The sequence below is a fragment of the Roseateles aquae genome (assembly GCF_032337115.1).
Classification (GTDB): domain Bacteria; phylum Pseudomonadota; class Gammaproteobacteria; order Burkholderiales; family Burkholderiaceae_C; genus Roseateles_C; species Roseateles_C aquae.
Genome location: NZ_JAVXZY010000008.1, coordinates 112,187 through 226,934, shown reverse-complemented (window position 1 = coordinate 226,934; position 114,748 = coordinate 112,187). Strand labels below are relative to the sequence as shown.

General features: G+C 64.1%; 106 protein-coding genes (2 of these 106 cut by a window edge). 34 read left to right on the top strand and 72 right to left on the bottom strand.

Going from position 1 to position 114,748, the window contains the following annotated elements:
* From ubiE to RQP53_RS18695, 3 genes are all read right to left on the bottom strand, one after another.
* Positions 1–178, bottom strand: the 5' portion of a protein-coding gene (gene ubiE, locus RQP53_RS18705; RefSeq protein ID WP_315652195.1) for a bifunctional demethylmenaquinone methyltransferase/2-methoxy-6-polyprenyl-1,4-benzoquinol methylase UbiE. Its footprint begins 554 nt before the window's first position; 178 of the gene's 732 nt are visible here — the first part of the coding sequence; the start codon lies at positions 176–178; its stop codon lies off the left edge, out of view.
* A 12-nt stretch (positions 179–190) separates the two neighbouring features.
* On the bottom strand, positions 191–607 hold the full coding sequence (locus RQP53_RS18700; RefSeq protein WP_315652194.1) for a gamma-butyrobetaine hydroxylase family protein: 417 nt from the start codon (positions 605–607) through the stop codon (positions 191–193).
* A 351-nt stretch (positions 608–958) separates the two neighbouring features.
* Positions 959–1,411, bottom strand: a complete 453-nt coding sequence (locus RQP53_RS18695) for an HIT family protein (RefSeq protein WP_315652193.1) — start codon at positions 1,409–1,411, stop codon at positions 959–961.
* A gap of 69 nt (positions 1,412–1,480) precedes the next feature.
* Between RQP53_RS18695 and RQP53_RS18690 the strand changes: the two genes are divergently transcribed.
* Positions 1,481–2,461, top strand: a complete 981-nt coding sequence (locus RQP53_RS18690) for a Bug family tripartite tricarboxylate transporter substrate binding protein (RefSeq protein WP_315652192.1) — start codon at positions 1,481–1,483, stop codon at positions 2,459–2,461.
* 61 nt (positions 2,462–2,522) lie between these two features.
* Here the strand turns inward: RQP53_RS18690 and RQP53_RS18685 are convergent, their stop codons facing one another.
* Entirely contained in the window at positions 2,523–6,539 is a 4,017-nt protein-coding gene (locus tag RQP53_RS18685) for a DUF3683 domain-containing protein (protein ID WP_434064123.1), read from the bottom strand.
* Between the two features lie 418 nt (positions 6,540–6,957).
* Between RQP53_RS18685 and ugpB the strand changes: the two genes are divergently transcribed.
* From ugpB to ugpQ, 5 genes are read left to right on the top strand one after another with little or no spacing between them, the layout of a single operon-like run.
* Positions 6,958–8,280, top strand: a complete 1,323-nt coding sequence (gene ugpB, locus RQP53_RS18680) for a sn-glycerol-3-phosphate ABC transporter substrate-binding protein UgpB (RefSeq protein ID WP_315652191.1) — start codon at positions 6,958–6,960, stop codon at positions 8,278–8,280.
* Between the two features lie 33 nt (positions 8,281–8,313).
* Positions 8,314–9,201, top strand: coding sequence for a sn-glycerol-3-phosphate ABC transporter permease UgpA (gene ugpA / locus RQP53_RS18675; RefSeq protein WP_315652190.1), 888 nt, complete (start codon positions 8,314–8,316; stop codon positions 9,199–9,201).
* 1 nt (position 9,202) lies between these two features.
* Positions 9,203–10,057: a sn-glycerol-3-phosphate ABC transporter permease UgpE gene (ugpE, locus tag RQP53_RS18670; protein WP_315652189.1), complete on the top strand. Its 855-nt coding sequence runs from the start codon at positions 9,203–9,205 to the stop codon at positions 10,055–10,057.
* An 8-nt stretch (positions 10,058–10,065) separates the two neighbouring features.
* Positions 10,066–11,133 carry a sn-glycerol-3-phosphate import ATP-binding protein UgpC gene (locus RQP53_RS18665; RefSeq protein WP_315652188.1) on the top strand — a complete coding sequence of 356 codons (1,068 nt, stop codon included), beginning with the start codon at positions 10,066–10,068 and terminating at the stop codon, positions 11,131–11,133.
* A 5-nt stretch (positions 11,134–11,138) separates the two neighbouring features.
* The gene (gene ugpQ / locus RQP53_RS18660) at positions 11,139–11,927 is read left to right on the top strand and encodes a glycerophosphodiester phosphodiesterase (protein ID WP_315652187.1); all 789 of its coding nucleotides are present in this window, start codon (positions 11,139–11,141) and stop codon (positions 11,925–11,927) included.
* An 8-nt stretch (positions 11,928–11,935) separates the two neighbouring features.
* Here ugpQ and RQP53_RS18655 read toward each other — a convergent pair whose 3' ends face one another.
* The 4 genes from RQP53_RS18655 to RQP53_RS18640 form a co-directional block, all read right to left on the bottom strand.
* A complete protein-coding gene (locus RQP53_RS18655) occupies positions 11,936–13,840 on the bottom strand; it encodes a serine hydrolase domain-containing protein (protein WP_315652186.1) in 1,905 nt (634 codons plus the stop codon).
* A gap of 128 nt (positions 13,841–13,968) precedes the next feature.
* Positions 13,969–14,556: a GNAT family N-acetyltransferase gene (locus RQP53_RS18650; RefSeq protein ID WP_315652185.1), complete on the bottom strand. Its 588-nt coding sequence runs from the start codon at positions 14,554–14,556 to the stop codon at positions 13,969–13,971.
* A 13-nt stretch (positions 14,557–14,569) separates the two neighbouring features.
* Positions 14,570–15,922, bottom strand: a complete 1,353-nt coding sequence (locus RQP53_RS18645) for an MFS transporter (protein ID WP_315652184.1) — start codon at positions 15,920–15,922, stop codon at positions 14,570–14,572.
* Between the two features lie 407 nt (positions 15,923–16,329).
* Positions 16,330–17,955 (bottom strand): gamma-glutamyltransferase family protein, encoded by a 1,626-nt coding sequence (locus RQP53_RS18640; protein ID WP_315652183.1) that lies wholly within the window; start codon positions 17,953–17,955, stop codon positions 16,330–16,332.
* Between the two features lie 224 nt (positions 17,956–18,179).
* On the opposite strand from RQP53_RS18640, the gene RQP53_RS18635 reads away from it, so the two are divergent.
* Positions 18,180–18,569: a hypothetical protein gene (locus RQP53_RS18635; protein ID WP_315652182.1), complete on the top strand. Its 390-nt coding sequence runs from the start codon at positions 18,180–18,182 to the stop codon at positions 18,567–18,569.
* 61 nt (positions 18,570–18,630) lie between these two features.
* Positions 18,631–19,047 carry a hypothetical protein gene (locus tag RQP53_RS18630; protein ID WP_315652181.1) on the top strand — a complete coding sequence of 139 codons (417 nt, stop codon included), beginning with the start codon at positions 18,631–18,633 and terminating at the stop codon, positions 19,045–19,047.
* Positions 19,048–19,210: 163 nt separating this feature from the next.
* On the opposite strand, the gene RQP53_RS18625 is transcribed toward RQP53_RS18630, so the two are convergent.
* Positions 19,211–19,435 (bottom strand): (2Fe-2S)-binding protein, encoded by a 225-nt coding sequence (locus tag RQP53_RS18625; protein WP_315652180.1) that lies wholly within the window; start codon positions 19,433–19,435, stop codon positions 19,211–19,213.
* A gap of 108 nt (positions 19,436–19,543) precedes the next feature.
* A complete protein-coding gene (gene bfr / locus RQP53_RS18620; RefSeq protein ID WP_315652179.1) occupies positions 19,544–20,023 on the bottom strand; it encodes a bacterioferritin in 480 nt (159 codons plus the stop codon).
* Between the two features lie 191 nt (positions 20,024–20,214).
* On the opposite strand from bfr, the gene RQP53_RS18615 reads away from it, so the two are divergent.
* Positions 20,215–21,657, top strand: coding sequence for an aldehyde dehydrogenase family protein (locus RQP53_RS18615; protein WP_315652178.1), 1,443 nt, complete (start codon positions 20,215–20,217; stop codon positions 21,655–21,657).
* 269 nt (positions 21,658–21,926) lie between these two features.
* Positions 21,927–22,994, top strand: a complete 1,068-nt coding sequence (locus tag RQP53_RS18610; RefSeq protein ID WP_315652177.1) for a choice-of-anchor A family protein — start codon at positions 21,927–21,929, stop codon at positions 22,992–22,994.
* A gap of 81 nt (positions 22,995–23,075) precedes the next feature.
* Here the strand turns inward: RQP53_RS18610 and RQP53_RS18605 are convergent, their stop codons facing one another.
* From RQP53_RS18605 to RQP53_RS18590, 4 genes are all read right to left on the bottom strand, one after another.
* Positions 23,076–24,140 (bottom strand): S49 family peptidase, encoded by a 1,065-nt coding sequence (locus RQP53_RS18605; protein WP_434064122.1) that lies wholly within the window; start codon positions 24,138–24,140, stop codon positions 23,076–23,078.
* 65 nt (positions 24,141–24,205) lie between these two features.
* On the bottom strand, positions 24,206–24,601 hold the full coding sequence (locus tag RQP53_RS18600; RefSeq protein WP_315652176.1) for a Rieske (2Fe-2S) protein: 396 nt from the start codon (positions 24,599–24,601) through the stop codon (positions 24,206–24,208).
* 25 nt (positions 24,602–24,626) lie between these two features.
* Positions 24,627–25,286, bottom strand: a complete 660-nt coding sequence (locus RQP53_RS18595) for an HAD family hydrolase (RefSeq protein WP_315652175.1) — start codon at positions 25,284–25,286, stop codon at positions 24,627–24,629.
* Positions 25,283–26,299, bottom strand: a complete 1,017-nt coding sequence (locus RQP53_RS18590) for an RluA family pseudouridine synthase (protein ID WP_315652257.1) — start codon at positions 26,297–26,299, stop codon at positions 25,283–25,285. Before RQP53_RS18590 ends, RQP53_RS18595 begins: the two co-directional genes overlap by 4 nt.
* 784 nt (positions 26,300–27,083) lie before the next feature.
* On the opposite strand from RQP53_RS18590, the gene RQP53_RS18585 reads away from it, so the two are divergent.
* Positions 27,084–30,029 (top strand): Rne/Rng family ribonuclease, encoded by a 2,946-nt coding sequence (locus tag RQP53_RS18585; RefSeq protein ID WP_315652174.1) that lies wholly within the window; start codon positions 27,084–27,086, stop codon positions 30,027–30,029.
* Between the two features lie 432 nt (positions 30,030–30,461).
* Positions 30,462–31,970 (top strand): POT-type proton-dependent oligopeptide transporter, encoded by a 1,509-nt coding sequence (locus RQP53_RS18580; protein ID WP_315652256.1) that lies wholly within the window; start codon positions 30,462–30,464, stop codon positions 31,968–31,970.
* A 28-nt stretch (positions 31,971–31,998) separates the two neighbouring features.
* On the opposite strand, the gene nagZ is transcribed toward RQP53_RS18580, so the two are convergent.
* The 20 genes from nagZ to RQP53_RS18480 form a co-directional block, all read right to left on the bottom strand.
* Positions 31,999–33,078: a beta-N-acetylhexosaminidase gene (gene nagZ / locus RQP53_RS18575; RefSeq protein WP_315652173.1), complete on the bottom strand. Its 1,080-nt coding sequence runs from the start codon at positions 33,076–33,078 to the stop codon at positions 31,999–32,001.
* Positions 33,078–33,494, bottom strand: coding sequence for a holo-ACP synthase (gene acpS / locus RQP53_RS18570; RefSeq protein ID WP_315652172.1), 417 nt, complete (start codon positions 33,492–33,494; stop codon positions 33,078–33,080). The genes nagZ and acpS overlap by 1 nt, the downstream gene beginning before the upstream one ends.
* On the bottom strand, positions 33,491–34,033 hold the full coding sequence (locus RQP53_RS18565; protein ID WP_315652171.1) for a GNAT family N-acetyltransferase: 543 nt from the start codon (positions 34,031–34,033) through the stop codon (positions 33,491–33,493). Before RQP53_RS18565 ends, acpS begins: the two co-directional genes overlap by 4 nt.
* Complete coding sequence (locus RQP53_RS18560) at positions 34,023–34,802, bottom strand: pyridoxine 5'-phosphate synthase (RefSeq protein WP_315652170.1); 780 nt, start codon at positions 34,800–34,802, stop codon at positions 34,023–34,025. Before RQP53_RS18560 ends, RQP53_RS18565 begins: the two co-directional genes overlap by 11 nt.
* 23 nt (positions 34,803–34,825) lie before the next feature.
* Positions 34,826–35,644, bottom strand: coding sequence for a DNA repair protein RecO (gene recO / locus RQP53_RS18555; RefSeq protein WP_315652169.1), 819 nt, complete (start codon positions 35,642–35,644; stop codon positions 34,826–34,828).
* On the bottom strand, positions 35,641–36,561 hold the full coding sequence (gene era / locus RQP53_RS18550) for a GTPase Era (RefSeq protein WP_434064121.1): 921 nt from the start codon (positions 36,559–36,561) through the stop codon (positions 35,641–35,643). Before era ends, recO begins: the two co-directional genes overlap by 4 nt.
* A gap of 120 nt (positions 36,562–36,681) precedes the next feature.
* A complete protein-coding gene (gene rnc / locus RQP53_RS18545) occupies positions 36,682–37,386 on the bottom strand; it encodes a ribonuclease III (RefSeq protein ID WP_315652167.1) in 705 nt (234 codons plus the stop codon).
* A gap of 8 nt (positions 37,387–37,394) precedes the next feature.
* On the bottom strand, positions 37,395–37,754 hold the full coding sequence (locus RQP53_RS18540; RefSeq protein WP_315652166.1) for a DUF4845 domain-containing protein: 360 nt from the start codon (positions 37,752–37,754) through the stop codon (positions 37,395–37,397).
* Between the two features lie 56 nt (positions 37,755–37,810).
* Positions 37,811–38,785 carry a signal peptidase I gene (gene lepB / locus RQP53_RS18535; RefSeq protein WP_315652165.1) on the bottom strand — a complete coding sequence of 325 codons (975 nt, stop codon included), beginning with the start codon at positions 38,783–38,785 and terminating at the stop codon, positions 37,811–37,813.
* Positions 38,786–38,789: 4 nt separating this feature from the next.
* Positions 38,790–40,598 (bottom strand): translation elongation factor 4, encoded by a 1,809-nt coding sequence (gene lepA, locus RQP53_RS18530; protein ID WP_315652164.1) that lies wholly within the window; start codon positions 40,596–40,598, stop codon positions 38,790–38,792.
* A gap of 526 nt (positions 40,599–41,124) precedes the next feature.
* Complete coding sequence (locus RQP53_RS18525) at positions 41,125–42,582, bottom strand: Do family serine endopeptidase (protein WP_315652163.1); 1,458 nt, start codon at positions 42,580–42,582, stop codon at positions 41,125–41,127.
* A gap of 123 nt (positions 42,583–42,705) precedes the next feature.
* On the bottom strand, positions 42,706–43,206 hold the full coding sequence (locus tag RQP53_RS18520) for a hypothetical protein (protein WP_315652162.1): 501 nt from the start codon (positions 43,204–43,206) through the stop codon (positions 42,706–42,708).
* A gap of 16 nt (positions 43,207–43,222) precedes the next feature.
* A complete protein-coding gene (gene fabF / locus RQP53_RS18515) occupies positions 43,223–44,467 on the bottom strand; it encodes a beta-ketoacyl-ACP synthase II (protein ID WP_315652161.1) in 1,245 nt (414 codons plus the stop codon).
* 47 nt (positions 44,468–44,514) lie between these two features.
* Complete coding sequence (acpP, locus tag RQP53_RS18510) at positions 44,515–44,754, bottom strand: acyl carrier protein (protein ID WP_315652160.1); 240 nt, start codon at positions 44,752–44,754, stop codon at positions 44,515–44,517.
* Between the two features lie 183 nt (positions 44,755–44,937).
* Positions 44,938–45,681: a 3-oxoacyl-ACP reductase FabG gene (gene fabG / locus RQP53_RS18505; RefSeq protein ID WP_315652159.1), complete on the bottom strand. Its 744-nt coding sequence runs from the start codon at positions 45,679–45,681 to the stop codon at positions 44,938–44,940.
* A 25-nt stretch (positions 45,682–45,706) separates the two neighbouring features.
* Complete coding sequence (fabD, locus tag RQP53_RS18500) at positions 45,707–46,648, bottom strand: ACP S-malonyltransferase (RefSeq protein WP_315652158.1); 942 nt, start codon at positions 46,646–46,648, stop codon at positions 45,707–45,709.
* 34 nt (positions 46,649–46,682) lie between these two features.
* Positions 46,683–47,690 carry a beta-ketoacyl-ACP synthase III gene (locus RQP53_RS18495; RefSeq protein WP_315652157.1) on the bottom strand — a complete coding sequence of 336 codons (1,008 nt, stop codon included), beginning with the start codon at positions 47,688–47,690 and terminating at the stop codon, positions 46,683–46,685.
* Positions 47,687–48,799: a phosphate acyltransferase PlsX gene (gene plsX, locus RQP53_RS18490; RefSeq protein WP_315652156.1), complete on the bottom strand. Its 1,113-nt coding sequence runs from the start codon at positions 48,797–48,799 to the stop codon at positions 47,687–47,689. The genes RQP53_RS18495 and plsX overlap by 4 nt, the downstream gene beginning before the upstream one ends.
* Before the next feature lie 231 nt (positions 48,800–49,030).
* Complete coding sequence (rpmF, locus tag RQP53_RS18485) at positions 49,031–49,213, bottom strand: 50S ribosomal protein L32 (protein ID WP_009552540.1); 183 nt, start codon at positions 49,211–49,213, stop codon at positions 49,031–49,033.
* Between the two features lie 363 nt (positions 49,214–49,576).
* Positions 49,577–50,146, bottom strand: coding sequence for a YceD family protein (locus RQP53_RS18480; protein ID WP_315652155.1), 570 nt, complete (start codon positions 50,144–50,146; stop codon positions 49,577–49,579).
* Between the two features lie 42 nt (positions 50,147–50,188).
* On the opposite strand from RQP53_RS18480, the gene RQP53_RS18475 reads away from it, so the two are divergent.
* Both RQP53_RS18475 and RQP53_RS18470 read left to right on the top strand, forming a co-directional pair.
* Positions 50,189–50,839 (top strand): Maf family nucleotide pyrophosphatase, encoded by a 651-nt coding sequence (locus tag RQP53_RS18475; RefSeq protein WP_315652154.1) that lies wholly within the window; start codon positions 50,189–50,191, stop codon positions 50,837–50,839.
* Entirely contained in the window at positions 50,836–51,633 is a 798-nt protein-coding gene (locus RQP53_RS18470; RefSeq protein WP_315652153.1) for an SAM-dependent methyltransferase, read from the top strand. The genes RQP53_RS18475 and RQP53_RS18470 overlap by 4 nt, the downstream gene beginning before the upstream one ends.
* Positions 51,634–51,729: 96 nt before the next feature.
* On the opposite strand, the gene RQP53_RS18465 is transcribed toward RQP53_RS18470, so the two are convergent.
* Together RQP53_RS18465 and RQP53_RS18460 are read right to left on the bottom strand one after the other, a co-directional pair.
* A complete protein-coding gene (locus RQP53_RS18465) occupies positions 51,730–53,184 on the bottom strand; it encodes a DEAD/DEAH box helicase (RefSeq protein WP_315652152.1) in 1,455 nt (484 codons plus the stop codon).
* A gap of 20 nt (positions 53,185–53,204) precedes the next feature.
* On the bottom strand, positions 53,205–54,362 hold the full coding sequence (locus tag RQP53_RS18460) for an MraY family glycosyltransferase (RefSeq protein ID WP_315652151.1): 1,158 nt from the start codon (positions 54,360–54,362) through the stop codon (positions 53,205–53,207).
* Between the two features lie 131 nt (positions 54,363–54,493).
* Here RQP53_RS18460 and RQP53_RS18455 point away from each other — a divergent pair, with 131 nt between their 5' ends.
* The 14 genes from RQP53_RS18455 to RQP53_RS18390 all read left to right on the top strand — a co-directional run bounded on the left by RQP53_RS18455 (position 54,494) and on the right by RQP53_RS18390 (position 70,084).
* Complete coding sequence (locus RQP53_RS18455; protein ID WP_315652150.1) at positions 54,494–56,497, top strand: SLBB domain-containing protein; 2,004 nt, start codon at positions 54,494–54,496, stop codon at positions 56,495–56,497.
* Positions 56,434–57,630 carry a Wzz/FepE/Etk N-terminal domain-containing protein gene (locus tag RQP53_RS18450; RefSeq protein ID WP_315652149.1) on the top strand — a complete coding sequence of 399 codons (1,197 nt, stop codon included), beginning with the start codon at positions 56,434–56,436 and terminating at the stop codon, positions 57,628–57,630. The genes RQP53_RS18455 and RQP53_RS18450 overlap by 64 nt, the downstream gene beginning before the upstream one ends.
* A gap of 77 nt (positions 57,631–57,707) precedes the next feature.
* The gene (locus RQP53_RS18445) at positions 57,708–58,106 is read left to right on the top strand and encodes a MarR family EPS-associated transcriptional regulator (RefSeq protein WP_315652148.1); all 399 of its coding nucleotides are present in this window, start codon (positions 57,708–57,710) and stop codon (positions 58,104–58,106) included.
* Positions 58,107–58,112: 6 nt separating this feature from the next.
* Positions 58,113–59,039, top strand: a complete 927-nt coding sequence (locus tag RQP53_RS18440) for a GDP-L-fucose synthase family protein (protein ID WP_315652147.1) — start codon at positions 58,113–58,115, stop codon at positions 59,037–59,039.
* A gap of 21 nt (positions 59,040–59,060) precedes the next feature.
* Positions 59,061–60,182, top strand: coding sequence for a GDP-mannose 4,6-dehydratase (gmd, locus tag RQP53_RS18435; protein WP_315652146.1), 1,122 nt, complete (start codon positions 59,061–59,063; stop codon positions 60,180–60,182).
* Positions 60,179–61,540: a lipopolysaccharide biosynthesis protein gene (locus tag RQP53_RS18430; protein ID WP_315652145.1), complete on the top strand. Its 1,362-nt coding sequence runs from the start codon at positions 60,179–60,181 to the stop codon at positions 61,538–61,540. The genes gmd and RQP53_RS18430 overlap by 4 nt, the downstream gene beginning before the upstream one ends.
* A gap of 45 nt (positions 61,541–61,585) precedes the next feature.
* The gene (locus RQP53_RS18425; protein WP_315652144.1) at positions 61,586–62,692 is read left to right on the top strand and encodes a DegT/DnrJ/EryC1/StrS family aminotransferase; all 1,107 of its coding nucleotides are present in this window, start codon (positions 61,586–61,588) and stop codon (positions 62,690–62,692) included.
* Positions 62,682–63,329: an acetyltransferase gene (locus tag RQP53_RS18420; RefSeq protein WP_315652143.1), complete on the top strand. Its 648-nt coding sequence runs from the start codon at positions 62,682–62,684 to the stop codon at positions 63,327–63,329. The genes RQP53_RS18425 and RQP53_RS18420 overlap by 11 nt, the downstream gene beginning before the upstream one ends.
* Positions 63,326–64,555: a glycosyltransferase gene (locus RQP53_RS18415; protein WP_315652142.1), complete on the top strand. Its 1,230-nt coding sequence runs from the start codon at positions 63,326–63,328 to the stop codon at positions 64,553–64,555. The genes RQP53_RS18420 and RQP53_RS18415 overlap by 4 nt, the downstream gene beginning before the upstream one ends.
* Positions 64,552–65,802, top strand: a complete 1,251-nt coding sequence (locus RQP53_RS18410; protein WP_315652141.1) for a hypothetical protein — start codon at positions 64,552–64,554, stop codon at positions 65,800–65,802. Before RQP53_RS18415 ends, RQP53_RS18410 begins: the two co-directional genes overlap by 4 nt.
* Complete coding sequence (locus tag RQP53_RS18405; protein WP_315652140.1) at positions 65,799–66,929, top strand: glycosyltransferase family 4 protein; 1,131 nt, start codon at positions 65,799–65,801, stop codon at positions 66,927–66,929. The genes RQP53_RS18410 and RQP53_RS18405 overlap by 4 nt, the downstream gene beginning before the upstream one ends.
* A 9-nt stretch (positions 66,930–66,938) precedes the next feature.
* Entirely contained in the window at positions 66,939–68,219 is a 1,281-nt protein-coding gene (locus RQP53_RS18400; RefSeq protein WP_315652139.1) for a hypothetical protein, read from the top strand.
* Entirely contained in the window at positions 68,216–69,286 is a 1,071-nt protein-coding gene (locus RQP53_RS18395) for a glycosyltransferase family 4 protein (RefSeq protein WP_315652138.1), read from the top strand. The genes RQP53_RS18400 and RQP53_RS18395 overlap by 4 nt, the downstream gene beginning before the upstream one ends.
* Positions 69,287–69,343: 57 nt before the next feature.
* On the top strand, positions 69,344–70,084 hold the full coding sequence (locus RQP53_RS18390; RefSeq protein WP_315652137.1) for a glycosyltransferase family 2 protein: 741 nt from the start codon (positions 69,344–69,346) through the stop codon (positions 70,082–70,084).
* Positions 70,085–70,497: 413 nt separating this feature from the next.
* Here the strand turns inward: RQP53_RS18390 and RQP53_RS18385 are convergent, their stop codons facing one another.
* From RQP53_RS18385 to RQP53_RS18270, 24 genes are all read right to left on the bottom strand, one after another.
* Complete coding sequence (locus RQP53_RS18385) at positions 70,498–72,105, bottom strand: hypothetical protein (protein WP_315652136.1); 1,608 nt, start codon at positions 72,103–72,105, stop codon at positions 70,498–70,500.
* Between the two features lie 373 nt (positions 72,106–72,478).
* Positions 72,479–75,019 carry a secretin GspD/PilQ domain-containing protein gene (locus tag RQP53_RS18380; protein ID WP_315652135.1) on the bottom strand — a complete coding sequence of 847 codons (2,541 nt, stop codon included), beginning with the start codon at positions 75,017–75,019 and terminating at the stop codon, positions 72,479–72,481.
* On the bottom strand, positions 75,016–75,501 hold the full coding sequence (locus RQP53_RS18375) for a type II secretion system protein N (protein ID WP_315652134.1): 486 nt from the start codon (positions 75,499–75,501) through the stop codon (positions 75,016–75,018). Before RQP53_RS18375 ends, RQP53_RS18380 begins: the two co-directional genes overlap by 4 nt.
* On the bottom strand, positions 75,498–76,037 hold the full coding sequence (locus RQP53_RS18370; RefSeq protein ID WP_315652133.1) for a GspMb/PilO family protein: 540 nt from the start codon (positions 76,035–76,037) through the stop codon (positions 75,498–75,500). Before RQP53_RS18370 ends, RQP53_RS18375 begins: the two co-directional genes overlap by 4 nt.
* A gap of 25 nt (positions 76,038–76,062) precedes the next feature.
* Positions 76,063–76,845, bottom strand: coding sequence for a hypothetical protein (locus RQP53_RS18365; protein WP_315652132.1), 783 nt, complete (start codon positions 76,843–76,845; stop codon positions 76,063–76,065).
* A 283-nt stretch (positions 76,846–77,128) separates the two neighbouring features.
* Complete coding sequence (locus RQP53_RS18360; RefSeq protein WP_315652131.1) at positions 77,129–78,139, bottom strand: type II secretion system minor pseudopilin; 1,011 nt, start codon at positions 78,137–78,139, stop codon at positions 77,129–77,131.
* Complete coding sequence (locus RQP53_RS18355; protein WP_315652130.1) at positions 78,136–78,720, bottom strand: prepilin-type N-terminal cleavage/methylation domain-containing protein; 585 nt, start codon at positions 78,718–78,720, stop codon at positions 78,136–78,138. Before RQP53_RS18355 ends, RQP53_RS18360 begins: the two co-directional genes overlap by 4 nt.
* Before the next feature lie 26 nt (positions 78,721–78,746).
* A complete protein-coding gene (locus RQP53_RS18350) occupies positions 78,747–79,172 on the bottom strand; it encodes a type II secretion system protein (protein ID WP_315652129.1) in 426 nt (141 codons plus the stop codon).
* Complete coding sequence (locus RQP53_RS18345; RefSeq protein WP_315652128.1) at positions 79,153–79,578, bottom strand: pilus assembly FimT family protein; 426 nt, start codon at positions 79,576–79,578, stop codon at positions 79,153–79,155. The genes RQP53_RS18350 and RQP53_RS18345 overlap by 20 nt, the downstream gene beginning before the upstream one ends.
* Positions 79,579–79,609: 31 nt before the next feature.
* The gene (gene gspG / locus RQP53_RS18340; protein ID WP_315652127.1) at positions 79,610–80,062 is read right to left on the bottom strand and encodes a type II secretion system major pseudopilin GspG; all 453 of its coding nucleotides are present in this window, start codon (positions 80,060–80,062) and stop codon (positions 79,610–79,612) included.
* Positions 80,059–81,267, bottom strand: a complete 1,209-nt coding sequence (locus tag RQP53_RS18335) for a type II secretion system F family protein (protein ID WP_315652126.1) — start codon at positions 81,265–81,267, stop codon at positions 80,059–80,061. The genes gspG and RQP53_RS18335 overlap by 4 nt, the downstream gene beginning before the upstream one ends.
* 2 nt (positions 81,268–81,269) lie before the next feature.
* The gene (locus RQP53_RS18330; RefSeq protein ID WP_315652125.1) at positions 81,270–82,979 is read right to left on the bottom strand and encodes a GspE/PulE family protein; all 1,710 of its coding nucleotides are present in this window, start codon (positions 82,977–82,979) and stop codon (positions 81,270–81,272) included.
* A 69-nt stretch (positions 82,980–83,048) separates the two neighbouring features.
* On the bottom strand, positions 83,049–83,504 hold the full coding sequence (locus RQP53_RS18325; RefSeq protein WP_315652124.1) for a thiosulfate oxidation carrier protein SoxY: 456 nt from the start codon (positions 83,502–83,504) through the stop codon (positions 83,049–83,051).
* An 80-nt stretch (positions 83,505–83,584) separates the two neighbouring features.
* Positions 83,585–85,504: a polysaccharide biosynthesis protein gene (locus tag RQP53_RS18320; protein ID WP_315652123.1), complete on the bottom strand. Its 1,920-nt coding sequence runs from the start codon at positions 85,502–85,504 to the stop codon at positions 83,585–83,587.
* Positions 85,501–86,100 (bottom strand): sugar transferase, encoded by a 600-nt coding sequence (locus RQP53_RS18315; RefSeq protein WP_315652122.1) that lies wholly within the window; start codon positions 86,098–86,100, stop codon positions 85,501–85,503. The genes RQP53_RS18320 and RQP53_RS18315 overlap by 4 nt, the downstream gene beginning before the upstream one ends.
* Before the next feature lie 19 nt (positions 86,101–86,119).
* Complete coding sequence (locus RQP53_RS18310; RefSeq protein ID WP_315652121.1) at positions 86,120–87,286, bottom strand: DegT/DnrJ/EryC1/StrS family aminotransferase; 1,167 nt, start codon at positions 87,284–87,286, stop codon at positions 86,120–86,122.
* A 63-nt stretch (positions 87,287–87,349) separates the two neighbouring features.
* Positions 87,350–88,588: a glycosyltransferase family 4 protein gene (locus RQP53_RS18305; RefSeq protein WP_315652120.1), complete on the bottom strand. Its 1,239-nt coding sequence runs from the start codon at positions 88,586–88,588 to the stop codon at positions 87,350–87,352.
* The gene (locus RQP53_RS18300; RefSeq protein ID WP_315652119.1) at positions 88,585–89,676 is read right to left on the bottom strand and encodes a glycosyltransferase; all 1,092 of its coding nucleotides are present in this window, start codon (positions 89,674–89,676) and stop codon (positions 88,585–88,587) included. The genes RQP53_RS18305 and RQP53_RS18300 overlap by 4 nt, the downstream gene beginning before the upstream one ends.
* Positions 89,673–90,959 carry a lipopolysaccharide biosynthesis protein gene (locus RQP53_RS18295; protein ID WP_315652118.1) on the bottom strand — a complete coding sequence of 429 codons (1,287 nt, stop codon included), beginning with the start codon at positions 90,957–90,959 and terminating at the stop codon, positions 89,673–89,675. Before RQP53_RS18295 ends, RQP53_RS18300 begins: the two co-directional genes overlap by 4 nt.
* Before the next feature lie 3 nt (positions 90,960–90,962).
* Positions 90,963–92,189 (bottom strand): DegT/DnrJ/EryC1/StrS family aminotransferase, encoded by a 1,227-nt coding sequence (locus tag RQP53_RS18290; protein WP_315652117.1) that lies wholly within the window; start codon positions 92,187–92,189, stop codon positions 90,963–90,965.
* Positions 92,186–92,734, bottom strand: coding sequence for an acyltransferase (locus RQP53_RS18285; RefSeq protein WP_315652116.1), 549 nt, complete (start codon positions 92,732–92,734; stop codon positions 92,186–92,188). Before RQP53_RS18285 ends, RQP53_RS18290 begins: the two co-directional genes overlap by 4 nt.
* Before the next feature lie 2 nt (positions 92,735–92,736).
* Entirely contained in the window at positions 92,737–93,906 is a 1,170-nt protein-coding gene (locus RQP53_RS18280; protein WP_315652255.1) for a DegT/DnrJ/EryC1/StrS family aminotransferase, read from the bottom strand.
* Between the two features lie 5 nt (positions 93,907–93,911).
* The gene (locus RQP53_RS18275; protein WP_315652115.1) at positions 93,912–94,502 is read right to left on the bottom strand and encodes an acyltransferase; all 591 of its coding nucleotides are present in this window, start codon (positions 94,500–94,502) and stop codon (positions 93,912–93,914) included.
* Positions 94,503–94,593: 91 nt separating this feature from the next.
* Positions 94,594–95,664, bottom strand: coding sequence for a Gfo/Idh/MocA family protein (locus RQP53_RS18270; RefSeq protein WP_315652114.1), 1,071 nt, complete (start codon positions 95,662–95,664; stop codon positions 94,594–94,596).
* A gap of 85 nt (positions 95,665–95,749) precedes the next feature.
* Between RQP53_RS18270 and lysS the strand changes: the two genes are divergently transcribed.
* Positions 95,750–97,276 carry a lysine--tRNA ligase gene (gene lysS / locus RQP53_RS18265; RefSeq protein WP_315652113.1) on the top strand — a complete coding sequence of 509 codons (1,527 nt, stop codon included), beginning with the start codon at positions 95,750–95,752 and terminating at the stop codon, positions 97,274–97,276.
* Positions 97,277–97,392: 116 nt separating this feature from the next.
* On the opposite strand, the gene RQP53_RS18260 is transcribed toward lysS, so the two are convergent.
* From RQP53_RS18260 to RQP53_RS18230, 7 genes are all read right to left on the bottom strand, one after another.
* Entirely contained in the window at positions 97,393–97,812 is a 420-nt protein-coding gene (locus RQP53_RS18260) for a DUF4148 domain-containing protein (RefSeq protein WP_315652112.1), read from the bottom strand.
* Between the two features lie 184 nt (positions 97,813–97,996).
* Positions 97,997–98,785: an enoyl-CoA hydratase gene (locus tag RQP53_RS18255; RefSeq protein WP_315652111.1), complete on the bottom strand. Its 789-nt coding sequence runs from the start codon at positions 98,783–98,785 to the stop codon at positions 97,997–97,999.
* A 68-nt stretch (positions 98,786–98,853) separates the two neighbouring features.
* On the bottom strand, positions 98,854–99,972 hold the full coding sequence (locus RQP53_RS18250; RefSeq protein ID WP_315652110.1) for a DUF3108 domain-containing protein: 1,119 nt from the start codon (positions 99,970–99,972) through the stop codon (positions 98,854–98,856).
* Positions 99,973–99,982: 10 nt separating this feature from the next.
* Complete coding sequence (locus tag RQP53_RS18245) at positions 99,983–101,725, bottom strand: M61 family metallopeptidase (RefSeq protein ID WP_315652109.1); 1,743 nt, start codon at positions 101,723–101,725, stop codon at positions 99,983–99,985.
* A gap of 11 nt (positions 101,726–101,736) precedes the next feature.
* Positions 101,737–102,183 carry a DUF3429 domain-containing protein gene (locus RQP53_RS18240; protein WP_315652108.1) on the bottom strand — a complete coding sequence of 149 codons (447 nt, stop codon included), beginning with the start codon at positions 102,181–102,183 and terminating at the stop codon, positions 101,737–101,739.
* 44 nt (positions 102,184–102,227) lie between these two features.
* Positions 102,228–102,989: a DsbC family protein gene (locus tag RQP53_RS18235; protein WP_315652107.1), complete on the bottom strand. Its 762-nt coding sequence runs from the start codon at positions 102,987–102,989 to the stop codon at positions 102,228–102,230.
* Positions 102,990–103,006: 17 nt separating this feature from the next.
* Entirely contained in the window at positions 103,007–104,119 is a 1,113-nt protein-coding gene (locus RQP53_RS18230; protein ID WP_315652106.1) for an FAD-dependent monooxygenase, read from the bottom strand.
* Between the two features lie 139 nt (positions 104,120–104,258).
* On the opposite strand from RQP53_RS18230, the gene ychF reads away from it, so the two are divergent.
* The 4 genes from ychF (at position 104,259) to rpoH (ending at position 110,472) form a co-directional block, all read left to right on the top strand.
* The gene (ychF, locus tag RQP53_RS18225; protein WP_315652105.1) at positions 104,259–105,350 is read left to right on the top strand and encodes a redox-regulated ATPase YchF; all 1,092 of its coding nucleotides are present in this window, start codon (positions 104,259–104,261) and stop codon (positions 105,348–105,350) included.
* Between the two features lie 209 nt (positions 105,351–105,559).
* Positions 105,560–108,745, top strand: a complete 3,186-nt coding sequence (locus RQP53_RS18220) for a CHASE domain-containing protein (RefSeq protein WP_315652104.1) — start codon at positions 105,560–105,562, stop codon at positions 108,743–108,745.
* Positions 108,746–108,840: 95 nt separating this feature from the next.
* Positions 108,841–109,347 (top strand): chemotaxis protein CheW, encoded by a 507-nt coding sequence (locus RQP53_RS18215; protein WP_315652103.1) that lies wholly within the window; start codon positions 108,841–108,843, stop codon positions 109,345–109,347.
* Positions 109,348–109,554: 207 nt separating this feature from the next.
* The gene (gene rpoH / locus RQP53_RS18210; RefSeq protein ID WP_315652102.1) at positions 109,555–110,472 is read left to right on the top strand and encodes an RNA polymerase sigma factor RpoH; all 918 of its coding nucleotides are present in this window, start codon (positions 109,555–109,557) and stop codon (positions 110,470–110,472) included.
* Positions 110,473–110,553: 81 nt separating this feature from the next.
* On the opposite strand, the gene RQP53_RS18205 is transcribed toward rpoH, so the two are convergent.
* From RQP53_RS18205 to RQP53_RS18185, 5 genes are read right to left on the bottom strand one after another with little or no spacing between them, the layout of a single operon-like run.
* Entirely contained in the window at positions 110,554–111,165 is a 612-nt protein-coding gene (locus RQP53_RS18205) for an SCO family protein (protein ID WP_315652101.1), read from the bottom strand.
* A gap of 1 nt (position 111,166) precedes the next feature.
* Positions 111,167–112,081, bottom strand: a complete 915-nt coding sequence (gene cyoE, locus RQP53_RS18200) for a heme o synthase (protein WP_315652100.1) — start codon at positions 112,079–112,081, stop codon at positions 111,167–111,169.
* 8 nt (positions 112,082–112,089) lie between these two features.
* On the bottom strand, positions 112,090–113,265 hold the full coding sequence (locus tag RQP53_RS18195; protein WP_315652099.1) for a COX15/CtaA family protein: 1,176 nt from the start codon (positions 113,263–113,265) through the stop codon (positions 112,090–112,092).
* 15 nt (positions 113,266–113,280) lie between these two features.
* A complete protein-coding gene (locus RQP53_RS18190; protein ID WP_315652098.1) occupies positions 113,281–113,988 on the bottom strand; it encodes an SCO family protein in 708 nt (235 codons plus the stop codon).
* Entirely contained in the window at positions 113,948–114,664 is a 717-nt protein-coding gene (locus tag RQP53_RS18185; protein WP_315652097.1) for an SURF1 family protein, read from the bottom strand. Before RQP53_RS18185 ends, RQP53_RS18190 begins: the two co-directional genes overlap by 41 nt.
* A gap of 33 nt (positions 114,665–114,697) precedes the next feature.
* Between RQP53_RS18185 and RQP53_RS18180 the strand changes: the two genes are divergently transcribed.
* A protein-coding gene (locus RQP53_RS18180) for a twin transmembrane helix small protein (RefSeq protein ID WP_315652096.1) crosses the window boundary here: on the top strand, positions 114,698–114,748 show its start. Its footprint extends 171 nt past the window's final position; the window shows 51 of its 222 coding nt (coding positions 1–51); the start codon lies at positions 114,698–114,700; its stop codon lies beyond the right edge, outside the window.

The window sequence follows — 114,748 nt, the reverse complement described above, 5'->3', positions numbered from 1 at the left end:
CGCCCGGCTGCAGATTGGCCACGGCCACGGTGTAGGCCTTCCAGGCCCGGTGCATGCCCATGGACATCAGGTCGTTCATGATGTCGTAGCGCGAGGCGACCGAGTCAAACACGCCGCGCACGCGCTGTGCCTTCTCGCGCTCGTCGACGGTCTGGAATCCGAAATGGGTGCTGCTCATGGGCGTCTTGCCTTAATGATGATGGCCGCAGGCGCCGCCGCCCTTGACGGGCATGGGGTCGTCGCGCTGCACGCCGGCCGCGGCCAGCCGCGCTTCATAGTCGCGCCATAGCTGATCCTGGCGGCTGCCGAGTTCGTGGAGGTAGTCCCAGCTGAAGATGCCGCTGTCGTGGCCGTCGGAGAACACCGGCTGCACGGCGTAATGCCCGACCGGCTGAAGATCGACGATCTGTACCTCGCGCTTGCCGGTCTGCAGCGTCTCCTGGCCCGGCCCATGGCCTTTCACTTCGGCCGAGGGGCTGTAGACACGCAGCAGCTCAAAGGGCAGACGAAAGCGCTGGCCATCGGCGAAGGCGATCTCGAGCACGCGCGATTGCTGGTGCACGGTGATTTCGGTCGGAACAGGGGTGTCGGGGCGCAGGCCGGCCATGGCTTCAGGAGCGCAGCCGTGGCTGCGCAGCGTGGGAAGGCGGTCAGTGTAGCGCCCTGCCCCGTGGCCATGCCCGCCAACAGGGCAATTCGGCCCGTCCAGCATTCCACTTGGCACAAAAAAAGAACCCCGCACGAGGCGGGGTCAAGAGGAGGGGTCGGTGTTCAGCCAACTCGGCTTTCGCTTGGTGCGACTGCCGCACTGAACATGTCGCTAGATTGCCTGTGCCCTGCCACTCCAACAAGCTGTAAGAGCTTGCAGGTGAAACATCTGACACCCTGATTTCAGAGGAAAGGACGGCTCGTTCGCGATACAAGCGCTCACAACTTCGCGGTTAGGAAAGTGCAGCTTTCAGCGCGCCGAGGCCTCGTGCTGGCGCAGCGCCTCGCGCAAGCGCTGATCCAGCTCGCTCAGCGGCAGCGCCAGCCATTGCTCGGCAGGTCCATCGAGCTGGCGCAGCGGCGCACCCCAGACCGGATTGGGGAAGTGGCTGTCCCAGTCAAAGCGCGCGATGACATGCCAGTGCAGATGCGGCACGACGTTGCCAAGGCTGGCGAGATTGATCTTGGTCGGGGCCAGCGCGGCCCTGAGCGTTTGCTCGACCACCGTCACCGCGGCCATGCAGGCGGCGCGTTCGGCCACACCAAGATCGCTGAACTCGGCCACATGGGCCTGCCAGACGAGCCGGTAGAAGGCCGGAAAGTTGGCGTCCTCCGCACGGATCAGCCGCCATTTCGGGGTTTGCACGATCAGCAGACCGCCGGTTTCGTGGCACAAGGGGCATTGCACAGGGGGCTGGCTCATCGTTAGCTCTCGCACTTTCACCGCATCAAAACAATTCGCCACTGTAGCGAAGCCCGAAGGACCGACGATATGAGCCTCACCCTGCCCTCGCGCCGCCGCGCGCTTCAAGCCCTTTCGCTGACGCTGGGCGCACCGCTGTTGGCGCGCGCCGACAGCTGGCCCAGCAAGCCGCTGCGCTGGGTGGTGGCCTATCCGGCCGGCGGCGGCTCGGATTTCCTCGCCCGCCAGCTGGCGCCGCAGCTGGGCAAGCAACTGGGCCAGACCATCGTGATCGACAACCGGCCCGGCGCCGGCGGCGCCATCGGCACCGATGCGGCAGCCAAGTCGCCGGCCGATGGCTACACCCTGCTCAGCGGCGACAACGGCGCCATGGTGTTCAACAGCGCGATGTACAAGAAGCTGGCCTACAGCCCGAGCGACTTCGCGCCGGTCGGCTTCATGGCGCGCTTCCCGCTGATCCTCTGCGTCAATCCGGGGTCAGGTTTTGCCTCGGCCAAGCAGTGGCTCGATGAGGTGCGCAAGCAGCCCGGCAAGTTCAGCTATGCCTCGCCCGGCATCGGCAGCCCGCACCACCTGGCGATGGAGCTGATCAAACAGCGCAGCCAGAGCTTCATCGTCCACGTGCCCTACCGCGGCACCGCCTATGCGATTCAGGACGTGATCGGCGGCATCGTGCCCATGGCCATCCTCGACACGGCCGCCGGCCTGCCGCAGATCCGCGCCGGCAAGATTCGCGCGCTGGCCGTGCTGTCGAAGAAACGCCTGGCCACCCTGCCCGATGTACCCACCTTCGAGGAACTCGGGCTCAAGGATGTTGAAGTGGCGGCCTGGCAGGGCCTGTTCGTGCCCAAGGGCACGCCCGAGGCCATCGTCAACCGCCTGTCCAGCGAGATGCAGAAGGCCCTGGCCGTGCCCGAGCTGCGCGCCCGGCTGGAAGACTTCGGCCTGGAAGTCGCGCCCGGCGATGCCGCCAGCCTCGGCCGCTTCCTGCAGGCCGAGACCGCCCAATGGCATGCGCTGATCAAGGAGCGCAAGCTGTCGGCCGAGTGAGCACCGAGTGAGCACCGAGTGAGCACCGAGTGAGCCTATTGCCCGGCGGCCGAGCGCGTGATCAGACCAGCACGCGCTCGATGCCGCCGTTGTTGGCGCGGGCCACGTAGTCCGGCATCCAGTTCTCGCCGAGGATCTTGTTGGCCATCTCGACGACGATGTAGTCGGCCTCAAGCAGGCCGTTCTGCAGATCGTTGCCATAGCGCGAGAGGCCTTGCAGGCAGCTCGGGCAGCTGGTCAGGATCTTCAGATTGTCGGCCGCAGCGACCTTGCCGCTGTCGCGCAGCTGGGCCTCGGTCTTGCGCAGCTCTTCCTCCTTGCGGAAGCGGATCTGCGTCGAGATGTCGGGCCGGGTCACGCCCAGCGTGCCGCTCTCGCCGCAGCAGCGCTCGCTCTTCACCACCTCGGGGCCAACGAGGGCCTGCACCGTCTTCATCGGCTCCTGCAGCTTCATCGGGCTGTGGCAGGGGTCGTGATAGAGATAGGCCTGGTTCGAATCGAGCTTGATGCCCTTCTCCAGCAGGAACTCGTGGATGTCGATGATGCGGCAGCCGGGGAAGATGTCTTCGAACTTGTAGCCCTGCAGTTGGTCGTAGCAGGTGCCGCAGCTGACCACCACGGTCTTGATGTCCAGGTAATTCAGCGTGTTGGCGACGCGGTGGAACAGCACCCGGTTGTCGGTGATGATCTTTTCCGCCTTGTCGAACTGGCCCGAGCCGCGCTGCGGATAGCCGCAGCACAGATAGCCAGGCGGCAGCACCGTCTGCACACCGGCATGCCAGAGCATGGCCTGCGTGGCCAGGCCGACCTGCGAGAACAGCCGCTCCGAGCCGCAGCCGGGGAAATAGAACACCGCCTCGGTATCGACGGTGGTCGCCGCCGGGTCGCGGATGATGGGAACGTAGTTCTTGTCCTCGATGTCCAGCAGCGCCCGGGCCGTCTTCTTGGGCAGGCCGCCGGGCAGCTTCTTGTTGATGAAGTGGATCACCTGCTCCTTGATCGGCGCGGCGCCCAGCGTCGCACGCGGTGCGGCGGTTTGCTTCTTGGCAAAGGTCTTCAGCAGATCATGGGCCAGGCGCTGGGCCTTGAAGCCAACGCCGACCATCGCGCTGCGCGCCAGCTTGATGGTCTCCGGATTGGTGGCGTTCAGCATGAACATGGCCGCGGCATTGCCGGGGCGGAAGCTCTTCTGGCCCATCTTGCGCAGCAGATTGCGCATATTCATGGTGACGTCGCCGAAGTCGATCTTCACCGGGCAGGGGTTGGCGCATTTGTGGCAGACGGTGCAGTGGTCGGCCACGTCCTCGAACTCTTCCCAGTGCTTGATCGACACACCGCGGCGGGTCTGCTCTTCGTAGAGGAAGGCCTCGACCAGCAGCGAGGTGGCGAGGATCTTGTTGCGCGGGCTGTAGAGCAGATTGGCGCGCGGCACATGGGTGGCGCACACCGGCTTGCACTTGCCGCAGCGCAGGCAGTCCTTGACGCTCTCGCTGATCGCGCCGATATCGCTCTGCTGCATGATCAGCGACTCATGCCCCATCAGCCCAAAGCTGGGCGTGTAGGCATTGGTCAGGTCCGCGAACATGACGCCCCCAAGGTCGCCGCCATACGGCGCCCGCCCCCCCGAGGGGGAGCCGGGAAGCTCGGGGCGGCCCAGCGCTTCCCGCGGCGCCCTCATCAACTTACCTTTGTTGAAGTGGCCCTCGGGATCGACCTTGGCCTTGTAGCCGGCAAAGCCAGCCAGCTCCTCGTCAGTGAGGAACTCCAGCTTGGTGATGCCGATGCCGTGCTCGCCCGAGATCACGCCGTTCAGGCTGCGCGCCAGCTTCATGATGCGGGCCACGGCTTCGTGCGCCGTCTGCAGCATCTGGTAGTTGTCGGAGTTCACCGGGATGTTGGTGTGCACATTGCCGTCGCCGGCATGCATGTGCAGCGCCACCCAGACGCGGCCCTTCAGCACCTCCTGGTGGATGCGCTTGCACTCGTCCAGGATCTGCGTGAAGGCGGCGCCGCTGAACACGGTCTGCAGCGGCTTGAAGATCTGCGTCTTCCAGGAGGCGCGCAGGCTTTTGTCCTGCAGCTGATCGAAGAAGCTGCGGCCGGGCTGAGCGCCCTCGCCGGGCTGGACCTGATCAAGCCCGTCCTTCCAGCGCTGCCACAGCGCGCCGACCTCGGCCAGCAGCGCCTGGGCCTGCTGGACGCGGTCTTCCAGCAGCTCGGCGCTGGGGATCTCGCTGGCGTCGTCGGTCTTGCCCAAGGGCAGGCGACCTTGTGCGAAAAATCCCTGCAAGGCCTCGACCAGCGCCAGCTTGTTGCGCAGCGACAGCTCGATATTGATGCGCTCGATGCCCAGCGTGTACTCGCCCATGCGCTCCAGCGGGATCACCACGTCTTCATTCACCTTGAAGGCATTGGTGTGCTTGGAGATGGCCGCGGTGCGCTTGCGATCGAGCCAGAACTTCTTGCGCGCATCGGCGCTGACGGCCACAAAGCCTTCGCCATTGCGGCCATTGGCCAGGCGCACGACCTCGCTGGTGGCGCGGGCCACGGCGTCTTCATCATCGCCGACGATATCGCCGATCAGCACCATCTTGGGCAGGCCACCCGAGCTGCCGTTCGGGTGAGCGCGCTTGCTCTTGGTCGCGTAACCGACGGCCTTCAGATAACGGTCATCCAGGTGCTCCAGGCCGGCCAGGATGGCGCCACCGGGCTTCTTCGCCTCGGCGAACATGAAGTCCTTGATGTCGACGATGGACGGCACGCAATCCTTGGGATTGCCGAAGAACTCCAGGCAGACGGTGCGCACATGCTTGGGCATGCGGTGCACGACCCAGCGGGCGCTGGTGATCAGGCCGTCGCAGCCCTCTTTCTGGATGCCAGGCAGGCCGGCAAGGAATTTGTCGGTCACGTCCTTGCCCAGGCCCTCTTTGCGGAAGGTGCGGCCGGGAATGTCCAACCGCTCGGTGCGCTCCAGCTTCTTGCCTGTGGCGTCGAAGTAGCGCAGCTCGAAGCTGGCCGTCTCGACATCATGGATCTTGCCCAGGTTGTGATTGAGCCGCACGACTTCCAGCCACTTGGCCTCGGGCGTCACCATCTTCCAGCTGGCCAGATTGTCCAGCGCCGTGCCCCACAGCACCGCCTTCTTGCCGCCGGCATTCATGGCGATATTGCCGCCGATGCAGGAGGCCTCGGCGCTGGTCGGGTCGACCGCAAACACAAAGCCGTGCTGTTCGGCCAGGTCGGAGACGCGCTGCGTCACCACCCCGGCCTCGCTGAACACCGTGGCCACCGGTTTGTCCAGGCCCGGCAGCTGCACCATCTCGACGCCGCGCAAGGCTTCCAGCTTCTCGGTGTTGATGACCGCGCTCTTCCACACCAGCGGCACCGCGCCGCCGGTATAGCCGGTGCCGCCGCCGCGCGGGATGATGGTCAGGCCCAGCTCGACGCAATCGCGCACCAGACGGGCCATCTCGGCCTCACTGTCCGGCGTCAGTACGACGAAGGGGTATTCGACGCGCCAGTCGGTCGCGTCGGTCACATGGGCCACGCGCGACAGGCCATCGAACTTGATGTTGTCGCGCGCCGTGTGCTTGGCCAGCAGCCGGGTCGCGCGACGGCGCAGTTCGGCCACCTCGTCGAACTGCGCGGCGAAGGCCTCGACCGCCGCACCGGCCAGCTTCAGCAGCTCACCGACCGAGGCGTCGCGAGTCGGATCGGCCTCAGGCTTGCGGCGGCGCTCGACCTCGTGCAGCCGGTGGTGCAAGGCCTCGATCAGCTGCGCGCGGCGCTTGGGGTTATCCAGCAGGTCGTCTTGCAGATAGGGGTTGCGCTGCACCACCCAGACGTCGCCCAGCACCTCGTACAGCATCCGTGCCGAGCGGCCGGTCTGGCGTTCCTCGCGCAGCTGGTTCAGCAGATCCCAGGCGCGCTGGCCGAGGATGCGGATGACGATTTCGCGGTCGGAGAAGGAGGTGTAGTTGTAGGGAATCTCGCGCAGGCGCGGCGCGCCATGGCTGGCCTCGGCATGGGCATCAAGGGGGGAAGCGTCAACGGGCATCAGCGGATGCGGTGCATTCATGGCGGCGAGGCGGGCGTGCGCCCAGGGTTGAGACGAGCCCGCACAAGGCAGACCCGGCTGACAGCAGAACTCCTGCAAGCCACGACGCCGACGGGCTGGTACCCCATCTCCCCCTTTGAGTCTTGCCCCGGCGCAGCGTGCGATCGGCTTCGCTGCAGGGCCTGGCCGCTACGCCCCTTGACAGGCGGCACGGCAGGAATGGCGTCGGGGCGACGATCCTACCGCAGTGCAGCATGGGACAGCCCTTCCTGGGGCCATTGGCCTCTGACGCGGTACGCGAATCCTGCCTTCGCGCCAGTCTGCGGCTGTCCCTTCAACACGACAGGCGCGGTCGCAAGCGGTGTCACACTCACAGCCTAGATTGAGCCCTCTACTTTGAGCCCCCTACATCTCTGCCCGCTCTGGAGCCGTTCCGATCATGAAACACCTGTTCCCGCTCGCCACCGCCCTCGCTACCAGCCTCGCCCTGGCAGCCTTCAGCCCGGCCGTCCAGGCCCAGACCGAGATCCAGTGGTGGCATTCGATGCCCGGCGCGCTCGGCGACTGGGTCAACGACCTGGCCCGTGATTTCAATGCCAGCCAGAAGGACGTCAAGATCGTGCCCACCTACAAGGGCACCTACGACGAATCGATGACCGCGGCGATCGCCGCCTTCCGCGCCGGCAATGCGCCGCACATCCTGCAGGTGTTTGAGGTGGGCACGGCCACGATGATGGCCAGCAAGGGGGCCATCGTGCCGGTCGGCGAGGTGATGAAGGCCGGCGGCGCCAGCTTCGATGCCGGCGCCTATGTGCCGGCGGTGGCGGGCTACTACACCGCCCCCAGTGGGCAGATGCTGTCCATGCCCTTCAACAGCTCGACCACCGTCTTCCACTACAACAAGGACGCCTTCAAGGCCGCCGGCCTGGACCCGAACAAGGCCCCGTCGACCTGGCCCGAGGTGGCCCTGGCCGCCGCCAAGCTAAAGGCCAGCGGCCACAAATGCCCGTTCACCACCAGCTGGGTCAGCTGGACCCAGTTCGAGAGCTTCTCGGCCTGGCACAACGTTGAGTACGCAAGCAAAAACAACGGCTTCGGCGGCCTGGACACCCGGCTGGCCTTCAACACGCCGCTGCATGTGCGCCATATTGAGAACCTCGCCAACATGGCCAAGCAGGGTCTGTTCGTCTACAAGGGCCGCGGCAATGCGCCGGACTCCACGTTTTACAGCGGCGAGTGCGCGATGATGACCGGCTCCTCCGGCCTCTACGCCAATATCAAGAAGAACGCCAAGTTCGCCAGCGGCATCGCCCCGCTACCCTACTACCCCGACGTGCCCGGCGCGCCGCAGAACACCGTGATCGGCGGCGCCAGCCTGTGGGTGATGGCCGGCAAGAAGCCGATCGAGCACAAGGGCATCGCCGCCTTCTTCAACTACCTGGCGCGGCCCGAGGTGGCCTCGGAAAGCCACAAGCGCACCGGCTATCTGCCGGTCACCAAGGCGGCCTTTGAGCTGACCGAGAAGAGCGGCTTCTACAAGGCCAACCCCGGCACCGATGTGGCGGTGACGCAGATGATCCGCAAGACCACCGACAAATCGCGCGGCGTGCGCCTGGGCAATTTCGTGCAGATCCGCACCATCATCGACGAGGAGATGGAACAGGTCTGGGGCGGCAAGAAGAGCGCCAAGGAAGGCATCGACGCGGCGATCTCCCGCGGCAACGAGCAGCTGGAGCGTTTCCAGAAGGCCAACAAGGGTTGATCCCTGCGGCGCGGCTGCTAGCATCGCAAATCCATGGCCACCGACAAGCGCGTCCAGTTCAAGTCCCGGCTGCTGCCCTGGCTGCTGCTGGCGCCGCAGCTGCTGATCGTGGTCGTGTTCTTCTTCTGGCCCGCCGGCCAGGCGGTGCTGCAGTCGCTGCAGCAGCAGGATGCCTTCGGCCTGTCGACCGAATACGTGGGCCTGGAGAACTTCCGCACGCTGTTTGCCGATGCCGGCTATCTGGCCTCGTTCAAAACCACAGCGCTGTTCTCGCTGCTGGTGGCGACGCTGGGCCTGGCGCTGGCCCTGCTACTGGCCGTGATGGCCAACCGGGTGATCCGCGGCGCCATGCTCTACAAGACGCTGCTGATCTGGCCCTATGCGGTGGCGCCGGCGATTGCCGGCGTGCTCTGGCTCTTCATGTTCGCGCCCTCGGTGGGCATCGTCTCGCTGGGCCTGCGCGCGCTGGGCCTGGAGTGGAACCATCTGCTCAACAGCAGCCATGCGATGACGCTGGTGGTACTGGCCGCCGTCTGGAAGCAGATCTCCTACAACTTCCTGTTCTTCCTGGCCGGCCTGCAGTCGATCCCAAGATCACTGCTGGAAGCGGCAGCCATCGATGGCGCCGGCCCGACGCGCCGTTTCTGGACCATCACCTTCCCGCTGCTGTCGCCAACGACGTTTTTTTTGCTGGTCATCAACATCGTCTACGCCTTCTTCGACACCTTCGGCATCATCGACGCCGCCACCCACGGCGGCCCCGGCAAGGACACCGCCATCCTGGTCTACAAGGTCTATTACGACGGCTTCAAGGCCATGGACCTGGGCGGCTCGGCCGCGCAGTCGGTGGTGCTGATGGGCGTCGTGATCGTGCTGACAGTGCTGCAGTTCCGTTTCGTCGAACGGCGGGTGAACTACTGAGATGGTTGAACGCCGCCCTGCCCTCACGCTGCTGTCTCACCTGGTGCTGGTGCTGGGTGTGCTGATCGTTGCCTTTCCGCTCTACATCACCTTCGTCGCGTCCACCCACACCTCGCAGGAGATCGTGCAGGCGCCGATGCCGCTGCTGCCGGGCACGCATCTGCTGGAGAACTACCAGGGTGCGCTGATGGGAGGCGCGGCCAACAACACCGGCTCCAATGCGCCGGTGGGACGGATGATGGGGGTCAGCCTGGCCTGCGCGCTGATCATTGCGGTGGCCAAGATCGCCATCTCGCTGCTCTCGGCCTTTGCCATCGTCTACTTCCGTTTCCCGCTCAAGCAGACGGTGTTCTGGGCCATCTTCATCACGCTGATGCTGCCGGTCGAGGTGCGCATCGGCCCAACCTACAAGGTGGTCGCCGATCTCGGCCTGCTCAACAGCTATGCCGGCCTGACCGTGCCCTTGATCGCCTCCGCCACTGCCACCTTCCTGTTCCGCCAGTTCTTCATGACGGTGCCGGACGAGTTGCTGGAAGCGGCACGCATGGACGGCGCCGGGCCGCTGCGTTTTTTCCGCGACGTGCTGCTGCCGCTGTCGGCCACCAGCATGGCGGCCCTCTTCGTCATCCAGTTCATCTATGGCTGGAACCAGTATCTGTGGCCCTTGCTGGTCACCACCGAGGAGCGGATGTACCCGGTCGTCATCGGCATCAAACGGATGGTCGCCGGCGGCGACGCGGCCAACGACTGGAACATCGTCATGGCCACGGCGATGCTGGCCATGCTGCCGCCTGCGCTGGTTGTCGTGCTGATGCAGAAGTGGTTCGTCAAGGGCCTGGTAGATACGGAAAAGTAACACCCAAGATGGCAAGCATTTCACTGCGCAAGGTCGTCAAGCGCTATGGCGCAGGGCCCAAGGCGAACCCGGTCATTCACGGCGTCGATGCCGAGATCAGCGACGGCGAGTTCATCGTCATCGTCGGGCCGTCCGGCTGCGGCAAATCGACGCTGCTGCGCATGGTCGCCGGCCTGGAGGAGATCTCCGGCGGCGAGATCGCGATTGGCGCCCGGGTCGTCAACGACATCGAACCGGCCGATCGCGATATCGCCATGGTGTTCCAGAACTATGCGCTCTATCCGCATATGAGCGTGTTCGACAACATGGCTTATGGCCTGAAGATACGCCAGCTGCCGGCGGCCGAGATCCAGGCCCGGGTTGAGCGCGCGGCGGCCATCCTGGAGCTGGGTGCACTCTTGCAGCGCAAGCCACGCGAGCTCTCCGGCGGCCAGCGCCAGCGCGTGGCCATGGGCCGTGCCATCGTGCGCAAGCCGCAGGTGTTTCTGTTTGACGAGCCGCTGTCCAATCTCGACGCCAAGCTGCGCGCCCAGACGCGGCTGGAGATCCAGAAGCTGCACCGTGAGCTGGGCGTGACCTCGCTGTTCGTCACCCACGATCAGGTCGAGGCGATGACGCTGGCCCAGCGGATGATTGTGATGAACGCCGGCCGGGTCGAGCAGATCGGCACGCCGGATGAGGTCTATGGCCGGCCCGCCAGCACTTTTGTGGCCGGCTTCATCGGCTCGCCGCCGATGAATCTGTTCCAGGGTGAGGCCCAGGGCAGCCTGTTCAAGCTCGGCGACCTGCAACTGCCCCTGCCCCGGCCCGCGCCGCGCGAGGGCGCGCTGACACTCGGGCTGCGGCCCGAGCATGTGCAGGACTGGCGGGCCAGCGAAGGCTGGCCGCTGCGGGTCGAGATGATCGAGATGCTGGGCGCCGAGCGGCTGGTGCACGGCCGCATCGGCAGCGCGCCGTTCACGCTGCGCATCGACGCCGGGCTGCCGCCACCCTGCGTCGGCGAGCAGCTGCAGCTGCGCATCAAGGCCGACAGCCTGCATTTCTTTGACGCTGCCAGCGGCCGCCGGGTGGAGTGATCAGCATGAGCAACAACAGCAGCGATAGCGACAACAGCAACGACAGCCCGGCAGGCAAGACCTGGCCCCTGCCCTTGTGGATTGCCCATCGCGGCGCCGGCAAGCTGGCGCCAGAGAACACGCTGGCCGCTTTCCGCCTCGGTGCCCGTCACGGCTACCGCGCCTTTGAATGCGATGTGAAGCTGTCGCGCGACGGCATACCCTTCCTGCTGCATGACGCCACGCTGGAGCGCACCAGCACTGGCCGCGGCGCGGCCGGCGAACAGGACTGGGCCGCGCTGGCCCGGCTCGACGCCGGCAGCTGGCACAGCCCCGCCCATGCCGGCGAGCCGCTGCCCAGCCTGGAGGCGGTGGCCGCCTTCATCATCGGCCAGGGCATGGCCATCAATATCGAGATCAAGCCCACGCCGGGCCAGGAGCGCCAGACCGGCGAGGTGGTCGGCCGCGAGGTGCTGCGCCTGTGGGCCGGCAGCGGCCAGGTGCTGCCGCTGTTCAGCTCCTTCCAGCCCGAGGCGCTGCGCGGCGCACGCGACAGCGCCCCCGAGGTGCTGCGTGGCCTGCTGCTGGACAAGCTGCGCCCCGAATGGCTGGACGAAGCCGCAGAACTCGGCTGCAGCGCCGTCATCACCAACTTCCGGCTGATGGACGAAGCCACCTTGGCTGCCATCCAGGCCGCGGGCATGAAGGCGCTGGTCTATACCGTCAACGACGCCAAGGCAGCCAGCCGGCTGATCGCCGCCGGCATTGACGGCATCATCACCGACGCCGTTGACCGATTCCCGCCGAGCCGCTGAGCACGGCCTCAGCTGCCCAGCATCAACTGGCCGCGCCAGGCCAGCAGCAGATTCAGCAGCGCTGCCAGCAGCAGTAGAAGGCCGTGCAGCCGCGCCCACCACCAGGCGTCCTGGCAGCGCCAGTGCAGCCACAGCCCCCGGCCGGCGAGAAACAGCGCCGGCACACTGAGCCAGCCCAGCAGCTGACTCAGCCGAACAGCGGCACCGAACAGCGAGCCGCCCAAATAGGCCAGATCGCCTTGGCTGGCCAGGCCGAAAGCGCCCAGCGTCAGCCACGGCACCAGCATCAGCAGGGCGGCCCAGCGCGCGCTCTTGCGGGCGTGCTGCTGCAGCGGCATCGGTTCGGGCCGGCGATAGTGGCGGCGCGCCAGCACGGCCATCGGCCAGGCCAGCAGCGTCAGCAACGCCAGGCCCAGCGAGGCGCCCAGAGCCGACGCCAGCCAACGGCCGTCCTCAGCGCCACCGACTTGCTGCTCGATTTGCACGCCCGAACGCCCGCTCATCTCCCAGCGACCACTGACGGGGTCTTTACGGAAGAACAGGCGCCGGCTGACCGACGGCGTCAGGCCCTCATCCTCGGCCTGCCAAACGCCCTCGCCAACCAGACGGTAGAACACCGGCTGCTCGGCAATGCCTCGTTGCGCGCTGCTGCTGAGGCGCCCTTGCTCATCAATGCTCACCCGGGTCTGGCCAAACCAGTAGCCCATGCGCAGCGGGCCGCTGTCGATGCGCCGGCTGCTTTGATAGATGCCAGCGATGCTGGGGTCAGGTTTTGCCTGCTCGGCCTGGGCCGACGCGGGAGGAAAGTAGCGCTCGACCAAACGTTTCATCAGCTCGCCGCGCAAGTTCCGTTTGCCCCGACTGTTCTGGCTGATGAAGACGCCCACGCCTTTCTCGGGCAGCAGATACAGGCCGCTGTGGAACCACTGGGTGTCGCCGCCGTGGCCGATGACCTGCGGGCCAAAGCCGTCTTCCTCGTAAAAGCCCAGGCCCAGCGCCGGGCCGGCCGGATGGTGGCGCAGCTGTGGCGACAGCATCGCCCGCATCGTCTCTGCCTTCAGCACGCGCTGGCCGTCCAATTGGCCGCCGCCCAACTGCGCCAGCATGAAACGCGCCATGTCATTGACCGTCGCCGAGGCCGCGCCTGCAGGCGCGACACGAATCAGCTCGAAGGCCTGCGCCTTGCCAGAGCCCAGCTCATAGCCGGCCGACATGCCTGCCTTCAACGCTGCCGGCAGCGGTTGAGCGAAGCTGGTGTGGGCCAGGCCCAGCGGCTGCAGCAGATGGGCCTTGACATAGCGCTCGAAGGGCTCGCCGCTGACCCGCTCGACGATATAGGCCGCCAGCGTGGCGCCGTAGTTCGAATAGGCGGGCACCGCGCCTGGTTTGAACAGCCGTGCCGGCTGGTGGTCACGTAGATAGTTGCGCAGGCTCATGTCCTCGCCGGGCGTCGCCCACAAGGCCGCAATCGTCTCCTCGAAGCCGGCGCGGTGCGTCATCAGCTGGCGCAGGCTGATCGCCCCGAGTTCGGGCGAGCGCAGCGAGAAGTCGAGATAACGCTGCACATCGGCGTCCAGGTCCAGCCGGCCCTGCTCCTGAAGCTGCATCACGGCCATCCAGACATAGAGCTTGGAGACCGAACCAATTCTGAACAGTGTTTCGTCGGGCAGGACCGGTCGGCGCGCTTCGCGGTCGGCCAGACCATAGCCGCGCGCCAGCAGCAGCTTGCCATCCTTGACGACGGCAATGCCGACACCGGCCACATTGGCCCGCGCCATTTCCACAGGCAGGTGGCCATCAAGAAAAGCGCTGAGGTCCGCGCTATTGAGTTGCGGCGCGGCCGCACGTGCCAACACCGAAACCGACAGTCCCGCCACGGTCAACGCCCGCCGGGCGGCCTGCAACACTCCCATCGTCCCCTCCCATCGACCCACCGAGGCGGCGAGCAGCGGCGCAGTCTAGGGCGCCGGCCTCGAGATAGGGAGCGACATTGCGACGAAATGCAGCAGGCCCGGGACAGGCTGAATGCCGGACAGCGCGATCAGGCCAGGCGTGCGAACACGCAGGTGTTGCGCGGCTCGCCGTGGACGTCCAGCGCATTGCTGCGCAGCACGCCTTCGAGCTCATAGCCGCAGCGCTCGGCCACCGCCCGACTCTTCAGATTGCGCTCGTCGGTCAGCAGTTGCACCCGACGTGCGCGCAGGCTCTCGAAGGCCATCCGCGTCAGCGCGCGCACCGCTTCGCTGACATAGCCTTGCCCGGCCGCACTGCTGCGCACCCAGTAGCCCATCTCAAAGGCACGCAGCTGCCAGTCAAGATTCTGCAGGCCGATATTGCCGAGCAGGCGGCCGGCGCGGCCGTCCTCGGTCTTGCGATAGAAGTAGTAGCGCAGCTCCTTGCGCAGGATGAAGTCGGCATGGACCTGCCGCACCACGGCTTCTGACTCTTCAATCGTTGGCGGCTTCTGCGCCCAGACGGCCCAGGGCCGCAAGGCGTCCAGCGATTCGATCACCGCCGCGTTGAGCGCCTGCCCCAGCCCTGCACGCGGCATGGCCAGCATCAGCCGCTCGGTTTCGATTTCCTCGGCCACCTTGATCAGGACGGGGTCAGGTCTTGCTATTTCACTCATTCTCGGCAATCACTCATTTGCTCGGCGCCAGCTCGGGCAGCAAGCCCGGCTGGGCCTCGGCACCCAGCGTCGATTCGGGGTTGTCCAGCCGCGGCAGCTCGCGCACCTGGCGTATCGTCGCCACCCGCCAGGCCACCACGCTGAGCACCAGGGCACCGACGCCGGCGAACAGCAGCGAGGCGCGCAAGTCGACATGCTCACCCAGCCAGCCACCAATCAGGGCGCCCGGGCCGGCCGGGATCAGGATCAGCCAGCGCATGGTGCTGGTCATGCGACCGAGCAGCGGCGCCGGCGTGACCGCCTGACGCAGCGACAGGAAGTTGATGAAGATCAGCACCGCACCGACGCCAAAGGCGAACAGCATGAAGGCGAAGGCCGCCACGCCCCAGTCATTGGCCGGCGCGAGCGCCAGCAAGAGCCAGCCGAGGCCGCACATCGCAAAGCCCATGATCAGACTGGGCCCGGGGCCCAGGGCCTTGCTGATGCGGTGACCGAACACGCTGGTCAGCACCGTACCGGCGCCCAGGGCCACATAGGACAGGCCCACGGTCTGCGCCGACAGCCCCAGCACCCGGGTCGCGAACAGGATCTGCACCACCTGCGCGGCGTTGTAGAACAGCTGCCAGGTGCCGACGGCGCAGCCCAGGCTGATCAACAGGCGGTTGGTGCGCACAAAACGCACGCCCGCCTTGAGATCACGCCAGAAATCGGCATCCTCACGCTGCTGGACTTCTTCATGCACCTTGATGCCGCGCAGGATCAGTGCCGACACCAGCACCAGCACGGCATCGGCGGCCAGCGCCATCGGTGCGCCCAGCAGCTTGATCAAGAGGCCGGCCACGCCGGGGCCCGCGACCTCGGCGCCCGAAGACGCCAGCGCGTTCTTGGCATGGGCCTCGACCAGCCGGTCGCGCGACACCACCTGGGTCAGCACGATTTGCGCCGCGCTGCCGGCCACCGTGTAGACGGTGCCCAGCACAAAGCCGACGATGTAGAGCCAGCTCATCGTCAGCCAGCCCATCAGCGCCGCCACCGGCACGCTGCCAACGGCCAGCGCCAGCGAAGCCTCGCCGACCACATAGACCGGCAGCTTGCGCACCCGGTCGAGCCAGACGCCGCCAGGCAGGGAGAACAGCACAAAGGGCACGATCTCCATCGAGGTCAGCAGGCCCATCTGTGTGGGCGTGGCATGCAGCAACACCGCTGCGGTCAGCGGCAGCGCCAGCATGGTGATCTGCCCGCCCAGCGAGCTGATCAGTATCGAAGTCCAGAGGCGGCGGTAGACCAGATCGCGCAGCAGATCGCCGGGCGGCAGGGTCAGCAGTTGTTTGATCCGCTCAAACCAGGGCACAGGCCGGTTCGGCATGATGTTCTCCAAAACAGTCCCAGGTCGTCAGTGCCTGGGCAAGCCCAGCGGCTGTGGGCATCACAGAAGGCTCGCCGCTGAGCATCGCGTCACGGCACTTGCGCAGAGCCGGCATATTCAGCGGGAGAGTCAAGCCGGTTTGGCTTGCGGGGCAAACCGAAGGGCTCAGAGGCGAACGGCGCAGCGCTTCAACCCGACCAGCGCGCGCGCAGGCAGGCGGCACGGCGTGTGCTCGGTCTGGTGCGGTCAAGAAGCTTGGTCATGGGGCTTGATTCAGGTCAGTCGGGCCATCCTAGCAGCGTGCTGCGGCGCCGGACAAGCACTGCTTGCGGGGGGATTGCAGAAATCTTTTTCCCCGGTCATGACGATCAGCACTGGCAGTGCCAATGCACCTTTCAGCGCCCACTTCAGAAGCCGACGGCCGCCCCATCACGCCTGGGATCGCTGGCGGCCACATAGCCGTCCACCGCAGGGTCACCCAGGCGCCAGATGAACTGGCCGGCACCGAAGTCCTGGTAGCTGTCGTGGATGTCGCCAATCTGATGACCCAGACCGCGCAGGCCCTCGATCACGTCTGGCCTCATATGCGCCTCGACATTGATCGACAGCCCCTCGTTGAAGCGCCAGCGTGGCGCATCGCAGGCGGCCTGCGGCTGCTGGCCGTAGTCCAGCATGCGCACCAGCGTCTGCATATGGCCCTGCGGCTGCATATTGCCGCCCATCACGCCGTAGCTCATCACCGGCTGGCCGTCCTTGGTCAGGAAGGCGGGAATGATGGTGTGGAAGGGCCGCTTGCCCGGCGCCACCAAATTGGGATGGCCGGCCTCCAGCGTGAAACAGTGGCCGCGGTTCTGCAAGGAGACACCGTAGCCCGGCACGACCAGACCCGAGCCAAAACCCATGTAGTTGCTCTGGATGAAGCTGACCATCATGCCGCTCTCGTCGGCCGCCGTCAGGTAGATGGTGCCGCCCTTGACCGGGTTGCCGGCCTTGAAGTCCTGCGCCCGCCGCGGATCGATCAGCCGGGCCCGCTCGGCCAGATAGGCCGGGTCCAACAACTGCTCGGTGCTGACTGTCATCGCCGTTGCATCGGAGACATAACGGTAGACGTCGGCAAAGGCCAGCTTAATCGCCTCGATCTGCAGATGCTGGGCGGCCACGCTGTCGATCGCGTGCGAGCGCAAATCTACATGCTTGAGCAGGCCCAGGGCGATCAGCGCGGCAATGCCCTGCCCGTTGGGCGGTATCTCGTGCAGCGTGTGGCCGGCGTAGTCCTGCGAAATCGGCTTGACCCACTCGGGACTGTAGGCGGCAAAGTCGCTGGCGCGGATCGCGCCGCCGGTGTCGCGCGCGAAAGCCTCAACGGCCGCGGCCACTTCGCCGCGGTAGAAGGCCTCCCCCTTGCTGGCCGCAATCAGCCTGAGCGTGCGCGCAGCGGCCTTGAACTCAAAGCGCTCGCCAACTTCCGGGGCACGGCCACGCGGCATGAACGCCTCGGCAAAGCCGGGCTGCGTGCTCAGCTCGGGCAGCGCCGCGGCCATCGCCCACTTGCTCTGCACAATCACCGGCACCGCATAGCCACGCTCGGCAATCTCGATCGCCGGCGCCATCAGGTCAGCAAACGGCAGCCGGCCAAAGCGTTCGCTCAAGGCCGCCCAGCCCGCCACCGCGCCGGGCACCGTCACCCCGCCCCAGCCGCGCTTGGGCGGCGCCTTGGCATCGGCGCCATAGGTCTTGAAGAAGTAGTCCGGTGTCCAGGCCGCTGGCGCGGTCCCGGACGCGTTCAGCCCATGCAGTTGCTGGCCATCCCACAAGATACAGAAGGCGTCAGAGCCCAGGCCATTGCTGCAGGGCTCGACCAACGTCATGCAGGCCGCTGTCGCAATCGCGGCGTCAACCGCATTGCCGCCCTGGGCCAGCACACGCAGTCCGGCCTGAGCGGCCAGCGGATGCGAGGTCGACACCACATTGCGTGCGAACAGCGGGCTGCGTTGGCTGGGGTAGCCGTTCTGCCAATGGAAAGCGTGCGACATGCAAATGACTCCTGCAAGGACTTGCTGCGCATTCTGCCCCGAGCCGCAGGCAAGGCCTCTTTGATTTCACCTAACTATTTAGTGACGCGCCTTTGTGGATTTGGCGCCGCCGGATTCACACACCATCGGTGTGTAACGCATTGCAACAGCAGCACCCGATGTCAACGCGATCCCAATAGCCATCGTTGTTTGCTCACATGTTCACCAACCCTGGAGCGATCCAAATGAATGCACTGAAGACTGCCCTGATTCCCACGCTGCTGGCTCTGAGCGCTGGTCTGGCGATGGCGCAGAACCCTGGGACGTCGAACAGCCAAACCGCCGTGCCGGCCACAGCCACCGCCACAGCCACCACCGCGACCACCGCGAAGACCGAGCCCGCCGGCACCGCCGCCAAGGTCGCTGCGCCAGCCGCCAAGCTCACCACGGCGCCTGCCGTCGCACCTGCCGCAGCCACCGCGACCGATACCGCCAAACCGGCAAGCAAGGCCGAAACCAAGACTGAGGCCAAGCTCGATGGCAAGAGCGCCGCACTGAATACCAAGGCCACGCACAAGCATGGCAGCAAGAAGCCCGCCGCTAAGCCGCAGGCCGATGCCCCGAAGTCCGCCTGATTTTTCAATCAACAAGACGCGCCACTAACTCTTTACTGACACACCCACGAGGACCAGGACCATGAACACCATCAAGACCACGCTGATCACCACCCTGCTGAGCCTGAGCGCCGGCGCCGTCTTTGCGCAGGCCGCGACCGCCACGGTCGCCCCCACTGCCGCGGCGCCGGCTGCCAAGGTGACTGCGCCGGCAGCAACGGCCGCAACCGCCACCCCGGCCGCGCCGGTTGCACAGGCGGCTACGCCCGCCGCTCCTGTGACCACGGCTCCGGCCGCCACCGCAGCCGCCAAGCCGGCCGAAGCGGCATCAGCAGCCGGCCACCACGCCAGCAAGCATGCCGCCCATGCCGCGAAGCACGAGGCCAAGCATGAGCCCAAGCGTGACGCCAAGCCCGCAGCGGCCGCGGCAAGCACGGCGATGACGACGGCCGCGCCGGCTGCTGGCCTTGAAGCCAAGATCGAAGCACCGAAGAAGTAATCGGCCGGTCAAGACTTGATCGACCCGAGTGGCCTCGTGCCACTCCTTACCGCAAGCGCTGCGCCGCGCTTGCGGTCTTTTTGTTGATGGGCGCTACGGCGCCGAGATGGTGAGTGTCAGGAAACGAAAAGGGCAGCTTGTGGCGAGCTGCCCTTTTTGCTTTTCAAGCCGCCACGGCTTGGGCAATCGCGATGACTCGCTGCCCACTGCGCTTGAAGACCCGCTCGCTCAGCGCTGCCTCGAAGATCTCATGCGCACAGTCGTGGCAGGCGCCGCAGGCCGAAGCCAGCTGGGTGTCGTCCTGCAATTGCTCGAAATTGGCCGTGCCCGCCTCGACATGCCGGCGGATGTCGCGATCGGAAACACGATGGCAGAGGCAGACGATCATGGTGAGACGGGCTCGACTTGCGATGCACGGATGCTAACGCAAATACGAACACTTCTCAATTAGATTGTCTTTATCCCTTCCACGATCCGGGTGTGGCCGCGCTGCCGCTCAGCTACCGACCGGGCCCACCTGGCTTTGCAGCCAGTTCTGCTCGCCGATCTGGGCGACCAGGCCGATCTGGGTCTCCAGGTGGTCGATGTGCTCCTCGGTATCGCTGAGGATGGCCTCCAGCACCTCGCGGGACACGTAGTCACGCACGCTCTCGCAATAGGCAATCGCCTCTTTCAGCAGCGGGTGCGAGCCCGTCTCGATCTTCAGATCGCAGTGCAGCACCTCGACAGCGGTTTCGCCGATGAAGAGCTTGCCCAGATCCTGCAGATTGGGCAGGCCTTCGAGCATCAGGATGCGCTCGATCAGCTTGTCCGCATGCTTCATTTCCTCGATCGATTCCTGGTATTCATGCTTGGCCAGGCCCTCATAGCCCCAGCTCTTCAGGATGCGGGCGTGGAGGAAGTACTGGTTGATCGCCGTCAGCTCGTTCTTCAGCTGGGCATTCAGGTATTCGATGACCTTGGCATCGCCTTTCATATCGTTCTCCTTGATCTGAGCGAGGGCCCATTGTGCGGTCCCCAGGGGTCGCTGGCAAAGCGCTTGGCGGCCCGGCAAGCCGATACTCCCGAAGCTGTTGCCGCCCCTGTCCTCTCCAGCGTTCTTTGCGCTGGCATTGGCAACCCGTTATTAAATATATTTACAATATTCGTCCAACACAGGAGACCCCGATGAGCCAGACCTCGCACGCAAATTTCATCGCTGGCCAATGGCTGCAAGGCAGCGGCGAACGCGCCAATATCAACCCGTCAGACACCAACGATCTCGTCGGCCACTACGCGCAGGCAGACGCCCCTCAGACCGAGCGTGCCATCGCCGCCGCCCATGCCGCCGCGCCGGGCTGGGCGATGTCGACGCCCCAGCAACGTGCCGATGCCCTGGACCGCATCGGCAGCGAGATCCTGGCCCGCAAGGACGAACTGGGCGAGTTGCTCAGCCGCGAGGAAGGCAAGACCCGGCCCGAAGGCGTGGGCGAGGTGGCACGCGCTGGCGCCATCTTCAAGTTCTTCGCCCAGGAAGCGCTGCGCCAGTGCGGCGACAAGCTGGCCTCGGTGCGCCCCGGCGTCGAGATCGAGGTGACGCGTGAGCCGGTAGGCGTGGTGGGCCTGATCACGCCCTGGAACTTCCCCATCGCCATCCCGGCCTGGAAGATCGCCCCGGCGCTGGCCTTCGGCAATACCGTCGTTTTCAAGCCAGCCGAACTGGTGCCTGGCTCGGCCTGGGCGCTGGCCGAGATCATCAGCCGCTCGGGCCTGCCCGATGGCGTCTTCAATCTGGTCATGGGCCCAGGCAGCGTGGTCGGCCAGGCCCTGCTCAATGACGCGCGTGTCCAGGCCCTGAGCTTCACCGGCTCAGTCGGCACCGGCCAGCGCGTGGCGCAGGCGGCCGTGATGCGCGGTGCCAAGTTCCAGCTCGAGATGGGCGGCAAGAACCCGCAGGTGGTGCTGGACGACGCCGATCTCGCCACCGCAGTGAACTGCATCATTCAAGGCGCCTTCTACTCCACCGGCCAGCGTTGCACGGCGGCCTCGCGCATCATCGTCACCAAGGGCATCTACCCCAAGCTGCTGGAGGCGTTGACGCAGGCCACCCGCGAGCTGCGCGTCGGCCATGCGCTGGAGGCCGGCACACAGATCGGCCCGGTCGTCGATGAAAGCCAGCTCGCGCAGGATCTGCGCTATATCGCGCTGGCCAAAGCGGAAGGCGCTCGGCTGGTCGCCGGCGGCGACACGCTGACGCTGGCCCAGCCCGGCCACTATCTGCAGCCGGCGCTGTTCGCCGACTGCGACAACGCGATGCAGCATTGCCGCGACGAGATCTTCGGCCCCGTGGCCAGCCTGATCCCGGCCGACAACTATGAGCACGCCCTGGCGCTGGCCAACGACACGCCCTTTGGCCTGGCCAGCGGCATCTGCACCAGCTCGCTCAAGCATGCCAGCCACTTCAAGCGCCACGCCCAGGCCGGCATGGTGATGGTCAATCTGCCGACCGCCGGCGTCGACTATCACGTGCCCTTCGGCGGCCGCAAGGGCTCCAGCATGGGCCCGCGCGAGCAAGGCAGCTACGCCGCCGAGTTCTACACCACGGTCAAGACCAGCTACCTCTGCCCCTGAATCAGGCGCTGAACCCGAGAGCCGCCGCGGCCTGCCCGGACGCGGCGGTGCCTGAGACGTTCAAAACCGTGCAAAGCGCACAAACCAATTAGATACCACCTCAATCAGGGTCTCCCCTGATCACAGCCGATTCCTAGAATCGCGGCCATGCGTTCCAAGAGGAACGTCTACCGCGAAAGCAGCGTCTACGACGGCGCTAAAAAACAAAGGGAAACACTGTGATTCGTTCGAACGGACTGAAACTGGTATCTGCAGCAATCACTGTTCTGATGGCCGGCATCGCGCAAGAGGCGGCAGCCATCACCACCATCGACCTGGGCAGCGCCAAGGGCTACAGCGTGCTGGTGTTCGGCAATGTCGCGTCCTTCGCCGATGTCGAGGGCCGCGCAGCCATCGGTGGCAATGTGCTCAACGGCTTTGACGCCGGCTACCGCAGCCCCTTCGCCGCCTACAAGGACGCCAACGGCAAGGTCCAGCCTGAGCTGGTCGTCGGTGGTAACTGGAACACCAATGGCTCGACGGTCTACGGCGGCCCCTCGGTCAATGTGAATACCAACGCCTCGGCCGAGCACAGCAAGGTCGGCCCGGCAGCCGCGCAGACCGAGTACCGCGCCGCTGGCGGTGATTTCCGTCTGGGCGGTGTCGTGTTCGGCAGTGCCAGCAAGAACGGCAGCGCCAACAGCAGCCAGGCCAATGGCTACCACCAGACCGCCGTCAGCGCCGCTGAGGTGCAGTCGGGCAACAAGGCCGTCAGCGCCACCCAGAACGCCAACTACTTCGACTTCGCCAAGGCCAAGTCCGAAGTCACCGCGCTGAGCAGCAACCTGAACGCACTGGCCGCCACCGGCAGCAATCATTGGGGCACGCTGACCGGCAGCGGCAGCGGTGATCTGCAGGTCTTCAACCTGGGCAGCAGCGGCAATCTTTCCAGCCTGTCGCTGGCCCACATCAGCGCCGGCTCGCACATCGTCATCAACAGCAGCGCGACCAGCGTCACGCTGCAAGGCGGCGATTTCCTCAGCTTTGCCGATCGCGTCATCTTCAACCTGCCCAATGCCACCTCGGTCAATCTGGGCTGGGGCGGTTGGGGCACGCTGCTGGCGCCCAAGGCCACCGTGTTCGGCACCGGCCACTGGGAAGGCAATCTGATCGCCAACCAGGTCGCCTTCAGCAATGGCGGCGTGGCCAGCATGAAGAGTGGCAGCAAGCTGGAAGTCGGCTATGAGCCCTTCACGGGCTACAACGTCTCGGCCGTGCCGGAACCCGGAAGCTATGCGCTGATGCTGGCCGGCCTGGGCGCGCTGGGCTTTGTCGCCCGCCGCCGTCGCCAAGCCTGACCGGCGCTGGCCACGGGCCGCAAGTACCGCCCAAGCAAAAGGGCCTCCGCATCGGAGGCCCTTTTTTCTTGTTTGCGCGGTTCAGCGAATCGGCGCCAGATTGCGTACTGCCTTGACGGCGCCCTCGCCCATCGCCGCACCAAAGCGCTTGGCCAGCCGCTCGGCCACGTTGTCGCGAGGCGTGTAGTCAATCACCTCCTCGGCCTTGACCACCTCGCGGGCAACGAAATCGAGATTGCCCAGGTCATCGGCCAGGCCCATCTTGACCGCCTCCTCGCCATTCCAGAACAAGCCGGAGAACATCTCCGGCGTTTCCTTCAGGCGATCACCGCGGCCCTCGCGCACCACGGCGATGAACTGGCGGTGGATCTGATCCAGCATCGCCTGAGCATAGCCGCGCTGCTTGGCGTTCAGCGGCGTGTAGGGGTCCAGCATGCCCTTGTTTTCACCGGCAGTCAGCAACCGGCGCTCGACGCCGAGCTTTTCCATCAGGCCGGTGAAGCCAAAGCCATCCATCAGCACGCCGATGGAGCCGACCACCGAGGCCTTGTCGACATAGATTTCATCGGCCGCCGCAGCGATGTAATAGGCCCCCGAAGCGCAGATTTCCTCAACCACCGCATAGACCTTCTTGCCATGCTTGGCCTTCAGGCGCTTGATCTCGTCGTAGACGATGCCGGCCTGCACCGGGCTGCCGCCGGGTGAGTTGATGCGCAGCACCACCGCCTGGGCACCATGGTCCTCAAAGGCGCTGCGGATCGCCGACAAGAGCAGCTCGGCGCTGGCCTCGGTATCCGATGCGATTTCACCGCGCACCTCAACCAAGGCGGTGTGCGGCGTGCTGGGCGCGCTGACATGGTGGCTTTGGAAGAAGAACCACCAGACCAGGGTCAGCAGCGTGGCCAGCCAGGCCAGCCGGTAGAAACTGCGCCAGCGACGTTCGCTGCGACGGTCACGCAGATAGTCGGCGGCGAGCTGCTGCAGCAGCGGCTCGTAATTCGTCGTCGCAGGCGCGCGCGCGCCGGCAGCATCGCTGGCCGGCGCGGGGCGCGCGGCTGCGGCCGCTGCAGGCTGGGCGGCCAGCATGTCCTCAGGATTCGCGGTGGCGTCGGGCAGGCCGCGGGGGAGATCGTCGTTGGGATTCATGGAAGGCAGGGGCAACAGCGCTGTTTGGCTGCATTGTCGGGCCGAGCGGCTTGATTCGCCGGGGCTCAGGGCTCAAAGGCGGGCTGGGTGTCGCGGGAAGGATACCAATAGACCTGCCCCTCCCGCTCCTCGACCTCGATCTTGGTCAGGCCGATGCGGCCACACATGCCACTCACACAGCGACCGGTCAGCGGGTCGTAGACGGCGCCGTGAATGCTGCACATGATGTACTGCTTGTCGCCGTCGAGGAACTCGCCCTCCTGCCAGTCCATCTCCGTTGGCACATGGGCGCAGCGGTTCAGATAGGCGACCACCTGGCCATCAAAGCGCAGCGCAAACGCGCTGGCCGGCTGCCGGTACTGCAGCACATGAAAGGTGTGGGCCTTGCCGCGCTCCTGCAAGTCGTCAGAGGCGCACAACGGCAGCGGGTCTTGTGGGGCTTGGGGTTTAGCGTCGCTCATGGTAGGGCCATCGGCTTGGTGAGGTTCAGGCATTGGCCAGCAGCCACTGCTGCAGATCGGCCACGCTGTGCGCGGTATGCAGCGGCGCGAAGGCCGCGAATTCGCACACCTCATGCGCACCGTAGCTGACAGCGACGCTGGCCGTGCCGGCGTTCTGCGCCAGCTGCAGATCGTGGCTGGTGTCGCCAATCATCAGCGTACGCTCGGGCTCGGCGCCGAACTCGCGCATCAGCTCCAGCAGCATCTGCGGATGTGGCTTGCCGGCCGTTTCATCGGCGGTGCGGCTGCCATCGAACAGGCCCTTCAGCGCTTCGTCCTGCAAGACCTCGTCCAGGCCCCGCCGGCTCTTGCCGGTGGCGATGGCTAGCCAGTGATGGCGGGCCTTCAGCGATCGCAGCATCTCGACCGTGCCCTCGAACAGGCTCAGCTCGTCCTGCGCGGCGATGAAATGGTGGCGGAAGCGCTGGCCCAGCTCACCATAACGCTCGCGCGGCAGGTCGGGCACCACCTGGCGCAGGGCGTCATAAAAGCCCAGACCGATCACATGAGTGGCCAGCTTTTGGCTCGGCACCGGTAGGCCCAGATCGGCGGCGGCGGCCTGGGTGCAGCGGGCGATCAGCGCGGTCGAGTCGTACAGCGTGCCATCCCAGTCAAACACGATCAGGTCAAAGCGCTGCGGCATCATGCGGCAGCCCCCAGCGCGCTCAGCAGGGCCTGGCATTCGGCTGGCAGCGGCGCCAGCAACTCGAGCTCTGCCCCCGTGGCCGGGTGGCTGAAGCGCAGCTGCTTGGCATGCAGAAACATCCGCTCAAAACGCAGCGGTCCGCGCGCCAGCTGGCGGTTGGCCTCGAAATCACCGTACTTCGGATCGCCGACGATGGCGTGCCCTTCATGGGCCAGATGGACACGGATCTGGTGCGTGCGGCCGGTCTTGATCGTCACATCGAGCAGGCTGTGGCCAGCGAATCGCTGCGCCACGCGCACCAGGCTGATCGAACGCTTGGCCTGCTCGGCCTGCGGATCGTGCGAGCTGGTCACCGCCCGCACCCAGCGTTCACCGTCGCTGCCGGTGAACTTGAGCAGGGGCACGTCGATGACCTTTTTGTTCGCCGCCCAGTCGCCCCAGACCAGGGCGGCATAGGTCTTGCCGGTCTCACGGTCACGGAACTGGTCCTGCAAGGCCACCAGGGCGCTGCGCTTCTTGGCAATCAGCAAGAGGCCGGAGGTTTCCTTGTCGAGCCGGTGCACCAGCTCCAGGAACTTGGCCTGCGGCCGGGCTTGGCGCAGCTGCTCGATCACGCCGAAGCTGACGCCCGAGCCGCCATGCACGGCCACGCCGGCCGGCTTGTTGACGGCCAGCAGATGATCGTCTTCATAGACGACCGGAAATTCCTTGGCCGGCACAAAGGCCGCCTTGTCCTCGGCCGCGCGCTCGGGCAGCCGCACCGGCGGGATGCGGACCACATCACCCAGCTCCAACCGGGTGTCGGCCTGCGCACGCCCCTTGTTCACCCGCACCTCACCGGCCCGGATGACACGGTAGACATGGGTCTTGGGCACGCCTTTGAGTTCGCGCAGCAAGAAGTTATCCAAGCGTTGGCCCGCAGAGCCTTCGTCAATCGTCAGAAGCCTGACGGCCGGTGCCGCAGCGGGTACAGCGAGTTTCGGCGCTGTTGGAGCAGCGGGTGCCGCCTTCACGGCGGCCGGACGGACCGGCGGCGCCGGCTTGCGCTCTAGCGGCTTGCGCTGGGTCAGCCCTCGGCCGCCCCGGCCAGATTTGGCCCCTATAATGCTGCTTGCCACGATTGCGTTCTAAGTATTTGATTTTTCTGATTTTACCCGGCATGAGCAGGGTTTGACTGAAGACGCCATGGTGGCGGGCCCGATGCGGCAGGCGCGCAAGCGCCGGTGGCATCGGCTCAACAATCGGTGATGCAACATGTCTGTACCGATGGCGGGCCCCGTCCCCAAGTGATGAGGCAGCCCTTGATGCGGCATGGAAGAGCAACGCAGTACGAACCACGCACGGCGTATCCCGAATCGGGGCACGACGCGCACGAATAAGGTTTTCATCGCACGAGGTGTGTCGATCAAGAGTCGGCTGTCTCGTGCCAGCGCCCAGCAGTTCCTCGCGGATGAACCCATCAATCCCCCCACCCACCGCCGCCTTGCGCGCGCAGCCCCGGCTTCATGCCGAGAGGGCTCGCCACGCCGGCCTCGGTCGGGCCGCGCCGATCAGCCGCTGTGCTGCACCGGCGCGTTCACGGGATGGAGTCACCGCGCCGCCTGTTGAAGCGCACGCGCCAACGCTGCAGGGCTGATCGCTAGAAGCAGATCTCCAGCAGTCCAGGGCGATTCCTTCCTCGGTTCACCGCGTTTCTCGTGCAACTTGTGAGTCGCCCGCTGGCTTTGCCGCCAGTGGACGTCGTGTTGCTGCGCGCCCGATGGCATCCGAGATGCCGAAGGCGCGTGAGGAGAACTGATGAAACGCATGCTGATCAATGCGACGCAGCCTGAAGAGCGTCGCCTTGCCATCGTTGATGGCCAGAAGCTGCTGGACTTCGAGACCGAGATCGAAGGCCGCGAGCAGCGCAAGGGCAATATCTACAAGGCGGTCGTGACCCGCGTCGAGCCCTCGCTCGAGGCCTGCTTCGTCGACTACGGCGAAGACCGCCACGGCTTCCTGCCCTTCAAGGAAATCTCGCGCCAGTACTTCCGCGAGGGCGTCGATGTGCGCTCCGCCAAGATCCAGGACTGCATCCGCGAAGGCCAGGAACTGCTGGTCCAGGTGGAAAAGGAAGAGCGCGGCAACAAGGGTGCGGCACTGACCACCTTCGTCTCGCTGGCCGGCCGCTACCTGGTGCTGATGCCCAACAACCCGCGCGGTGGCGGCGTCAGCCGTCGCATCGAGGGTGAAGATCGCGAAGAGCTGAAGGAAAACCTCGACCAGCTCGAGTACCCCAAGGGCATGAGCCTGATCGCCCGCACCGCCGGCATCGGCCGTTCCGCTGCCGAGCTGCAGTGGGACCTGAACTACATGCTGAAGCTGTGGAGCGCCATCGACGATGCCTCCAAGGGCGGCAAGGGCGCCTTCCTGATCTATCAGGAATCGTCGCTGGTGATCCGCGCGATCCGCGACTACTTCACCGCCGACATCGGCGAAATCCTGATCGATACCGACGACCTGTTCGAGCAAGCTCAGCAGTTCATGAACCATGTGATGCCGGACAACGCGCATCGCGTGAAGCGTTATCGCGACGACGCGCCGCTGTTCAGCCGCTTCCAGATCGAGCACCAGATCGAAACGGCACACAGCCGCACGGTCAACCTGCCCTCGGGCGGCGCCATCGTGATCGACCACACCGAGGCGCTGGTCTCGGTGGACGTCAACTCGGCCCGCGCCACCCGTGGCGGCGACATCGAGGAAACCGCCACCCGCACCAATCTGGAAGCCGCCGATGAAATCGCGCGCCAGATGCGCCTGCGCGATCTGGGCGGCCTGATCGTCGTCGACTTCATCGACATGGAAGAGTCGAAGAACCGCCGCGAGGTCGAACAGCGTCTGCGCGATGCGCTGCGCAATGACCGCGCCCGCGTGCAGTTCGCCTCGATCAGCAAGTTCGGCCTGCTGGAGCTGTCGCGTCAGCGTCTGCGCCCCGCTCTGAGCGAAGGCAACCACATCACCTGCCCGCGCTGCAATGGCACCGGCCATATCCGCGACACCGAATCCTCGGCGCTGCAGATCCTGCGCATGGTCCAGGAAGAGGCGATGAAGGACAACACCGCCGCCGTGCACGTGCAAGTGCCGGTGGAAGTGACCTCCTTCCTGCTGAACGAAAAGCGCACCGAGATCACCAAGATCGAGTTGAAGCAGCGCGTCACCGTGCTGCTGGTGCCCAACAAGCACCTGGAAACGCCTAACTACAAGCTGGAACGTCTGCGCCATGACGATCCGCGCCTGGAGAACCTGCAGGCCAGCTACACGATGATCGAAGAGCCGACCGACGAGGTGGGCATCACCCGCCGCGGCGGCGACGACAAGGGCAAGAGCAAGCAGGAACCGGTCATCAAGGGCCTGTTGCCCGAGCAGCCGGCGCCGATGCCGGTGGCCCCGGCGCCCAAGCCTGTGGCCGCCGAGGCGGCTGCCCCGGCACCAGCGGCTGCCAAGGAAGGCGGCGGTTTCTTCGGCTGGATCAAGAGCATCTTTGCTGGCGCCCCGGCCGCTGCCCCTGTGGCCGCACCGGAAGCCAAGCCAGCCGCTGACGCGCAGCGCAAGGACGGCAAGCGCGATGGTGGCCGTGGCGGCCGCGGTGGCCGTGGCGGCGAACGTGGCGAGCGCGGCGGTGATCGCAAGCGTGAAGGCCGCGAGGGTCGTGAGTCGCGCGACGCACGCAACGGCGGCGAGGCCAAGCCCAATGAAGGCCAGCGCGCCGAACGCCAGGAACGGGGCGAACGCAACGAGCGTGGCAATCGCCGAGGCGGCGAGCGCGCTGAACGCGTCGAACGCAACGAGGCCGGCGAACAGCCGCGCAACGAGCGTGCCGAGCGTGGTGCTGAACGTGGCGGCGAACGTGGTGGTGAAGGCCGCCGCGGTCGTGGTGAGCGCGGTGAGCGTGCCGAACGCGGCGAGCGTCAGGACCGTCCGCTGGACGTCGTGGCCCAGGCTGATGGCCTGAACGCGGCTCTGACTGACGAGGCGCTACTCGACAAGCCGGCCTTCGCCGACACCCAGCCCGAAGGCGCTGCCGAGGGCAATGGCGAGGAACGCGGCGGCCGCCGCCGCCGCCGCCGTGGTGGTCGCGATCGCGATGAACGTGCTGCCGACACCCAAGCCCCGAGCGACGAGGGCGCAGCGCCCGAGGCCGTGGCCGAAGGCGACGTGGAAGCCCAGGTGGGCGCGGGCGAAGGCCTGGCAGAGGCCGCTGATGCGGGTGAAGCCGGTGAAGGTGGCGCACGCCGCCGCCGCAGCCGTGACCGCTACCGTCGTGACAAGCGCGAAGGCCAGAGCGCTCAGTCCGCTGAGGCCGGCGAGGCTGGCGATGCGCCGCAACAGCTGGAGCTGGTTGCCGGCGATACCGCCGTGGCTGCACCAGCCCCTGCCGTCAGTGCTGAAGTCAGCGCTCCCGCGGCAGCCGTGGTTGCCGCACCGGTGGCCAGTGCCGTTGCCGAAGCCCCTGCGGCGCCGCAGCTGCCTGCCTTCGAGCTGCCGCTGGCCGATCTGCACGCGATCGCCGAAGGCGCTGGTCTGCAGTGGGTGAACTCCGACGCCGACAAGGTCCGCGCCGTGCAGGACGCCATTGCCGCCGAGCCCAAGCCGGTGCGTGTGCCGCGTGAACGGCCGCCGCTGGTGACGATTGACGAAGGCCCGCTGGTGCTGGTCGAGACCCGCAAGGATCTCAGCCAGGTCAAGCTGCCTTTCGAGGCCTGACGCCTTTGGACTAGTACCTTCAGGCTTTGCGCCTGAACACGCCGCCGCGGCTACTGCCCCGGCGGCGTTTTTCATGGCTCTTTTGGCGTTAAGTGTGGAAGCCCTGGAAACAACCAAAGGCAACCACAGAGGCACTGAGGCACAGAGAAAACCGCAGCAACGCTTTGTTCCCTCTGTGAATTCCTCTGTGACTCTGTGGCTCTGTGGTTTGTTTTGGCTGCTCAACAGCTAACGCGCAAGGAGCCTTTTTCATGGGCCGTCACCTCGGGGAAGCTCTGCATATGAGACCGCCGACCATCCCCTACAGTTGCGCCCTGGCCGGCGCACATGAGGCGTCGAGCACCGGGGCTGAAGGCGCGCCTATTGGCTTGCGCGAGCCCATCGATAGAACAAGGACCCCACAAGGTGACAACGCCCCAGACCGCGGCCAAGATGCCGCCACAGATTCCCTACATCATCGGCAACGAGGGATGCGAGCGCTTCAGCTTCTACGGCATGCGCAACATCCTGACGGTGTTCCTGATGACCAGCCTGCTGCTGTCCGTGCCGGAGGAACTGCGCAAGGGCGAGGCCAAGGAGGTGTTCCACACCTTTGTGATGGGCGTCTATTTCTTCCCCCTGCTGGGCGGCTGGTTGGCCGACCGCTTCTTCGGCAAGTACAACACCATCTTCTGGCTCAGCCTGGTCTACTGCGCCGGCCACGCCTGCCTGGCTGCCTTTGAGAGCAATATCACCGGCTTCTACACCGGCCTCTTCCTGATCTCACTGGGCTCGGGCGGCATCAAGCCGCTGGTCAGCTCCTTCATTGGCGATCAGTTCGACCAGAGCAATCGCTCGCTGGCGCAGAAGGTGTTCGACGCCTTCTACTGGATCATCAACTTCGGCAGCTTCTTCGCCTCGCTGCTGATGCCGCTGATCCTCAAGCATTGGGGCGCCAGCATCGCCTTCGGCATTCCCGGCATCTTCATGGCGGTGGCCACCCTGATCTTCTGGTCCGGCCGCGGCAAATACGTGCATGTGAAGCCGACGGCCCATGAAGACCCGAACAGCTTCCTGAAAGTCGTCAAGACCGCACTGGGCGCCGGCCTGCCGGGCAAGCTCGCCGCCCTGGCTGGCATCCTGCTGGCAGCCTGGAGCATCAGCGCCTACAAAGAGCTGGGCCTGGTGGTGGCGCTGTGTCTGGCGCTGGTCTTGGTGATGGGCTTTGGTGGCCTCGGTGCCTGGATGCAGTTGTCCGGCGCCGAAGCCCGCCATGGCCGCGAGGCTGTTCAAGCCGTGCGCACGGTGCTGCGCCTGCTGGTGCTGTTCGCGCTGGTGACGCCGTTCTGGAGCCTGTTCGACCAGAAGGCCTCGACCTGGATCCTGCAGGCCAACCAGATGAGCAAGCCGGGCTGGTTTGAAGCTTCGATGATGCAGGCCCTGAACCCGCTGCTGGTGATGCTGCTGATCCCCTTCAACAACCTGGTGCTCTACCCGCTGCTGGAACGCAGCGGCTTGCGCATCACCGCCTTGCGCCGCATGGGCGCGGGTATCGCGCTGTCAGCGGTGGCCTTTGCTGTGGTGGCGCTGTTCCAGCTCTGGCTGGACGGCGGCCACGCCGTCACCATCATCTGGCAGATCCTGCCCTATGCCATCCTGACGCTGGGCGAGGTGCTGGTCTCGGCCACCGGCCTCGAGTTTGCCTACAGCCAGGCACCGCTGGCCATGAAGGGCGTGATCACCAGCTTCTGGAATCTGTCGGTGACGATTGGCAATCTCTGGGTGCTGCTGGCCAACAAGAGCGTCAAGGGCGAGGCCGTGACCGCCTGGGTGCAAACCAGCGGCCTCAGCGTCACCGCCTTCCAGATGTTCTTCTTCTCAGGCTTTGCGCTGTTGGCCGCCCTGCTGTTCGGGCTCTATGCGCGCAGCTACCAGATGCAGGACAACTACCGCCGCCAGTGAGCGGCTGCCTGGCTTGGCGCCAGCTTGTTTAAGCACTCAAGGACTGCAGCGCCTGGTGGTAGGCCGGGTGATGCATCAGCTCCTCCCAGGTCAGCGGCGCCGTCTGCGGCAGCAGGCCGGCGCGGCGCGCCTCGCTTTCGGCACGGGGCTGCCAGGCGCCGCTGGCCGCGGCCTGCATCATGTCGTCAAGCAAACGGTCCAGCACGGCGCCGTCGTCGATGGCGCTTTGATTGCACAGCAACAATAGATCGCAGCCGGCACCCAGCGCCGCCAGCGCCGCTTCCAGATAGCTGATCTCGCGCCCTTCCAGCACCCGGGCACCGCGCATGCCCAGGTCATCGCTGAACACGGCACCGCCGAAGCCCAGACGCTCGCGCAGGATGTCCTGCAGCCAGCGCGGGCTGAAGCCGGCCGGACGGCTGTCGACCTTGGGATAGATCACATGGGCCGGCATCACCGCGCCCAGGCTCAGGCGCAGCCATTCAAAAGGCTTGGCATCGTCAGCCAGGATCGCCTTCAGACTGCGTTTGTCGACGGGCACCTCGGTGTGCGAGTCGGCCTTGACAAAGCCATGCCCGGGGAAATGCTTGCCGCAGCTGTGCATGCCGGCCAGCAGCATGCCGTGGGCCAGGCTCTTGGCCAGCAGCGCCACGACGCGCGGATCGCGATGGAAACTGCGATCGCCGATGACCGAACTCTCGCCGTAATCAAGATCCAGCACCGGCGCGAAACTCAGATCAACGCCGCAGGCGCGCAGTTCGGCCCCCATCACCAGGCCGGCCGCCGTCGCGGCTTCGGTGGCCGCCATTGCATCCCGCATCCACAGCTCGCCGAGTTGCCGCATGCTGGGCAGATGGGTGAAGCCATCGGTCTTGAAGCGCTGCACACGGCCACCTTCATGGTCAACGGCGATCAGCAGATCGGGCCGCAGCGCCTTGATCTCGGCCGTCAGCAGCGTCAGCTGCGCGCGGCTCTCGAAATTGCGCGCGAACAGGATCAAGCCGCCGAGCAAAGGGTGCGTGAGCCGGGCGCGTTCCGTCGCGCTGAGCGCGTGGCCGGCAATGTCCAGTACCAGCGGCGCATGCACGGTGGTGCTCAGTTCATTCATCAGGGGTTCTCTTTCGCCGCCAGGCGCGGCTGTTCAACGACGACAAAGGTCGCCACATAGTCGGTCTCGTCGCTGACGCTGACATGGGCCTGCAGCCCGCGTGACGCGAACCACTCGGCCAGCTCGCCGTGCAAGCGGATGAAGGGCTTGCCGCTGGCCTCGTTGAGGATTTCGCAGTCGCGCCAGGTCATGGGCATGCGCATGCCCATGCCGATGGCCTTGGAGAAGGATTCCTTGGCCGAAAAACGTGTCGCCAGATAAGCAATGCCGCGCGATTCGACCCGTGCCCGACGCGCTTGGAAGACTTTTATCTCCTGCGGCCCCAGCACCTTCTCGGCAAATCGATCACCACGCCGCGCCAGCGTCTCGCCAATGCGGCGCAGATCGCAGATATCGTTGCCAATGCCGTAAATCATTGCGCGCCCTCCCAAGCCGGCCAGCCCAGTACTTCATTGCGATGGCGCTCTTGCTCCAGCTCGAACCAGGTCTCGCCCAGTTGCTGGGCACCCTCGCGGCGGTAGAAGCGCAGCGCCCCTTCGTTGCCAGCCCAGGCGCGCAGCCACACAGCGTGGGCGGGCAGGGCCTCGCGCACATGCTGCAAAAGGCGCGCGCCAAAGCCCTCGCCGGAGCGCGTCGGCGCCACATAGAGCCGCTGCAGCTCCGCCTGCGCGCCGCCGACAGCAAGACCTGACCCCGCCCAGGCCGCGCCAAGTTCGACATGGGCCCAGGCCAGCAGATGATTGCCCTCGTGCAGCAGCCACATCGGCTGAGCCGGATCGGCAATCAAGGCGTGCAGGCGAGCCTCAGAAAAACTGTCGTCCAGGTAGCGAATGAAGCTGTCGCGCAGGCCGTCCAGCGCATAGGTCTGCAGCCAGACCCAGCGCGCCAAGGCCGACAATGCCGGCGCATCGCTCCGCACAGCACGGCGGATCTTCCAAGCGGCTTCAGCCCGCATAGGCCTGCTGGATGCTGCGCTGATAGGCCCGTACCGTCTCGGCATAGCCCAGCTCCAGCGCGTCAGCGATCAAGGCATGGCCGATCGACACCTCCTGAACACCAGGTACTCCACGCAGGAAGCGGCTCAGATTGGCGCGGTTCAGATCGTGGCCGGCATTGATGCCCAGGCCTTGCGCCAGCGCCGCCCGAGCCGTCGCGGCAAAGCCGGCCAGCACCGCGTCTTCCTGGTCGGTGCCGAAGGCGCTGGCATAGGTTTCGGTATAGAGCTCGATGCGCTCGGCGCCGAGTGCGGCCACATGCACCATGGCCTCGGGCAGCGGGTCCATGAACAGGCTGACACGCACGCCAAGCTGCTGGCATTCGGCAATCAGCGGCCGCAATCGATCCGTATCGGCAGGCAGGTTCCAGCCATGGTCGGAGGTGAACTGGTCTTCGCTGTCCGGCACGAAAGTGACCTGATGGGGGCGCAGCTCGCGCACATAGTCCATCAGGTTCTGTGTTGGATTGCCCTCGATGTTGTACTCGGCCTGCGGCCACTGCTTCATCAGTGCGGCGAGCTCGAGCACATCGTCGCGGCGGATGTGGCGCGCGTCGGGACGGGGGTGAACGGTGATGCCCTGCGCGCCGGCCTGCAGGCAAATCTCGGCGGCGCGCAGCACGCTGGGAATGCCGAGGTGGCGGGTATTGCGCAAGAGCGCAACCTTGTTGACATTGACCGACAGCGCGCAGCGTCCCTGTTGCGAGTCGGCGCCGATCAAAGGATTCATGGCGCAGGCCTTCTCAGTGTTATTCAGTCGAGCAGTTTCTGCACATCGAGCATGACGCTGCGGGTGCGCAGGGGCTTGTGGCCCAGATGATAGTGAAGCAGGCCGCGCAGCGAGGCCTTCAGCGCCGGCAAGGCGCCCAGACAGGCCTGCTGCAAGGCCTCGACGCTGCCATGTAGCAAGGCGGCTTCCAGCTGTACCAGCTGTTCCGCCGCGAAGGCTTGGCTCTGCGCCATCTCCACTGCTTCCACGCCGGCTTCTGCGCTGAGCCAATAACGCCCACCTGGCTGCAGCGGCGCTTGGGTCAGCGTGGCCAGGCTGAGGTCAGGCAACAGGCCGGTCTCGCTGAGCAGGCGCAGCTCGAAGGCACGCAGCGCCGCCTGGGCCAGGGCGTCCTCGCCGGCCTGAAGCAGCGGCAGGGTGCGCGCATAGGCATCGAAGAGCGCCGGATGCGGGTCTTGACGGGCCAGCAGCTTGAGCAGCAGCTCGTTGAGGTAGTAGCCGGTGAATAACGCCGCGCCGGCTGGCAGGGTGTGGCCACCGGCCCACTCGGCGCCGCGCAGCGTCTGCACCTCGGGGGCGCCCTCCTCGCCGCGCGCCGGTTTGCTCAGGCTGACCTGCAGGCGTTGAAACGGCAGCAGCACCGAACGCAGCTGTGAGTACGGCCGCTTGGCACCCTTGGCGACCACGGCCAAGCGACCCTGTTCTCGGGTGAACAGGTCCAGGATCAGGCTGGATTCACTCCAGTCGTAGTGATGCAGCACATAGGCGGGCTGCGTGGTCGGGATGCGGGGCGCGCGAGGGGTGCGTGTCGCGCGTGTCACCACGGGGCCTTGCGGCTTCATTCGTAGCCGTAGGTGCGCAGATGCTCCTCGGAATCGGCCCAACCGGAACGAACCTTGACCCAGAGTTCCAGGAAGACTCGGCCATCCATCAGATGCTCGAGCTCCTGGCGGGCCTCGGAGCCGATGCGCTTCAGGCGCTCGCCGCCCTGGCCGATGATCATGCCCTTGTGCGCGTCGCGTTCGACCACGATGGAGGCCGAGATGCGGCGCAGCTCGCCCTCGTCTTCCCATTTGTCGATAATCACCGTCGAGGTGTAGGGCAGTTCGTCGCCAGTCAGTCGGAACAGCTTCTCGCGGATGATTTCGCTGGCGAGGAACTTCTCGCTGCGATCGGTCAGCGCGTCTTCCTCATAGAACCAGCCCTGCTCAGGCAGATAGGGCTTGAGGATCTTGAAGAGGCGCTGCACATCGGCTTCCTTCTTGGCCGACAAGGGCACGAACTCGCTGAAGTTGCGCCGCTCCTGCATGCTCTTCAGCCAGGGCGCCAGCTCGGCGCGGCGCTGCACGGCATCCAGCTTGTTGGCGATCAGCACGACCGGCTTGTCCTCGGGCAGCAGGGCCAGCACCTTGGCGTCGTCCAGGCCAAAGCGGCCGGCCTCGACGACGAAGAGCACCAGATCCACATCACCCAGCACGCCATGAACGGTGCGATTCAGATTGCGGTTCAGCGCGGCGTTGTGCTTGGTCTGGAAGCCGGGGGTGTCGACAAACACGAACTGCGCCTCGTCAACGGTGCGCACGCCGGTAATGCGATGGCGGGTGGTCTGCGCCTTGTCCGAGGTGATGCTGACCTTCTGCCCGACCAGCGCATTGAGCAGCGTTGACTTGCCGACGTTCGGGCGGCCGACAATGGCGATCAGGCCGCAACGTTGTGCAGCGGCGGACTCAGCGGTGGTGTCTGTCATGGTGTTCGTCATTCTGGGCTCCAGGCCACAAATCCTTGTTCAAGCCAGAGCCGGAGCGAATCTCCAGTTCCGTCAATGCGTGTCGCAAGCCCCACGCTGCATGTCACAGCACTGGGCGCGGCGCAGTCGAATTCAGTCCCGCAGGCCGGCGCCGGGTTTATCCCGCGCCAGCAGTTCCTCAAGCATACGCTTGGCAGCGTCCTGCTCGGCGGCACGGCGCGAGCGGCCCTCGCCCTTCTTGCTGAGGCTCAAGGCCGGCACAGCACACTCGACCTCGAAGGTCTGCGCATGGGCCTGGCCGCGGGTCTCGGTGATGCGATAGCTGGGCACGGCCAGCTTGCGTGCCTGCAGCCATTCCTGCAGCGCCGTCTTGGCATCCTTGCCCCAGTTGTCGCTGGGCGGCGTGGCGATCTGCTCACCCATCAGACGGCGCACCAGTTCGCGCGCGGCCTCATAGCCGCCGTCAACAAAGGCAGCGCCGATCAAGGCCTCAACCGCGTCGGCCAGGATGGAGGGGCGCTGCGCGCCGCCGCCCTTGGCCTCGCCCTCGCTCATACGCAGGAACTCAGGCAGGCCGATGCCCAAGGCCAGCTTGTGCAGGCTGTCTTCGCGAACGAGGTGGGCGCGGATGCGAGTCAGGTCGCCTTCGTCAGAGCCGGCGAAGCGCTCGTACAGCAGGCTGGAAACCGCCAGACTCAGCACTGCATCGCCGAGAAACTCCAGACGCTCGTTGTGGTCAGCACCAAAGCTGCGGTGGGTCAGCGCACGCTGCAAAAGCGCGGCATCGCCAAAGCGATGGCCGAGCCTCTTTTGCAGACGATCCAGCGGCGTCATCATGGCAGCGTTCAGCGCGAATGCCCTTCGTACTTGATCAGCAGAAAGACCGGACCGGCCAGCGCGACCTGCTTTTCGTAAGCGAAGCTGATCAACACCTTGTCGTTGTCCTTGGTGATGGTGAGATCCTGGGACGCAATACTCTGGATCGAGTATTCGACCTGCTTGATGCGCTCGAACTCGGCGCGGGCCAAGGGCACCGTCTGCGGATTGCCCTTGGCGATGCGATCGACGGCGCTCTGTATCGTATAGAACTCCATCACCGTCGGGATGGTGCGTGCCGCCACGACACCGAGAAACGACAACACAACGGCCCAGAACAACAGGCCCAGCAGGCTGATGCCGGACTGCTGACGACGCGCGTTCACCATGGAGTTCATTCCTTGTTGACTCGAAACTGCAGGCTGCACACCGGCGAGCACGGCACTCAGTTGAAGGCGCCGATGCGCTTGAAGTTGCCGAAGTTCATCCAGACGAAAAAGGCCTTACCGACAATATTCTCATCCGGAACAAAGCCCCAGAAGCGCGAATCACGCGAATTGTCACGGTTGTCGCCCAGCATGTAGTAGTGGCCGGCCGGCACCTTGCAGGTCACGCCCTCTGGGCTGTACTTGCATTGATCCTGGAAGGGGAACGGGCCGTCCTTGCGATCAGGCTGGAAATAGGGCTGGCGGTTCGGGTCGACCAGCAACTGGTGCGGCAGGGCACCCAGGCTTTCCGAGAAGCGATTGCGCATGCGCATGCTGTCTTCGTCGTAATAGTCGCCTTCCGACTTGACCGTCACCGGCTGGCCATTGATGTAGAGCCGCTGGTTCAGATAAGCGACCTCGTCGCCGGGGATGGCCGCCACACGCTTGATGAAGTCGACGCTGGTGTCTTCCGGAAAGCGGAACACCATCACATCGCCACGCTGGACATCATGGTTGGCGATGATCTTCTTGTTGATCACCGGCAGGCGGATGCCATAGTGAAACTTGTTCACCAGGATCAGATCACCGACCAGCAGCGTCGGCACCATCGAGCCCGAGGGAATCTTGAACGGCTCAAACAGGAAGGAGCGCAGCAGGAAGACGATCAGGATCACCGGGAACAGCCCGGCGGTCCAGTCCAGCCACCAGGGCTGGCGCAGGATTTCCTGGCGTGCGCCCTCAACATCACTGTCGACACGGGCGATGCCCTGCGCAGCCAGCGCCTCGCGGCGCTTCGCATCGTTGGCCAGCAGCTCGGCGGCCGCACGTTCGCGCGCCGGCTGGAAGTGGAAACGCTCGGCCAGCCAGTACAGCATCGTGACCGTGGTCAGGATGAACAGCAGCAGCGCGAAATTGCCACTCCATTGGCCGGTGTACCAGCCACCCAGATAGGCAATCAGGACGGCGTAAAGAATTCCGGTCAGTGCACTCATTGATTTAGTCATCGACTTGGAGAATGGCCAGGAAGGCTTCTTGCGGCACCTCGACGGAACCGATCTGCTTCATCCGCTTCTTGCCGGCCTTTTGTTTTTCGAGCAGCTTGCGCTTGCGGGTGATGTCACCACCGTAGCATTTTGCCAGCACGTTCTTGCGCATCGCCTTGATGTTCTCCCGCGCGATGATGTTGGCACCGATGGCGGCCTGGATCGCCACGTCATACATCTGGCGCGGGATCTGTTCGCGCATCTTCGCCGCCACGCCGCGGCCACGGAACTGGCTTTGGGCGCGGTGAACGATGATGGACAAGGCGTCCACCCGATCTCCGTTGATCAGGATGTCAACCTTGACAACGTCAGAGGCTCGGTACTCCTTGAACTCGTAGTCCATCGAGGCATAGCCGCGCGACACGCTCTTGAGCTTGTCGAAGAAGTCGAGCACGATTTCAGCCAACGGCATTTCATAGGTCAGCATGACCTGCCGACCGTGATAGGCCATATTGATCTGCTGGCCGCGCTTCTGGTTGGCCAGGGTCATGACCGGGCCAACATAGTCCTGCGGCATGTACAGATGCACGGTGACGATGGGTTCGCGGATCTCCTGGATCTGCCCGACCTCAGGCATCTTGGACGGATTCTCGACCTCGATGACCTCGCCGTCGCCACGCACAACTTCGTAGACAACACTGGGTGCCGTGGTGATCAGGTCTTGATCGAACTCGCGCTCCAGCCGCTCCTGCACGATTTCCATATGCAGCAGGCCCAGGAAGCCGCAGCGGAAGCCGAAGCCCAAGGCCTGCGAGACTTCCGGCTCGTAGCGCAGCGAGGAGTCGTTCAGCTTGAGCTTTTCCAGCGCGTCACGCAGTGAGTCGTACTCGCTGGCTTCGGTCGGATACAGGCCCGCGAAGACCTGCGGCTGGATTTCCTTGAAGCCCGGCAAGGCCTCTTCGGCAGGGCCGAGATTGTTGGGCAGCTTTTTTTCCAGCGTGATGGTGTCGCCGACCTTGGCCGCCTGCAGCTCCTTGATGCCGGCGATGACGAACCCGACCTCGCCCGCATTGAGCTGCTCGCGCTTCTCGGACTTGGGCGAGAAAACGCCCAGATGCTCGGCAGGATAGACCGCATCAGAGGCCATCATCCGGATCCGTTCGCCCTTCTTCAGCGTGCCGTCGACGACACGCACCAGCATCACCACGCCCACATAGGCGTCGTACCAGGAGTCGATGATCATGGCGCGCAGCGGCGCTTCAACGACGCCCCGCGGCGGCGGCATGCGAGCGATGACGGCTTCGATGATGTCGTCAATACCCATGCCGGTCTTCGCCGAGCAAGGGATCGCATCGGTGGCATCGATGCCAATCACGTCCTCGATCTCGGCCTTGGCGTTCTCAGGGTCGGCCTGCGGCAGATCCATCTTGTTGAGCACCGGCACGACCTCGACGCCGAGCTCCAGCGCCGTGTAGCAGTTGGCCACCGTCTGCGCCTCGACACCCTGGCTGGCATCCACCACCAGCAACGCACCCTCACAGGCCGACAGCGAACGGCTGACCTCGTAGGAAAAGTCGACGTGGCCCGGCGTGTCGATCAGGTTCAGGTTGTAGACCTGACCGTCCCTGGCCTTGTATTGCAGCGCCGCCGTCTGCGCCTTGATGGTGATGCCGCGCTCGCGCTCGATGTCCATCGAGTCCAGCACCTGCGCTTCCATCTCGCGATCCGACAGGCCTCCGCAACGCTGAATGATGCGATCCGCCAGCGTGCTCTTGCCGTGGTCGATGTGGGCGATGATGGAGAAATTGCGGATGTGATTCATGGACTCAATCGCGGTCTGTTCGGCCGGAAGCTTCAACGGCAAAACCGTTGCGTGGAAGGCTCTTCATCGCAGCGCGATGAGAAGGCCCGAAGGGCCGCGCCGAACATAAAAAAAAGGCACGTCGAAACGGTGACGCGCCTTCCAACAAAACGTATGGCAACTGCTTGTTGGGCTTTCATTGTAGCCAAAAGCCCAGGCCTGAAAACCGCACCGTTACTGCATCTCCGGCCGTTGCGGCTCGCCAACATGAAACTTATCCACAGCTTATGCACATCATAAAACTGACATGTCCGCTGCCTCGATAAGCCGGCTGGCATTAGTGCCAGCAATGCCGGCAAAGCGCGCTCGAAACCTCTTATTCTAGCCGACAAGCCAAGCAATCCTGCGTAGCCGCCCAGCGAGTCCGGCGACGCAGTCCCATTCAGAGCTCGAGCGTCGCCTTTTTGGAGGCAGCTGGACGATCTAGACGCATCCGCCAAATTCCACCATGCGGAAAGACCCCGCAGGGCTGAAGCGGTCGTGAGCCTCAGGACGCCGGCTTGAGCAGCAGGTAGTTCACCGCCCCCTCACGCCACACCGTCAGCGGCAGCTGCTTGGCCTTCTCGCCCAGCTTGAGCTGTTGCTCCAGTTGCTTGACGCTGCTGATCTCGGTCTTGCCGACAGCCAGAATCACATCGCCAGCGCGCAGCCCTGCCCGCGCTGCCACCCCCTCGGCCTCATCGACAAGCACGCCCGAGCGCAGCTTGCCATCACGCTTTTGCGCGTCGCTGAGTTCGGAGACCGTCAGGCCAAAGCTGGACAGTGCCGAAGGCTTGGCCTTGGCAGCCGGGTCGGCTGCAGTGGCAGCGGCGTCCTCGGCCGGCATTTCTCCGATCACCAGGGTCAGCTCCTTGTAGGCACCGCGGCGGAAGACCTGCAGCACCGACTTGCTGCCCGGCTTGTTCGCCGCCACGCTGCGGCGCAAATCGTTGGCATTGCTGAGCTGCCTGCCGTCGAGCTTGATGATGATGTCGCCCGCTTCCACGCCTCCCTTTTCAGCTGGCGAGCCGGGCTCGACCGAGCGCACCACAACGCCCTGCGCCTTCTCCAGGCCCAAGGCCTCGGCCACCTCCTTGCTCAGATCGCCGATGCCCACACCGATGCGCCCGCGCACCACCCGTCCGCCACCACGCAACTGATCCGCGACGCGCATCGCCTCGTCAATCGGGATCGCAAACGAGATGCCCATGAAGCCGCCGGACTGGCTGTAGATCTGCGAGTTGATGCCCACCACCTCACCGCGCATATTCAGCAGCGGCCCGCCGGAATTGCCGGGATTGATGGCCACATCGGTCTGGATGAAGGGCAGGAACTCGCCGGTGTCACGCGCCTTGGCACTGACGATGCCGGCCGTCACCGTGTTGTCGAAACCAAAGGGCGAGCCGATGGCCATCACCCACTCACCGACCTTGAGTCGGCCGACGTCACCAATCTTGACCACCGGCAGCGCCGAGGCCTCGATCTTGACGATGGCCACATCGGTGCGCTTGTCGGCACCAATCAGCTTGGCCTTGAACTCGCGCTTGTCGGTCAGCGTGACGGTGATCTCATCGGCGCCATCAACGACATGGGCATTGGTCATCACAAAGCCGTCGGCGCCCAGGATGAAGCCGGAACCCAGACCACGGCGCTGCGGTTGCTCATCGTCACCCCGTGGCGCGCCACGGCGCTGGCCCGGTGCTGGGATGCCGAAGCGGCGCATCAGCTCCTGCAGCAGTGCCTCCTGATCGGCATTGCCGCCCGGCGCGGCGCGCAGGCGCTCGGAGGTGCGGATGTTCACCACCGCCGGGCCCACCCGCTCCACCAGCTCGGTGAAGTCCGGCAGCTCACGCGCCTGTGCCTGCACAAAGGCGGGCATGGCCAGGTTCAGGCCCAAGGCCAGCCCGGTCGCGGCAAGCAAGGCAGACAAACGACGCGAGGGGCTCGGCAGGTTTGCAAAATTCATGGTCATTGAAAGGGCCAGGTTGAGAAAGCTGCGAAATTGTCTGCCAGGCAAAGTGGCAGGGACAAGCGGCAAAACTATGCTAGCTCATGCGCTTGGCGTTGCAGGAAGGCACCCCGCCTGAGCTCACTTCGGCAACTGCCGCGACGCCAGCTGCAAGACGACGCGCAGCTGCTGCCACTGCAAGGAATGCGCACGCCGCGATAGGCCCAGATAAAGGCGGCCGCGCCAGTGGCTGCGCCAACCGGCCGGTTCATGCGAGCCCTGCAGCGGCCGCAGGCCAAGCAGCAGCCACCCATCCAGGTCCATCAGGCGTTCAAGCTGCACCGGCCTTGCATCGAGCGCCAAGCGCCCTGCCGGGCGCAGCCACCATTGCTGCCCATCAAAGGCCAGTTCCCAAGGCGGCTCCGGGTGCCGCCAACGCCACAGCGCATAGGCCAGGCCGGCAAGCAGGCACAGCGGCATGGCGAGCGGCCACGACGGCTGGCGAGCCTCCGTCTGGGCCAGCAGATAGGCACTCAGCACCAGCGTGGCCAGCAGGATCAACAACTGCTCGATCAGGCGCAAAAACAGATCCGCCCGCAGTTCGATTCGAAGTGCGGGCGGATGACGCAGCAGCGGCTGCATGAGGGAATCCGGACGATCAGATCCGCTTGAATATCAGCGTGCCGTTGGTACCGCCGAAACCGAAGTTGTTCTTGGCGGCGTATTCGATCTTCATCGGCCGCGCGGTGTTGGCGCAGTAGTCCAGATCGCACTCGGGATCCTGGTTGAAGATATTGATCGTTGGCGGCGCGATCTGGTCACGCACAGCCAGTACGGTGAACACCGACTCGATGCCACCCGCGCCGCCGAGCAGGTGGCCAGTCATCGACTTGGTCGACGACACCACCAGCTGCTTGGCATGGTCGCCAAAAGCCAGCTTGATCGCGTTGGTTTCGTTGACATCACCCAGCGGCGTCGAGGTGCCGTGAGCGTTCATGTAATGCACCTGATCGGCATTGATGCCGGCATTGCGCAGCGCCGCGCGCATCGAGCGCTTCGGGCCATCCACATTCGGTGCCGTCATGTGATAGGCATCGGCACCCATGCCGAAACCGGCCAGCTCGGCATAGATCTTGGCGCCGCGCTTCTTGGCATGCTCGTACTCTTCCAGCACCAGCACGCCCGCGCCCTCACCCAGCACAAAGCCGTCGCGGTCCTTGTCCCAGGGCCGCGATGCGGTCTTGGGATCGTCGTTGCGGGTCGACAGCGCGCGTGCGGCGGCAAAGCCACCGACGCCCAGCGGCGACACCGTCGACTCGGCGCCGCCCGCGACCATCACGTCGGCGTCACCGTATTCAATCAGACGACCTGCTTCACCGATGCTGTGCAAGCCGGTGGTGCAGGCGGTCACGATGCCCAGGTTCGGGCCTTGGAAGCCGAACTTGATGGACACATGGCCCGAGATCATGTTGATGATCGAAGCGGGCACGAAGAAGGGGGAGATGCGACGCGGCCCCCGCGCCGTCAACTCCGCATGCGTCTCCTCGATCATCGGCAGACCGCCGATGCCCGAACCGACCAGCACGCCGATGCGCTCTGCCTGCTCTTCGGTGAGTTGATCACCGGTCAGCAGGCCCGCATCGCGCACCGCCTGAATCGATGCCGCCAATCCGTAGTGGATGAAGCGGTCCATCGTCCGCGCTTCCTTGGTGGACATGTACTCAGCCACGTCGAATCCCTTGACCTCGCCAGCGAACTGGCAGGCAAAGGCGGCGGGATCAAAACGGGTGATGCGGTCAATGCCGGATTGGCCGGCCAGGATGTTGGCCCAGCCTTCAGCCACCGTGTTGCCCACGGGGCTGATCAGACCAAGACCGGTGACGACAACGCGACGACGGCTCATGCGGTACAGGGATCGGTTAGGAAACGCGGGCTTGAAGAGCTGAGCTCTTAGGCCTTCTGGTGCTTGACGGCGTAATCGATCGCCAGTTGCACCGTGGTGATCTTCTCGGCTTCTTCATCGGGGATTTCGATGCCGAACTCGTCTTCGAGTGCCATCACCAGTTCCACGGTGTCCAGAGAATCAGCGCCCAGATCGGCCACGAAGGCCTTCTCCGTGGTCACATCGGCTTCAGGCACGCCGAGTTGCTCGGCGATGATTTTCTTGACACGTGCTTCGATATCGCTCATGACTCCTCCAGGAGGGGATTGCAAGGAACAGCCCGGGATTCTAAGGCCTGTAGAGTGACATCCCTAAGTCGGGCTGCCGCGGCAGGTTTTGATCACTGCGCAGCGCACTCTAGCAGGCCCACACCGGCCGGGCGAATCCGGTGAGCCGAGGCGCTCGAAAACGCCCCAGCCTCAGACCAAAAATCAGTTCATGAACATGCCGCCATTGACGTGCAGTTCGGTGCCAGTGATGTAGGCAGCCTGCGGCGAAGCCAGGAAGGCCACGGCATCGGCGATCTCGGCCGGCTCGCCCAGACGGCCCACCGGAATCTGCGCCAGCAGCGCGGCCTTCTGGGCCTCGGGCAGCACCTCGGTCATGTCGGTGGCGATGAAGCCCGGCGCGACACAGTTGACGGTAATGCCACGACTGCCCAGCTCACGCGCCAGCGAGCGCGTCATGCCGGCCACGCCGGCCTTGGCTGCCGCGTAATTGGCCTGGCCGGGATTGCCGGAGGCGCCGACGACCGAGGTGATGCTGATGATGCGGCCATAGCGCTGCTTCATCATCGTGCGCATCACCGCACGGCTCATGCGGAAGACGGCCTTCAGATTGGTGTCCAGCACGGCGTCCCAATCGTCGTCCTTCATGCGCATGGCCAGCGTGTCGCGGGTGATGCCGGCATTGTTGACCAGCACCTGCAGGCCACCCTGCTGCTTGACGATATCGTCAATCGCCGCCTCGACGGCCGCGGCGTCATTGACATTGAGCGCCAGGCCACGACCGCCGAAGCCGGCCAGCGCCTCGCCAATGGCGGCGGCGCCGGATTCGGTCGTTGCGGTGCCGATCACGGTATAGCCGCGCTGGGCCAGCGTCAACGCGATCGCGCGGCCAATGCCGCGACTCGCGCCGGTGACCAGGGCCACCTGGGGTTTGCTTGCTTCAGTCATGTCTTGCTTTCTGTACGTTGCAGCTTCAGCCCAGCAGTGCCCGTGCATCGGCCAGCGAGGCCGGGTCCAGCACGGTGGCGCTAAGCAGTTCCGCGTCGACGCGCTTGGCCAGGCCGGCCAGCACCTTGCCCGGCCCGCACTCGATCACATGACCGATGCCACGCGCCTTCAGCGCCTGCACGATCTCGACCCAGCGCACCGGCCCGAAGGCCTGACGATACAAGGCGTCGCGCAGCGCATCAGCATCGGCGGCCACCGTGACGTCAATATTGCTGAGCACCGGAAACTCCATCGCGGCAAACGTGGTGGAGGCCAGTTTTTCCTTCAGCCGTTCGGCCGCCGGCTTCATCAGGCTGCTGTGAAACGGTGCCGACACCGCCAGCGGCAGGGCGCGCTTGGCACCGGCCGCCTTCAGCAACTCGCATGCCTTGTCGACACCGACCTTGGTACCAGCAATGACGGTCTGCTTGGGATCATTGAAATTGACCGCCTCGACGGCCTCGCCGACAGCCACAGCAGCAGCCGCGCAAACGTCGCGCACGGCCTGCGCTTCGAGGCCCAGGATGGCCGCCATCGCGCCCACACCCACCGGCACCGCTTCCTGCATGGCCTGAGCGCGGAAACGCACCAGCGGCAAGGCCTCAGCCAAGCTCAGTGCGCCGGCAGCGACCAGGGCGCTGTACTCGCCCAGCGAATGGCCCGCGGCGGCAGCGGGCTTCAGGCCAGTCTCGGCCAGCCAGGCGCGGTAGCAGGCAATGCCCGCCGTCAGCATCACCGGCTGGGTGTTGGTGGTCAGGTCCAGCTGTTCCTTGGGGCCGTTCTTGATCAGCGCGCCAATGTCCTCGCCAAGCGCGGTCGAGGCCTCTTCCAGCGTGCGACGAACTTCAGGATGGTCGCCCAAGGCGTCCAGCATGCCCACGGTCTGCGAACCCTGACCGGGGAACACGAATGCAAAGCTTGCGCTCATGTGTGGAATCTCTTCGTTGAATAACAGTCTGATGTCAGAGGTCGAGCAGCACCGCACCCCAGGTGAAGCCACCGCCCACGCCTTCAAGCATCACGGTGTCGCCGCTCTTGATGCGGCCAGAGCGTACCGCCACGTCCAGCGCCAGCGGGATCGAAGCGGCCGAGGTGTTGCCGTGCTGATCAACGGTGACGATCAGCTTTTCCAGCGGCATCTTCAGCTTCTTGGCCGTGCCCTGCATGATGCGGATATTGGCCTGGTGAGGAATCAGCCAGTCGATATCAGCATCGGTCCGGCCAGCCTTCTCGAGCACCGCGCGGGCCACCTTTTCCAGCACGCCAACGGCCAGCTTGAACACCGCCTGGCCATCCATCTTCAGCAAGGGATCGCCCAGCACCTGACCACCGCTGACCGTTCCCGGCGTGCACAGAATATTGGCATGGCGGCCATCGGCGTGCAGCTCGCTGGCAAGAATGCCCGGCGTGTCACTCGCGCCAACGACAACCGCACCGGCGCCATCACCGAACAGCACGCAGGTGGTGCGGTCCTTGAAATCGAGAATACGTGAGAAGACCTCAGCGCCGATCACCAGGGCCTTCTTGGCCGCCCCGGTCTTGATCATCGAATCGGCCACGGTCAGCGCGTAGACAAAGCCCGAGCACACTGCCTGCACATCGAAGGCCGCCGCGCCGACATTGCCCAGCTTGGCCTGCAGCAGGCAAGCGGTCGAGGGGAAGATCATGTCCGGCGTAGAGGTGGCGACGATGATCAGGTCGATTTCGCTGGCATCGACACCGGCTGCCTCCAGCGCCGCGCGGGCGGCGGGCAAGGCCAGTTCGCTGGCCGTGACGCCAGGCTCGGCGAAATGGCGGGCATGGATGCCGGTGCGCTCGACGATCCACTCGTCCGAGGTCTCGATGCCATCCTTGGCCAGTTGCGCCGCCAGCTCGGCATTGCTCAGGCGCTTCGGGGGCAGATAGCTGCCCGTTCCGAGGATGCGGGCATAGCGGGGGGCGGGGGTAGGCAGTGCGTTGGTGCTTGTCATGCAGCTTGGACGGCCGGGGCCATCTTGTCTCCTGCATCGCCCTGTGCGTCCACCGGCGGTGCCGGCAGCTCCTGCAAGGTGGCGATGATGCGATCGTGAACCCGGTCCAGCAACCGGTTGCGGGCGGCATCATACGCCCTGTTCATCGCGGTCTCGAAGGCCAGCGCATCGGCCGAGCCGTGGCTCTTGAACACCAGGCCACGCAGGCCCAGCAATGCCGCACCACTCAGGCGGCGGTGGTCAACACGGTTCTTGAAGCGCTGCAGGATGGGCAAGGCCAGCAAGGCCACCAGCTTGGTCAACGGTGTACGACTGAATTCATCACGGATGAAGCTGGAGATCATCGTCGCCAGGCCTTCGGCCGTCTTCAAGGCGACGTTGCCGACAAATCCATCACAAACGACGATATCGGTCGTGCCCTTGAAGATGTCGTTGCCTTCGACATTGCCATAGAAGTTCAGCTGCCCGTCGGCCGCCGCCTTGCGCAGCAATTCACCGGCCTGCTTGATCGCCTCGTTGCCCTTGATCACCTCTTCGCCGATATTGAGCAGACCGACCGAGGGTTCGGCCTTGCCGTCGACGGCCGACACCAGGGCCGAGCCCATCACCGCGAACTGCAGCAGATGTTCGGCCGTGCAATCGACGTTGGCGCCAAGATCCAGCACGGTGGTGAAACCGCCACGCTGATTGGGCATCACGCTGGCCAGTGCCGGCCGGTCAATGCCGTCCAGCGTCTTGAGCAGATAGCGCGCCAGCGCCATCAGCGCGCCGGTATTGCCGGCCGACACGCAGACATGGGCCGCGCCGGACTTGACCTGGTTGATCGCCACCCGCATCGACGAGTCCTTCTTGCGGCGCAAGGCCAACTCGACAGGATCGTCCATGGCCACAACTTCGCTGGCGGCGATGACCTGACAACGCGGCCAGTTGACGGCCGGCGCCAGCGCATCCGGCAGTCCGACCAGCAAGAGTTCCGCTTCAGGATGGGCAGCCAAAAAAGCCTGCGCCGCCGGCAAGGTGACCGATGGTCCATGGTCCCCGCCCATGCAATCCACGGACAGCCGGATCGGCCCGGACGCAGGCGAGACAGTGAAATCGGTAGCGGACATGGGGAAGCTAATTCGTGGGCAGCCGGCACGGCAGAGCCCGCTACAAACCGGGCACCTTACGCGACAGCGGGGTGCCGGACAAGCGGGCGCACCCGGGGATCACCCGGCACCGCAAACCCGCGACGGCACAAGCACAAAAGCCCGGCAGCGCGCAAAGCGATCAGCCGGGCTTGTGATGCAAACAGGCGACGAGCGCCGTGGCAGCCCGAGGGGCCACCACAGGGAACTCGATCAGGCGTCTGCCTTGGTCTTCAGGACCTTGCGACCACGATAGAAGCCGGTCGGGCTGATGTGGTGACGCAGATGCACTTCGCCGGTGGTCGGCTCGATCGCGGTACCCGGGGTGACCAGGGCGTTGTGCGAACGGTGCATGCCACGCTTGGAAGGCGACTTCTTGTTTTGCTGAACGGCCATGTTGATTCTCCTTCGGCTTCGGTGAGTGAGGCTTGCTCGACGGGCGCGCGCTGCACGCCCGCTACCGACGCCTCGGCACCCCGGCTCTCACCAACAGATCCTGCAGCCGCACGATTGCGAGATGCCTGGAACCACCACTGCGGCTCCGGGCCCTGCCTTGAGGCTCTGTCACTCAAAGGCCTGCTCGAAATTCTGTTGTACCGGGGAAAGCCGATGATTCTAGCACGATGCGATCGAATTGCAAAAGAGCCAGCAAGTAAAGCGGCCGCAAGAAAGCGCCGCTGAGCCAAACGCGGGCGTGGGCAGACGCTGCGCGCACCACGGGCCTGCACACCCACCGGCGCACAGGCACTCCAACCCTAATCAGGCCTTCGGCGTGCCCTTGCCCTTGAGAGCCGCCAAAGCCGCAAACGGATTGGGGCGCTCCTCCTCTGCTTCCTCGAATTCATCGGCGTCGCCCAACACCGCCGGTAGCGGGTCCGGGCAGGACTCATGACGAGGCACCAGGGGCAAATCGAGCAGCAGCTCATCCTCGACCAACTCACGCAGGTCCAGGTGACGTGTCATTGCGAGCACATCATCTTCGCTGTCCGCATCAAGTTCGGCAGCGGTGCGCTCGTCGCGGACGAAATGGAAGTCCCGATCAAGTGCCAGCGGTACCGCCATCGGCTTCAGGCAACGCTGGCAGGTCAGGACCACCTCGGCATCGACTTGCAGATGCAGCCAGATCTGATCCTGTCCACCACGCACCGGCCGGCATTCACCCTGCACTTGCCAGCGCACGGGCGGCCAGTCCGAAACCGAAGACTCGGGTGCCGCGCCTTCGACCAGGCGCTCCAGACTCTGCGCCGGCCAGTCGCCTTGCAGGCTGGCCGCATCGCGGGCAAAGACCTCGACATCGAGGTTCAGGGGATCGTGTTGACGCTGCTTCATGGGCTGAAGTGTACGAGCCGCCCGCGATGGGACAATCCAGCCATGAGCCAAGCCCCCTCCTCTCCCACACCCAGCCAGCCCCGTCTGGTGCTGGGCTCCACCTCGATCTACCGTCGCGAGTTGCTGGCGCGGCTGCGCCTGCCTTTTGAGGTCTGCTCGCCGCAGGTCGACGAAACCCCACTTCCCGGCGAAGCACCGGCCGCACTGGCACGCAGGCTGGCCTTGGCCAAGGCTCAGGCCGTGGCCGCGCAGTTTCCTGCGGCCTTGGTGATCGGCTCAGACCAGGTCGCCGATGTCGATGGCCAGAGCATCGGCAAGCCCGGCACGCACGAACGCGCCGTCGAACAGCTGCGCGCCATGAGCGGGCGTGAGGTCGTGTTCCAGACGGCCGTGGCCGTGGTTTGCACAGCGCGCAGCTACGTCGCGCAAGACCTGGCCCCGGTCAAGGTGCGCTTTCGCACGCTCAGCGACGCCGAGATTGAGCAGTACCTGCGCGTCGAACAGCCCTACGACTGCGCCGGCAGCGCCAAGTCCGAAGGCCTGGGCATCGCGTTGCTGGAAGCGATCGAATCCGATGACCCGACGGCGCTGATCGGCCTGCCACTGATCCGCACCGCCAGAATGCTGCGCGAAGGCGGGCTCAATGCGCTGACAAGCGCTGCGCCCAACACCGCCACCGGGAGCCACGCATGAGCCGCAAGAAGGGCCGCCTCTACCTGATGCCCAACACGCTGGACTTCGGCATGGACGAGGCCGACGCGGTGGACCTGCGCCGCGTCATTCCGACCCAGGTGCTGGAGATCGCCGCCGGCCTCGGCCACTGGGCCGCAGAAAGCGCCAAGACCACGCGCGCCTTCCTGAAGCGGGTGGACGCCATCGTGCCGCTGAGCCAGCCGCTGCAGCAGCTAGAGATCAAGGAGCTGCCGCGACCACCCAAAGGCGGCGGCAAGGGTGGCGGCAAAGCGGGTGGAGACGGCAACGACAGCGCGGCGTGGCAGGCACTGCTGGCGCCGGCGCTGGCCGGCCATGACCTGGGCCTGATCTCGGAGGCCGGCCTGCCCGCCATCGCCGACCCGGGCGCAAGGCTGGTTGCCGCCGCACACGAGCAGGACATCGAGGTGGTGCCGCTGAGCGGCCCCAGCTCGCTGCTGCTGGCACTGGCAGCCAGTGGCCTGAACGGGCAGAGCTTTGCCTTTGTCGGCTATCTGCCGGTCGATGCACAGGCGCGCACGGCGCGCATCCGCGAGCTGGAGGCGCTGTCGCTGCGCCAGCAGCAGACCCAGCTGATGATTGAAACGCCCTACCGCAACACCGCCCTGCTGCAGGCACTGCTGAGCAGTCTGAAGCCGCAGACGCGGCTGTCGGTCAGCTGCGGCCTCAGCCTCGCAACAGGCTGGACGCGCAGCGCCACGATCGACGAATGGCGCCAGCAGCGCGAAGGCATGCCTGATCGAATGCCCGCCGTGTTCGCCATCCTGGCGGGCTGAGTCAAGACCTGACCCCGCAATGAAGAAGGGCGCAGCTGCCATCGCAGCTGCGCCCTTCTTGGCTTCCGTTCTCGGCAGGCAGCAAGCCTGCACCACTCAGGCGTCTTGCGTGACGGCCGGCTGCTTGGCACCGAACAAGGCCGCGACCTTTTTCTTCGGCTTGATATAGCTCGACAAGCCCTTGGGCGCCGTGCTGCTGGCCGACTTCTCCCAGGCCGCCGCCTCGCCGCTGGCGGCCTTGGCTTCATAGGGCTGATCGAAGATCGGATCGCGCGGGCCACGTGCGGGACGCGCTGCCGGCGCTGGCGCCGCAGCGACCACATCGGCCTCTGCGGGGCGAGCATCCCATTCACGACGCGGCGGACGGCGCGGGCGCTCTTCATCGAGCTCGATCGCCTCCAGGTCGATCTTGCGCTTGATCAGCTTCTCGATATCACCGATCAGCCGCGCATCGCTCTTGGTGACCAGGGTCACCGCAATGCCGCTGGCGCCGGCGCGGCCGGTGCGGCCGATGCGATGGACATAGTCCTCGGCGTTGAAAGGCACGTCGAAATTGAACACTGCCGGCAGATCGGCGATGTCCAGGCCACGCGCCGCGACGTCGGTACACACCAGCACATCGACCTCGTTGCGCTTGAACGCCTCCAGCGCCTTCAGCCGCTCGTCCTGCGACTTGTCGCCATGCAGCGCATTGGTGCGCAGGCCGTCGCGCTCAAAGGAGCGCGCGAGCCGGGCACAACCCAGCTTGGAATTGACGAACACGATGGCCTGCTGGATCTCGCGCTCACGCAGCACCTTGAGCACCGCACGGCGCTTGTCCTCATCACCAACGCCGTAGAACAGCTGTTCAACATTGGTGGCCGTTGCGTTCGGCCGCGCCACTTCCACCAGCTGCGGATTCTGCAGATAGCTTTCGGCCAGGCGTTTGATCTCCGGCGAGAAGGTCGCCGAGAACAACAAGGTCTGACGGGTCTTGGGCAGATAGCTGAGGATGCGCTGCAGATCGGGCAGGAAGCCGATGTCCAGCATCCGGTCGGCTTCATCCAGCACCACGTACTCGACCTGGTTGAGCACGCAGTTCTTGGCCTCGATATGGTCAAGCAGTCGGCCCGGCGTGGCGATCAGCACCTCTACGCCCGCCTTCAGCTGCAGGGTCTGCGGCTTCATGTCGATGCCGCCGAAGACGCAGGCCACACGCAGATTGGTGTGCTTGGAATAGGCCTTGACGTTGTTGGCCACCTGATCCGCCAATTCCCGCGTTGGCGCCAGCACCAGCGCTCGCACCGGATGGCGGGCCGGCGACACACTGCTGTTCTCATGCTTGAGCATGCGCTGCAACAGCGGAATCGAGAACGCAGCCGTCTTGCCAGTGCCGGTCTGAGCCGCCCCCATCACATCCCGCCCCTCCAGCACGATGGGAATCGCTTTGGCCTGAATCGGCGTCATGCTGGTGTAGCCAGAGTCCGCCACGGCACGCAACAACTTGGCGTCCAGAGGCAGGGTGTCGAAGCGCGCCGGAACGGCTGCTTCAGTGGTGGTGGTGTCGGTCATAGCCCAGGATTATCCCCGATCTACTCCCGCGACCCGTTCTTGCCATCAACTGGCAGCGCACGAGACCCATCGTTGACACTTCGCACTGGCGAGCGAAAGACCAGCCACTTCGGGGTGCGAAATCGCACGATTCGCCAGTACAAGCCCACGTAGCTGACGCCAAACAACGTCATGCAAGCTGCCAGCATGGGCGTTGAGTCCCAGAACAGCACAGCTGGCACCAATGAGGAAATGCAAAGCATCCACAAATAGGGTGCGGTCATCGAATTTCGCCGGACCAGCGCACGCGCATCTGCTGCGCCGATTGCCCATCGCATCAGTCGCCGGTAGACCAAGGAGTGCAGATGGATGCCATCAGGCAGCCCTGGCGGTGTCGCACGGATGAAACGCCTCCGGTAGATCGAGAACACCGTCTCGAACACCGGATAGATGCAAACCATCAGTGCAAACAAAGGCGATACCTGTGGATGCCGCGCGATCAGCAAAACGCCGAGTTCCGCGACCAGGAAGCCTAAGAAGTATGCACCGCCGTCACCCAAGAAGATCAGCCCGTGCGGGAAGTTCCAAACAAAGAAGCCGAGCACGGCCCCGACGCCCGCGAGCGCCCAGAGCGCCAAGTCGGCATCCCCAACAATGTGCGCCACATAGCAGAAGCTCAGCAGCATGAGAGTCACACACATTGATGACAGCCCATTGAATCCGTCAATGATGTTGACCGAGTTGGCAACGCCAGAAACCGTAAACACAGTTGCGGCTAGCGCACCGACGCTGGTTCCGACCAACCAATCAAGTCCGGGAATGTCAGTTCGCACTATCTGTGCATCCAGGAGCCAGGCCGCGAGCGCCGCAGAAATTGCCGTTGCAATTAGGCGCATGAAGGGCGACACCCGCTTGGTGATATCTTCAATCAAGCCCGCCAGAAACGCTGGCAAGCCGCAGAGGAGCAAAAGGATACCGAGGCGAGCGTGCTCAGGATTGAGCCACCATGCATAGGCTGCGCAGGCCAGCATGCCAGCGAACAGCCCCACCCCGCCGACTCTGGGCACCGGCGCTGCGTGAAACTTCTGTGGGCCGGACAAGTCGAGGTCGGCCGAAAGATGCCCATGGCTACGCGCCGAATGAATCACCAGCAAGGTCGCAATAGTCGCGACCAAAAACGAAAGCAGCAACGGATACATGGTCGCAAGTGTAGCGACGCACCAAGGCAGCTCGATGCTGACTCGGGGAACGCTAGAATCCGCGGCGCATCAGCATCAGGTCAATGCACTTGATGTCCGAGCCCCAGACCGAAGCCAGAGCGAGCCCACCCATGAGACGTCAAGAGTTGAACAATGCTGCCCCCCAGCAAACGGCTGCATTGCCCCGACTGTCTGGCCGCTCGGGTACCGTTTTTTTAAGCCTGACTTTGGCCGCGATGCTGATTGGAACGGTCGACGTTGCCATTGCGCAGAGCAGCTATGGAAGCAGTTCCGACTCCGAGACCGCTCCAATCAGGCTGAAAAACGACCAGCGTAGCAAGTCGCGAAACGACGAGCAGGATCTCGACGACGACAACGCGGACAGGCGAAATCGAGACGACAGCAGGCCGCGCGATACACGTGACTTACGCGACAGCCGCCCCCGCGACGAAAACGGCCGCCTGATCGAGCGCAGCAGGCGCTACCAGGCCAGCGAATTTGAAACCTACGTTCAAAAGTCCGTTGGTGAGCTCGAGAATGGTGCGCCTGAGGTTCGCAGGTTCGGCTCGGAATTGATGCTCTCGGCCAAGAACAATTCTGTTGAGACGAACGGACTCGTTCCCGCCGACTACATCCTCAGCATCGGCGACGAAGTCCTGCTGACGATCTGGGGCTCAGTGGAAGCGGATTTACGACTGACGGTTGATCGGGCGGGCCGCATCACCATCCCAAAAGTCGGTCCAGTGATGGTGGCCGGAGTCAGCTACGGCGATTTGAATAGCGTGATCGATACGCGGATGAAGTCGATGTTCCGCAACTACAAGCTCAGCACCAGTCTGGGCCGCTTGAGGAACATCCGTGTCTATGTGACAGGCTTCACTGGCAAGCCCGGCGCCTACACGGTCAGCAGTTTGTCGACGATCGTCAATGCTGTGGTCCAAGCTGGAGGCCCGTCTGCGGCAGGCAGCTTCAGGCGCGTTGAGTTGCGTCGCGGGGGGCGCCTGATCAGCACGCTCGATTTTTATGATTTGCTGGTCAAGGGCGACAAAACAGCTGATCGAATCCTTCAAGCCGAGGACGTCATCCACATTGGCGCGGTCGGGCCTCAGATCGGCCTGATTGGCAGTGTCAACAGGATGGGCATTTTCGAGCTGAAGCCTGGTGAAACAGTCGAGGACATCTTGCAGATGGCGGGTGGCTTGTCAGCTGTTGCAGACAAGGGCCGGATGACCATCGAACGACTGGAAAGTCGGCTCGATAACAAAGTCGAAAACCTTTCTTTGCCAGAGCATCTGCGCCGGCAGCCGAGGAATGGTGACCTGCTCAGAGCCTATAGCCTGGTCAATGTTTCGGCGCCTCAGTTTCGCCAGAACAAGCGCATTCGCATCGAAGGTGAGGTTCTCCGTCCCGGTGAGTATCTGTTGCCACCAAAATCCTCCTTGGCCGATGCAATTGCGGCGGCCGGTGGATTGACGCCGCAGGCCTACATATTCGGCACCGAATTTGCGAGAGAGAGCGTCCGCATCACGCAGCAGGAAAACTATGAGCGAGCCCTGCGAGATCTGGAAACCGAATTCACCCGGGCCGCGACGACTCAGAAAGCCCTCAGTGCTGATGAGGCTGCGACACAGACTGCAAGGGTCGGGAGCTCAGGTAAGTTGATCGAACGTTTGCGTGCGGTTCGACCGACCGGGCGCATCGTCCTGCAGCTCCAGCCCAACGCGACCGAACTGCCAAATCTTGAAATCGAAGACGGCGACAGGCTCTCCATTCCGCCGCGCCCGACCTCCATCGGCGTGTTTGGCAGCGTGTTCAATGCCGGCAGTTACCTCTATGCCGACGGCACTGCGCTGGGTGACTTCATTCGGCTAGCCGGTGGATTGACACGTGGTGCCGACGAGCGTTCACTTTTCGTCCTGCGCGCCAATGGCAGCGTGTTGAGCGCGCGCCAAAAGTCGCAAGGGTGGCTGTTTGCTGGCAACGGCATCGAGAGTAGTTCGGCCTTGCCGGGTGACACGATCTTTGTTCCAGAAGAATTGAACAAGACCAGCTTTGCGCAGGAAGCCAAGGAATGGACACAGATCCTGTACCAGTTCGGTATTGGGGCGGCCGCGCTAAAGACTTTGAAGAATTGAGCGCAGCAGCGCATAGAGAGTCCAATTTGAGCCAGATGCCTGCCGACGCAAAAAAACCAGCCCTTGACCAGTTCGAGGACACGATTGACCTTTCGGAGTTGGCCAGGCGTCTGCGCGGACGGTTGGCGCTGATCACGGCAGGGCCAATTGCCGCTGCCGCAATTGCTTATGGTGCGACCTACCTGATCACACCCACCTTCACGGCCAAGACAAGCCTGTTGCCGCCACAGCAAAATCAAAGCATGGCGTCATCAGCCATCGCCTCACTGGGCTCATTGATCGGCTTGGCCGGCGGCGCGGGCGTGCGAACCGCAGCCGACCAGTACGTTGCATTGATGCAAAGCGCCACGGTCAGTGACCGCCTAATCAAGCGATTCAAGCTGAATGAGGTCTACGACATCAAACTGGCCTCAAACGTCAGGCAGCACTTGGCGAACAAGGTCCGAATTACCATTGGTAAGAAGGACGGCCTGATAGCGATTGAAGTCGATGACACCGATCCACAGCGCAGTGCAGATCTAGCCAATGCCTATGTTGAGGAGTTGCGGCGCATCAGCAGTGAACTCGCCATCACCGAGGCGCAGCAGCGTCGCGTTTTTTTCGAACAGCAGATGCAGCAGAGCAAAGCCCGGCTGGCCAGCGCGCAACTGGCACTGCAGGACAGCGGTTTCAATCCTGGTGCGCTGAAATCTGAACCCAAGGCAGCCGCTGAGAGCTACGCGAAGCTCAAGGCAGAGCTCACCGCCGCCGAGATCAAAGTTCAAACGCTTCGTGCCCGCCTGAGCGACGGTGCCCCTGAAATGCAACAGGCACTTGCCCAACTCGGCGCGATCCGAGGACAGCTAAGCAATCTTGAGGCAACTTCCGCCCCGCACGGGGACGGCAGGCAGGCCGACTATCTGAGCCGCTACCGCGACTTCAAGTATGAGGAGTCGCTATTCGAATTGTTTGCCAAGCAGTTTGAATTGGCTAAGGTCGACGAAAGCCGAGAAGGCGCGCTGATCCAGATCGTGGATACGGCGACGCCCCCAGACCAAAAGTCCAAGCCCCGACGCAGCGTTTTCGCCCTGCTTGGGGGCTTCCTGGGGCTTCTGGTGAGCATAGCCTGGGCGCTACAGAGTCGGAAGGCCTGAGCGTCAGCAGGTTTCGTTGCCGCCGGGTCGACGACTCGATGCGCTAGACTTCGTTCACGAAGTGAACATACAGTCCAATGCCCCACCGCCACGCTGATCCCGACCTTGAGCTTGCCACCATGCGCGCTGTTGAACAGCACGCGCCCGAGTCTCAACGTCAGTTGGCGGGCCTGCTTGGCGTCAGCGTTGGCAAGGTCAATTTCATCTTGAACGCGTTGCTCAATAAGGGATTGCTCAAGGTCGAGAACTTCCGCCGCAGCGACAACAAATTGGGCTACCTGTATCTGCTGACACCCCACGGCTTGCAGACCAAGACGAGGCTCACGAAGGAGTTCCTGCGACGCAAGGAGCGCGAATACATCGAGCTGCAGTGTCAGATCTCCTTGCTGCGTGACGAACTTGCATCGTCCGACGCTGTGCGCCAGCAAGTCAGGGGCAGCCAGGCACGGGCAGATCGGTCGCCCCAGTCAACCTAATTCAGAATGAACGAGCAATCAAAGATATTTGTCACCGGCCATCGTGGCATGGTCGGCAGTGCAATTCGTCGAGCCCTCGAAAGTGCAGGCTACATGAACATCCTCTGCGCCAGTCGCGAGGAGCTTGACCTGCTGGACCAGGCCGCAGTCCATGCGTTCCTGCGCGAACAGAAGCCCGACTACATATTCATTGCGGCGGCCAAGGTTGGTGGCATCCAAGCCAACAACATCCTGCGCGCGGACTTCCTCTATCAGAACCTGCAGATTGAGTGCAATCTCATTCAAGGCGCCCACTTGGCTGGCGTGCAGCGCCTGATGTTTCTTGGTTCCAGCTGCATCTACCCGCGGCTCGCGGCGCAACCGATCACTGAGGATTCCTTGCTGACCGGTTCGCTCGAGCCCACCAACGAGCCTTATGCAATAGCCAAGATCGCCGGCATCAAGCTCTGCGAAGCCTATAACGCACAGTACGGCCGGCAGTACGTCAGCGTGATGCCGACCAATCTATACGGCCCCAACGACAATTACGACTTGGCCAGCAGCCATGTGCTGCCCGCACTGATTCGCAAGGCGCACGAGGCCAAGCTGCGCGGCGACAGTGAGTTAGTCGTCTGGGGAACAGGCACGCCGCGACGCGAATTCCTTTATGTCGACGATCTTGCCGACGCCTGCCTACACCTGATGCGATGCGGCTATGACGGGCCGCTGGTGAACATCGGTACGGGTGAAGACGTGAGCATCCGTGACCTGGCGGAGACGGTCATGGCATGTGTCGGCTATCAAGGAGAGATCGTCTTCGATACGAGCAAGCCCGATGGCACCCCGCGAAAATTGCTCGACGTCAGCCGCCTGCGGGAGCTTGGCTGGATGGCGACGACATCGCTGCAAGACGGCATTCGCAAGGCTTATGCCAGTGCGACATTCCAACAATGAATTGAAATCGGAAGCTTCGAAATGACGACTAGCAAAACGGCATTGATCACCGGCGTGACAGGGCAGGATGGCGCCTACTTGGCCGAGTTTCTGTTGAAGAAGGGTTACAAGGTTCACGGCATCAAACGCCGTGCCTCGCTGTTCAACACCGACCGCATCGACCACCTGTACCAGGACCCGCATGTCGACAACCGCAACTTCGTGCTGCACTACGGTGACCTGACCGACTCGACCAATCTGATCCGCATCATTCAGCAGGTCCAGCCCGACGAGATCTACAACCTCGCGGCGATGAGCCATGTGGCCGTCAGCTTCGAGACACCCGAGTACACCGCCAATGCCGATGGCATCGGCACGCTGCGCATCCTGGAAGCGATCCGCATCCTCGGCCTGGAAAAGAAGACGCGCTTCTACCAAGCCTCCACCAGCGAACTTTATGGTCTGGTGCAAGAGATCCCGCAGAAGGAAACCACGCCCTTCTACCCGCGCAGCCCCTATGCGGTGGCCAAGCTCTACGGCTACTGGATCACGGTGAACTACCGCGAGGCCTATGGCATGTACGCCTGCAACGGTGTGCTGTTCAACCACGAAAGCCCGCTGCGCGGCGAGACCTTCGTCACGCGCAAGATCACCCGCGCGATTGCGCGCATTGCGCTGGGCCTGCAGGACTGCCTGCACCTGGGCAATATGAGCGCGCTGCGCGACTGGGGCCATGCCCGTGATTACGTCGAGATGCAGTGGCTGATGCTGCAGCAGGACCAGCCCGAAGACTTCGTCATCGCCACCGGTGTGCAGTACAGCGTGCGCCAGTTCGTGGAATTCGCGGCCGCCGAACTGGGCGTAACGCTGGCCTTCGAGGGCGAGGGTGTTGACGAGGTCGGCCGTGTGACGGCAGTGAGCGGCGACAAGGCCAAGTGCAAGGTCGGCGATGTGATCGTGCGCGTTGACCCGCGCTACTTCCGCCCGACCGAGGTTGAGACCCTGCTGGGCGACCCGACCAAGGCCAAGGAAAAGCTGGGCTGGACGCCCAAGACCACGCTGCGTGAGCTGGTGGCCGAGATGGTGCAGTCCGACTACGCCGACGCGCAGCGCGACAGCCTGGTCAAGGATGCGGGCTTTCAGGCCTTCAACTACCACGAATGAGCAGTGTCGCTGCCATGCTGTTGGGCCGCTTCAGCCCGCGAACGCAGCGCCTGCTCGGCACTGCAGTCGCAAGCTATGCCGCACGACTCGCATCGGCGCTCAGCCTGCTGATCACGATTCCACTGGCCCGGCATTCGCTAAGCGTCGAGATGTTTGGCGTCTGGATGATGCTGAGCTCTTTGCTCGGTTTCTTCTCCTTCGCGGACCTCGGTGTTGGCAATGGCGTGATCAGTCGCTTGACTGCAGCGCATGCCAGAGGCGATAGAAGCGAGGCCCTCGCCATCATGCTGGCTGGCTACAGTTGCACCGCTGCCGCTGGATTGCTGCTTCTGCTGGCCACTGGGTTGTGGGTTCTGCTGAGTGCCAACCCGCTGAGTTTTGCCGGCGATGTCCCTGCCGAACGACGGATCGAGGTCGCAAGCGCCTTCGGCAGCTTTGTGCTGCTATTGGCTATCAATGTTCCAGCCTCACTTGCGCAACGATTCCAGCTCGCCACGCAACAAGGGCACTGGGTGGGCTTGACCCAAGGTATCGCGGCACTCAGCAATCTCGTCGCTGTGCCGCTGGCGCTGTGGTTCGAGCTCAGCCTGCCAAGTCTGGTCTTTGCATCACTCGGCTGTACCGTGCTGGTCAACCTGTTGAGCAGCCTGACTTGGCTCAGCTCGCGTGGTTACCTGCTCGAAATGCGGGCCTCGCAAGGCCCGAGTCTCGTCGCGATTCGAGCCATTCTTCGTACCGGCGCCGCCTTCTTCGTGCTGCAGCTGTGTGCAGCGTTTGCTTTCCAGTCCGACGCGCTGGTCATCGCCCAGGTGCTTGGTCAGCAAAGCTACGGGGATTTCGCGGCGATCCAGAGAGTCTTCTTGGCTGTTTCAACATTGGCCGGTGCTGCGCTGATGGGGCTATGGCCTGCCTTCGGTGATGCATTGAATAGCGGAGATATCCCTTGGGCAAGACGAATGCTCGTCAAAGCACTTGCAACCGGCGCAGCCGTCATGGGAGGCATCTGCCTGGCTCTCATTGCCTGCATGGACTGGCTCACTGCAGTCTGGCTGCACATGAGCACCCCCCCACCGCTCCTGTTGACCAGCATGTTCGGCATCTGGACGGTCATCGATGCGTTGGGAAACATCACCGGTAGCTTTTTGAATGGGTCTGGCCTGCTCCGAGGCCAGCTGCTGGTGGCAGTCGCCATGGCTTGCACCGCCTTTGCCGGCAAATGGTGGGCTGTTGCGGCTTTGGGCAGTTGGGGCGCAGTCCTGGCAACCATCGTCGCCTACTTGCTGATTTCCGTTCCTGCCCAAATCGTCATGATTCGCCACGTGCTCACGAACAAGCGGCAAACACTGCGCACCACTTGAGTCAAGCAAACAGATCGCCATCAAATACCGCAACAAGGAAAAGCGATGTCCAGATTCTCGATCCCGATCTACCAACCTGAGCTTGCCGGCAATGAGAAGCTCTATGTCAACGAATGCTTGGACACCTCGTGGATTTCCTCGCGCGGTCGCTTTGTCGGTGAGTTTGAAACGCAATTCGCAAAACGCATTGACGTGCAACACGCTGCGTCTGTCTGCAACGGAACCGTCGCCCTGCATTTGGCTCTTCTCGCCCTTGGCATTGGCCCCGGCGACGAAGTCATCGTTCCAACGCTGACCTACATCGCCTCGGTGAACGCGATTGCGTACACAGGAGCGACACCGATCTTTGTCGACTCCTTGCTGGACACTTGGCAAATCGATCCTGAAGACGTCCGCCGCCACATCTCGCCTCGTACGCGCGCCATCATGCCTGTCCACCTCTATGGTCAGGCCTGTGATATGGAAGCCTTGATGCAGATCGCCCAAGAACATCGCCTCTTCGTCATCGAAGACTGTGCCGAGGCGTTTGGCACCTATTACAAGGGCCGTCATGTCGGGACTTTTGGCGACATCTCGACCTTCAGCTTTTTTGGCAACAAGACGATCACCACCGGCGAGGGCGGCATGGTGGTCAGCAACGACAAGACGCTGATCGAGCGCTCCCGGCATCTGAAGGGACAAGGACTCGCAGCGCACAGGGAATACTGGCACGACGTCGTTGGCTACAACTACCGAATGACCAATATTCAGGCTGCCATCGGCTTGGCACAGTTGGAACAGGCCTCGCGCTTCATCGAAAGAAAGCGTGCCATTGCGGCCCAGTACGCAACCAAACTTGCAAAGCTGCCCGTGCAAACTCATCAGGAGGCCGCCGGGACCATCCACAGCTACTGGATGTGTTCCATCCTGGTTGAGCGTGCAGAACAACGGGACGCGCTTCGCGCACACCTCGCCGATGCGGGCATAGAGACACGCCCATTGTTCTACCCTGCCCATACGATGCCGATGCACTCGAAGAACTACCGCAAGCATCCAGTCGCCGAGGACCTGGCCTGGCGCGGCATCAACCTTCCGAGCTTCCCGGCACTGACCGATGCGCAGATCGATACCGTTTGCGCCAGCATCGCGAGCTTCTATCAGCATGGGCGCTGAGCTGCTGATTCTGGGCTGCGGCGGCCTTGCAAAGGAAGCCGCGCAACTCGCCCGACGCATCGATCCGGACGGACATCGCTGGGAAGGCATCAGCTACGTAGCCGAGTCATCGGCGATGCTCGGCACCGAACTGCCTTATGGTCGCGTGATGTACACCGACGCTGATCTGGACCAGCGCACCCAGCCAGCCGACGTGGTCATCGGTACGGGGCATCCAGGTGTGAGGCGGAAGCTCGCACAACGATTTTGCCGGCAAGCTCAGCTGCACTTTCCTAACCTGATTCATCCACAGATCGACTTGGACAGTCGCTGGGTTCGGTTGGGGCGTGGAAACATGCTAACCATAGGCACAGTTCTGACCTGCGACATCGAACTGGGCGATTTCAACCTGCTGAACTGGAACTGCACGATCGGCCACGATGCCCGCATCGGCAGCTTCAACGTCATCAACCCCTCTGCGAGCATTTCTGGCGGTGTCCGAATAGGCGACGCCTGCCTCATCGGCACGGGCGCGCGCATAGTCGAACAGCTCGAGATTTGCTCGGACAGCACCATAGGCGCGGGCGCCGTCGTCACGCGTTCTGTTTCAGTGCCTGGCATCTATATAGGCATCCCCGCAAGGTTGAAGAGCGCATGAAGATTGGCATCCTCGGGCACGGTTTCATCGAGTGGGGTGGCGGCCTGGACTTCCTACGTCTGATTTGCGGAAGCCTTGCCTCCGCGGCCCCTGAGGCGGAGCTGCATCTGCTGCTACCGACAAAAGGACCTCGATTGGCAGCCCGTGAGGCGCTGCGCGCTGTCAAGCGTGGCCTAAAGCGCGCAATTGGATTGCCAGCCATTCGAGCCAAGACTCCCGACGTGCGCCATATTGCCGAGTTGATCAAGGGCAGCGCAACGACACTGTACGCGCACGAAATCGACGCAGGTCTGGGCGCCATAGAAGCTGCGGCGCGCCGACTTCAGCTCGATGTGGTTCTGCCCTGCGTGCAGCCAATGCGCGGAAGCCAGCTGCCTTGGATTGGCTACATCGCTGATTTCCAACACACCCATCTCCCGCACTTCTTTTCGGCCGACGAAATTGCTAGGCGTGATGCGAACTTCGCAGACATGCTGAAGTCAGCCGCCTGTGTGATCGTCAATGCCGAAGCCGTTGCCGCCGATATCGCAGCCTTCTCGCCGGACTGCCGCGCCAAAATCGTCGCACTGCCTTTCTCCGCAGCCCCGAACCCGCAGTGGCTTCAGGCTGACGAGGCGCCCCTCGCCAAGTACGACATCACTGCGCCCTACTTCATCATCAGCAATCAATTCTGGCAGCACAAAGACCATCGCTGCGCCTATCGTGCTTTTGCCCAGCTCACGCGTCAGCATCAGGACGTGCAGCTTGTCTGTACCGGCGAGACCAGCGATTTCAGAAATCCGGACCATTTCAAGCAGCTGTGCGAAGAAGCTCGATTGCTTGGCATTGAGTCGCGACTGAAAGTGCTTGGCCTGATTCCAAAGCGCGAGCAAATTGCTCTGATGAAGCAGGCCGTCGCCGTTGTTCAGCCGACGCTGTTTGAGGGAGGGCCGGGAGGCGGATCGGTGTTTGACGCCGTCGCGCTCGGCATACCGGCCATCGTGTCGGATGTCGCTGTCAATCGCGAGATTCGCGAAGACACAGTTTTCTTCTTTGAAGCCGGAAACGCCGACTCGCTGGCAATGGCAATGGCAGAACAACTGCGTAATCCGGTAAAAGTTCGAAAAACGACGGCAGAACTGATCTCCGCTGGTCTGGCGCGCCGGCAAGCCTGTGGCAAGGCATTGCTCCGTGCCTGCACTGCCGTACAAGAGGCGATGGGGCCAAGTGCCAATCTCAAATCATGAAACTTTGCATCTTTACCATCGTCGCACGTAACTACCTGCCGCTTGCCCTCACCTTGGCAGACTCAGTGCGCACACACCACCCGGGTGTGGACTTCCGCATCGTCGTTGTTGACGGGCTCGACGGATTGCCCGAACAAGGCTATTCGCACCGCCTCGTCGCCTTGGACGACTATCTCGACGACAGCTTCGAGCCGCTGAAATTCAAGTACAACATCACTGAGTTCTGCACCTCGGTCAAGGCACATTTATTCTTGCGCCTGCTGGAAGAGACTAAGGCTGACTACTGCTACTACCTCGATCCGGACACTTGGCTGTTTGCCCCGTTGGATGCCATTCATTCGCAGGCACCAGGCGCGTCTGTGTACCTGACGCCGCATCTGCTGCACTGCCAGGTCGATGCCGATCATGCCTACCCTGAGTACAAGCATCTATGGGAAGGCATCTTCAATCTCGGTTTCTGCGCGGTGCGAAGCAGTCCTGCAGCGCTGAATTTTCTACAGTGGTGGGACAAGCGCTTGCGCGAAAGCTGCTACGCCGATCATTTCGATGGCCTGCACACCGATCAGAAGTGGATGGACTATGCACCAGCCTATCTTGGCGACCAACTTCACATCCTCCGCCTGCAGGGTGTCAACGTCGCACACTGGAATCTGGACGAACGCTGCCTGACCGAACACGGCACCGGCTGGCAGATCAATGGCGAACCCTTGATCTTGTTCCACTTCTCTGGTTTCGACTTTGCTGGTGAGTTGCTGACTCGGCATGCCGAGCCTCAGCGTCAGCAGCACTATGACAGTCAGGCGCTGCGCAAGCTTGCCGCTAGCTATAGACAAGCCGTGCTGAGTAAGGGCTACGCAGCGCACATCAGCATTCCCTATGCCTTTGGGCGCTTCAACAATGGCGATGCGGTCACGCCCCTGCATAGACGCCTGTACCGAGCCTTGGGTGCCGGGCAGTGGGACCAACGGCCGTTCGCTGCCCAGTCGCGGCTTCACCGTGCTCTTGCCGATGCCAGGCTGATGGACAATAGCCCCGCCGCTCAGCGCAGTCACGCCGCCGCCACACTGCCGAGCCTGGGCCGGCTGACCAAGATTGCTCATCGCACGCTCAAGCTGTTCCTTAAGCTTTTCGGTGCCGCCCGATATGCGTACTTGCTGAAGTTCTTCGGCAAGTTCTCACGGCCAGAGCAACATGTCTTTTTGCTTGAAACCGGGCCGGCGAGCCATCCCAACCAGAAGCACCGATGAGAATCGCTGTCGATGCGCGCTCACTTAGCACGCGCCCCACTGGCGTCGGTCACTTTCTACTCGCAGCATTGAATGCGTGGACAAGCTTGGACCCATCTCCCGAGTTCTTGCTGCTTTCACATCGCCCTCTCGATCCTGCCGCTGAGCAGGCCTTGCAGCCTTCATCCCGGCTCAGTTTTCGTCACTGCCCTGGCCGAATCTTTCCGGGCAACGGCTTGGTCTGGCTCAATACCGAGTACGAGCGCCAGGCGAATGCTCTTGGCGCTACGCATTTGTGGGGGGCGGGCGGAGTCATGCCAGCGTGGCGGCAATCAAATGCTAAACGGATCCTCACCGTTCATGACCTTGTGTTCCGTTCGCTGCCCTGGACCATGTCATGGCGCGCGCGCCTCGCCTACACCTTGCTAGCAGGCCGCGCCATACGTGACGCAGACTTGCTTTGGTGCGTGTCTGAGTTCACCGCACGCGAGGTAAGGAAACACTATCCAAAGCGGCGAGCAACGGACATCACTTGTGGGTCGGGCTTAAACCCAATGCGTCAGCAAATGACGCTGCCCGCATCTGAAGAGTCGGCCTTGCTGCAGCGGTACCGCGTTGATGACAAGACGTTGCTATTCGTTGGCACACTTGAACCGCGTAAGAATCTGGCTTTCTTGCTTGGACTGATGCCACGTCTCAACGATCTTGGTTTCAGCCTCTTGGTCGTCGGCTGTTCGGGCTGGGGCAAGGATGAAATAGCATCCGTGGTGAACGGCAAGCGCTTTCCGCGTCAGGCGGTGCAATTCTGCGACTATTTGTCCGATGCTGCCCTGCAAACCCTGTACAAGCATTGCGCTTTTTTCGTTTCTGCGTCACTCATGGAAGGCTTCGGGCTTCCGCAACTCGAGGCAATGAGCGCTGGCTGCCCAGTCATTGCAGCAGCGAATTCGGCCGTAGTCGAGGTGGTCGCCAATGGCGGCATGCTCATCGACGGATGGAGCCCAGACCACTGGGTCAACCAGATTCAGTTGGCATTCAGGCATCGCGACGAATTGTCCAAGGCAGCGCTTTCCGCTGCCGCAGTTCACGTCATGTCCGATGCCTGCCGCAAAATCGATGCGGCAATACGCGACAAGTTACCTACCTGAGGTGCGCGCATGGAGTTGCTATTCACGCTGAATCTCCTGCTCGGAATTGGCTCTATCTTTTGGCCTGTATGGTTCTCTAGATCACAGCTTGCCCTGCCCTGGGTCAATCCGTTCACGATTAGCCTTGCGGTCAGCTTGCCAGTGCAACTGATGAAACTGCTTGGAGGCCCTCTGGTATTGATTGACGGTGGGCTTTTCGACGTCGACTATCAGCTTGCCTTGCTGATGGGAACCTTGCTGATCGCTGCTCAGACCCTGGGATTGGTGTTTTTCCTGCGCTTGTTTGGACAGATTCGTATCGAGCGCTACCTGCCTTTTCAAAGACTGCACCTTGGGAGTTCAGGCCTTTGGCGGGCAGCGGCTGCAACACTACTTGCCTTCGCTGTGTTCTTTGTGCTGCTGGCTACAGCTGAATTTGGACTTGGCAACTGGTTGGGAAACCCTCGTGAGGGATACCAACTGTATCGGACTGGCCAAGGGCATTGGTATGCAATGGCGCTGTCAACGCTTTCTGCCTCATATCTTCTGACGCTCCTTGCACGGCCAAAGCCAACTACAGCAATTGCCTGTTCCCTGTTCTATGCCCTACTCAGTTATTTTCTCGGGTCGAAGGGAACACTACTCGCCTTTTTCGTAACCGGATTGGTTTTTCTGTGGTTTCTTAAGTGGAAGCATCTCGTCCGGGTTTTTCTTATCGGTACGCCGCTTCTGTTCTCCGCTCTTGTCTACAATCTCTTCCTAGCGCTAGGAGATGGGTTCGACTTCCAGGCCATTCTCGAGTACTTTGATTACTACAAGAATGCCGCCGACTACTATCACGCTCATCTAGCCGGACAGCTGCCGCTGTTCTGGGGCGAGATCAGCCTTAGCTCGCTATGGGCCTATGCGCCACGAGCGCTATTTCCTGACAAACCTGTTGTCTACGGCATCCTGCTCGTCAACGAGTTCTTCTATCCGGGTCAGGCAGAACTTACCAATACGCCCGCCTTTGGTGGGGCAGTTGAGCAATACGCCGATTTTGGCTTACCTGGCGTTATATTTTTTGGCTTCTTTAGCGCTCAGTCAGTACTTACGGCCATGATGTCGCATTTGATCTTTAAACGACCAGGTATTGGTCTAAATAGTGTCAGCGGCGCAACTGTGCTATTAATGCTCATTCAATTCGCACCTGCTTTTGGCAGCTATTTTCCTGGCTGGCTTTTCTTAGCGCTCGTCTTAGTAATTATGCTGATTGTCCGCATTGCCGCCGCTCGCTATCGATGGCTGCAGCAACCAGGGTCTCTCGCATGACGACGCTGCACATCGACGGCATCATCTATTCGCTTCAACGACAGGGTGGCATCAGTGTCTATTTCAACGAGTTGCTTGCCCGACTTTGGCGGGACAAGTCTGCGCTGACGCTCACACTGGAGTCACCACTTCTGCAGGGCGATATTTCCACCAGACAGCTCGGCGCGCCAGCGTGCACCATCTGTAGTCGCCCCGCCAGACGCCTAGAGCGCTACAGATCTGCACGCGTAGAAGTCGGTGTGCGATCTCCCACGGTATTTCATTCGAGCTATTACCGTCGGCCTGAGAACTCAGCGCAACCATCGGTCGTGACCGTGCACGACTTTGCCTATGAGCGCCTGCAAAGCGGCCCGCGGCGCTGGATCCATTCCTGGCAGAAGTTTGCCGCCATTCGGCAGGCGCAGCATGTGATCTGCATTTCAGAAGCCACCCGAGACGATTTGCTTGAGTACGTCGGCATCAGGGCCGATCAAACCTTGCATGTGATTCCAAACGGCGTCTCCGAAACTTTCCGTCCCCTTAATGCTGCTTCAGTCCCCACAGCCACGACACCCTTTGTCCTGTTTGTAGGTCAGCGTGGCGGATACAAGAACTTTGCACGTCTGCTGCAAGCGCTCAGCTTGCTGCCAGCGGATATTGAGTTGCATTGCGTCGGTGGCGGCGCACTGCACGAGGACGAACTTGCAGGTGTCGCTGCATCTGTACGGGCACGCGTCAAGCACCTCGGCTACGTCGATGACGAGGCGCTCAATCGCTGCTACAACGAAGCCTTATGCCTCGCTTACGTGTCTCGCTACGAGGGCTTTGGCATTCCGGTGATCGAGGCCATGCGTGCAGGTTGCCCGGTGCTGTCAGTTCCTTGCAAAGCTGTCATCGAAGTTGGCGGAAACGCATTGCTCATCTGTGACGATGAGGCTGAATCCATCGCCGCCGGAATCATGTGCCTGACAGACCAAGACGAGCGCGCCAAACGGCGTAATGCCGGCCTTGAAGTTGCCTCTGGTTTCGGCTGGGAGCGGACATACCAGGCGACCAGAGCCGTTTACCGTGCACTGGGTACTGACTAAAACATTCACTCTGCCTCATATACCCGTGGTCTGAGCGCCAGATCAGGCTAGCTACCCATGAAGATCAGCATCATTACCGTCTCATACAACAGCGCCGCTTCCATTGGCGACACACTGCGTTCCGTCGCGTCCCAGAGCCATCCAGACATCGAACACATCGTCGTTGATGGTGGCTCTACAGATGGCACCCAGTCACTGCTGAGACAGGAAGGCCGGCATCTAGCGCGCTGGATTTCCGAACCCGATCGAGGCATTTACGACGCCATGAACAAGGGGTTGGCAATGGCCACAGGAGACCTCATCGGCTTCCTCAACGCCGACGACATGTTCGCCGAAGCAAGCACTGTCACGCAGATTGCCAAGACCGCTGAAGACGCTGATGTCATCTATGGTGACTTGGTCTACGTCAGCGCTAACGATACACGGCAGGTCGTTCGTATGTGGCGATCTGGCCGGTTCAGTAGACTGCAACTCAAATTCGGCTGGATGCCGCCGCATCCAACTTTCTACGTTCGACGATCCGTACTCGAAAAAGTCGGCCGCTTTGACACTGCCTTGCGTATTGCAGCGGACTATGACTTCATGCTGAGAACACTCGCACTGCCCGACCTGAGAGTCGCAGGCGTCAGCGAGGTGCTCGTACGAATGCGCACAGGAGGGGCCAGCAATCGCTCGCTGAAGGCGATGCTGCGCAAGTCTTCGGAAGACCTGCTGGTGCTACGCCGAAGCGGCGTCGGTGGCATGGCCACCCTACTGTGCAAAAACCTGCGGAAACTGCCGCAGTTCATCAGCCGATAGCCTACCCCCCGCGCCTGTTGCTTGTGCAAGCGTAATTGCACGAGCGTGACCCCGGCAGCTACCACGCAGTTACAGGGCCACTCTCCAACGGCCCAACAGCGTGCGCCTGTGTGTGCCAACAAGGTCGGCTCCCGCAAGCCTGCTCGACCGGCCATAACGGCGCAAGCCCGGCAGAGAAGAAATCCGCCAGGCGGTCGGTAGAAGCAGTGCACACCCCGCAAGAAGCTTGCCCGCGCCTCCTTAGGTGACAGCAACCAAGAGGCTGTAAGGCAGTGATGCGAGTGCGCAGCGGTGATCTCGCTCAAACAAAAAAGCCAAGCTCCGTTAAGAGATTGGCTTTTGCTATGGGCCTGCTTGAGGTGGCACAGACCCACAACACAGAGCGGTTCCCCGCTCTGTCTTTCAGGCGCAGATTACTGCGTACCGCCGCTAACTTCAGTGAAGGTGCCGTTGGCGCTTTGAACGAACGACTGGACTTGCAGCTGAGCGGTCGGAGCGGTCAGGCGCAGACGCGGGCGAGCCGACTTGTCCAGAGCACCGATCAGGGCTTCAACTTGAGCACCGGTGAAGGTGGTAGCAGCGCCAGCGGGGATCGTGCCGATCACTTGAGCGGTACCAGCAGTGCCAGTCGCCGGGTCGATCATGGCGATGCTGACAGGAGCCGAGACGGAGCCCTTGTTGACAACGCGCAGGTACGAGCTGTAGCCGTACTGGCTCAGAGCAGCCGGGAAGTAGCTCGGCACATCAACCGTGGCGCCGTTGTTCGTCAGAGCCAGCAGGTTCGTCGAAGCCAGGGTGTCGGTCGAGTCTTGAGCTGCAGTCGATTGACCCAGCGAAGCGGTGATGCTGGCAGTGCCAGGTTGCAGCAGGCCGTTGCCAGCGGTACCGATGTTGTAGCAGACATGGTACGGAGCGGGCGTCGTGCCACCGACAGTTGCAGCGATCGTAGCCGGGGTAGCCGGGAAGGTCACCTTGGTGGCGGCAGCAGCGGCAGCAGCCGTAGTGAAGGCCGTCGAGCTGAAGGTGCCAACCACAGCGCCAGCGCAAGCGTTGGCGTTGGGTGCGTTCAGCGAGATCGAACCGTTCGTGCCCAGGGCAGCAAAGAAACCTGCTTGAGCCGAAACCACGATTTCAACCGTGCCGTCAGCTGCAACTTGAGCAACGGTGTAGGCGGTAGAACCGTCAGCTTGCTTGGCAGTGCCGTTGACGAAGCCGATGGTGCCCAGTTGAGCCACAGAGGCCGAGCCAGTATCAGATGCCGAAGCAGTGGTCGAGGTAGAGAACTTCGACGACGGCTTAGCCAGGGTCACGTCGATCTTTTGGCTGCTCGAACCAGCCGTAGCGGTCAGCGTCACACCTTGAGCGGAAGAGGCCACGGTGGTAGCACCGCTAGCAGCTTCCAGCAGACCGGTGGTAGGCACAGCGCCGCCAACGACAGCAGGCACGGAACCAACGAACACCGAGACATTGGCAGTAACGGTAGCGCCCAGAGTTGCCAGGCCAGCAGCAGTGATAGTTTGCGCCGGGATGGTCAGCAGGTTGCCGCCGATACCGATGCTGGTGGTCGTGGCCGCCAGGGTGTAGACAGCAACGTCAGCGTTGTTGGTCGTGGCAGTCGGGGTGCCGGTGCCAGGAGCAGCCGTGGTCGATGCGGCCAGGGTCGAACCCCAGGTCGGGACGATGGCGCCAGCCAGCGTTGCGGTGGTCGCGTTGTTGGCGGCAGCAGGACGGCCACCGACGTACTGAACGTGAATGGTCACGGTCGAACCAGCGGGAATCGCGGTCGAAGCCGTGATGTTCAACGCAGGCAGCGTGATAGCGGTTTGGGGAGCCGTACCGCCGAACAGTTCGACGGCGTACTTGGCCGAACCAGTGATCGAAGCGGCTTGGGCGCCAAAGGCCAGGCCCAGAGCGGCAGCTGCGATGGCAGTCTTCACGAATTTGCTTTGTTTAATCAATTTACTCACCTCAAAGAAAGATTGACTGGATGGAATGTCCGCATCCTTGCGCCCGTTCAGCATAAGCCGCCCGAAGGACAGTGAATGCTATCTCAAAAAGATTGACTGTCTACGGCACAACGATTGGAAAAGACCCCTATTTTGAGCTTTTTCGCAACACTCAGTACGGTCACGTTCCGGGGCTTACCCATCAACGCTCCTCCCTTGCGTTAGCGGGGCGGATTCTAGGCTCAAATTCCGCGGGAAACGCAATACATTGTCAGTGCTTGCCCCTAGTCGCGCTTAAAAATTTGTTCACACAAGCTCATTACTTGAGCGAGCACAAGGCAAGTGCAGCCCGTGCCGGCGCATCTGTGCACCGCGGGCAACAGTGTGCCCCGGCATCACCAGGGGCAAGTCAGGGCGGCCGCCAGGCCAGTTCCAGACGTCCGGCAGTTCAACCCTTCTTCTTGTTCGGCTTCGCATTTGCCGGCTTGCCGGGCTTCTCTGGCTTGGGTGTCACAGGCGCAGACGCAGCCGGCGCAGCCAGCGGCACGCTTCCCTTCCCAGCGTTCTTCAGCTCGTCCAGCAGCTTGCTGTCGGTCACCGGACGTCCTGAAATCTCTGCGACGGGCAGCGCAGCGTCAGCAGCAGCGGCCGCGGCAGGCGCGTTGGCTACACTGGCCGGCGATGGGCTGGCTTCTGCAGTGATCGCGGGCCTTGCAGGCGCCGTCAACAGCGTAGGTGCAGGTTCGGTCTTCGCCGGCGTTTCATGAGGCAAGCCCAGCACAGGTCGACCACCAGGCGCCGACGATGCAACGGGCGCCTGGCCTTGCTCGACCACTACCGGGGTCGAAGATGGCGCCGTGCCAGCACGTTCACTCGCGGCACTGGCCGGAGTTAGCGGTCGCTTGGCAAGGCCGTCAGACAGCTGCGCCCAATTGCCCAGCTGATTGCGGAAGGCCTGCGTCACCTGCTCGGCAACGGTGTCGTCGTTGATCACATAGGGTGTGATCAACACGATCAACTCGGTCTTGTCTGTCGTGTCCGAGTTGGTGCGGAACAGCTGCCCGGCCAGCGGCAGGTCCTTCAAAAGTGGAATGCCGGTGTCAGCCTTGCTATCCGTGCTTGACATCAGCCCGCCGAGCAGCCAAGTCGCCCCATCTTTGATCGAGAGCTTGGTTTCGACCTTGCGACTGGTGATGGTGGGCGACGTCGTCACCCCGGTCTTGGTTTCAGCCGCGGAACTGACCTCTTGCGACACATCCAACTCGATGCGATCACCTGAGAAGATCACCGGCTTGACTCGCAGGATCACACCGGTGCTGCGGTATTGAATGGTTTGGAGAATGCCTGTCGGGCTGGTGGTCGAGGTGCCGCCGACAACTGCACCAGACGAGTTGCTCTGCTGACTGGTGACGATCGGGACTTCTTGGCCAACCTGTATGGTCGCGGTTTCACCATTGCGCGCCATGATGCGGGGCGTTGACAAGATGTTCGCGCGATTCTGACTGGCTAGGGCATTGAGGTTGGCCTTGACGACCCGTGCGCTGCTGAGGAAGTTCAGCGAAAGGCCATCCTTGCCGATGCCCAGCCCACCCTGCGTGCCGCCTTGCACATAACCACTCTGTGGCAATGCCCACTCAATCCCCAACTGCGCCTTGTCCGTCACCCGCACCTCTGCGACGGTGACTTCAATCAAGGCAGACTTCGAAGGCTGGTCCAACTCCCGCAGGATGGACAGCAATTGCTGGTACTCCGACTGTGTGCTCGTGAAAATAAGCGTATTCGTCGCGGTGTTGACGACAATTCGACCCGGCGCCTTGGGTGGCGGAGCGCCAATAGCGCCCGGCGCTGCGACTTGAGTTGGCGCGGACATCAGCTCCTGCATCGTCTTCGCCAGGCTCTGCGCATCAGCGTACTTGACGGTATAGCTGAAGTAGTTGCCAACCCGACGACTGTCGTTGTCCAGGGCGTCGATCTTGGCAGCCCACGACAGCACGTGCTTCAGCACCGCCTCGTCTAGCGTGAACACCAACATCGAATTCGACGCCGGAATCGTGACCAGGCTAATGGGTGTGGTTTGACCCACACCTACAGAGACCGCATAACCTTCAGCGCCAAGAATTTCCGCCAGCTTGCGTGCCAGGTCGTCGGCGGGCAAGGAGGCTGGCGTGATAAGGCGGCTACTCCGCCCCCGCATCAGCGGCTGATCCAGCACCTGGATAGCCTCCAAGGCGGCAACCATGTCTGAGGGCTGGCCGCTGATCAGCAGCGCATTCCGATTGACATCGTCCTGGATATTGATCTTTGCACCGAACATGGCCTTCAGCCACCCGGAGACATCCGCTGCCTTGACGGCTGTCATCTCAATCAGGTTGTAAACCGGCCGCAAGGGCAGCGGAACTTCAGGCTGTGCCCGGCCCCGCCGAATTTCCGGTGAATAGGCACTGAGATTGTTGTCGGGTGCAATTCGATAGAAGCCGCCTAGCTCGGTCACTGCCAGCCCGTAGGTCTTGAGCAGCATGCGCGTCGTGTCCAGCGTCTGACTTGGCGTTTGCGCGCCCGTACTGACGGTCACCAGATCAGTCCGGGCAAGCACCGCAGGGTCCATGCTGAAGTTCTTCTTCAGCACCGACCCAAACACAACTTGCACAAAGCTTGGCAGCGGCAGACTGTCAAAGCGAAGCGAGGTGTCGGCCGTCTCACCCGCGGCAGCGGTGCCTGCAGGCTTGACGCTGGACTCGCGCGTTTGTGCTGGTATCGAAGGCGTATCGCTCACCACCATGCCAGCAGCGCTGGCGGCAACTGCGCTCCCTGATCGCGCAGGCGAATTGGCGGGCTGCTTGGTGATCAGCGGAGGCGGCAGCAAGCCGCGCTCAGCAGGCACTGCGCAAGCGGCAAGCAGGCAGGCTGCAACCAGGGGCGCGAGGCGCAAGGCCTGGTTCGCATCAGCGGTGCTGGACTTTCGCGAGCGGCGCTCGATCATTGCGTTCATTCTTGGTAGGTGCTGATATAGCGGCGCTTGCCGCCCAGAAGTATGCTGATACGGTCGGGCGAAATCGCGAGGATTTTGGCACCACCGGGAAGCTGATCGCCGACGCGCAGTTGGCGATCAGGCTGACCTGTCGTTGACAGCAGGGCAACCAACTGCCCAGCCTGGGCAAACGTGCCCGAAATGCGCCAATCCGGTGGCGTCAGCGGTTTTTCTTCGGGCGCGACGGCGGCAACAACCCCTGCCGGCTGCGCTGCGGTCAGCCAAAGGCTGGACTGCATGACACGCTTGAGTGCCTCGTCATCGCCGCTCTTGCGCGGCCCTGGCAACTCCCAGCGATCACCTTGGTTCTGCGACTGCCGAAGTTCAGGCAGCCCCGGCCGGAACGCGACGATGAGCACCACTCCAAGCAGAAGCCCGAGCAGAAAAACAGTGGCATTCTTGGACGCAAACACGCGCCGCAGCGTTGCAAGGCGATCACTCACGAGGAAGGCCCTTCCGAAACCTGAGCCCAGGCACTGATGCCAATCTCGACGCGCTGCTGCTTGACCCGCAGCATTTCGACGACCAGTGCTGGCTCGCTCTGAGCAAGCGCGTCCAACAAGGCCAGCATGATGGGAGCGTCGGCATTGAGCTCGACCCGAACGGCAATCTTCTGCAATTCCGGTTCGGACGATGCTGGACCCTCAGTCGCGGAAGGCTTGGCAGCGACCGGCACATCGCCAAGTTTGACGGTGTAGCGCCCGGCATTGGCCTTGCGCAACCGCGTCAAGAGCCAGTCCTGAATCTCCGCCTGGGCCAAGCCAAGACTCTTGGCTTTCCAAACGCGCTTCTCGGCTTGCAGTAACGCGCCCCGGCTGTCTACCGCGCGCTGAAGCCAGTCGCCTCGCGACTGATAACTGGCAAGACGATTCGCTTGCAGCGTCAGTTGGCGGTATTGGGCCTCCAACTGCACTTGATGATCACGCCATTCCAGCTGCGCGTAGAACAGCAGGATGGCGACAATGGCGACAAGGCCCACACGCAGGCGTGCATTGCTCTTCAATTCAGTGAGCAGCTGCATTCACGCCTCCTTGCTGCTCAAGCGTGTCAGTCTGAGCGCCCGACCGAAGTGGCAGTACCCGCATGACGAGGCCCAGTTGCTTGGGCTCCGCCATGGCCAAGCCCTGAACGTCGGCGAAGTAACCACTCTTCTCCAGCAAATCGACCAAGGTGCTCGCCGCCAAGGTAGCAGCAGGAAAGTTCAAAACCACCCGTAGACGCTCACCGTCAAGTTCCCACTCGCGTGCCTCAGCGGGCACATCGCCGAGTGCTTCGACGATGGCCGCCATCAGGACCAGAGGGCCAGGATAGGGCGATAAGCTGTCAATGGCTTGAATACGCGCCGCGGACTTGACAGCAGCCTCACGCGCTTCAAACACAGGCTTCGCAGCGCGTTCGATCGCCGCCAACTGGCTCTGTCTCGACTGGATGGCCGTCGTCAGCTGGTACTCGGCAAGACCGAAATACACCGTCGCCAAGCTACCCAGCAAACCGAGCACCAGATAGACAGTCGGTTCAATACCCTGCACCTGCCCATCGTCTGATTGCGCAGAGACAAGAGTTGCCCAAGGATCGTCAGAGAGAGGAATCTGCTCGATCATCGGCACCGTGACGCCGCCTTCGACAACGCCACAATCGCGTTCGAATTGTTTCCAGAGCTTTGCATCCGGGGATCGCGGCCACCAACGGCTCGCCACCAGCTGTTCATCACGCCAGTGCTGCCCCTCCACGCCGTCCAGACAGGCAATCAAGCGCAGCCCCTCCTGCTCGGCAGGGGGACGAAGCAAGGTCTCGGGAATCCGTTGCCCCCCCCTCAGCCCCTCAGCCGCAACGCCCAAGCTCGTAGTGACAGCATCGGCATCCCAGCACCAGACGGTAGCAAGACCGCCGGCCCAGCACACAGCAAAGTCAGGGCTGCGAAATGGAGCCCAAGTCTGAAGCTGAAGCCGAAGCGCAGACTTGCGCTTGGCCGGCGCTAACGCCGAAAGGTCGAACCGACCGAAACGGCACAGCCCGCGGGACAAGACCAGCTCGCGTGCGCCAAACCTGCCCTGCGCAGGGCTGAGGCCTTCAACCGAAAGGACGGAGCGGCGCCGAGGCAGGCTGATTTGGAAGCGCCGGGAGTGGGCGGATTTCAGAGTGATTGCTTGCACGGGGATCGACGAGGTTTCTTTCAATGCGATGAAAGGCGGAAATCTGCCAAGGCGACACGTTGCCCCGCGGTGTCAATCTGACATTGTATCTGAGCGCCCAATTCAGGCCGTCTGACTGCTGGGTGACGCGCAGATTGCTGCCCGGAAATGCAACAACGATGGGCGGAATCTGAATCAGGCCGGTACCAGCCAACCTGTCCAGCAGTGCCACATCAACGGGCTCAATCTTGCGTCGCTCCATCACCCAGGCAACCAACTCCTTGGTCATGCCCGGTAGCGTCATCAGCACCTCGGCCGGCGCAGTGTTCGGATTGATGCCAGAGTCGTCACCGATAATGCAAAAGTCAGACACAGTCCGGCCCGGCTTCCAGAGCGTCGCTTCGTCGGACCAGTCGAGGATCGCGCGCAGTTCCTCGCTGCTCAGCAGTGGCGCGTTACGGGGCGGCGGCAGGCCACGTGAACGATATTCAGGCTCTTCCGCACCGTTGAGGCGCTTCAAGTTGTCTGCATCGATATAGTCCCGCAGCTTGTCAGTCAGGCCGCTGCGACGCGGCGGCGGGATATCGAAACTACCCAGCAGGCGATCCATCTGCTCATCACCGAAGGTGGCAAGATTGAGCAGACCGCGCGCATCCTGAAGCTGCACATAGCCCTGATCTGTCCGGTACGGGCGGTTGTCCAAGACAAGCAGGTCCGCGCCAACCCCCAGCCCGCGCACCGTCATCGGCGTGCTCGCCAACCTGAATAACAAGGCAGCGCGCGTATCGCTCACATCAAGCAAGGCCTCCACATGCAATTGCTGCTGCCGGGCCAGGTCTAGCGCCTGATGCACGCGCAGAGCAAAGTAGCTGGCGGCAATGGTGATCGCCGCCAATATCCACAAGGTCATGGGCAAGACAAAGCCCTGCTGGACAGCTCTTCTGCTCATTGCTTTCCTGCCAAGTCCAGCGGCATCAGCACTTGCGGCGGCAACGTGATGCGCGGCACCACCACCTGCAGCTGAACACCTTCGGGTCGAACGCTCCTGAGCATGACGGCGGATGGCAAAGGTGGGTGCGCACCACTCAATGGCGGCCATTGCCCATGCTCCATACCGGCCTCGTCCACATACACAAAGCTGGCCTCCCGTCCGGCATCCATCAATGCAAATGTGCCGGCATCGTCTTTGTAGCCGAGCACGAGGTTCCCGCCACGGCCGCTCGACGCCAACTCCAGCGTCACAGCGGTCGCTGCACCAGGTGCGCGCGTCAGGGGTGCGAGGGTCACCGCCTGCAAGCGCGAATCGGAGCCTTGCAAGCGCTCAGACGAAGTGGCAGATGCAGGCACCAAAGACTGAAGCACCTGCCGCAACCAATCTTCCTGCATGACGCCGCGCTGCCCACCCTGCAACTGAGTCGTGAACCGCTCTTCCAGGCGATAAACCTGGCTGAGCGCCTGCAGAAGGATGGAGCTAAGCAGGCCGACGATCACCATCACCACAAGCAGTTCCATCAGGCTGAAACCGTGCATGCAGACCCGACTGAACCGACGCCCACTCATAGTGGCAGCACCTGCTCACGAACCTTACGAAAGCCGACCAGCCGCATCCGCAGGTCGAACCACCGCTCGGCACGGTCTCGAGTGACCTTGATCTGCATGTCGTAAAGGCCATATTGATAGAGCCCGCCATTGAGCCCCATCCCGCCCGGATCCACCGGGGCGCCAATCACATCGGCATGCCAGCTGATTCGATAGCCACCCAGATCAGCGTCGCCATCCGGCTTTTGCATCGGGTTGATGGACTGCATGTACTCGAGCACGTTAGCCTGAGCCGCGTTACGCGCATTGGCCTCTTCGACACGTCGCAGCGCAACAATGCTTTCGTTGATCCAGCTGAACAATGCCATCCCGGCACCGGAGATGATCACCAGGGCAACGATGGCCTCGATCAGCGTAAATCCTCTATGGTGTGCCAGGCGCATTGACATTCACTTCGCAGCTCACGGGACTCAGTCTGAAGTCATGCCTAGCACCGTCTTCATTGATCAGGGAAACCTGACCGCCAGAGCAGGTGCCGTTGAAACGGAACTCGACCGGCTTCGGGACCTGGAGCCGCCAGCCTTGCGGCAGAACAAGGATCGGATTGCCGTCAGCCAGAATCTGCACCGCCGACTCCTCGCGAAGCGTGAACCCCTGCCCCAGAACAAAAGCCCGATACCCAAGACTGCTGAGATCAGCGAACAGTCGGTCGCGTTGGGTCGCGTATTCCAGCTGCCCGGTGACGCGCTGGAGGTTCGGCAAGACCATGGCCCCCACCAGCCCCATCAGGGCCAGCACGACCAGCAACTCGATCAAGGTGAAGCCGGCAGCATGCCGACGCGGATTCATGCGGGGACGCACTGGGCGCGGCCCGATGCCATCACTGCGGCAGCAATCCCACGTCGGCATCAAAACTTTCGCCACCACGCTTGCCATCCGCACCAAAAGAGTAGAGGGCAAAAGGCTGACCTGAGGCGCCCGGCACCGCATATTGATACGGGTTCCCCCATGGGTCACTGGGCAGGGCGTCGGACAGGTAGGGCCCTTTCCACTTGCCAGCTAGACGTTCATCCTTGGGAGCTTCATTCAGAAGCGCCAGTCCCTCCGTGGCCGTCGGGAACCGGCCGATATCGAGGCGCATCGTCTCCAGCGCTCCGCGCAGCATCTTGATCTGCGCCTGCGCTGTCGACACCTTGGCACCGTCCGCGCGATTCATGAACTTGGGCGCAACCAGACCAGCCAGGAGGCCAATGATGACCAGCACCACCAGCAGTTCAATCAGAGTAAAGCCCTTTTGCAATCGAGCTGCACTTGTTTCTTCGATTCTGTTCATAGACTTTGAGTAGATAGGCTGGTGATGGCCAACATGATGGCGATCATGATGAAGCCGATCGCACATCCGACAAGCAGAATGGTAATCGGCTCAAGCAGGACCAGAAAGCGCTTCATCCGTTCACGCCCGGCATCGGCATAGATCCGACCCATCGTCTTCAGCATCTCGGGAAGCTCTCCAGTGCGCTCTCCGACTCGCACCAGATTCACCCCCATGGCGCTGACGGTGCGATGAAACGCGAGTGACTCAGCCAACTTCTTCCCTGCCCTGACGTCACGCTCCACCAGACTCAGGCGGTTCGCGATGACATCAATCTGTACCGATGCCGCTGCGAGTTCCATCGCTCGCATGATCGCGACCCGATTTGCCAGCAGCGTCCCGAGCATGGTCGACCAGCGCCCTATTTCCGCACTGTGAAGCCAGTCTCCCAACAAGGGCGCGCGAGCAAGCGTGTTGAGAGCCCCGCGCCTGAATGCGGACGAAGACCCAAGAACGGCAGCCAAGAGGGCAAGACCCAGTGCCCCAAGGCCGAACCACAGAAGGTTCTCCTTGACGAACAGACCGGACTTGAGCACCCAGACGGAAATTTCCGGCAGTTGGGCTTTGCCATTCTTCAGCAAGTTGGTAAATCGCGGAACAACGACGATGAAGATCAACAGGGTCGCGGCGAGGCCAGAAAGGACCAGGATGCAGGGATAGACAAGGGCGTTTACCATCTCCTTGCGTACCCGCTGCTCGTACTCCATTTGCTCGGCCGCGCTCTGCAGTGACTGGGCCAACTTGCCGGTCAACTCGCCGGCTGCACTGAGTTGGTAAACGTATTCGGGAAGTGCCAAGGCCGAGCTACGCAATGCCTCGGAGAAGGCGGTGCCCGCACGCAACTGCGAGTGCACAGAGCCAAAGGCCTCGCCCAGCTGAGTCGCGGCATGAGCGGAAGCCATCGATTCGACCGACTCGGCCAAAGTCACGCCGGCTTGCAGCAACGTTGCCAGTTCGCGCAATGCGATGACCAGGCTGTCACGCGATGCGCTACGCTGCCGACGGTTCGATTTCGCGGCGCCGGCTGTCACGCTAGCGAGCACCAACGTGACGGGCGTGAGTTCCTGCTCGCGCAGCACCCGCATCGCCTCGGCTTGACTGCCGGCCTCGATCACGCCCGTGAAGGTGCGGCCATCCTTGCCTACCGCTTCATAGCTGAAGTCCACGCTCAAATGCCCTCGACGCTGCCATGACCAGCGATGCGCAGCACCTCATCGAGGCTGGTCTCGCCACGCCACGCCTTGATCAGGGCATCCTCCCACAGCGAACGGTAGCCTCCGGCCAGCGCGATATCGATCAGTTCCTGAGCCGGACGACGCTGCATGATGGCCGACTGCATCGCGGGCGTGACCATGACAAGCTCGTAGACGCCCAAGCGACCCCGATAGCCGGTGTGATGGCAGGCCGAACAGCCTGCCCCCGCCCGCCATCGTGCATTTCCGTCAAAAACCTGCGGATGACGTCGCGTCGCAGCCTCGATCATGTCGGCGAAGGCCGGCGACAGCGCGACCGGAGTGGCGCACTGTGGACATAGGCGCCTCACCAATCGCTGCGCCTCGACGGCGCGCACTGACGATGCAACCAGGAAAGGTTCAACACCCATGTCGATCAGGCGGGTAAATGCGGACAGGGCATCATTGGTGTGCAAGGTCGAAAAGACCAGGTGGCCCGTGAGCGCCGATTGAACTGCGATCTCCGCAGTTTCCAGATCACGCACCTCACCGATCATGATTACGTCGGGGTCCTGCCGCAACACGGCGCGTAGCGCTCTGGAGAATGTGTAGCCAATTTCGGCCTGGGTCTGTATCTGAGTCACCCCCTTCATCCGGTATTCGACCGGATCCTCAACCGTGATGATCTTGCCTTCACGGTCATTCATCTCGGCCAGCGCGCCGTAAAGTGTCGTACTCTTGCCCGAACCGGTAGGGCCAGTGACCAACACGATACCGTTTGGCTCTTTCAGCCAGCGGCGGAAAAGTTGCAGGTGATCTGCCTCCATGCCCAGCCGCTCCAGGCTCAGCGCACCGCGATCCTTGGGCAGCAGGCGCATCACGATGGATTCACCGTGAACCCCAGGCACCACAGAAACCCGGACGTCCATGTCAACGCCACTCACCCGCAACGTGATACGTCCATCTTGAGGCAAGCGGCGCTCAGCGATATCCAGGCCCGAGACCAACTTGATGCGTGATGCCACTGCAGCAAAACGCTCACTTGGGAAGCTGCCTCGCGTCTGCAAAACACCGTCGACCCGAAACCTAACGAAGAACTCGCGCTCCTCTGGCTCGACATGGATGTCCGAGGCATTGACATCCGCAGCCTGCGCCAACAGGCCATTCACCAGATCAATGACTGGCGCCTCCTCGGCCATCTCGCGAAGGTGGGCCACATCATCGAAACTCCCGCCTGATTCCTCCTGGCGAAGCATGAACTTTCCAACGGCCTCAGCATCGCGCGTGCGCAGCAGACGCCAACAGAGTTCATGGCCCTTGCTGGCAGCAGCCAGAGTCTCCTGGACAAAAGAGTCCTGCGGCTGGCGCGAGGCACAGTGGATGACGCCGTCACTGCTCTCAAAGACCAGCAGTTCACGCTCGACGAACCAGGCCCTGTCGATACCGAGATAGTCAGCCGTGCGTGCTGCATCTGCACCAAATCGCGAGAACTCCTCTTCGCTCAACAGCGGCGTAGCCAATTGATCTGCCAGCACAGGCAGCAGACTGTCTTCTGAGATGGCACCAAGGCGCACCAGCATCTTCCCAAGGCGGACACCGTATTGACCTTGAACTGCCAGTGCGCGTTCAAGATCGGCCGCAGTGATCAAGCCTCGAGTCAACAGGAGTTCGCCTAGGCGCTGTTCCTGAAACATTGGTTCAGTCATGGCAGCCCCCCGTCCCGTTCATGCCCAGCAGCACCTCTGCTCTGTCAATGCTTGTAGCAAAAGTGCACATCACCTGGTCACCGTCTCTTCCCGGGCTACCTTTACTTCCTTTGCAACCACAAAGTACTTGTTTGAGGCTCGCACAATAACTCTCAGGCGACTTGTCTTACTGAGCTTTAGTTTTAGCTTGGCGACGTCGCCTTGCGTCGGTGCAAACTCGTCCAGATGCAGCAAAGGAGGAATCTCGCGTTCTGCCAGCACCAGAACCAGATCGGTTCCTGGCACCTCACTACGGATCTTCAACCAGGCTCCCGATTTCTGATCGACGATATCCGGCACGTCGATCAGGACACGCTTGGTCGCTTCTGTTTCACTAATGCCGAGCGCCTGAAGTGCAGCCGGCACAGTGCGCGCAGCGCGCGCGGCATCCAGTGCTGGTTGGGCCGTCACCACTGCGCAAGCAAGCAGCAGCACAGCGCCAACAAAGCCTTGCAGCAATCGACCCATGCGGTAATGAACTCTCATTCTGTGGAAACCTCTAGGAGGCAGGCAGGACGCGAAACAGCGCGCAATTCTCACCTGCGCCTTGACGGAGGGCGAAAGTCTCATGAGGCTGCCGGCGATGAACTGCTGCGAAACTCCGGAACCAATTTCATCAGATGCAATCTGACGGCACGATCGTCAGCAGCGTCCAACAGCCCGATGTCCTCCAGCCAAGCCTGGATCATAGCCAGCGAAGGCGCCTGGAGCAGTTTGGCAATGCGCAAGCCCGCAGCGGGCGCCTCGACCGTCGTCTCAGCATCGACAAGCAGTTCCTCGTACAGCTTCTCGCCCGGGCGCAGACCGGTGAAGACGATCCTTATCTCGCCTTCCTGATGCCCGCTCAGACGGATCAACTGCCTGGCCAAGTCGACGATACGAACGGGCTCACCCATGTCCAGCACCAGCACCTGGCCGCTCAGCCCCACCTGCCCGGCTTGCAACACCAGACGAGCCGCCTCGGGAATCGTCATGAAGTAGCGAATGATGTCCGGATGCGTCACCGTCACCGGTCCACCCTGACGGATTTGCTCTTTGAACCTTGGAATGACACTGCCACTTGAGCCCAGGACATTGCCAAAGCGAACGGCCAGAAAACGGGTTGCCGGATAAGCCTCGGCCAGTGCAGAGAAGACGATTTCCGCTGCGCGCTTGGTTGCGCCCATGATGTTGCTGGGGTTGACCGCCTTGTCGGTGCTGATGAGCACCACCCTTTCAACGCCATGACGGGCGGACACCATGCCGACCTTGTAGGTCCCTTCGGTGTTGTTCCGCAGGCCCAGCAAAGCATTGTGCGTCTCCATCATGGGCACATGCTTGTAGGCAGCGGCGTGAAACACCACCTGGGGTTGCCACCGGGCCCAAACTCGCTCCAACAGCGCCTCATCCTTCACGTCCCCCATCAGCGCGACAACTTCAATTGACGGGAATCGCGCCAGCAACTCCTGCTCGATGCTGTAGAGGTTGAATTCAGACTGTTCAAGCAGCACCAGGCGTGCCACTGGGCAAGCCGCCACCTGGCGGCACAATTCGCCACCGATGCTGCCGCCCGCCCCGGTGATGAGCACCGTTCGGGCGCTCAGGCCATCGCGAATGCCTGCCTCATCTAGTTGCACCGGATCCCTGCCCAACACGTCCTCGGGCTCGACATCACGAACCGCAAGGCCAGCCCGGCCGTCTCGCAACTGTTCTGACGAGGGAACAGTCAGCACAGGCAACCCAGTTGCCGATGCCAGCTCGATGGCGTGCCGCCGCGCCTGCAAGCTGGCTGAAGGCATGGCGACGACGATGTGGGTGACGCCGGCCAGAATGTCATCGCGCCCTACATCCTCAAGTCGACCGAGCACTGGAACCCCAGCCAGCCTCGCACCTTGCTTTTCAGGCGCGTCGTCCAGCAAGCCCACCACCGTCCAGCCTTGACGATGTATGCCGGCCAATAGCAGTCGGGCGGCATCGCCTGCGCCCATGACCAGCGCATACCGAATGTCCTGGTTGGTCCCGGTGATCCGTTCGCGCAAGTGCTCGTACAGCATCCGGTAGACGATTCTCATCGCGCACAGGCCGAACAGCGCAAACACCGGATGCAACACCAGCACCGAACGTGGTATCTGGCTAAGTTGCGCCATCAACACCGCAACGGCGCTGATGAGGCCCGCGATGGCACACGCCACGGTCAGCCGCTGCGCCTCGCCAAAGCCAGAAAAACGCCACATTGCCTGCGGCACGCGAGCGAGCCAAAACACAATCAAGTAGACCAGGACGACACCGCCCAGCACGAGGCTGTCGTAGCTGGGCCTGGCACTCAGCCAGCGCTCGAAACCGAGGCGAAACAGGTAGGTTGCGTTCCATGCCAGCACGATGACAAAGGCATCGAACAGCAGCGACAGTCGCTCCCTGAATGGCCGGATTCGTGCCAGCTGCCTGTCCAGCCGGTGCCAGGCGCTCAATGTGCCCGGCGAGGACATGGGGCCGCTTGCCTTGCTCATCGCTTCCCCCACAGCTTGCCCATGGTTTTGAAGAGCAGCTGGATATCGCTACGCAAACCCGCAGTTAAAACATAGCCAGCAGCCATCTCAAGCTTTCGCGGCAGAACGGAATCGCGGTAGGCCTTTTCCGGGTCCGGCGCCTTGGCCAGCTCGTCAGCCTCAGCGCTGAACGCCAGTGAGGCCGGATCCGTGATCCCCGGCCGCACCGACAACACAATGCGTCTCAGTTCCTCTGGATACAGCGCCACATACCTCGGCACCTCCGGTCGCGGCCCGACCAGGCTCATCGCGCCGCGCAGCACGTCCCAGAGTTGCGGTAGTTCATCGAGCTTGTAGCGGCGTAGCACCTGGCCGGCGGCGGTGATGCGTTGATCGGCGCCGATGGTGATCAGCGGCCCCTGCTGTTCGGCAGCGACACGCATGGTGCGGAATTTGTGGATCATGAAAGGCTTGCCAAAGCGCCCCACCCGCTGCTGGCGGAACAGCGCCGGGCCGGGTGAGTCGAGCCGCACCCACAGCGCCAGCACCAGCAGCACCGGCGCCAGCAGCAGCAGGCCCAGTGCCGAGGCGATGATGTCAAAGAGCCGTTTGGCCATGGCGTCGTGGAGCTGCTAGTCAGTCGCCCAGCAGGATGCCGCGCACTGCGGCAATCACCCGCTGCACATCGGCGTCAGTCATCGCCGTGTAAAGCGGGATGCTGACGGTGCGCTCGTAGGCCTTTTGCGAATGCGGGAACTGCTCGGGCGTGAGGCCGTAGCGATCGCGCCAGTAGGGCTGCAGATGCAGCGGGATGTAGTGCACCGAGCAGCCGATGCCACGGGCAAACATCGCTTCGATGAAGGCATCACGCTCGATCTCGGCAGCGTCGGCCAGACGCAGCACGTACAGGTGCCAGGAGTGCACATCGCCCTCGGGCGCGGCCGGCGGCAAGATCAAGGGCAGATCGGCAAAGGCCTCGTTATAGACCTCGGCGATCTGCTCGCGGCGCTGCTGGAAGGCCGGCAGGCGCTTGAGCTGGTGCAGACCCAGCGCGGCGGCGATATCGGTCAGGTTGTACTTGAAGCCCGGGGCGACGATCTCGTAATACCAGCTCGGCACCTTGGCGGTGAAGCGATCAAAGGCATCGCGGTTCATGCCGTGCAGGCGCATCACGCGGGCGCGCTTGGCCAGCTCGGCATTGCGCGTCACCAGCATGCCGCCCTCGCCGGTCGTCATCGTCTTGTTGGCGTAGAAGCTGAACACTGTCGCATCGCTGCCCATGGTGCCGATCAGCTCGCGCTCCAGCGTCGTCGGCAAGGCATGGGCGGCGTCTTCAACAACGCGCAGGCCGTGCTTGCGGGCGATGTCGAGGATAGCCAGCATGTCGACCGCCAGGCCGGCATAGTGCACCGGCACGATGCACTTGGTGCGCGGCGTGATCGCCGCCTCGACCAGCTTGGGGTCGATGTTCAGCGTGGCTGGGTCGATGTCGACCAGCACCACATCGGCGCCCAGATAGCGCACCACCTCGGCCGTCGCAGTGAAGGTGTGGGTGGTGGTGATGACTTCGTCGCCCGGGCCTATGCCCAGCGCCTCCAGCGCCAGGTGCAGGCCGGCGGTAGCCGAGTTGACGGCAATGCACTCGATCTGCGGTTCGGCCAGGAACTCGGCAAAAGCCTGCTCGAAGCGCTTGGCCTTCGGCCCGGTGGTCACCCAGCCGGAGCGCAGCGTGTCCACCACCTCGGCAATCTCTTCCTCGCCGATCTCGGGCAGGGCAAACGGCAAAAAGGGCTGGGCACTCATGGCGGGCTCGGTATCGGTCAGAAATGGAGAAAGGCGTGATTGTCGGGCATGGGCGCCTGGTGCTCAGCGCAAGGCGGACAGGAAGCGCTCGGCCAGCACCGGGTAGGTGTGTTCGGCCAGCACAAAGGCGCGGCCGCGGCGGCCCATGGCAGCACGCTCGCCTGCACTCAGCGCCGCGAGCCGCCGGGCGCCATCGGCCACGGCCGCGGCGTCTTCCGGCGCCACCGTCAGGCCGGCGCCGGCCTCGGCGACCGGGTCGTTGCCGGCCTCGACCGAATGCAGCACCGGCCGCTCGGCCATCATGTAATCCATCAGCTTGTTCGGCGCGATGCCGAAGCGGTAGATCGGCGTGCGCTGCCAGCCGATATAGGCGATGTCGAAGGCAGCCAGCAGCGTCGGGATCTGCGCCTTGGGCACTGGCGGGAACATGGCGACATTGGCCAGGCCCTCGGCACGCACCCGCGCCTGCAGGCGCTCACGCTCGTGCCCGCCACCGACCATGACGATGGCCAGCGGCTCGTCCTTGAGCAGCCGGGCAGCATCGAGCAACACATCCAGCGCATTGGGCAAGCCATGAGAGCCGGCATAGCCCAGCACCAGCCGACCCGCCGCACGCTGCGCCTGCAGATGCGCGGCCAGCTCAGCATCCAATTCGGCGCCCAGCGCGGCGCCCTGCCCCTGCCACTCATCCAGCGTGATGCCATTGGGCACGATGACCAGCTTGCGCAAGTCCAGCCCGTGGGCGCGCATATGGTCCTGCACCTTGGGCAGCATGGAGACGACGACATCGGCATCGCGGTAGGCATCGTTCTCGGCCTTCTGGCACATCAAGGCAAAGGGATGTCGAGGCGACATGCCCGAGAGTTCGATCGGCGACAGCGGCCAGAGATCATGCACCTCGTAAACCAGCTTGGCGCCGGCCAGGCGGGCGACGCGCCGCGCCACCCAGACATCCATCGGATAGGTGCTGGAGGCGATCACCACATCGGGCCAGAACTCGCGCACCAGGCGCCGCGCCTCGACCCAGACCTGGCGGCAGAAGGCCCAGATGTTCCTCACCCGGCCCAGGCCATTGCCCTGGTAGTGTGGCGTCGGGTACCAGCGATAGGCGATGCCCTCGATCACTTCGTCGAGCGGCGCGGCGCCGACCACCGGCTGCGTCGCGCGCACATGCGAGTGCGCGGCGGCCAGGATCTGCACCCGGTGGCCGGCCCGCACCCATTCCCGCGCCAGGTAGAAGGGCCGGTACTCCATGCCATGCCGAGGCGAGCCAGCGTAGTGATTGATCAGCAGCAGATTCATCGCGAGGAGCGCGCCGAGTCGCGCGCATCAATGGCCTGCAGCGCCTTCAGAAAGCGCTGCACGGCGGGTGGAAACAGGCCATGTTCGGCCACCCAGGCGCGATTGTCTGCGCCCTCGGCATCGGCCGTCGCCAGCCGCGCTTGCAGGCGCTGGGCCAGCGACTGGAAATCATCGCCCTCGGCCAGCACCAGGCCATGGCCGCTGCGCATCAACTCGTGATTGGCCGGCAGGTCCGAGAGCAGGGGCAGGCATTCATGCGCCATCGCCTCCAGCACCGAGACCGAGACCGAATCGCTTTGCGGCAGGCTCAGATACCAGCGTGCCCGCGCATAGCAGCCGCCCTGGCTGCGCGCATCAAGCCGGCCGACGAACTCGACCCGATCGCTCAGGCCCAGCGCCTGCACCTGCGCCTGCAGCGCGGCGCGCAGCGAACCGTCGTTGGCGACGATCAAGCGCGCCTCGGACTGCTGTGCGGCAATCGCCGCAAAGCAGGCGATCACCCGCTCGGGCCGGTAGATCGGCTCCAGGCCGCGGTTGGCAAAGAACAGCCAGGGCTGCTTCTTCGCGCCCTGTTTGGGCAGCGCTTCGAGGCCGAAGGGAAAGGTCATCACCTCGCCGGCGCCGAGCCGCTTCATCTCGGCCGTCATGTGCTCGGAATCCGAGGTGCAGATCGCACAGGCACGCAACACGCGGCGGGTCAGCCAGCGATAGGCCCAGCCTTGCTTGGGTGTCACCAGGATGTCGCTGCCCCAGGCCGAGCCGGCGATGCGCGCGCGCAGCCGCCAGCCGCGCTGTGCCGCCCAGGCCAGCGTGCCATGCGAGGTCAGGTAGTGGGCATGCAGCCAGTCGGCATCGACCTGCTGCAGCCAGCGCGCCAAGGCTGGCAGCCCCTTGAGCACCGCCACATTGCCGCCACTGTGCGCCGCCTGCGTGTTCATCGCATAGCGGCGCTCGGCCGGCACCAGTGCCGCCAGCTCAGGCAGAAAGCCGCGCGAGGAGGCCACCCACAGCTCCAGCTGCGGCGCCAGCGTGCGTGCCCACTTCAGCAGGTGCGGGCTTTCGCCATCGCCGATCAAGACCAGTCTCATTGCACCCGCTCCCTTGGCCGGTTATCACTGCCATGCACCAGCCAGGCCAGGTAGGCGACGAAATAGACCGGCATCGCCAGCGAGATTGCCCCCAACGCGCTGCGCAGGTCGCCGCCCAGCTTCAAGCCCAGCGCCAGCGCCAGCACATAGACCAGATTGCCGACCAGGCTGAACAGCAGCGCCGGCGCCTGCCGGCCGGTGACCATGGTCGTCACCGTAAGCGGCGCCACGATGAAGTGAAAGAACACATAGGGCGTCAGCCAGCGCGCATAGTCGCCGGCCACCTGCCAGTCCGATCCCAGGGCCCAGCCGAACAAGGGCGGCGCAAACAGCAGAAGCAGCGCCGCCGGCAGCAGCGCCACCAGCGCCAGCAAGCGGATGGCCTTGCGCAGCCGTGGCCGCAGGTCTTCACGACGCTGCCAGCCGGCGGCCAGCTCGCCGAGCAGGACCTCCGAGAGCGCGCCGCCAACGAGGCTGGCCGGTGCCTTCACCAGGCGCAGCATGATGGCGTAATGGCCGGCCGTCGCCGCACCTGCCAGGCTGGCAATCAAGGCAATCACCGCCGTCTCCTGCAGCGCATTGACAAAGGCATGGGGGCTGTTGATCAGCGGGAACTGCCGGTAGCGAAGGGCCAGCCGGCGCCAGCTGCGCCAACGGGCCGACCAGGAGCGTTGCCGCTGCTGGGCACGGCGCGGTGCCGCCTGCCCCCACAGCAGCCGCGCCGGCGCCGCCACGGCGCCGAGCAGCTGCGCAAGCATCAGCACCGCCATCGCCGCCGCCTGGCCCAGGGCAATGCCCAGCACCTGCAGCAGTGTCATCAGGCCCTGCTGCAGCACGCGGGCCTGGGCAATCGCGCCAAAGCGGCGCTGGCGGTTGTTCCATAGTGTGAGCGCCTGCATCAGTCCGCTGGCCGCCAGCATCAGCGGCAGCGCCAGCCACCAGGCACCCAGCGCCTGCACGGCCGGGAGGCGCTCAGCCCAGGGCAAGGCCAGCAAGACCGCCAGCAGGCAGGCCAGCGACAGCGCAGCAGTGATCGCCAGACAGAGCCGCAAGAGCAGGCCGGCCTCGGCCTCGCGGCGCGGCAGCACGATGGCGTACTCATAACGCGCACAGGCGATCACGGCCAGATTGGCGGCCACGGCGGCGAACAGCGCCCATTGGCCCAGCAGCGTGGCGCCATAGAAGCGCGTCAGCAGCGGCGCGGCCAGCATGGGCAGCAGCTGGGCCAGGGCCGAGGCGCTGGCCAGCTTGGCCACCGGTGCCAGGCGGGCGGACAAGGCCATGGCTCAGGCCCTCCCGGCCAGCCGGCGCAGGCCGCGCCATTGCGCGGCGCTCAGCTGCGCATGCAGGCCCAGCGGCAGATTGATCACCGCCTCGGCCGCCGCCTCGCCCACCGGGCACTGGCCAGCCGTGTAGCCATGGCGCAGGCTGCCGCGCGGGTGCACCACATCGTCGAACCAGCAATCGGCCATGATGCCCAGCGCCTTCAGCTCGGCCATCAGCGCGGCACGTTCGGCCGGCTGGCGCAAACGCAGCGGATAGCGCAGCAGCACGGCACCGGCCGCGCGCGCCGGCCGCTCAAAACGCGAAGATCCAGCAAAGACCTCGTCATAGCGCCTGGCCTGCGCGTCTCGCAGCGCCCAGAGCCGGGCGGCACGCCGCAACTGGCAGAGGCCCAGCGCCGCGGCCAGCGGATGCAGGCCCTGCGCATAGTTGGGCCGGCTGGCGCCGCTGAGCTCGCTGGCCGGTGTCTGCGCCACCAGGCCCAGCGCGCGCGAAGGCAGGCGCAGCAGCACTTGCAATGCAGCGAGCGCCGGCCCCGGCAGCGCGGCCACCAGCCGATGCCAGGCCAGTGTCAGTGCCTGTCGCGCCAGCGCACCGCCGCGCGGCCGCTGCAGCGCTGGGGCCACAAAGCGCCGGCGCAGTGCCTCATCGCCGATCAGCAAGGCGCCGCCCAGGCCGGTGCTCAGGCATTTGGAGTACTCGAAACTGTAGAAGCCGCCCTGCCCCAGCGTGCCGGCAAAGGCGCCGCCAGCGCCCTCGCGCGCCCCCCAGGCATGGGCGGCATCCTCGATGAAGACGATGCCGGGAAAGCGCGCTCGCAACTGCGTCAGCCCGGTGGTGATCAGGCCAAAGTTGTGCGGCACCACCACCACCCGGGTGGCCGCTGAAATCGCCGCTGCAATGGCCTCGGCCGTGGGATTGAAGCCGCCGGCCTCGATGTCGACATAGCGAACGCCAAGCCCCAGATGCATGAAGACATTCGGCACGACGACGCAGGTATAGCCGGGCAACAGCACTTCATCGCCCGCCTTCAATGCCAGCGCTGCGACCAGCGCATGCAGCGCCGCACGGCCGCTGCCAAACAGCCAGACCGACTCGGCCGGCATGCCGAGGCTGGCGGCGAACTCGGCACGAAACTGATCCAGGCAGCCCTCGCCGCCACGCAGATACATCCAGGCGGCGCGGGCGAAATCAAACCAGCGCAGCGCGCTGACCACCGGCGATCTCATGCCTTGTCGCCATCCAGGCGGCGCAGCGGCTTGGCCGGGCAACCGCCATAGACCCAGCCGCCCGTCAGATGGCCGTCGACCAGCGCATGCGCGGCCACAACCACGCCGTCGTCGATGATGCTGCCCGGCAGCACGGTGACGCGAGCGCCAATGAAGACATTGCTGCCAATGCGCACATCGGCGCGCCGGTACTGCTGGCGGTGCAGCCCCTGCGCCGCCGGCGCGTTCGATTCGCAGAACAGCATCAGGCCCGGGCCGATGGCCACGTCGTCGCCGATCAGCAGCAGCTGTGCACCGATCAGCAAATGACCACCCGGCGCGATATGCGAATCACGGCCGATGCGAAAGCCGCCGCCCGCGGTGGCGAGCAAGCGACTGTCGCGATAGAGCACGCTGCGCGCCCCGAGCGCCGAGCCCGGGCCATGGCGCAGCAACACGCCGGGATGGATTTGCGCGCCGGCACCCACCTCCAGGCCCAGCCACGCATGCCAGCGGGCGCGCCAGCGGGCCCGCAAGGCATCGAGCTTGTAGCCCTGCAGCGCCACGGTCAGGCCAAGGCTCGCTTCAGCGCGGCCACCACCATGTCCTGCTGCGCCTCGCTGAGGTCGGCGCTCATCGGCAGGCTCATCACCCGCTGGGCCGCGCGTTCAGCCTGAGGCAAGGCCTGCCCCCCGTGCAGATGGGCATAGGCCGGCTGCTGATGCAGCGGCCGCGGGTAGTGGATAGCCGTCGGCACGCCGGCAGCGTTCAGCGACTGGATCACCGCCTCGCGCTGCTCAACCTGCAAGGTGAACTGCGCCCAGACGCAATCGCGATTGCCGCGCACCGCCAGGCGCTGCAGCGGCAGGCCAGCCAGCAGTTCCTGGTAGCGCTCGCCGATGCGCAGGCGCTGGGCAATCTCCCAGTCGAAACGCTCCAGCTTGGCCAGCACGATGGCGCATTGCAGCGTGTCCATGCGGCCGCCCACGCCCAGCCGGGTATGGGTGTAGCGCTGGCTCTGGCCGTGCACGCGGATCTCGCGTGCCGCCTGGGCCAGCGCGTCGTCGTCGGTGAACAGCGCGCCACCATCGCCATAGCAGCCCAGCGGCTTGCTGGGGAAGAAGCTGGTGGCGCCAAAGGTCGACAGCGCACAGCTTTTGCGGCCGTGATTGCCGGCGCCGGGACGCCCCAAGCCGGCAAGTTCCCCTTGGGGGGCGACGCCACTGGCGTCTTGGGGCCCAAAGTACGTGGCACCAAAGCTCTGCGCCGCGTCTTCGATCACCGGAATGCCGCCATGGCGGGCCGCAATGGCGTTGATCTCGTCCATATCGCAGACCTGGCCATAGAGGCTGACCGGCATGATGGCGCGGGTGCGCGGCGTGATCGCCGCCTCGATCAGGCGCACATCGATATTGCAGGTATCGGGCTCGATATCCACAAACACCGGCACGCCGCCGAGCAGAACGATGACCTCGGCCGTCGCCGCGAAGGTGAAGGGCGTGGTGATGACCTCGTCACCCGGCTTCAGGTCCAGCGCCATCAGCGCGATCAGCAGCGCCTCGGTGCCGCTGGACACGGTGATGCAGTGCTTGACGCCCACATAGGCGGCCAGCTGGGCCTCCAGCTCCTTGACCTCGGGGCCCATGATGTACTGGCCATGGTCGAGCACACGCTGGATGCGCGCATCGATGCTGGATTTCAGCGCCGCGTACTGGGCTTTCAGATCGATGAAGGGCAAGGCACTCACGGCAGCTTTCCTGGCTTGACGAGGACGCAGACGCCCTCCCGCAGTTGGTATTCGTCGCCGCTGTGGGGGCAGCGGGCGATCTGTTCGGCGCCGTCGAAATTCAGCCGTTCGCCATAGCGGCTCATCCAGCCGATGCGCCGCGCCGGCACGCCGACCATCAGCGCAAAGTCGGGCACATCCTTCTGCACCACCGCCCCGGCGCCGATGAAGGCATGGCGGCCGATGGTGCTGCCGCAAACAATCGTGCAGTTGGCGCCCAGCGTGGCGCCCTCGCGCACCAGCGTGCGGCGGTACTCGTTCTTGCGAGCCACGGCGGCACGCGGGTTGTAGACATTGGTGAACACCATGCTGGGGCCGCAGAACACATCGTCTTCCAGCGTCACCGCGTCATAGACCGACACATTGTTCTGCACCCGCACGTTGTTGCCGATGCTGACGTCATTGCCGACGTACACGCCCTGCCCCAGCGAACAACGCGCACCGATGCGCGCGCCGGGGCTCACATGGGCGAAGTGCCAGACCTTGGTGCCCTCGCCGAGTTGCGCGCCTTCGTCGACGATGGCGCTGTCGTGTTTCCAGTAAGTCATGTCGCTCGCCGGGCCGCCCCAAGGGCGTCATGCGCCCCCTCGGGGGGCAGAGAAGCGGCGAAGCCGCGAATGTGGGGGCTCATCATTGCATTCAAAAAACGAGGGGCAGGCCGACGCGTTGGCCGTCGCGGGCGCTGCGGTAGGCGGCGATCAGGATTTCCAGCGAGCGCAGGCCTTCGTAGCCGTCCACCGCGGCATTGGCTTCACCGCGCAGCGTGCGGATCACGTTGTCGTAATAGAGCGGATGGCCGAAGCCGTAGACGCTGCCGCCGCCCTGCTGCAAGTCATAACTGGCTGACTGCACAGCCACATCATCGGGATGCGGATCGGCAAACTGCCAATGCTCGATCTTGTTCACCGCGGTGCCGCCGATCTTCACCGTGCCGCGTTCGCCCAGGATGGTGATCGAACCTTCGAGGTTCTGCGGGAAGGTCAGCATGGTCACATTGATCGAGGCCAGGCCGCCGTGGCGCAGGCGCACGCTCATCACGCCGGTGTCCTCGGCCTCGATGTCGCGAGCCAAGGTGGCCGTGTAGGCATGGACGCTGTCCACCGGGCCGACCAGCCAGTCCAGCAGGTCGACGTAATGGCTGGCCTGGTTCATGAAGGCGCCGCCATCCAGATCCCAGCGGCCCCGCCAGGGCGCGGCGTCGTAATAGCTCTGCGGCCGGGTCCAGAACACATTGACCGTGCTCATATAGATGCGACCGAAGCGGCCCTCGTCGATGGCGCGTTTGACCAGCTGCACCGTCGCGTTGAGTCGATTCTGCTTGACGACGAAGAGCTTCACCCCGGCATCGAGGCAGGCCCGCACCATGGCCATGCCTTCCTCGAACTTGGTCGCCATCGGCTTTTCGGACAGCACGTGCCGCCCGCTGGCGGCCACGGCCATCGCCTGCTGCGGGTGCAGGCCCGAGGGCGTGGCCAGCACGACGACATCGGCATTAGAGCCCGCCAGCAAGGCCTCCAGCGAGGCAAAACCTGGCACCCCGGTGGCCGCCATTGCCGCCTGCAGCGCCTCGGGCGCGGTGTCGCAAACGGCCACCAACTCGGCCTGCCCGGCGTGGGCCGCAATCGCCTCGCGATGGTTCTTGGAAATGCGGCCACAGCCGACCAAGGCAAAGCGAACCGGGCGATCAGGGATGGGCAGCGCAGGCGTCATGAGGGGCCGAAAACACAGCGGAGCCGCAGATTCTACGGGCCGGCCCACGGAGACAGCCTAAAATCGCAGCAAATTCAACGAGTTGATGATGACCCAGCACACGCCCGCCGCCCCCCATCACGCCCCTGCCGCGCAGGACGAAAACCAGCTGATCACCGAACGCCGCGAGAAACTGGCTGCGCTGCGCGCCAAGACCGCCGTCCCCTTCCCCAACGACTTCAAGCCCCAGCACCGCGCCCTGCCGCTGGCGCAGCGTTATGGCGACGTCGCCAATGAGGAGCTGGAGCCGCAGGCGGTCAAGGTCAGCGTGGCCGGGCGGCTGATGCTCAAGCGCATCATGGGCAAGGCCAGCTTCGGCACGCTGCAGGACGCCACCGGCCGCATCCAGCTCTTCGTCACCAAGGACGGCGTCGGTGAAGAGAGCTACGACGCCTTCAAGCACATGGACCTGGGCGACATCGTTGGCGCCGAAGGCACCTTGTTCCGCACCAAGACCGGCGAGCTGTCGGTGCGCGTCAGCGTGCTGCGCCTCTTGACCAAGAGCCTGCGCCCGCTGCCGGACAAGTTCCACGGCATGAGCGATCAGGAACAGAAGTACCGCCAGCGCTATGTCGACCTGATCACCGACGAGCATGCCCGCGCCCGTTTCGTGGCCCGCTCCAAGGCGGTGTCCTCGATCCGCAGCTTCATGGTCGAGCATGGCTTCCTGGAAGTGGAAACGCCGATGCTGCACCCGATCCCGGGCGGCGCCAATGCCAAGCCCTTCATCACCCACCACAATGCGCTGGACCAGGAAATGTTCCTGCGCATCGCGCCCGAGCTGTACCTGAAGCGCCTGGTCGTCGGCGGCTTCGAGCGTGTGTTCGAGATCAACCGCAACTTCCGCAACGAAGGCATCTCGGTCCGGCACAACCCCGAGTTCACGATGATGGAGTTCTATGCGGCCTACTGGACGCACCATGATCTGATGGACTTCACCGAGGAGGTGCTGCGCCACGCCGCGCGTGCCGCCACCGGCAACGCCCGTGTCAGCTACGCCGGCAAGGACGTGCATCTGGACGAGCCCTTCGCCCGCCTGTCCGTGCGCGACTCGCTGGTCGCCCACGCCGGCCTGACCGAAGCCGAGGCCGATGATGCCGCCGTGCTGCACGCCAAGCTGAAGCAACTGGGCGAGGAGCCGCCCAAGCACTGGACCCTGCCCGAGCTGCAGTTCGGCATGTTCGAAGCCGTCGTGGAAGAGAAGCTGTGGCAGCCAACCTTCATCATCGACTATCCGGTCGAGGTCTCGCCGCTGGCCCGCGCCTCCGACAGCAACCCCAAGATCACCGAGCGCTTCGAGCTCTTCATCACCGGCCGCGAGTACGCCAACGGCTTCTCCGAGCTGAACGACGCCGAAGACCAGGCCGCCCGCTTCCAGGCCCAAGTGGCCAACAAGGATGCTGGCGACGAAGAAGCGATGTTCTACGACGCCGACTTCATCCGCGCGCTGGAATATGGCATGCCCCCGACCGGCGGCTGCGGCATCGGCATCGACCGGCTGATGATGCTGATCACCGATTCGCCCTCGATCCGCGACGTGATCCTCTTCCCGGCGCTGCGCCGCGAGGCCTGATCACCCTCACCTCAGGCTGCCCGCAGCCTGCAATATGCAAAGCAAAAGGCCTCCCCAACGGGAGGCCTTTTTCATGGGCAGCTCACGGCTGGCCGATGTGCAGATCGATCGTCAGCTCAGTTCAGCTTGGCCGGGCTCTTGCCAGCCATCACCGGCTCGCCGACGACTTGGCTGCGTGCCACCGGGTAGTTGCCCGGGCCGCCTTCGGCGTTCAGGTATTCCAGCTCGCCGGTTTCGCGGGCGCGCTTCAGTTCGGCGATCACTTCAGCGCGGGTCTTGCTGGCTTCGGCCTTGGTGGCAGCCTTGGGAGCAACTTGCTCAGCAGCCGGCGTCTTGCTGGCGGCCAGGGCGGTGCTGCTCGGCTTCAGGGCGGCACCGAAGGTCGCGGTGTCGTCGCTGTTCATGGCGGCCAGTTCGCCGCTGGCGCGGGCACGTTGCAGCTCGGCCTTGACCTGCTCGCGGCTCAGTTCCTGGGCAAAAGCGCCGCTGGAAGCCAGCAGGGTCAGGGCGATGGCGGCGATGTTCAGCTTGTTCATGATGAGATCCTTTTCAAACAGTGTTTCAGTCGTGGACTTTGCTGAAGCGGGATTCGCTGTGCTGTCCATGAGCTGAACTGTAGGCAAGCCGACCTAGTAGAAACACTAGGCCAGCGACAAGGATCTATTTCAATTTCACAAACAATGTGTGCGCGGCATTCGCCCATTGTTTGCAAATTCCCCCTTATTGGTGCTTGAAGTTTGGCTTGCGCTTGGCCAGGAAGGCGTCCATGCCTTCGCGCTGGTCGTCGGTGCCGAACAGCGCATGGAAGTAGCGCCGCTCAACCGCGACCGCATCCAGCAGCGGGCCCTCAAAGCTGCGGTTGACCAGTTCCTTAATCAGCGCCACCGAGGGGGCGCTGAAGCCATTGATCTGCTCGGCGGCGGCCAAGGCCTCCTCCAGCAGCTTGTCGGCAGCCACCACGCGAGACACCAGGCCGCCGCGTTCGGCCTCGGTGGCGTCCATCATCCGTGCCGTCAGCAGCACGTCCATCGCCTTGCTCTTGCCGACCGCGCGTGGCAGGCGCTGCGTGCCGCCGGCGCCGGGGATGATGCCCAGCTTGATCTCGGGTTGGCCGAACTTGGCGCTGTCGGCAGCGATGATGAAGTCGCACATCATCGCCAGCTCGCAGCCGCCGCCCAGCGCAAAGCCCGCCACTGCGGCGATCACCGGCTTCCTGACCTGCAGAATCGTTTCCCAGTTCTTCGAGATCAGGCCGCTCTTGAAGGCGCTCATGAAGTTGTGCGGTGCCATCGTCGGGATGTCGGCGCCGGCGGCAAAGGCGCGCTCGGAACCAGTCAGCACGATGCAACCGATGCCATCGTCGGCATCAAAGGCCAGCAAGGCGGCGCCCAGCTCGTCCATCAGCTGGTCGTTCAGCGCATTGAGCTGCTTGGGCCGGTTCAGCGTGATCAGGCCGGTCTTGCGTTCGCCTTCGCCGTGCACGGCGGTGATGATGCATTCGTAGGTCATGGGGACTCCTTCGGGGATGTTCAAACGTCGCTGGGCGCAACTATAGGGTCTGGCGGCGGCAGCAGGCTTCAGCGCTCGGCCTGCAGCGGTGCGACTTCCAGCATCAAGTCAATGAAGGTCTGTTCGTCCTGCCGAATGCGCAGGCGCACTGGCAGGTATTGCAGCGCCGGCGCCAGCCAGACTTCGCTCTTCAGATCGCCACCGACGGCCTCGCGCAAGGGGCGCAAATGCCAGGTGGCGAGAGGGCCCATCGGGGTTTCCAGCGTCTCCTCGCCCATCACCTCGTAGGCCCAGGCGTAGACGCGACGCGGCAGTGCCAGCGGCAGCTGGATCACGAGGCCGGGGCGCAACTGTTCCCGGCCGGTCAGGAACAGCCAGGTCAGCTGAACGAACTGGCTGGCGCTGTCCTGCACGCCGGCCGGTGCGGCAGCCAGGCGTCCGTCGCCCAGCTGCACCTGGCCGGGCTGGAACAGCACGCTGACGCGGCGCCGCTCGGCGAACAGGACACGCGTATCTTCGTCATAACGCTTGGGTGAGATGCCTTGCGGGCCAAGCTCGCCATCGCTGCTCATGCGGCGCGATATCAAAGGCGCAAAGCTGGGGCCGACGCCGACGTCCAGATGCACCTGGTAGCGCCGCCCCTGGCGCAGCCATTGAACCTGGGCGTGGCCGGTCACCGCGCCGCGGTAGTTGCCGACCAGCTTGTAGCGCAGCTGGGTCGAGGCTGGCCATTCGGGACCGGGTTCATCGTCAGCGGCCGCGACGGCGGAGGCCGGCAAGGCAGGCGACTCGGCCACGACCGGTGGCAGGTCGGTGACCGCGGAGGCGGCTGACGACGCGGCCATTGCCTCGGCCTGCGCCGCTGGCGCATTCTCAGCCACAGCGCTAGCTGCAGACTCCGGCAGCGCCAGCTCCTGCACATGCGGCACTGCAGCCGGCTGTTGCCGTGGTGTCGGCGGCTTTGGCGCACGGGTGGGCATGGCTCGCGGCGCGGCCGCAACCATCTGGCGCACAAAGGCCGCCTCCAGGCGTGGCGGCATCGGTGCCACTTCTTCAAGGCTCAGTCGCCAATCGGCCTGAATGGCGGCCAGCCGGTCTGCCACGCAGCCATGCAGGATGAGCACCGCCAGCACCGCCAGCACCAGCAGCGCCAGCCCCGGCAGACCGGCCCGGCGCAGGCCCTTCATCGCCGGGAACTCAGCCGCCCAGCCAGTCGCGCCGCAAGCGGGCGGCACGCGGCGTGGACTTCTCGGCCGCGCTGAGCTTGACCGGCAGACCGCAAGGGCCTTGTTCGGGCAGCAGCGCCTCCAACGTCAGCATGCGCTGATCGCGGCAGACCAAGAGCTGCAGGCGCGGCTGGCGCTCGCCGCCCAGCGTCAGCGCGGCATCGTCCAGCCGCTTCAGGCGCCAGCCATTGCTGGCCAGGATTTCATCGCCGGCGCAAACGCCGGCGGCCATCGCCGCCGAACCCTGCAGCACCTGCTTGACGTTGATGCTGCCGCCGCTGTCGCTGACCCGCAGGCCCAGGCGCTGGGCCAGCGTTTGCTTGTCAGATTTCCACTGCAGGCCCAGCTGTTCGAGCAGCTGAGGCAGGGGCAGCTCGCCCGTGCCATGCACCCAGGCGGCCAGTTTCTCGGCCGCCTCCGCACCGCCGAGCTGCGCCAGGGTCTGCAGGATGTCCTGCTCCGACACCGGACCGCCGCCACCGCTGCGCTGCCAGAGTGCGCGCATCAGGCTGTCCAGCGTCGCGCGTGGCTTGGCGGCTGTGCGCAGCGTGAGGTCCAAGGCCATCGCAATCATCGAGCCCTTGGTGTAGTAGCTGGTGATCGCATTGGGACTGTTTTCGTCCTGGCGGTAGTACTTGGTCCAGGCCTCGAAGCTGGACTGGGCCACGCTCATCCGGTGCAGACCCGGCACACCCAGCACGCCGCTGAAGGTGGCGGCAATCAGTTTCAGGTAGCGGGCCTCGTCGATCAGGCCGGCGCGAACCAGGAAGAGGTCGTCGTAATAGGAGGTGAAGCCCTCGAAGAACCAGAGCAGCTCGGTGTAGTTCTCCTGGCTGTAGTCAAAGCGGGCGAACACATCGGGGCGCAGACGCTTGACGTTCCAGGTGTGGAAATACTCGTGGCTGATCAGGCCCAGGAGCCGGGCATAACCCTCGTTCATCTCGCCCTGGCCCAGCCGCGGCAGATCGCGCCGGGCGGCGATCAGCGCCGTGCTGGCGCGGTGCTCCAGGCCGCCATAGCTGTCGTCCACCGCATTGAGCAGGAACACATAGCGATCGAACGGCGGCTTGCTGGCGCCGGCATGCCAAAAATCGATCTGCGCCTCGCAGATGCGTCGACTGTCGGCCAGCAGCCGCTCACCATCGAAGCTAGGCAAGGCGCCGGCGACAACGAATTCGTGCGCCACACCGCGGGCCTCGAAGCGGCCGCGCCAGAAGCGGCCCAGCTCAAAGGGGTGGTCGACCAGCTCGTCGTAGTCGGCCGCCTCGTAACGACGCTTGCCGATCTCGCGCATGCCGCTGGCCACCTGCCAGCCCGCAGGCAAGCCCGCCAGCTCGATCTGATGCGCCTCGGCCTCGCGGCCCTCGGCGCGCAGGCACAGGCCGGTGCCGTTGAAGAAACCGCGCTCGGCGTCGAGGAAGGCGGCGCGCACCGAGGTGTCGAAGGCATAGACCTGGTAGCTCAGCACCAGTGCCGCCTTGCCGCTGCAGCGGGCCAGCCAGCTGCATTTGTCGAGCTGCTGCAGATCGATCTCGCGCCGGCCCTGCCGGGCGCTGAAGCCGCTCAGATGGCGCGAGAACTCGCGCACCATATAGCTGCCCGGAATCCAGACCGGCAGGCTCAAGCGCTGCTCGGCTGCCGGAGCCGGCAGCGTCAGTGTGACGCGGTAGAGGTGGGCGTGGACATCGGCGATCTCGATCTTGTAGTGAATCATGAAGACCCTGTTCAGCTGCCAGCGGCACCAAGGAAGCAACTCAGCGCGGCCACCGCGCTGAGACGGAAGCGCAGCGTCAACCAGGCCGAAGCACCCAGCGCCGGGTAGCTGCGGCGGTCAACCAAATAGCAGACCACCAGCATCACACCATGGACGACCAGGCCCGCGTAAGCCGGCATCACCACCGCGATCCAGGCCAGTAGCGAGGGCACGACGCCCCAGACAAAGGGCTGTGGCGACGGAATGTTCTGCCTGAAGGCCAGGCCCCAGTGGATGCCGCCCAGAAAGGACAGGACCACCGCTGCGTAGGACGAGAGCATCGCCGTCACATAGGGATGGGCATCGGCACGTACCAGCCAGACCAACAGTGCGCCCAGCACAAAGGGCAGCAGCCCGGCATAGCCCAGGCGCTCGGCAACGGGATTCAAAGGCAGGGCGTGGCTGCTGGCGGCGGACATGCGTCGACTCCGGCTCAAGAAACGGTCAGCGGAAAAATGTGGGGTCAGGACTTGATCGCCTGCAGGCGGCGTTCAACCTGTTCGGCCGTCAAGGCGCCAGGCGCCCGGGTGCCGTCTTCAAAGATGATGGCCGGCGTGCCGTTGACGCGATGCTTGCGGCTGAAGGCCAGATTGCGCTCGATGGCGGCCTCATCGCAGCCGGCCACCGTCTGCTTGGGCGGCGGCGTGTTGTCCAGCATCCAGTTGCGCCAGGCGCTGGTCGCATCCTTGGCACACCAGATGGCCTTGGACTTTTCCGCCGAATCACCGCCAAGAATGGGGATCACGAAGGTGTAGACGGTGATGTCCTTGACGTCCTGCAGGCTGCGCTCGAAGCGCTTGCAATAGCCGCAGTTCGGATCAGCAAAAATGGCAATGCGGCGCTTGCCTGTGCCCTGCTTCCAGACGATGGCGTCCTTCAGCGGCAGCGCGGCGAAGTCGACCGCGGTCAGCTGGTTGACGCGCTCCTCGGTCAGATTGCGGCGCGCCTTCAGGTCGATCAAATCACCCTCGATCAGATAGCTGCCGGTCGCATCCGTATAGCGGACCTCGCTGCCAAAACGCACCTCCCACAAGCCCGGGATGGCGGCCGGCCGCACCTCGTCGATCTTGGGTGCGCCGACCAGACGCTCGGGCAGGTTCTTGCGGATCACCGCCTCATTGGCGGTGGCCGGGCCAACAGCCACCAGCAGCACGCCCGCTGCCAGCGCGGCCGACAGGGTCAACACGATCTTGCGGGACAGCAGGAATTTGAAATTGGGTTTCATGTTCGCTTCAGCAGGTTTCAGGCACCGAGCGCCTGGCGGGTCAGCCAGCGCTTCAGCGGAGAGACGGAATCCAGCAGGGTCAGGCCCTGGTTGCGCAGGCTGCGCAGCGGCGCGGCCTCGCTGGCAAAGAGTTTCAGCAGGCCATCGGTGAGCTCGCCCATGGCCCAGGTCGGCGCCAGCCGCTCACGCTCATAACGGCGTAAGAGCTTGGCATCGCCGAGCGGCCGCCAGGGCTCACGCGCCGCCAGCACCCGGGCCAGCGCGGCCACATCACCGAGACCGAGGTTCAGCCCCTGGCCCGCCAAGGGATGAACCAGATGCGCGGCATCGCCCAGCAGCACCCAGCCGGGGCCACTCATCGCCTCGGCGCGGGCAATGGCCAGCGGCCAGCTGGCCCTTTCGCTGGCCAGCTGCAAGCTGCCCGGCGCCATGCCGCAAGCCTCGCACAGCGTCGCTTCGAAGGCGGCGGCATCTAGGGCCATCAGCTCGGCCACACGCGCCTCGGGCAGTGACCAAACCAAACCGTAGGAGCGCTGCGGCTCGGGCCGCTCAAACGGCAGCAGGGCCAGCACATCGGGCGAGCGGAACCATTGCCGCGCGATGCCCTGGTGCGCCTCGGCCGCCACCAGCCGCGCCGCAATGGCGCGCTGGCCATAGCCATGCAGATGGAAGTCGATGCCCAGCTCGCTACGGCGCTGCGAGTCGCGCCCCTCGCACAGGGCCTCCAGCGCGGCCGGCACCGGCCTGTCGACGATCTGCACATGGGGCGAGAAGCGCAGCGCCAGCGCCAGCTGGCTCTCCAGCTCACCGGCATCGACGATGAAGGCCAGCTCCGACACGCCCTGCTGCCAGGCGCTGAAGCCGAGGCTGGCGCCCTGCTGGTCGCCCTGAATCTGCATCTCATGGACCGGGCTGGCGGCGTCAGCGGCCAGGCTGCCCCAGACCTTCAGCTCGCGCAACAAGGCCACCGAGGCGGCATTGAGCGCATAGCTGCGCACGTCACCGCGCTGTGCTGCGCTTGGCTCGGCCGTGCCCAGCAAGGCCACGCGCAGGCCCTGCGCGCCCAGCGCCAGCGCCAGGCTGCGGGCCACGCAGCCGCTGCCACGCACCAGGATGTCATAGGAATGCATGCGGGCATTGTAGGCAGCCGACCGTCGCCATGCCGTTCGACTGGCCGCTGTTGGCGCCAGGCGACTAAAATGCCGCCTTCGCGCCCGGACCGGCTGGTCTTGGGGCCACACCGCTTCACCGCTTCTTCGAAAGCCCCTCATGAGTCTCAAATGCGGCATCGTGGGCCTGCCCAACGTCGGCAAGTCCACCCTTTTCAATGCGCTGACCAAGGCCGGCATCGCCGCCGAGAACTACCCTTTCTGCACGATCGAGCCCAATGTCGGCGTCGTCGAACTGCCTGACCCGCGCCTGCAGAAGCTGGCCGAGATCGTCAAGCCCGAGCGCATCCTGCCGGCCATCGTCGAGTTCGTCGATATCGCCGGCCTGGTGGCGGGCGCCTCCAAGGGTGAAGGTCTGGGCAACCAGTTCCTCTCGCACATCCGCGAGACCGACGCCATCGTCAACGTGGTGCGCTGCTTCGAAGACCCGAACGTGATCCACGTCAACGGCAAGGTCGACCCGATTGCCGACATCGAGGTGATCCAGACCGAACTCTGCCTGGCCGACCTCGGCACCGTCGAGAAAAGCCTGCACCGCTACAACAAGGTCGCCCGCGCCGGCGACAAGGAAGCGATTGCGCTGGTCAAGGTGCTGGAGAAGTGCCAGGCCGCGCTGGACCAGGCCAAGCCGGTGCGCACGATCGACTTCAGCAAGGAAGAGCTGGTCATCCTGAAGCCGCTGTGCCTGATCACCGCCAAGCCGGCGATGTTCGTCGGCAATGTGGCCGAAGACGGTTTCGAGAACAACCCCTTCCTGGACCGCCTGAAGGAATACGCCGCCGCCCAGAACGGCCCGGTGGTGGCCATCTGCGCCAAGACCGAGGCCGAGCTGTCCGAGATGAGCGATGAGGACCGCGCCATGTTCCTGGCCGAGATGGGCCAGGACGAGCCCGGCCTGAACCGCCTGATCCGCGCCGGCTTCAGCCTGCTGGGCCTGCAGACCTACTTCACCGCCGGCGTGAAGGAAGTGCGCGCCTGGACCATCCACAAGGGCGACACGGCCCCGCAGGCGGCCGGCGTGATCCACACCGACTTCGAACGCGGCTTCATCCGCGCCCAGACCATTGCCTACGAAGACTTCATCACCTTCAAGGGCGAACAAGGCGCCAAGGATGCCGGCAAGATGCGCGCCGAAGGCAAGGAATACGTCGTCAAGGACGGCGACGTGTTGAACTTCCTGTTCAACGTCTGAGCAATACGTTGATCGCCCGGCGTTTGTGGCGCGCGCGGCGAAAACCAAGGGCCGCCGCTGATGCCGCGGCCTTTTCTTTGCGTGTAGGCTCTGCTGATCTTCACGACTAGCTCGGCCGCCCGCTCGAACGGGACTTGTGCGGCCCTTTGGCGCCCATGCCCGCGACTCACGCACCCACACCCGCCGCCGTGGCGGATGACGCACATGCAGTGCATCCCACCGCACTGCCGCTCTCTCAGGCCAGACCGGCCAGCCGGCGTCGCTGGGCAGCGCGGCTGACCTTCCTCTATCTGGGCTACACCCTGCTCGGCTGGCTGTCGCTGCGGCTGAGCATTCCGCCCGACTACGCCGCGCCGCTGTTCCCGGCCGCCGGCCTGGCGCTGACCGGCATGCTGTGCTGGGGCCGCCGCGCCGCGCCGGCGGTATTCCTGGGCTCGCTGACCATCAATCTGCTGCTCAGCCACGAACGCGGTCAGACCGCCTGGTTGACGCCGTTGGCCATTGCGCTGGGCGCCACGGCGCAGTCCTGGGTGGGCACCAATCTGGTCCGCCGCCATGTCAGCCGCCCACTCTTGCTCAGTGAGCCGCGAGACCTGGGCCGCTTCTATCTGTTCGGTGCCGGGCTGGCCTGCCTGATCAGCCCCAGCATCGCCGTGACGGCGCTGCGCCTGGCCGGCACGATTCCGGCCGAAGGCGCGCTGGGGACCTGGACCAGCTGGTGGATGGGCGACACCCTGGGCGTGCTGATCGGTGCGCCGATCGCGCTGAGCCTGCTGGCCCGGCCCCGCGAGGTCTGGTGGCCCCGGCGACTGACCGTGGGCCTGCCCATGCTGCTGGCCACACTGATGATGGCCTATGCCACCAGCCTGGTGCTGGACTGGAACTACCAGCAGGCACGTCACAGCTTCGAGCGCGATGCCGAACGCGCTGCCGCCAGTTTTGAAGCGGCGCTGCGCCTGCCGCTGATGGATGTTGAGGCGGCCCGGGCACTGCTCAGCGTCAATCCGCAGCTGGGCCGGCAGGACTTCCGCCGTGCACTGGGCAATCGCATCGGTGAGGCCGGCCCCTTGCAATCGCTGGGCTGGGCACAACTGGTGTCGCGCCAGCAACTGCCGGGCTTTGATCAGCAGGCCCAGGCCGATGGCCTGCCCGGCTTTATTGCTCACGACCGCCAGCGTCCTGGTGATCATCGCAGCATGCCTGAAGAAGCCATGCTGGCCGTGCGCCTGGTTGAACCGCAGCTGCGCAATGGCGCGGTGCTGGGCATCAATCTGCGCTCCATCCCCGCAGCGCGGGCCGCACTGGCCCTGGCCGAGTCCACCGGCCAGCCCGCCGCGACGCCGGCACTGACCTTGGCGGGCGAAGGCCCCGACGCCATGGCCGTGCTGCTGTTCCAGGCCGTCTACCGTGGCGAGCCGGTCAATCGCGACGAGCGGCTGGCGGCGCTGCAAGGCGTAGCCTTTGCCGCCATCCGCCCCGAGCAACTGCTGCGCGCCCAGGCCAACAGCCTGCCCGGCCATCTGCGTCTGTGCCTGATCGACAACGATCCGCAGGCCGCCCAACGCCGGCTGGCGGGCAACCGCGGTTGCGAGAGCCTGCCCGACGCGATGCCGGTGAAGAGCAAGATGATCAGCGTCGGCGCCCGGCAATGGCAGATCGACGTCTACCCGGCCAGCGGCGGCCTGCAGGGCCAGGCCGGCAACAGCCTGCCCTTTGCGCTCGTCGGCCTGGCCAGCACTGCCCTGCTGGGGGCATTGCTGCTGATCATCACCGGCCGCGCGCAGCGCATCGCCACGCTGGTGGCCGAGCGCACGGCCCAGCTCAAGAGCGAAGTCGAGCAGCGCGAGCAGGCCTCGCTGGCCCTAAAGGACCGTGAACAGCGCCTGCGCAATGTGCTGGACAACGCCCCCATCGGCGTCGTCTTCACCGATCTGCAGGACCACGCGCTCGGCGCCAACCCCTATTTCTGCCGCCTGCTCGGCTATGACGCCGACACGCTGCTCAAGCAGCGCATGCTGGATCTGACCCATCCGGACGACCGCGCCGAGGACGAGCGCTTGATGGCCGCCTTGATCAGCGGCGAAATCCCGATGTACCAGCGCCTCAAGCGCTATATCGGCCGCCATGGCCAGATCGTCCGTGCCCGGGCGCTGGTGACGGTGCTGCGTGATGCCCAGGGCCAGGTCTACAACCTGGTCGGCGTGGTCGAAGATATCGCCGAGCGGCTCAAGCTCCAGGAGCTGGAACAGGCCCGCGAACATGCCGAGGCCGCCAGCCAGGCCAAAAACGAGTTCCTCTCGCGGATGAGCCATGAGCTGCGCACGCCGCTGAACGCGATGCTGGGCTTTGCCCAGCTGCTGGAGCTCGACCGCGAGCCGCCGCTGAGCCAGCGGCAAGAGGGCTGGGCCGCGCAGATCCAGCTGGCCGGCTGGCATCTGCTGGACATGATCAACGACACACTGGACCTGTCGCGCATCGAATCCGGCGACCTGCGCCTGGAGTTGCAGCCCTTGCATGTGCCAACGATGCTGGACGAGGTGCAGGCCCTGGTCGAGAGCGATGCTGCCGTTCGCGGCATCAGCTTTGCGCGGGTGCTGGCGCCGCAGGGCCTGTGGATGCGCGGCGATCCAACGCGCGTCAAGCAGGTGCTGATCAATCTGCTCAGCAATGCGATCAAGTACAACCTGGAAGATGGCCGCGTTGAGCTAGGTAGCCGGCTCGATGAGAACGGCATGCTGGAGCTCACCGTCACCGACACCGGCATGGGCATGAGCCCCGAGCAGCTGGCCCAGCTGTTCCAGCCCTTCAACCGCCTGGGCCGCGAGCACAGCGAGATCGAAGGCACCGGCATCGGCCTGGTGATCAGCAAGCGGCTGGCCGAAGCCATGGGCGGCAGCCTGAGCGCCGAAAGCGAATTCGGCCAGGGTTCCAGCTTTGTGCTGCGTCTGCCGCTGGCCGAGGCACCGGAGCCGGGCCAGCGGCCGGCCGCGCCGCCGGCGCCGCTACCCGTAGCAGCGCTGCAGAAGCGCCGGCTGATCTATGTTGAAGACAACGCCACCAATGCCGAAGTGATGCGCGGCATGCTCAGCCAGCGCAGCGATCTGCAGATGGAACTCTGCGTCGACATGCAAAGCGGCCTGGAACGCATCCTGGAAGCGCAGCCGGACCTGGTGCTGCTCGATCTGCAACTGCCGGATGGCGATGGCCTCAGCCTGCTGCGCGAACTGCGCGCCGCCGGCGCCAGCATGCCCATCATCATGGTGTCAGCCAATGCGGTGGCCGAGCAGATCGAGGCCTGCCTGGCGGCCGGTGCCCAGCACTACCTGACCAAGCCGGTCGAACTGCGTGAACTCTTGCACCTGCTGGATGAGTTGCTGCCAGCCCACCCGCAATGAAAAACGGCCTGACAGCGGCCAGATCAACGCTTGACTTCGGTCTGGACTGTGCACAATAGCCCCATCCGCCATGGCTTCATAACGATTCGACCGCGATGACTTCGACTGAACTGGCCCCAAGCTCCAACGCCGGCGCCCTGGTCACCACCAGCGCCGCCAAGAACGACTCGCAGCAGTTCCTGACCTTCAGAATAGGCGCCGAGGAATACGGCATCGACATCCTGAAAGTGCAGGAAATCCGCTCCTACGAGGCGCCCACCCGCATCGCCCATGCGCCGCCCTTCGTCAAGGGTGTCGTCAATCTGCGCGGCGTCATCGTGCCCATCGTGGATCTGCGCCTGCGCCTGGGCTGCACGGCCGAATACACCAGCTTCACCGTCGTTGTCGTGCTGAACGTCTGCGGCCGTGTTGTCGGCATCGTCGTCGACTCGGTCTCCGATGTGCTGGAAATGGCCCCTGGCACGATCAAGGAGCCGCCGGAGATCAGCGCTTCGATCGATACCCGCTTCGTCACCGGCCTGGGCAAGGTCAACGAACGGATGCTCATCCTGCTGGACATCGAAGGCATGGTCGGCAGCCCCGATTTCGGCCTGATCGACTGATCGTCCAGGCCTGGCAAGCCCGATTTCGCGCTTGCGGCACCCAGCTTTCGTCCTTGCCCCACATCGGCAAGTTAGTGACTGCACTCGCCGAGAGCTCCGCCAGCCTTGGCGATTTTTTCAGCCTGCTGACTGTTAGCACTCATTCAAAGAGAGTGCTAATATTGCCGTGTTGAGGCTCGCAGCCTCGCTCTACACGAGAAACACGCCATGTCCACGCCAACCGCCCTGACCGTACGCGATCCCTGGGCCATGCTGCCCTCGCTGGGCAATCTGGATGCGTACATCTCTGCCGTCAACCGTCTGCCGATGCTGACGCCCGACGAAGAACAAAGCTTCGCCCGTCGCCTGCGCGAGAACGGCGATCTCGAATCCGCCGGCCGGCTGGTGCTCTCGCATCTGCGCCTGGTGGTCTCGATCTCACGCCAATACCTTGGCTACGGCCTGCCGCAGGGCGACCTGATCCAGGAAGGCAATGTCGGTCTGATGAAGGCCGTCAAGCGCTACGACCCTGACCAGGGCGTGCGTCTGGTGTCCTATGCCATGCACTGGATCAAGGCCGAGATTCACGAATACATCCTGCGCAACTGGCGCATGGTCAAGGTCGCCACCACCAAAGCGCAGCGCAAGCTGTTCTTCAATCTGCGCTCGATGAAGCACAGCCTAAAGGAAGATGCCGCCGAGGGCCAGACCCACCGCAATACGCTGAGCGCCGCCGAGGTCGACCACGTCGCCCGCGAGCTCAATGTGAAGCGCGAGGAAGTGCTGGAGATGGAAACCCGGCTGTCCGGCGGCGATGTCGCCCTGGAGCCGCAGACCGATGACGACGGCGAAAGCTTTGCGCCCATCGCCTATCTGGCCGACGACAGCCAGGAACCCACCCGCGTGATCGAGGCGCGCAGCCGCGATGCGATGTCTGGCGACGGCATCACCCGTGCACTGGCGGTGCTCGACGAGCGCAGCCGTCGCATCGTCGAAGAGCGCTGGCTCAAGGTGAACGACGACAGCTCGGGCGGCATGACGCTGCATGAGCTGGCCGCCGAATACGGTGTCTCCGCCGAGCGCATCCGCCAGATCGAGGTGGCCGCGATGAAGAAGATGAAAAAGGCACTGGTCGAGACCGCCTGAGGCGCGTACCCCGCCTGCAACACGAAACGGCCCCGCGGGGCCGTTTTTCACTGGGTTTCAGGCGATGCAGCAGCCTGGCGCTCAGGCCTTTTCAGCCAACAGCAGCTTGATATCGTCCATCAGCGCCTGTGCACCAGCACCATAGCGCTCGAACAGCCGCACCCGGCCTTGCGCGTCGAAGACAAAGCTCGCCGCCGTGTGGTCCATGGTGTAGCTGTCTTCGGTCTTGCCCGGCACCTTGGCGTAATAGACCTTGAACTCGCGCGCGGCCTCCTTCAGCTGCTCGGCACTGCCACGCAGGGCCACGAAGCTGGGATCGAAACTGGCCAGATAGGCCCTCAGCAACTCGGCCGTGTCACGCTCGGGATCGATGGTGACAAACAGCCCCTGCACCCGTTCGCCATCGGCGCCCAAGGCCTTCTTGACCTGGGCCAGCTCCGCCATCGTCGTCGGGCACACGTCCGGGCATTGGGTGTAGCCAAAGAACACCACGACGATCTTGCCTTTGAAGTCACCCAGGCTGCGCGGCTTGCCATCGATATCAGGCAGGTTCAGCGTGCTGGCATAGCTTGCGCCGCTCAGGTCCACGCCTTTGTAGGCCGGCTTGGCCGACTCGCCCAGACCCAGCTTGTCACAGCCACTGAGCAGCGTGGCCAGTGCAGGCGCCAGCAGGAAGTTGCGTCTTGTGCTCATCTCATTGCGTCCAGGGCAGCAGGTAATGATCCAGCAGCAAGGCCGCGAACAGCAGGGACAGGTGCAGGATGGAGAAACGGAAGGTCTTGCGCGCCAGCTGGTCCGAGTAGTCGCGCCAGAGCTGCCAGGCATAGGCACAGAAGCCCAGACCCAGGATCAGCGCACTGATCAGATAGACCCGGCCGCTCATGCCGGTCAGGAAGGGCAGCAGCGTGGCTGCCAGCAAAATCCAGGTGTAGAGAAAAACCTGCAGCCGGGTGAAGTCGGAGCCATGCGTCACCGGCAGCATCGGCAGACCGGCGCGGGCATAGTCTTCGGTGCGGTACAGCGCCAGCGCCCAGAAATGCGGCGGTGTCCAGAGGAAGATGATCAGGCACATCATCAGCGCCTCGGGGCCGACCTCGCCGCGCAGCGCCGCCCAGCCGAGCACCGGCGGCATGGCGCCAGAGGCACCGCCGATGACGATGTTCTGTGGTGTCATCGGCTTCAGGATGACGGTGTAGATGATGGCGTAGCCGACGAAGGTGGCGAAGGTCAGCCACATCGTCAGCGGATTGACCCAGACATAGAGCAGCGCCATGCCGACGCCGCAGAGCAGCGCCGAGAAGCTCAGCGTCTGCGCCCGGCTCAGCTCGCCCTTGGCCGTGGCCCGCCAGGAGGTGCGCTTCATCTTCGAATCGATCTGCTGCTCGATCAGGCAGTTGAAGGCAGCCGCGGCGCCCGCCACCAGCCAGATGCCGGCCGTGGCCGCGAGGATCACGCCCCATTCGCGGGCGGCGGGCCAGCCCGGGATGGCCAGCGCCATGCCGATGACGGCACAGAACACGATCAGATGCACGACCCGAGGCTTGGTCAGTTGATAGAACTGCTGCCAGCGCGAGGCGCTGGCCGCTTGAGGGGGTGTCGTCGAGGCCATGGGGTCGCTCAGGATACAGCGCCGGGGCTCAAGCCCTGCGGCGGCGGAAAAGAAAGTTCGGACGAGTCGTGCCGCTGCAGCCGGGCCAGCATGAAGCTGAGCATCAGCAGCAAGGCGGCAGCGCCCCCGGTATGCGCCAGCGCGGCAATCATGGGCCAGCCCAGCACCACATTAGACAGGCCGCTGAGGAACTGCCACAGCGCCACCAATAGCAGGCGCGTGGCCCAGCGGCGGCCCGCCTCGCCGCCCTGCCGGCGCAGCAAGACGGCGTAGGCGATCAACGCCGTGAAGACGAGCAGCGCACCGACGCGGTGAGTCAGATGAATTGCCGTCAACGCCGCATGCGACAGCCATTGGCCATCATGGCCGCGGCCCAGTTCGCGCCAGAGGGCAAAGCCGTGATCGAAATCGGTCGCCGGCCACCACTGACCCTGGCAGAGCGGAAACTCGGCACAGGCAAGCACCGCGTAATTGGTGCTCACCCAAGCGCCCAGCGCTGCCTGACCCAGGCTGAGCGCCAGCAGCAGCCAGGCGCCACGGCGAAGGCTGGCCGGCCACTGCAAGAGCGGCGGCGACGTCCTTGAGCGGTAGGCCTCGGCCTGCCAGGCCAGCAACATCAGCAGGCCGAAGGCCAGCAGCAGATGCAGGCTGACGATCAGAGGAAACAGCTTCATCGTGACCGTCAGCGCGCCAAAAGCGCCTTGAACGCAGACCCAGACCAGGGTCAGCACCGACCACCACGGCGAAGGCGCCGCGTGCCCTATCTGCTCAGCGACGCGAGCGCGATAGCGCCAGCTCATCACGCACAGCATCAGGATCAGGAAACCGACGCCGCTGGCCAGGTAGCGATGGATCATCTCGACCCAGGCCTTGCCATGCGTCACCGGCCCGCTGGGCAGGGCCGTCTGCGCCGCATGGATCTCCTCGCTCGCGCCCAGCGGCGAGGCACTGCCGTAGCAGCCCGGCCAATCCGGGCAGCCCAGACCCGAGTCGGTCAACCGGGTGAAGGCGCCGAACAGCACCAGGTCAAAGGTGAGGAACAGGGTCAGCAGCGTCAGCGCACGCAGCCGCGCCGATGGGCTCGCCTGCCGGTGCCGCCACAGCGCCCACAGAAATGGCAGGCAGCCCAGCGCCGAGCCCAGCATCAGCAGGCGCAGCACCGGCGAAAAATCGAATCCGCTCATCGTTGGTCGCGCGCTTCAGCGCCCCGGCCGGTCCCAGCCGGCGTTGGCCTTCATCAAACGATCCAGATCCTTCTTGAACTTGCTCGGATCAGGGTCAAGCGGCGAACGCATCATCCAGCGGCCCAGCGGGTCCACCAGGAACAGATGGTCCTTCAGCTGATGGCCGGCGGCCGGCTTCAGCCAGGCCTCGAGCTCGGCACGCGGCGCACGCAGAATCGTCACCGGCACGCCCTGGCTGATGGCCTGCTTCAGCTCCGGGCGCAGCGGCGTGTCATCAGGGATCAGCCAGAGCTTGTCCAGCTTGTCGCGCTCCTTGCCCAGCATCTCGCGCAGCTGGCGCTGCATGAACAGCAGCCGCTCGCAGCCCTGATCGCAGGCGCCGTCCTGCACCAGCGTCAGCAGCCATTGGCCCTTCAGCGATTCCGCACTGACCGCCTTGCCCTGCTCGTCATGCAGCTGCAGCGCCGCCGGAATGTCCACCGTCGGCGTGATCAGCTCGCTGTAGGCATCGCCGCGCAGCTTCAGCACGTAGAACGAAAAATACGAGGCCAGCACCGGCGCGGCACAGACGGCCAGCACGGCCAGCATGCGCAGACGTCCAGAACGCGTGCGTTGCTGCGCCTGCAGGCCCTGCAGATCGGGCTGGCTGTGCACCGTCATCGACAGCGGCAGGTCTTGCCCCTCAGCGGTGGCGGCGTGGTTGGATGACTTGGAACCAGACATATAGACCCAGAAGCAGCGCACAAAGCGCGAACCATTGAAAGGCGTAGCCGTAATTGCGCTGCACATCGACGGCCGGCGCCGGCCAGTCGCGCAGCAGCGGCGCATCGTTGTCAGCCGCGGCGGTCTGCAGCACGGCCAGCGGCAGCACCGGCTGGCCCAGCTCCAACCCATAGGCCGCGGGATCGAGATTTTGCCGGATTCGCCCGCCATCGCCGCCGCCCAGCTGATAGACCCTGGAAGGCGCTTCAATCAGCCGGCCCGAGACAGTCACCGTCGCCGTGCTGGCCGGCAGCTCCGGCAGCAGATTGCGATCACGCTGATCGCGCGGTACCCAGCCGCGCTGCACCAACACCAGGCCCTCGCGCCCGGCCAGGCGCAAGGGCGTGACGACGAAGAAGCCGACCCGACCATTCATCGGCCGGTTGTCCAGGAACAGCGTCTTGTCATTGAGCCAGTGGCCCTGCAAGCTGACCCGGCGCTGCCAGAACGGCTCGCCCCAGCGCAGGCTGGTGTTGTCCAGCGGCGCCAGTTCGGCACGTTCGCGCAGCCGTTTCTCGATCGCCTGCTTTTGATCGACCCGATCCAGCTGCCAGAAGCCCAGGCTGGCGGTCACGCCAACACCCACCACGGTGGCCAGCAGAATCCAGCCGCGACGAGGCGGCTTGGCAGCACTCATCGCCGCTGCTCCGCGGTGGAATAATCGGCGCCCATGAAACTCATCGTTGCTATCGCCTTCATCGGCATCATCGGCGCGCTGTTC

Coding starts and splice junctions, on each gene's coding strand:
- RQP53_RS18700 (WP_315652194.1), bottom strand. CDS start 607: ATGGCCGGCCTGCGCCCCGACACCCCTGTTCCGACCGAAATCACCGTG.
- RQP53_RS18695 (WP_315652193.1), bottom strand. CDS start 1,411: ATGAGCCAGCCCCCTGTGCAATGCCCCTTGTGCCACGAAACCGGCGGT.
- RQP53_RS18690 (WP_315652192.1), top strand. CDS start 1,481: ATGAGCCTCACCCTGCCCTCGCGCCGCCGCGCGCTTCAAGCCCTTTCG.
- RQP53_RS18685 (WP_434064123.1), bottom strand. CDS start 6,539: ATGAATGCACCGCATCCGCTGATGCCCGTTGACGCTTCCCCCCTTGAT.
- ugpB (WP_315652191.1), top strand. CDS start 6,958: ATGAAACACCTGTTCCCGCTCGCCACCGCCCTCGCTACCAGCCTCGCC.
- ugpA (WP_315652190.1), top strand. CDS start 8,314: ATGGCCACCGACAAGCGCGTCCAGTTCAAGTCCCGGCTGCTGCCCTGG.
- ugpE (WP_315652189.1), top strand. CDS start 9,203: ATGGTTGAACGCCGCCCTGCCCTCACGCTGCTGTCTCACCTGGTGCTG.
- RQP53_RS18665 (WP_315652188.1), top strand. CDS start 10,066: ATGGCAAGCATTTCACTGCGCAAGGTCGTCAAGCGCTATGGCGCAGGG.
- ugpQ (WP_315652187.1), top strand. CDS start 11,139: ATGAGCAACAACAGCAGCGATAGCGACAACAGCAACGACAGCCCGGCA.
- RQP53_RS18655 (WP_315652186.1), bottom strand. CDS start 13,840: ATGGGAGTGTTGCAGGCCGCCCGGCGGGCGTTGACCGTGGCGGGACTG.
- RQP53_RS18650 (WP_315652185.1), bottom strand. CDS start 14,556: ATGAGTGAAATAGCAAGACCTGACCCCGTCCTGATCAAGGTGGCCGAG.
- RQP53_RS18645 (WP_315652184.1), bottom strand. CDS start 15,922: ATGCCGAACCGGCCTGTGCCCTGGTTTGAGCGGATCAAACAACTGCTG.
- RQP53_RS18640 (WP_315652183.1), bottom strand. CDS start 17,955: ATGTCGCACGCTTTCCATTGGCAGAACGGCTACCCCAGCCAACGCAGC.
- RQP53_RS18635 (WP_315652182.1), top strand. CDS start 18,180: ATGAATGCACTGAAGACTGCCCTGATTCCCACGCTGCTGGCTCTGAGC.
- RQP53_RS18630 (WP_315652181.1), top strand. CDS start 18,631: ATGAACACCATCAAGACCACGCTGATCACCACCCTGCTGAGCCTGAGC.
- RQP53_RS18625 (WP_315652180.1), bottom strand. CDS start 19,435: ATGATCGTCTGCCTCTGCCATCGTGTTTCCGATCGCGACATCCGCCGG.
- bfr (WP_315652179.1), bottom strand. CDS start 20,023: ATGAAAGGCGATGCCAAGGTCATCGAATACCTGAATGCCCAGCTGAAG.
- RQP53_RS18615 (WP_315652178.1), top strand. CDS start 20,215: ATGAGCCAGACCTCGCACGCAAATTTCATCGCTGGCCAATGGCTGCAA.
- RQP53_RS18610 (WP_315652177.1), top strand. CDS start 21,927: ATGGCCGGCATCGCGCAAGAGGCGGCAGCCATCACCACCATCGACCTG.
- RQP53_RS18605 (WP_434064122.1), bottom strand. CDS start 24,140: ATGAATCCCAACGACGATCTCCCCCGCGGCCTGCCCGACGCCACCGCG.
- RQP53_RS18600 (WP_315652176.1), bottom strand. CDS start 24,601: ATGAGCGACGCTAAACCCCAAGCCCCACAAGACCCGCTGCCGTTGTGC.
- RQP53_RS18595 (WP_315652175.1), bottom strand. CDS start 25,286: ATGATGCCGCAGCGCTTTGACCTGATCGTGTTTGACTGGGATGGCACG.
- RQP53_RS18585 (WP_315652174.1), top strand. CDS start 27,084: ATGAAACGCATGCTGATCAATGCGACGCAGCCTGAAGAGCGTCGCCTT.
- RQP53_RS18580 (WP_315652256.1), top strand. CDS start 30,462: ATGCCGCCACAGATTCCCTACATCATCGGCAACGAGGGATGCGAGCGC.
- nagZ (WP_315652173.1), bottom strand. CDS start 33,078: ATGAATGAACTGAGCACCACCGTGCATGCGCCGCTGGTACTGGACATT.
- acpS (WP_315652172.1), bottom strand. CDS start 33,494: ATGATTTACGGCATTGGCAACGATATCTGCGATCTGCGCCGCATTGGC.
- RQP53_RS18565 (WP_315652171.1), bottom strand. CDS start 34,033: ATGCGGGCTGAAGCCGCTTGGAAGATCCGCCGTGCTGTGCGGAGCGAT.
- RQP53_RS18560 (WP_315652170.1), bottom strand. CDS start 34,802: ATGAATCCTTTGATCGGCGCCGACTCGCAACAGGGACGCTGCGCGCTG.
- recO (WP_315652169.1), bottom strand. CDS start 35,644: ATGAAGCCGCAAGGCCCCGTGGTGACACGCGCGACACGCACCCCTCGC.
- era (WP_434064121.1), bottom strand. CDS start 36,561: ATGACGAACACCATGACAGACACCACCGCTGAGTCCGCCGCTGCACAA.
- rnc (WP_315652167.1), bottom strand. CDS start 37,386: ATGATGACGCCGCTGGATCGTCTGCAAAAGAGGCTCGGCCATCGCTTT.
- RQP53_RS18540 (WP_315652166.1), bottom strand. CDS start 37,754: ATGGTGAACGCGCGTCGTCAGCAGTCCGGCATCAGCCTGCTGGGCCTG.
- lepB (WP_315652165.1), bottom strand. CDS start 38,785: ATGAGTGCACTGACCGGAATTCTTTACGCCGTCCTGATTGCCTATCTG.
- lepA (WP_315652164.1), bottom strand. CDS start 40,598: ATGAATCACATCCGCAATTTCTCCATCATCGCCCACATCGACCACGGC.
- RQP53_RS18525 (WP_315652163.1), bottom strand. CDS start 42,582: ATGAATTTTGCAAACCTGCCGAGCCCCTCGCGTCGTTTGTCTGCCTTG.
- RQP53_RS18520 (WP_315652162.1), bottom strand. CDS start 43,206: ATGCAGCCGCTGCTGCGTCATCCGCCCGCACTTCGAATCGAACTGCGG.
- fabF (WP_315652161.1), bottom strand. CDS start 44,467: ATGAGCCGTCGTCGCGTTGTCGTCACCGGTCTTGGTCTGATCAGCCCC.
- acpP (WP_315652160.1), bottom strand. CDS start 44,754: ATGAGCGATATCGAAGCACGTGTCAAGAAAATCATCGCCGAGCAACTC.
- fabG (WP_315652159.1), bottom strand. CDS start 45,681: ATGACTGAAGCAAGCAAACCCCAGGTGGCCCTGGTCACCGGCGCGAGT.
- fabD (WP_315652158.1), bottom strand. CDS start 46,648: ATGAGCGCAAGCTTTGCATTCGTGTTCCCCGGTCAGGGTTCGCAGACC.
- RQP53_RS18495 (WP_315652157.1), bottom strand. CDS start 47,690: ATGACAAGCACCAACGCACTGCCTACCCCCGCCCCCCGCTATGCCCGC.
- plsX (WP_315652156.1), bottom strand. CDS start 48,799: ATGTCCGCTACCGATTTCACTGTCTCGCCTGCGTCCGGGCCGATCCGG.
- rpmF (WP_009552540.1), bottom strand. CDS start 49,213: ATGGCCGTTCAGCAAAACAAGAAGTCGCCTTCCAAGCGTGGCATGCAC.
- RQP53_RS18480 (WP_315652155.1), bottom strand. CDS start 50,146: ATGAAGCAGCGTCAACACGATCCCCTGAACCTCGATGTCGAGGTCTTT.
- RQP53_RS18475 (WP_315652154.1), top strand. CDS start 50,189: ATGAGCCAAGCCCCCTCCTCTCCCACACCCAGCCAGCCCCGTCTGGTG.
- RQP53_RS18470 (WP_315652153.1), top strand. CDS start 50,836: ATGAGCCGCAAGAAGGGCCGCCTCTACCTGATGCCCAACACGCTGGAC.
- RQP53_RS18465 (WP_315652152.1), bottom strand. CDS start 53,184: ATGACCGACACCACCACCACTGAAGCAGCCGTTCCGGCGCGCTTCGAC.
- RQP53_RS18460 (WP_315652151.1), bottom strand. CDS start 54,362: ATGTATCCGTTGCTGCTTTCGTTTTTGGTCGCGACTATTGCGACCTTG.
- RQP53_RS18455 (WP_315652150.1), top strand. CDS start 54,494: ATGAGACGTCAAGAGTTGAACAATGCTGCCCCCCAGCAAACGGCTGCA.
- RQP53_RS18450 (WP_315652149.1), top strand. CDS start 56,434: ATGGACACAGATCCTGTACCAGTTCGGTATTGGGGCGGCCGCGCTAAA.
- RQP53_RS18445 (WP_315652148.1), top strand. CDS start 57,708: ATGCCCCACCGCCACGCTGATCCCGACCTTGAGCTTGCCACCATGCGC.
- RQP53_RS18440 (WP_315652147.1), top strand. CDS start 58,113: ATGAACGAGCAATCAAAGATATTTGTCACCGGCCATCGTGGCATGGTC.
- gmd (WP_315652146.1), top strand. CDS start 59,061: ATGACGACTAGCAAAACGGCATTGATCACCGGCGTGACAGGGCAGGAT.
- RQP53_RS18430 (WP_315652145.1), top strand. CDS start 60,179: ATGAGCAGTGTCGCTGCCATGCTGTTGGGCCGCTTCAGCCCGCGAACG.
- RQP53_RS18425 (WP_315652144.1), top strand. CDS start 61,586: ATGTCCAGATTCTCGATCCCGATCTACCAACCTGAGCTTGCCGGCAAT.
- RQP53_RS18420 (WP_315652143.1), top strand. CDS start 62,682: ATGGGCGCTGAGCTGCTGATTCTGGGCTGCGGCGGCCTTGCAAAGGAA.
- RQP53_RS18415 (WP_315652142.1), top strand. CDS start 63,326: ATGAAGATTGGCATCCTCGGGCACGGTTTCATCGAGTGGGGTGGCGGC.
- RQP53_RS18410 (WP_315652141.1), top strand. CDS start 64,552: ATGAAACTTTGCATCTTTACCATCGTCGCACGTAACTACCTGCCGCTT.
- RQP53_RS18405 (WP_315652140.1), top strand. CDS start 65,799: ATGAGAATCGCTGTCGATGCGCGCTCACTTAGCACGCGCCCCACTGGC.
- RQP53_RS18400 (WP_315652139.1), top strand. CDS start 66,939: ATGGAGTTGCTATTCACGCTGAATCTCCTGCTCGGAATTGGCTCTATC.
- RQP53_RS18395 (WP_315652138.1), top strand. CDS start 68,216: ATGACGACGCTGCACATCGACGGCATCATCTATTCGCTTCAACGACAG.
- RQP53_RS18390 (WP_315652137.1), top strand. CDS start 69,344: ATGAAGATCAGCATCATTACCGTCTCATACAACAGCGCCGCTTCCATT.
- RQP53_RS18385 (WP_315652136.1), bottom strand. CDS start 72,105: ATGCTGAACGGGCGCAAGGATGCGGACATTCCATCCAGTCAATCTTTC.
- RQP53_RS18380 (WP_315652135.1), bottom strand. CDS start 75,019: ATGAACGCAATGATCGAGCGCCGCTCGCGAAAGTCCAGCACCGCTGAT.
- RQP53_RS18360 (WP_315652131.1), bottom strand. CDS start 78,139: ATGAGCAGAAGAGCTGTCCAGCAGGGCTTTGTCTTGCCCATGACCTTG.
- RQP53_RS18355 (WP_315652130.1), bottom strand. CDS start 78,720: ATGCACGGTTTCAGCCTGATGGAACTGCTTGTGGTGATGGTGATCGTC.
- RQP53_RS18350 (WP_315652129.1), bottom strand. CDS start 79,172: ATGCGCCTGGCACACCATAGAGGATTTACGCTGATCGAGGCCATCGTT.
- RQP53_RS18345 (WP_315652128.1), bottom strand. CDS start 79,578: ATGAATCCGCGTCGGCATGCTGCCGGCTTCACCTTGATCGAGTTGCTG.
- gspG (WP_315652127.1), bottom strand. CDS start 80,062: ATGAACAGAATCGAAGAAACAAGTGCAGCTCGATTGCAAAAGGGCTTT.
- RQP53_RS18330 (WP_315652125.1), bottom strand. CDS start 82,979: ATGACTGAACCAATGTTTCAGGAACAGCGCCTAGGCGAACTCCTGTTG.
- RQP53_RS18325 (WP_315652124.1), bottom strand. CDS start 83,504: ATGAGAGTTCATTACCGCATGGGTCGATTGCTGCAAGGCTTTGTTGGC.
- RQP53_RS18320 (WP_315652123.1), bottom strand. CDS start 85,504: ATGAGCAAGGCAAGCGGCCCCATGTCCTCGCCGGGCACATTGAGCGCC.
- RQP53_RS18315 (WP_315652122.1), bottom strand. CDS start 86,100: ATGGCCAAACGGCTCTTTGACATCATCGCCTCGGCACTGGGCCTGCTG.
- RQP53_RS18310 (WP_315652121.1), bottom strand. CDS start 87,286: ATGAGTGCCCAGCCCTTTTTGCCGTTTGCCCTGCCCGAGATCGGCGAG.
- RQP53_RS18305 (WP_315652120.1), bottom strand. CDS start 88,588: ATGAATCTGCTGCTGATCAATCACTACGCTGGCTCGCCTCGGCATGGC.
- RQP53_RS18300 (WP_315652119.1), bottom strand. CDS start 89,676: ATGAGACTGGTCTTGATCGGCGATGGCGAAAGCCCGCACCTGCTGAAG.
- RQP53_RS18295 (WP_315652118.1), bottom strand. CDS start 90,959: ATGGCCTTGTCCGCCCGCCTGGCACCGGTGGCCAAGCTGGCCAGCGCC.
- RQP53_RS18290 (WP_315652117.1), bottom strand. CDS start 92,189: ATGAGATCGCCGGTGGTCAGCGCGCTGCGCTGGTTTGATTTCGCCCGC.
- RQP53_RS18275 (WP_315652115.1), bottom strand. CDS start 94,502: ATGACTTACTGGAAACACGACAGCGCCATCGTCGACGAAGGCGCGCAA.
- RQP53_RS18270 (WP_315652114.1), bottom strand. CDS start 95,664: ATGACGCCTGCGCTGCCCATCCCTGATCGCCCGGTTCGCTTTGCCTTG.
- lysS (WP_315652113.1), top strand. CDS start 95,750: ATGATGACCCAGCACACGCCCGCCGCCCCCCATCACGCCCCTGCCGCG.
- RQP53_RS18260 (WP_315652112.1), bottom strand. CDS start 97,812: ATGAACAAGCTGAACATCGCCGCCATCGCCCTGACCCTGCTGGCTTCC.
- RQP53_RS18255 (WP_315652111.1), bottom strand. CDS start 98,785: ATGACCTACGAATGCATCATCACCGCCGTGCACGGCGAAGGCGAACGC.
- RQP53_RS18250 (WP_315652110.1), bottom strand. CDS start 99,972: ATGAAGGGCCTGCGCCGGGCCGGTCTGCCGGGGCTGGCGCTGCTGGTG.
- RQP53_RS18245 (WP_315652109.1), bottom strand. CDS start 101,725: ATGATTCACTACAAGATCGAGATCGCCGATGTCCACGCCCACCTCTAC.
- RQP53_RS18240 (WP_315652108.1), bottom strand. CDS start 102,183: ATGTCCGCCGCCAGCAGCCACGCCCTGCCTTTGAATCCCGTTGCCGAG.
- RQP53_RS18235 (WP_315652107.1), bottom strand. CDS start 102,989: ATGAAACCCAATTTCAAATTCCTGCTGTCCCGCAAGATCGTGTTGACC.
- RQP53_RS18230 (WP_315652106.1), bottom strand. CDS start 104,119: ATGCATTCCTATGACATCCTGGTGCGTGGCAGCGGCTGCGTGGCCCGC.
- ychF (WP_315652105.1), top strand. CDS start 104,259: ATGAGTCTCAAATGCGGCATCGTGGGCCTGCCCAACGTCGGCAAGTCC.
- RQP53_RS18215 (WP_315652103.1), top strand. CDS start 108,841: ATGACTTCGACTGAACTGGCCCCAAGCTCCAACGCCGGCGCCCTGGTC.
- rpoH (WP_315652102.1), top strand. CDS start 109,555: ATGTCCACGCCAACCGCCCTGACCGTACGCGATCCCTGGGCCATGCTG.
- RQP53_RS18205 (WP_315652101.1), bottom strand. CDS start 111,165: ATGAGCACAAGACGCAACTTCCTGCTGGCGCCTGCACTGGCCACGCTG.
- cyoE (WP_315652100.1), bottom strand. CDS start 112,081: ATGGCCTCGACGACACCCCCTCAAGCGGCCAGCGCCTCGCGCTGGCAG.
- RQP53_RS18195 (WP_315652099.1), bottom strand. CDS start 113,265: ATGAGCGGATTCGATTTTTCGCCGGTGCTGCGCCTGCTGATGCTGGGC.
- RQP53_RS18190 (WP_315652098.1), bottom strand. CDS start 113,988: ATGTCTGGTTCCAAGTCATCCAACCACGCCGCCACCGCTGAGGGGCAA.
- RQP53_RS18185 (WP_315652097.1), bottom strand. CDS start 114,664: ATGAGTGCTGCCAAGCCGCCTCGTCGCGGCTGGATTCTGCTGGCCACC.